The organism is Cellulomonas gilvus ATCC 13127 (assembly GCF_000218545.1).
Lineage (GTDB): Bacteria > Actinomycetota > Actinomycetes > Actinomycetales > Cellulomonadaceae > Cellulomonas > Cellulomonas gilvus.
In genome coordinates, this window is the sequence record NC_015671.1 from 2,742,718 (window position 1) to 2,858,060 (window position 115,343).

99 protein-coding genes and 1 tRNA gene are annotated in these 115,343 nt (G+C 73.7%); 38 read left to right on the forward strand and 62 right to left on the reverse strand.

Annotation, left to right across the window (positions count from 1 at the left end):
- Positions 1–23: 23 nt before the first annotated feature.
- The 7 genes from rho to CELGI_RS12530 all read right to left on the reverse strand — a co-directional run bounded on the left by rho (position 24) and on the right by CELGI_RS12530 (position 10,215).
- Entirely contained in the window at positions 24–2,063 is a 2,040-nt protein-coding gene (gene rho / locus CELGI_RS12500) for a transcription termination factor Rho (protein ID WP_013884494.1), read from the reverse strand.
- 317 nt (positions 2,064–2,380) lie between these two features.
- The gene (thrB, locus tag CELGI_RS12505; RefSeq protein WP_013884495.1) at positions 2,381–3,352 is read right to left on the reverse strand and encodes a homoserine kinase; all 972 of its coding nucleotides are present in this window, start codon (positions 3,350–3,352) and stop codon (positions 2,381–2,383) included.
- A gap of 7 nt (positions 3,353–3,359) precedes the next feature.
- A complete protein-coding gene (gene thrC, locus CELGI_RS12510; protein ID WP_013884496.1) occupies positions 3,360–4,451 on the reverse strand; it encodes a threonine synthase in 1,092 nt (363 codons plus the stop codon).
- Complete coding sequence (locus CELGI_RS12515) at positions 4,451–5,776, reverse strand: homoserine dehydrogenase (RefSeq protein ID WP_013884497.1); 1,326 nt, start codon at positions 5,774–5,776, stop codon at positions 4,451–4,453. The genes thrC and CELGI_RS12515 overlap by 1 nt, the downstream gene beginning before the upstream one ends.
- A gap of 118 nt (positions 5,777–5,894) precedes the next feature.
- Complete coding sequence (gene lysA / locus CELGI_RS12520) at positions 5,895–7,259, reverse strand: diaminopimelate decarboxylase (protein ID WP_013884498.1); 1,365 nt, start codon at positions 7,257–7,259, stop codon at positions 5,895–5,897.
- Positions 7,256–8,938 carry an arginine--tRNA ligase gene (argS, locus tag CELGI_RS12525; protein ID WP_013884499.1) on the reverse strand — a complete coding sequence of 561 codons (1,683 nt, stop codon included), beginning with the start codon at positions 8,936–8,938 and terminating at the stop codon, positions 7,256–7,258. Before argS ends, lysA begins: the two co-directional genes overlap by 4 nt.
- On the reverse strand, positions 8,935–10,215 hold the full coding sequence (locus CELGI_RS12530; RefSeq protein ID WP_013884500.1) for an MFS transporter: 1,281 nt from the start codon (positions 10,213–10,215) through the stop codon (positions 8,935–8,937). Before CELGI_RS12530 ends, argS begins: the two co-directional genes overlap by 4 nt.
- Positions 10,216–10,341: 126 nt before the next feature.
- Here CELGI_RS12530 and CELGI_RS12535 point away from each other — a divergent pair, with 126 nt between their 5' ends.
- Together CELGI_RS12535 and CELGI_RS12540 are read left to right on the forward strand one after the other, a co-directional pair.
- Positions 10,342–10,995, forward strand: a complete 654-nt coding sequence (locus CELGI_RS12535) for a FadR/GntR family transcriptional regulator (protein WP_013884501.1) — start codon at positions 10,342–10,344, stop codon at positions 10,993–10,995.
- 65 nt (positions 10,996–11,060) lie between these two features.
- A tRNA-Arg gene (locus CELGI_RS12540) sits at positions 11,061–11,133 on the forward strand.
- A 92-nt stretch (positions 11,134–11,225) separates the two neighbouring features.
- On the opposite strand, the gene CELGI_RS12545 is transcribed toward CELGI_RS12540, so the two are convergent.
- Entirely contained in the window at positions 11,226–11,627 is a 402-nt protein-coding gene (locus tag CELGI_RS12545) for a hypothetical protein (RefSeq protein ID WP_013884502.1), read from the reverse strand.
- A 227-nt stretch (positions 11,628–11,854) separates the two neighbouring features.
- Here CELGI_RS12545 and CELGI_RS12550 point away from each other — a divergent pair, with 227 nt between their 5' ends.
- The 5 genes from CELGI_RS12550 to CELGI_RS12570 all read left to right on the forward strand — a co-directional run bounded on the left by CELGI_RS12550 (position 11,855) and on the right by CELGI_RS12570 (position 18,653).
- Complete coding sequence (locus CELGI_RS12550; RefSeq protein WP_013884503.1) at positions 11,855–13,564, forward strand: cation:proton antiporter; 1,710 nt, start codon at positions 11,855–11,857, stop codon at positions 13,562–13,564.
- A gap of 192 nt (positions 13,565–13,756) precedes the next feature.
- Entirely contained in the window at positions 13,757–16,501 is a 2,745-nt protein-coding gene (gene adhE, locus CELGI_RS12555; protein WP_013884504.1) for a bifunctional acetaldehyde-CoA/alcohol dehydrogenase, read from the forward strand.
- A 153-nt stretch (positions 16,502–16,654) separates the two neighbouring features.
- A complete protein-coding gene (locus tag CELGI_RS12560; protein WP_041574730.1) occupies positions 16,655–17,170 on the forward strand; it encodes a hypothetical protein in 516 nt (171 codons plus the stop codon).
- A gap of 86 nt (positions 17,171–17,256) precedes the next feature.
- Positions 17,257–17,373, forward strand: coding sequence for a hypothetical protein (locus CELGI_RS12565; protein WP_041574731.1), 117 nt, complete (start codon positions 17,257–17,259; stop codon positions 17,371–17,373).
- Between the two features lie 50 nt (positions 17,374–17,423).
- Complete coding sequence (locus tag CELGI_RS12570; protein WP_013884507.1) at positions 17,424–18,653, forward strand: aminotransferase class I/II-fold pyridoxal phosphate-dependent enzyme; 1,230 nt, start codon at positions 17,424–17,426, stop codon at positions 18,651–18,653.
- Between the two features lie 6 nt (positions 18,654–18,659).
- On the opposite strand, the gene CELGI_RS12575 is transcribed toward CELGI_RS12570, so the two are convergent.
- Positions 18,660–20,048, reverse strand: a complete 1,389-nt coding sequence (locus CELGI_RS12575) for a multidrug effflux MFS transporter (RefSeq protein WP_013884508.1) — start codon at positions 20,046–20,048, stop codon at positions 18,660–18,662.
- A 239-nt stretch (positions 20,049–20,287) separates the two neighbouring features.
- On the opposite strand from CELGI_RS12575, the gene CELGI_RS12580 reads away from it, so the two are divergent.
- Positions 20,288–21,031, forward strand: coding sequence for an SOS response-associated peptidase (locus CELGI_RS12580; protein ID WP_013884509.1), 744 nt, complete (start codon positions 20,288–20,290; stop codon positions 21,029–21,031).
- 18 nt (positions 21,032–21,049) lie between these two features.
- Here CELGI_RS12580 and CELGI_RS12585 read toward each other — a convergent pair whose 3' ends face one another.
- Together CELGI_RS12585 and CELGI_RS12590 are read right to left on the reverse strand one after the other, a co-directional pair.
- On the reverse strand, positions 21,050–22,108 hold the full coding sequence (locus CELGI_RS12585; protein ID WP_245528100.1) for an adenylate/guanylate cyclase domain-containing protein: 1,059 nt from the start codon (positions 22,106–22,108) through the stop codon (positions 21,050–21,052).
- Positions 22,109–22,122: 14 nt separating this feature from the next.
- On the reverse strand, positions 22,123–22,986 hold the full coding sequence (locus CELGI_RS12590; protein WP_013884511.1) for a biotin--[acetyl-CoA-carboxylase] ligase: 864 nt from the start codon (positions 22,984–22,986) through the stop codon (positions 22,123–22,125).
- A 136-nt stretch (positions 22,987–23,122) separates the two neighbouring features.
- Here CELGI_RS12590 and CELGI_RS12595 point away from each other — a divergent pair, with 136 nt between their 5' ends.
- The 4 genes from CELGI_RS12595 to CELGI_RS12610 are packed head-to-tail and all read left to right on the forward strand — an operon-like array spanning position 23,123 to position 27,279.
- Complete coding sequence (locus CELGI_RS12595; RefSeq protein WP_013884512.1) at positions 23,123–24,748, forward strand: acyl-CoA carboxylase subunit beta; 1,626 nt, start codon at positions 23,123–23,125, stop codon at positions 24,746–24,748.
- A 12-nt stretch (positions 24,749–24,760) separates the two neighbouring features.
- Complete coding sequence (locus CELGI_RS12600) at positions 24,761–25,324, forward strand: hypothetical protein (RefSeq protein WP_013884513.1); 564 nt, start codon at positions 24,761–24,763, stop codon at positions 25,322–25,324.
- Positions 25,321–25,542, forward strand: a complete 222-nt coding sequence (locus tag CELGI_RS12605) for an acyl-CoA carboxylase subunit epsilon (protein ID WP_013884514.1) — start codon at positions 25,321–25,323, stop codon at positions 25,540–25,542. The genes CELGI_RS12600 and CELGI_RS12605 overlap by 4 nt, the downstream gene beginning before the upstream one ends.
- A gap of 60 nt (positions 25,543–25,602) precedes the next feature.
- A complete protein-coding gene (locus tag CELGI_RS12610) occupies positions 25,603–27,279 on the forward strand; it encodes a DUF885 domain-containing protein (RefSeq protein WP_013884515.1) in 1,677 nt (558 codons plus the stop codon).
- A 56-nt stretch (positions 27,280–27,335) separates the two neighbouring features.
- Here the strand turns inward: CELGI_RS12610 and CELGI_RS12615 are convergent, their stop codons facing one another.
- Entirely contained in the window at positions 27,336–28,013 is a 678-nt protein-coding gene (locus tag CELGI_RS12615) for a vitamin K epoxide reductase family protein (protein ID WP_013884516.1), read from the reverse strand.
- A gap of 142 nt (positions 28,014–28,155) precedes the next feature.
- On the opposite strand from CELGI_RS12615, the gene CELGI_RS12620 reads away from it, so the two are divergent.
- Both CELGI_RS12620 and CELGI_RS12625 read left to right on the forward strand, forming a co-directional pair.
- Positions 28,156–28,839 (forward strand): Maf family protein, encoded by a 684-nt coding sequence (locus CELGI_RS12620; RefSeq protein WP_013884517.1) that lies wholly within the window; start codon positions 28,156–28,158, stop codon positions 28,837–28,839.
- Positions 28,840–29,028: 189 nt separating this feature from the next.
- Positions 29,029–30,816, forward strand: a complete 1,788-nt coding sequence (locus CELGI_RS12625) for an acetyl/propionyl/methylcrotonyl-CoA carboxylase subunit alpha (protein ID WP_013884518.1) — start codon at positions 29,029–29,031, stop codon at positions 30,814–30,816.
- A 24-nt stretch (positions 30,817–30,840) separates the two neighbouring features.
- On the opposite strand, the gene CELGI_RS12630 is transcribed toward CELGI_RS12625, so the two are convergent.
- Positions 30,841–31,389 (reverse strand): NUDIX domain-containing protein, encoded by a 549-nt coding sequence (locus tag CELGI_RS12630; RefSeq protein WP_013884519.1) that lies wholly within the window; start codon positions 31,387–31,389, stop codon positions 30,841–30,843.
- A 237-nt stretch (positions 31,390–31,626) separates the two neighbouring features.
- Between CELGI_RS12630 and efeU the strand changes: the two genes are divergently transcribed.
- From efeU to efeB, 3 genes are read left to right on the forward strand one after another with little or no spacing between them, the layout of a single operon-like run.
- Positions 31,627–32,520 (forward strand): iron uptake transporter permease EfeU, encoded by an 894-nt coding sequence (gene efeU, locus CELGI_RS12635; protein ID WP_013884520.1) that lies wholly within the window; start codon positions 31,627–31,629, stop codon positions 32,518–32,520.
- A 33-nt stretch (positions 32,521–32,553) separates the two neighbouring features.
- On the forward strand, positions 32,554–33,744 hold the full coding sequence (efeO, locus tag CELGI_RS12640; RefSeq protein ID WP_013884521.1) for an iron uptake system protein EfeO: 1,191 nt from the start codon (positions 32,554–32,556) through the stop codon (positions 33,742–33,744).
- Position 33,745: 1 nt separating this feature from the next.
- Positions 33,746–35,104 (forward strand): iron uptake transporter deferrochelatase/peroxidase subunit, encoded by a 1,359-nt coding sequence (gene efeB, locus CELGI_RS12645; RefSeq protein ID WP_013884522.1) that lies wholly within the window; start codon positions 33,746–33,748, stop codon positions 35,102–35,104.
- Positions 35,105–35,128: 24 nt separating this feature from the next.
- On the opposite strand, the gene CELGI_RS12650 is transcribed toward efeB, so the two are convergent.
- Positions 35,129–35,923 carry a transglutaminase-like domain-containing protein gene (locus tag CELGI_RS12650; protein WP_013884523.1) on the reverse strand — a complete coding sequence of 265 codons (795 nt, stop codon included), beginning with the start codon at positions 35,921–35,923 and terminating at the stop codon, positions 35,129–35,131.
- A 61-nt stretch (positions 35,924–35,984) separates the two neighbouring features.
- Between CELGI_RS12650 and CELGI_RS12655 the strand changes: the two genes are divergently transcribed.
- Positions 35,985–38,057, forward strand: coding sequence for an endonuclease/exonuclease/phosphatase family protein (locus tag CELGI_RS12655; protein WP_013884524.1), 2,073 nt, complete (start codon positions 35,985–35,987; stop codon positions 38,055–38,057).
- Between the two features lie 3 nt (positions 38,058–38,060).
- On the opposite strand, the gene CELGI_RS12660 is transcribed toward CELGI_RS12655, so the two are convergent.
- The gene (locus tag CELGI_RS12660; RefSeq protein ID WP_013884525.1) at positions 38,061–39,485 is read right to left on the reverse strand and encodes an NAD(P)H-quinone dehydrogenase; all 1,425 of its coding nucleotides are present in this window, start codon (positions 39,483–39,485) and stop codon (positions 38,061–38,063) included.
- Between the two features lie 83 nt (positions 39,486–39,568).
- On the opposite strand from CELGI_RS12660, the gene CELGI_RS12665 reads away from it, so the two are divergent.
- Together CELGI_RS12665 and CELGI_RS12670 are read left to right on the forward strand one after the other, a co-directional pair.
- Positions 39,569–40,399: a purine-nucleoside phosphorylase gene (locus CELGI_RS12665; RefSeq protein ID WP_013884526.1), complete on the forward strand. Its 831-nt coding sequence runs from the start codon at positions 39,569–39,571 to the stop codon at positions 40,397–40,399.
- Positions 40,400–40,467: 68 nt separating this feature from the next.
- A complete protein-coding gene (locus tag CELGI_RS12670; RefSeq protein ID WP_013884527.1) occupies positions 40,468–42,309 on the forward strand; it encodes a phospho-sugar mutase in 1,842 nt (613 codons plus the stop codon).
- Positions 42,310–42,359: 50 nt separating this feature from the next.
- Here CELGI_RS12670 and deoC read toward each other — a convergent pair whose 3' ends face one another.
- The 11 genes from deoC to CELGI_RS12725 form a co-directional block, all read right to left on the reverse strand.
- A complete protein-coding gene (gene deoC, locus CELGI_RS12675; RefSeq protein WP_013884528.1) occupies positions 42,360–43,040 on the reverse strand; it encodes a deoxyribose-phosphate aldolase in 681 nt (226 codons plus the stop codon).
- Positions 43,037–44,161: an adenosine deaminase gene (locus CELGI_RS12680; RefSeq protein ID WP_013884529.1), complete on the reverse strand. Its 1,125-nt coding sequence runs from the start codon at positions 44,159–44,161 to the stop codon at positions 43,037–43,039. Before CELGI_RS12680 ends, deoC begins: the two co-directional genes overlap by 4 nt.
- Positions 44,158–44,376, reverse strand: coding sequence for a hypothetical protein (locus CELGI_RS17400; RefSeq protein WP_013884530.1), 219 nt, complete (start codon positions 44,374–44,376; stop codon positions 44,158–44,160). The genes CELGI_RS12680 and CELGI_RS17400 overlap by 4 nt, the downstream gene beginning before the upstream one ends.
- Positions 44,377–44,451: 75 nt before the next feature.
- Positions 44,452–45,744: a thymidine phosphorylase gene (locus CELGI_RS12690; RefSeq protein ID WP_013884531.1), complete on the reverse strand. Its 1,293-nt coding sequence runs from the start codon at positions 45,742–45,744 to the stop codon at positions 44,452–44,454.
- Complete coding sequence (locus CELGI_RS12695; protein WP_013884532.1) at positions 45,741–46,139, reverse strand: cytidine deaminase; 399 nt, start codon at positions 46,137–46,139, stop codon at positions 45,741–45,743. The genes CELGI_RS12690 and CELGI_RS12695 overlap by 4 nt, the downstream gene beginning before the upstream one ends.
- 4 nt (positions 46,140–46,143) lie before the next feature.
- On the reverse strand, positions 46,144–47,439 hold the full coding sequence (locus CELGI_RS12700) for an ABC transporter permease (RefSeq protein WP_013884533.1): 1,296 nt from the start codon (positions 47,437–47,439) through the stop codon (positions 46,144–46,146).
- On the reverse strand, positions 47,436–48,749 hold the full coding sequence (locus CELGI_RS12705; RefSeq protein ID WP_013884534.1) for an ABC transporter permease: 1,314 nt from the start codon (positions 48,747–48,749) through the stop codon (positions 47,436–47,438). Before CELGI_RS12705 ends, CELGI_RS12700 begins: the two co-directional genes overlap by 4 nt.
- Complete coding sequence (locus CELGI_RS12710; protein WP_013884535.1) at positions 48,746–50,266, reverse strand: ABC transporter ATP-binding protein; 1,521 nt, start codon at positions 50,264–50,266, stop codon at positions 48,746–48,748. Before CELGI_RS12710 ends, CELGI_RS12705 begins: the two co-directional genes overlap by 4 nt.
- A 93-nt stretch (positions 50,267–50,359) precedes the next feature.
- On the reverse strand, positions 50,360–51,478 hold the full coding sequence (locus CELGI_RS12715; RefSeq protein WP_013884536.1) for a BMP family lipoprotein: 1,119 nt from the start codon (positions 51,476–51,478) through the stop codon (positions 50,360–50,362).
- A 218-nt stretch (positions 51,479–51,696) separates the two neighbouring features.
- Entirely contained in the window at positions 51,697–52,950 is a 1,254-nt protein-coding gene (locus CELGI_RS12720) for an amidohydrolase (RefSeq protein ID WP_013884537.1), read from the reverse strand.
- A 23-nt stretch (positions 52,951–52,973) separates the two neighbouring features.
- A complete protein-coding gene (locus CELGI_RS12725; RefSeq protein ID WP_013884538.1) occupies positions 52,974–54,104 on the reverse strand; it encodes a mannose-1-phosphate guanylyltransferase in 1,131 nt (376 codons plus the stop codon).
- 192 nt (positions 54,105–54,296) lie between these two features.
- Here CELGI_RS12725 and sdhC point away from each other — a divergent pair, with 192 nt between their 5' ends.
- From sdhC to CELGI_RS12755, 5 genes are all read left to right on the forward strand, one after another.
- Positions 54,297–54,716 carry a succinate dehydrogenase, cytochrome b556 subunit gene (gene sdhC, locus CELGI_RS12730; protein WP_081465372.1) on the forward strand — a complete coding sequence of 140 codons (420 nt, stop codon included), beginning with the start codon at positions 54,297–54,299 and terminating at the stop codon, positions 54,714–54,716.
- Positions 54,716–55,174: a succinate dehydrogenase, hydrophobic membrane anchor protein gene (sdhD, locus tag CELGI_RS12735; protein ID WP_013884540.1), complete on the forward strand. Its 459-nt coding sequence runs from the start codon at positions 54,716–54,718 to the stop codon at positions 55,172–55,174. Before sdhC ends, sdhD begins: the two co-directional genes overlap by 1 nt.
- A gap of 19 nt (positions 55,175–55,193) precedes the next feature.
- On the forward strand, positions 55,194–57,020 hold the full coding sequence (sdhA, locus tag CELGI_RS12740; protein WP_013884541.1) for a succinate dehydrogenase flavoprotein subunit: 1,827 nt from the start codon (positions 55,194–55,196) through the stop codon (positions 57,018–57,020).
- Positions 57,020–57,778 carry a succinate dehydrogenase iron-sulfur subunit gene (locus tag CELGI_RS12745; protein ID WP_013884542.1) on the forward strand — a complete coding sequence of 253 codons (759 nt, stop codon included), beginning with the start codon at positions 57,020–57,022 and terminating at the stop codon, positions 57,776–57,778. The genes sdhA and CELGI_RS12745 overlap by 1 nt, the downstream gene beginning before the upstream one ends.
- Positions 57,779–58,221: 443 nt before the next feature.
- Positions 58,222–58,977: a phosphotransferase gene (locus CELGI_RS12755; protein WP_013884544.1), complete on the forward strand. Its 756-nt coding sequence runs from the start codon at positions 58,222–58,224 to the stop codon at positions 58,975–58,977.
- Positions 58,978–58,999: 22 nt separating this feature from the next.
- Here the strand turns inward: CELGI_RS12755 and CELGI_RS12760 are convergent, their stop codons facing one another.
- The 7 genes from CELGI_RS12760 to sigE all read right to left on the reverse strand — a co-directional run bounded on the left by CELGI_RS12760 (position 59,000) and on the right by sigE (position 65,126).
- On the reverse strand, positions 59,000–60,010 hold the full coding sequence (locus CELGI_RS12760) for a YihY/virulence factor BrkB family protein (RefSeq protein WP_013884545.1): 1,011 nt from the start codon (positions 60,008–60,010) through the stop codon (positions 59,000–59,002).
- 67 nt (positions 60,011–60,077) lie between these two features.
- Positions 60,078–60,623, reverse strand: coding sequence for a 2'-5' RNA ligase family protein (locus tag CELGI_RS12765; RefSeq protein WP_013884546.1), 546 nt, complete (start codon positions 60,621–60,623; stop codon positions 60,078–60,080).
- Positions 60,620–61,645, reverse strand: coding sequence for a tryptophan--tRNA ligase (trpS, locus tag CELGI_RS12770; protein ID WP_013884547.1), 1,026 nt, complete (start codon positions 61,643–61,645; stop codon positions 60,620–60,622). The genes CELGI_RS12765 and trpS overlap by 4 nt, the downstream gene beginning before the upstream one ends.
- 52 nt (positions 61,646–61,697) lie before the next feature.
- Positions 61,698–62,057, reverse strand: a complete 360-nt coding sequence (locus CELGI_RS12775; RefSeq protein WP_013884548.1) for a twin-arginine translocase TatA/TatE family subunit — start codon at positions 62,055–62,057, stop codon at positions 61,698–61,700.
- A gap of 44 nt (positions 62,058–62,101) precedes the next feature.
- Positions 62,102–63,592, reverse strand: coding sequence for a S1C family serine protease (locus CELGI_RS12780; protein ID WP_013884549.1), 1,491 nt, complete (start codon positions 63,590–63,592; stop codon positions 62,102–62,104).
- Positions 63,589–64,521: a hypothetical protein gene (locus CELGI_RS12785; RefSeq protein WP_013884550.1), complete on the reverse strand. Its 933-nt coding sequence runs from the start codon at positions 64,519–64,521 to the stop codon at positions 63,589–63,591. Before CELGI_RS12785 ends, CELGI_RS12780 begins: the two co-directional genes overlap by 4 nt.
- A complete protein-coding gene (sigE, locus tag CELGI_RS12790; RefSeq protein ID WP_013884551.1) occupies positions 64,518–65,126 on the reverse strand; it encodes an RNA polymerase sigma factor SigE in 609 nt (202 codons plus the stop codon). Before sigE ends, CELGI_RS12785 begins: the two co-directional genes overlap by 4 nt.
- Before the next feature lie 193 nt (positions 65,127–65,319).
- Between sigE and CELGI_RS12795 the strand changes: the two genes are divergently transcribed.
- Positions 65,320–65,967, forward strand: a complete 648-nt coding sequence (locus CELGI_RS12795; RefSeq protein ID WP_013884552.1) for an O-methyltransferase — start codon at positions 65,320–65,322, stop codon at positions 65,965–65,967.
- Between the two features lie 31 nt (positions 65,968–65,998).
- Here CELGI_RS12795 and CELGI_RS12800 read toward each other — a convergent pair whose 3' ends face one another.
- The 12 genes from CELGI_RS12800 to CELGI_RS12850 form a co-directional block, all read right to left on the reverse strand.
- Complete coding sequence (locus tag CELGI_RS12800) at positions 65,999–67,570, reverse strand: leucyl aminopeptidase family protein (protein ID WP_150104743.1); 1,572 nt, start codon at positions 67,568–67,570, stop codon at positions 65,999–66,001.
- Positions 67,571–67,608: 38 nt separating this feature from the next.
- Entirely contained in the window at positions 67,609–67,776 is a 168-nt protein-coding gene (locus CELGI_RS16790; protein ID WP_013884554.1) for a DUF3117 domain-containing protein, read from the reverse strand.
- Positions 67,777–67,911: 135 nt separating this feature from the next.
- Complete coding sequence (locus tag CELGI_RS12805) at positions 67,912–69,183, reverse strand: hypothetical protein (RefSeq protein ID WP_013884555.1); 1,272 nt, start codon at positions 69,181–69,183, stop codon at positions 67,912–67,914.
- The gene (gene folP, locus CELGI_RS12810) at positions 69,180–70,103 is read right to left on the reverse strand and encodes a dihydropteroate synthase (RefSeq protein WP_013884556.1); all 924 of its coding nucleotides are present in this window, start codon (positions 70,101–70,103) and stop codon (positions 69,180–69,182) included. Before folP ends, CELGI_RS12805 begins: the two co-directional genes overlap by 4 nt.
- Positions 70,100–70,933, reverse strand: coding sequence for an LOG family protein (locus CELGI_RS12815; RefSeq protein ID WP_013884557.1), 834 nt, complete (start codon positions 70,931–70,933; stop codon positions 70,100–70,102). The genes folP and CELGI_RS12815 overlap by 4 nt, the downstream gene beginning before the upstream one ends.
- 43 nt (positions 70,934–70,976) lie before the next feature.
- Positions 70,977–72,050 carry a succinyl-diaminopimelate desuccinylase gene (dapE, locus tag CELGI_RS12820; RefSeq protein ID WP_013884558.1) on the reverse strand — a complete coding sequence of 358 codons (1,074 nt, stop codon included), beginning with the start codon at positions 72,048–72,050 and terminating at the stop codon, positions 70,977–70,979.
- A 51-nt stretch (positions 72,051–72,101) separates the two neighbouring features.
- Entirely contained in the window at positions 72,102–73,151 is a 1,050-nt protein-coding gene (ccsB, locus tag CELGI_RS12825; protein WP_013884559.1) for a c-type cytochrome biogenesis protein CcsB, read from the reverse strand.
- Complete coding sequence (gene resB, locus CELGI_RS12830; RefSeq protein ID WP_013884560.1) at positions 73,148–74,833, reverse strand: cytochrome c biogenesis protein ResB; 1,686 nt, start codon at positions 74,831–74,833, stop codon at positions 73,148–73,150. Before resB ends, ccsB begins: the two co-directional genes overlap by 4 nt.
- On the reverse strand, positions 74,833–75,714 hold the full coding sequence (locus tag CELGI_RS12835) for a cytochrome c biogenesis CcdA family protein (protein ID WP_013884561.1): 882 nt from the start codon (positions 75,712–75,714) through the stop codon (positions 74,833–74,835). The genes resB and CELGI_RS12835 overlap by 1 nt, the downstream gene beginning before the upstream one ends.
- The gene (locus CELGI_RS12840; protein WP_013884562.1) at positions 75,711–76,307 is read right to left on the reverse strand and encodes a TlpA family protein disulfide reductase; all 597 of its coding nucleotides are present in this window, start codon (positions 76,305–76,307) and stop codon (positions 75,711–75,713) included. The genes CELGI_RS12835 and CELGI_RS12840 overlap by 4 nt, the downstream gene beginning before the upstream one ends.
- Positions 76,308–76,309: 2 nt before the next feature.
- Complete coding sequence (locus CELGI_RS12845) at positions 76,310–77,053, reverse strand: histidine phosphatase family protein (RefSeq protein ID WP_013884563.1); 744 nt, start codon at positions 77,051–77,053, stop codon at positions 76,310–76,312.
- A gap of 49 nt (positions 77,054–77,102) precedes the next feature.
- The gene (locus CELGI_RS12850) at positions 77,103–77,600 is read right to left on the reverse strand and encodes a MarR family winged helix-turn-helix transcriptional regulator (protein WP_013884564.1); all 498 of its coding nucleotides are present in this window, start codon (positions 77,598–77,600) and stop codon (positions 77,103–77,105) included.
- Between the two features lie 175 nt (positions 77,601–77,775).
- Here CELGI_RS12850 and CELGI_RS12855 point away from each other — a divergent pair, with 175 nt between their 5' ends.
- Entirely contained in the window at positions 77,776–78,318 is a 543-nt protein-coding gene (locus CELGI_RS12855; RefSeq protein WP_013884565.1) for a YceI family protein, read from the forward strand.
- 79 nt (positions 78,319–78,397) lie between these two features.
- Here the strand turns inward: CELGI_RS12855 and CELGI_RS12860 are convergent, their stop codons facing one another.
- Entirely contained in the window at positions 78,398–79,087 is a 690-nt protein-coding gene (locus CELGI_RS12860; protein ID WP_013884566.1) for a redox-sensing transcriptional repressor Rex, read from the reverse strand.
- A 10-nt stretch (positions 79,088–79,097) separates the two neighbouring features.
- Entirely contained in the window at positions 79,098–79,394 is a 297-nt protein-coding gene (locus CELGI_RS12865; protein WP_013884567.1) for a glutaredoxin family protein, read from the reverse strand.
- A 106-nt stretch (positions 79,395–79,500) separates the two neighbouring features.
- Between CELGI_RS12865 and CELGI_RS12870 the strand changes: the two genes are divergently transcribed.
- A complete protein-coding gene (locus CELGI_RS12870; RefSeq protein WP_013884568.1) occupies positions 79,501–80,073 on the forward strand; it encodes a GNAT family N-acetyltransferase in 573 nt (190 codons plus the stop codon).
- Between the two features lie 3 nt (positions 80,074–80,076).
- Here the strand turns inward: CELGI_RS12870 and CELGI_RS12875 are convergent, their stop codons facing one another.
- The 3 genes from CELGI_RS12875 to CELGI_RS12885 all read right to left on the reverse strand — a co-directional run bounded on the left by CELGI_RS12875 (position 80,077) and on the right by CELGI_RS12885 (position 84,154).
- Entirely contained in the window at positions 80,077–81,201 is a 1,125-nt protein-coding gene (locus tag CELGI_RS12875) for an arabinan endo-1,5-alpha-L-arabinosidase (protein WP_013884569.1), read from the reverse strand.
- Positions 81,198–82,712, reverse strand: a complete 1,515-nt coding sequence (gene arfA / locus CELGI_RS12880) for an arabinosylfuranosidase ArfA (protein WP_013884570.1) — start codon at positions 82,710–82,712, stop codon at positions 81,198–81,200. The genes CELGI_RS12875 and arfA overlap by 4 nt, the downstream gene beginning before the upstream one ends.
- Before the next feature lie 83 nt (positions 82,713–82,795).
- The gene (locus CELGI_RS12885) at positions 82,796–84,154 is read right to left on the reverse strand and encodes an alpha-galactosidase (RefSeq protein ID WP_013884571.1); all 1,359 of its coding nucleotides are present in this window, start codon (positions 84,152–84,154) and stop codon (positions 82,796–82,798) included.
- Positions 84,155–84,548: 394 nt separating this feature from the next.
- On the opposite strand from CELGI_RS12885, the gene CELGI_RS12890 reads away from it, so the two are divergent.
- The 5 genes from CELGI_RS12890 (at position 84,549) to CELGI_RS12910 (ending at position 89,873) form a co-directional block, all read left to right on the forward strand.
- On the forward strand, positions 84,549–85,904 hold the full coding sequence (locus CELGI_RS12890) for an ABC transporter substrate-binding protein (RefSeq protein ID WP_013884572.1): 1,356 nt from the start codon (positions 84,549–84,551) through the stop codon (positions 85,902–85,904).
- A gap of 77 nt (positions 85,905–85,981) precedes the next feature.
- Complete coding sequence (locus CELGI_RS12895; RefSeq protein ID WP_013884573.1) at positions 85,982–86,962, forward strand: carbohydrate ABC transporter permease; 981 nt, start codon at positions 85,982–85,984, stop codon at positions 86,960–86,962.
- Between the two features lie 10 nt (positions 86,963–86,972).
- Complete coding sequence (locus CELGI_RS12900) at positions 86,973–87,878, forward strand: carbohydrate ABC transporter permease (RefSeq protein ID WP_013884574.1); 906 nt, start codon at positions 86,973–86,975, stop codon at positions 87,876–87,878.
- Positions 87,879–87,882: 4 nt separating this feature from the next.
- Entirely contained in the window at positions 87,883–89,205 is a 1,323-nt protein-coding gene (locus CELGI_RS12905; RefSeq protein WP_013884575.1) for an arabinan endo-1,5-alpha-L-arabinosidase, read from the forward strand.
- Positions 89,202–89,873: a YesL family protein gene (locus tag CELGI_RS12910; protein WP_013884576.1), complete on the forward strand. Its 672-nt coding sequence runs from the start codon at positions 89,202–89,204 to the stop codon at positions 89,871–89,873. Before CELGI_RS12905 ends, CELGI_RS12910 begins: the two co-directional genes overlap by 4 nt.
- Before the next feature lie 16 nt (positions 89,874–89,889).
- Here CELGI_RS12910 and CELGI_RS12915 read toward each other — a convergent pair whose 3' ends face one another.
- From CELGI_RS12915 to CELGI_RS12930, 5 genes are all read right to left on the reverse strand, one after another.
- Positions 89,890–90,900, reverse strand: coding sequence for a LacI family DNA-binding transcriptional regulator (locus tag CELGI_RS12915; RefSeq protein WP_041574743.1), 1,011 nt, complete (start codon positions 90,898–90,900; stop codon positions 89,890–89,892).
- A gap of 107 nt (positions 90,901–91,007) precedes the next feature.
- Complete coding sequence (locus CELGI_RS12920; protein ID WP_013884578.1) at positions 91,008–92,954, reverse strand: glycoside hydrolase family 127 protein; 1,947 nt, start codon at positions 92,952–92,954, stop codon at positions 91,008–91,010.
- Positions 92,955–93,082: 128 nt separating this feature from the next.
- Positions 93,083–93,181 carry a 30S ribosomal protein bS22 gene (locus CELGI_RS16795; RefSeq protein WP_003792170.1) on the reverse strand — a complete coding sequence of 33 codons (99 nt, stop codon included), beginning with the start codon at positions 93,179–93,181 and terminating at the stop codon, positions 93,083–93,085.
- Between the two features lie 181 nt (positions 93,182–93,362).
- Entirely contained in the window at positions 93,363–93,605 is a 243-nt protein-coding gene (locus CELGI_RS12925) for a helix-turn-helix domain-containing protein (protein WP_013884579.1), read from the reverse strand.
- Positions 93,606–93,773: 168 nt separating this feature from the next.
- Complete coding sequence (locus CELGI_RS12930) at positions 93,774–94,949, reverse strand: acetoin utilization protein AcuC (protein WP_013884580.1); 1,176 nt, start codon at positions 94,947–94,949, stop codon at positions 93,774–93,776.
- 205 nt (positions 94,950–95,154) lie between these two features.
- On the opposite strand from CELGI_RS12930, the gene CELGI_RS12935 reads away from it, so the two are divergent.
- The 5 genes from CELGI_RS12935 (at position 95,155) to CELGI_RS12955 (ending at position 99,501) form a co-directional block, all read left to right on the forward strand.
- Entirely contained in the window at positions 95,155–96,528 is a 1,374-nt protein-coding gene (locus tag CELGI_RS12935; RefSeq protein WP_013884581.1) for a TrkH family potassium uptake protein, read from the forward strand.
- Positions 96,521–97,222, forward strand: coding sequence for a potassium channel family protein (locus CELGI_RS12940; protein ID WP_013884582.1), 702 nt, complete (start codon positions 96,521–96,523; stop codon positions 97,220–97,222). The genes CELGI_RS12935 and CELGI_RS12940 overlap by 8 nt, the downstream gene beginning before the upstream one ends.
- 67 nt (positions 97,223–97,289) lie before the next feature.
- Complete coding sequence (locus CELGI_RS12945; RefSeq protein ID WP_049785651.1) at positions 97,290–98,165, forward strand: PPK2 family polyphosphate kinase; 876 nt, start codon at positions 97,290–97,292, stop codon at positions 98,163–98,165.
- Between the two features lie 109 nt (positions 98,166–98,274).
- Positions 98,275–98,790 carry a MarR family winged helix-turn-helix transcriptional regulator gene (locus CELGI_RS12950; RefSeq protein ID WP_013884584.1) on the forward strand — a complete coding sequence of 172 codons (516 nt, stop codon included), beginning with the start codon at positions 98,275–98,277 and terminating at the stop codon, positions 98,788–98,790.
- Between the two features lie 75 nt (positions 98,791–98,865).
- Positions 98,866–99,501 carry an NAD(P)H-dependent oxidoreductase gene (locus CELGI_RS12955; RefSeq protein WP_013884585.1) on the forward strand — a complete coding sequence of 212 codons (636 nt, stop codon included), beginning with the start codon at positions 98,866–98,868 and terminating at the stop codon, positions 99,499–99,501.
- Positions 99,502–99,505: 4 nt separating this feature from the next.
- On the opposite strand, the gene CELGI_RS12960 is transcribed toward CELGI_RS12955, so the two are convergent.
- The 7 genes from CELGI_RS12960 to CELGI_RS12990 form a co-directional block, all read right to left on the reverse strand.
- A complete protein-coding gene (locus tag CELGI_RS12960; RefSeq protein WP_013884586.1) occupies positions 99,506–101,632 on the reverse strand; it encodes an alpha-galactosidase in 2,127 nt (708 codons plus the stop codon).
- Positions 101,633–101,790: 158 nt separating this feature from the next.
- A complete protein-coding gene (locus tag CELGI_RS12965) occupies positions 101,791–105,462 on the reverse strand; it encodes an immunoglobulin-like domain-containing protein (RefSeq protein ID WP_013884587.1) in 3,672 nt (1,223 codons plus the stop codon).
- A gap of 108 nt (positions 105,463–105,570) precedes the next feature.
- Positions 105,571–110,151: an alpha-L-arabinofuranosidase C-terminal domain-containing protein gene (locus CELGI_RS16800; RefSeq protein ID WP_169315156.1), complete on the reverse strand. Its 4,581-nt coding sequence runs from the start codon at positions 110,149–110,151 to the stop codon at positions 105,571–105,573.
- A gap of 288 nt (positions 110,152–110,439) precedes the next feature.
- Positions 110,440–111,489, reverse strand: a complete 1,050-nt coding sequence (locus CELGI_RS12975) for an ABC transporter permease subunit (RefSeq protein ID WP_013884589.1) — start codon at positions 111,487–111,489, stop codon at positions 110,440–110,442.
- Entirely contained in the window at positions 111,486–112,562 is a 1,077-nt protein-coding gene (locus tag CELGI_RS12980) for an ABC transporter permease (protein WP_013884590.1), read from the reverse strand. The genes CELGI_RS12975 and CELGI_RS12980 overlap by 4 nt, the downstream gene beginning before the upstream one ends.
- Positions 112,559–114,100 (reverse strand): sugar ABC transporter ATP-binding protein, encoded by a 1,542-nt coding sequence (locus tag CELGI_RS12985; RefSeq protein ID WP_013884591.1) that lies wholly within the window; start codon positions 114,098–114,100, stop codon positions 112,559–112,561. The genes CELGI_RS12980 and CELGI_RS12985 overlap by 4 nt, the downstream gene beginning before the upstream one ends.
- Positions 114,101–114,240: 140 nt before the next feature.
- A complete protein-coding gene (locus tag CELGI_RS12990) occupies positions 114,241–115,227 on the reverse strand; it encodes an ABC transporter substrate-binding protein (RefSeq protein WP_013884592.1) in 987 nt (328 codons plus the stop codon).
- Positions 115,228–115,343 lie beyond the last annotated feature (116 nt).

The window sequence follows — 115,343 nt, forward strand, 5'->3', positions numbered from 1 at the left end:
CGCGTCGGCACGCCGACCTCGGGTCAGATCGTCTTGCCGGCGTTCTCCACGCCCAGGACGTTGCCCGGGGTGGTCTTCTGGACCTGCAGGAGGAACTCGACGTTCGACTTCGTCTCGCGGAGCTTGCCGACGAGCAGCTCGATCGCCTGCTGCTGGTCGAGCGCGCCCATGACGCGGCGGAGCTTGTAGACGATCTTGAGCTCGTCGTTCGACATGAGGATCTCCTCGCGGCGCGTGCCGGAGGCGTTGACGTCGACCGCGGGGAAGATGCGCTTGTCCGCGAGCGAGCGGGACAGCCGGAGCTCCATGTTCCCGGTGCCCTTGAACTCCTCGAAGATGACCTCGTCCATCTTGGAGCCGGTCTCCACGAGCGCGGAGGCCAGGATCGTCAGCGAGCCGCCGTTCTCGATGTTGCGGGCCGCGCCGAAGAACCGCTTGGGCGGGTACAGCGCCGAGGCGTCGACACCGCCGGACAGGATGCGACCCGACGCGGGCGCCGCGAGGTTGTACGCGCGCGACAGGCGCGTGAGCGAGTCGAGCAGCACCACGACGTCCTGGCCCAGCTCCACCAGACGCTTGGCGCGCTCGATGGCGAGCTCGGCGACGATCGTGTGGTCCGACGCGGGGCGGTCGAACGTCGAGGCGATGACCTCGCCCTTGACCGTCCGTTCCATGTCCGTGACCTCCTCTGGGCGCTCGTCGACGAGCACGACCATGAGGTGGACCTCGGGGTTGTTCGCGGTGATCGCGTTCGCGATCTGCTGCATGATGATCGTCTTGCCCGCCTTGGGCGGCGCGACGATGAGGCCGCGCTGGCCCTTGCCGATGGGCGCGACGATGTCGATCACGCGGGGCGTGATGCGCGTCGGGTCCGCGATCTCCAGACGCAGCCGGTCCTGCGGGTACAGCGGCGTGAGCTTGGCGAACTCCGGGCGGTCACGCGCCTCCTCGGGCGACAGGCCGTTGACCGTGTCCAGGCGCACGAGCGCGTTGAACTTGTTCGGCCGGTTGCCCTGCTGGCTCGGCGGCTGCTCACCCTCGCGGGGCTGGCGGACCGCGCCCGTGATCGCGTCGCCGCGACGCAGGCCGCTCTTCTTGACCTGGCCGAGCGAGACGTAGACGTCGTTGACGCCGGGCAGGTAGCCCGTGGTGCGGACGAACGCGTAGCTGTCGAGCACGTCGAGGATGCCCGCGACCGGGAGCAGCACGTCGTCGTCCGCGACCTCGATCTCGTCGAGGCCCGCGAGCTCGGGCTGACCCGAGCGGCCGCGCCCGCGCTTGCGGTCACGGTCGCGGTCGCGGTACCGGTCGCGCGAGCGGCGCCGGCGTCCGCCGCGCTCCTCGTCGTCGCCGGCCTGCTCCTGCGTACGGGGCTCCTGGGTGCGCTCGGGGTCGCGCTGCTCGGGCTGACGCCGCACGTCGGGCGTGCGCTGACCGTCCTGCGCGCGCTCGTCGGCGGCCGTGCGCTGACCGTCCTGCGGGCGCTGGCGCTGCCCGCGGCCCGCCGCCTCGCGCGGCACGTCGCCGTCCTCGGGCGCGCCCGCGGCGCGGCCCGACCGCCGCGACCGGCGCTGGCCCACCTCGGCGACCGCGTCCGCGGCCCGTGCCGCCCGGTCCGACGACCGCTCAGCGGGCTTGTCCTCGGCCGGGCCCAGGCGCGCGTCGAGCGCGGCCTCGAGGCCGGCGAGCGCGTCACGCGTGGGTGCCTGCTCACGGCTCTCGTCGGCCTGCTCGCGGGGCTGGCGGCGCTCGCCGCGCGTGCGCGCGGGACGGCGCTCGTCAGCGGCCACGGGGGCGGCGTCGGGCTCGGCCGCACGGGCGGGCTCGACCGCGGGGGCGGGCTCGGTCACCGGGGCGACGGCCTGCTCACGGCGCGAGTCCAGCGCGCGCGAGCGCGAGGCACCGCGCGCGGACGTGATCGCCTCGACCAGGTCGCCCTTGCGCATCTTGGAGGTGCCCTTGACGCCGAGCTCCACGGCCATCGCCTGCAGCTCCGGGAGGCGCAGCGCAGCGATCGAACCGCCCGTGGACGTGCCCGCGGCGTTCTGGGTGGTGTCTGTCACGAAGGACCCTTCCCCCTCGATGGGGTCGGCGTACCGACCGGTGCTCCGCCGCGCGGGGGTCCGCGGGCGGGGCGGTGATGGAAGCCCCACGCGCGGCATACGACGACGTCGGCGACGCGATCGGGCTGGGGTGCGTCCCCGGGACGACCGACTCGCCTGGGGCACGGCCTCGGGGTTCCCACGACGAGCGGGCGGGATCACACGGCGGCACGGGCCCCGGATGCGGTCCGGGGAACGGGGCGATCCTACCACCGGCCCTCCCGTGCCCGGCCCGACCGGGCTCGGGAGGGCTCGGTGCGGCCGTGCCCGGCGAACGGTCACCCGATCGGGTCGTCGCCCGTCCGCACCTGCACGCCCGTGGCGTCGACGGGCAGCGGCCGGATGGTCCACCCGCCCAGCACACCGCCGAACGCGTCCGCGATCGCCTGGTCGGCGTCCGTGGTCACGGCCTGGCCCGGCGCCGAGGTGCGCCGAGCGAGCGCGAGGACCGTGGGCCCCGCGCCGGACACGACCGCGGCGACGCCGTTGCGGCGCAGCACGTCGACCAGCGCGAGCGAGTCCGGCATGACGCTGCGGCGGTAGTCCTGGTGCAGGCGGTCGACCGTCGCGTCGAGCAGCAGGTCCGGGCGGCGTCCGAGCGCCTCGACCAGCAGGGCCGCGCGGCCGGCCTGGGCCGCGGCGTCGGCGTGCGGCACGTGCTCGGGCAGCACGCCCCGCGCAGCCTTGGTGGACAGGTGGTGCGGCGGCACCATGACCACGGGCACGACGTCGTCGTGCACCGCGATCCGTGCGCAGCCGACCGCCCCCTCCCCGCCGGCCTCCGGGCGCGACCACGCGATCGTCGCGCCGCCCACGATCGCCGGCGCGGCGTTGTCCGGGTGGCCCTCGAGCTGCGTGGCGAGCGCGAGCAGCGTCGCGTCGTCGAGCGCCTCGGGCTCGGAGATCAGGCCACGCGCCGCGGCGAGCCCTGCGACCACCGCGGCGGCCGACGAGCCCAGGCCGCGCCCGTGCGGGATCGCGTTGCGGCACATCAGCTCGAGGCCCGCCTGGGGCGCGCCGACGTGGTCGAGCGCGATGCGGACCGCGCGCACCACCAGGTGGCGCTCGTCGTCGGGGACCTGGCCCGCACCCTCGCCCTCGACCTCGACGCGGACGCCCGGTGAGGCGACGGCGCGGATCAGCAGCTCGTCGTGCAGGCCGAGCGCGACGCCCATGGCGTCGAAGCCCGGACCGAGGTTGGCGGACGTCGCGGGGACGCGGACGCGCACGCTGTCCGCGCGCAGACGCACGGCGGCCTCAGCCCAGGCCGAGGGCGTCCGCGATGGACACCACGTCCGCGCTCACGCGCACCGGGGTGACGTCGCTGCCGTCGGGGCCGCGCAGCGCCCACTGCGGGTCCTTGAGGCCGTGCCCGGTGACGGTGATCGTGATGCGCGCGCCGGCGGGCACGCGGCCCTCGTCGGACAGGCGCAGCAGGCCCGCGACGCCCGCGGCGGACGCGGGCTCGACGAACACCCCGACCTCGGCGGACAGCACGCGGTGCGCGCGCAGGATCTCGTCGTCGGTGACCGACTCGATGATCCCGCCCGAGACGTCGCGCGCCTCGAGCGCCTGGTCCCACGACGCGGGGTTGCCGATGCGGATCGCGGTCGCGATCGTCTCCGGCTCGTCCACGGGGTGGCCCAGCACCAGCGGCGCGGCGCCCGCGGCCTGGAAGCCCCACATCACCGGCGTGCGGCTCGCGACCGTGCCGTGCGCCGCACCGTCGTCGAGGCCCGCGTACTCGCGGAACCCCTTCCAGTACGCCGTGATGTTGCCCGCGTTGCCGACGGGGAGCACGTGGATGTCCGGCGCGTCGCCGAGCGCGTCCACGATCTCGAACGCCGCGGTCTTCTGGCCCTGGATGCGATCGGGGTTGACCGAGTTCACCAGGTCCACCGGGTAGGCCTCGGCGAGCTTGCGCGCCGCCACCAGGCACGCGTCGAAGTTGCCGTCCACCTGCAGCAGGCGCGCGCCGTGCGCGATCGCCTGGCTGAGCTTGCCCATCGCGATCTTGCCGTCGGGCACCAGGACCGCGCAGACCATGCCCGCACGTGTCGCGTACGCGGCCGCGGACGCCGACGTGTTGCCCGTCGAGGCGCACACCACGGCCTTCGCGCCGCGCGCCGCCGCGGCCGAGATCGCGGTGGTCATGCCGCGGTCCTTGAACGAGCCCGTGGGGTTCATGCCCTCGAACTTCACGTGCACGTCCGCACCCGTGCGCTCGCTCAGGGCGGGCGCGGCGATCAGCGGCGTGCCCCCCTCGCCGAGCGTGACGGGGTGCGTCAGCAGGTGCGCGGGCAGGCGGTCGGCGTACTCGGCGATGACGCCGCGCCACTGGTGGGCCATCAGGCTCCTTCGACTCGCAGGACGGACACGACGTCACGGACGGCGTCGAGCTGGGTGAGCGCGGCCACGGTCGCCGTGAGGGCGCTCTCGGGGGCCGCGTGCGTGGTGATGAGCAGACGCGCCACGGCGACGTCCGCACCGTCGTCCTCGACGACGCGGGCGGCGGTCTGGCGCACCGCCTCGATCGAGACGTCCTGGTCCGCGAGACGCGCGGCCACCTGCGCGAGCACGCCGGGGCGGTCCGCGACGTCCAGCCGCACCTGGAACTTGGTCCGCGCGGCGTCCGCGGGCAGCACCGGAAGCGCCGCGTACGACGACTCGACGGGTCCGCGCCCGCCCAGCACGCGGTGCCGTGCGACCGAGACCAGGTCCCCCAGCACCGCGGAGGACGTCGGCGCGCCGCCCGCACCCCGGCCGTAGAACATCAGCTCGCCCGCGGCCTCGGCCTCGACGAACACCGCGTTGAACGCGCCGTGCACGCCCGCGAGCGGGTGGTCGGCGGGCACGAGCGCGGGGTGGACGCGCACCTGGATGCCCGTGACGCCGCCGGACGTGTTGCGCTCGGCGATCGCCAGGAGCTTGATGACGTGACCCGTGCGCTGCGCCCACGCGACGTCGTCGGCCGTGACCGCGCCGATGCCCTCACGCGAGACGTCGTCCAGCGAGACCCGCGTGTGGAACGCCAACGACGCGAGGATCGCGGCCTTCGCGGCCGCGTCGTAGCCGTCCACGTCCGCGCTCGGGTCCGCCTCCGCGTAGCCGAGCGACTGCGCCTCCTTGACCGCCTGGTCGAGCTCGAGGCCCTCGGTCGTCATGCGGTCCAGCACGTAGTTGGTGGTGCCGTTGACGATGCCGAGGACCCGCTGGACCTGGTCGCCCGCGAGCGACTCGCGCACCGGGCGCACGATCGGGATGGCGCCCGCGACCGCGGCCTCGAAGTACAGGTCGACGCCCGCGGCGTCCGCGGCCGCGTAGAGCGCCGGGCCGTCCTGCGCGAGCAGCGCCTTGTTGGCGGTGACGACGCTCGCGCCGCCCTGGATCGCCCGCAGGATGAGCGTGCGCGCGGGCTCGATGCCGCCCATGAGCTCGACGACGACGTCCGCACCGTCGACGAGCGCCTCGGCGTCCGCGGTCAGCAGGTCGGCCAACGGCGTGCCGGTGACGTCCTCGCGCGGGACGGCCACGTCCCGGACCGCGATCCCCACGAGGTCGACGCGCGTGCCGACGCGCGACGCGAGCTCGTCGGCGTGCTCGACCAGCCGACGGGCCACCTGGGTGCCGACGACACCGCATCCCAGCAGGGCAACCTTCAAGGGGGCGGGCACGCGACCTCCGGTGAACTCGTCGGGACTCGCGCCAGGATAGGGCGCCACGGGGGCCCGGCGGGGCGCCGTCCGGTCGGCAGGACGTGCGGGGCACGCCGCGGACGTCCTGCCCGCGCGGTCAGCCCTCGTCGAGCGCCAGCAGGTCCGCGACGGTCTCGCGCCGCAGCAGCGTCCGCACCTCACCGGCCCGGACCGCGACCACGGGTGGTCGCGTGAGCAGGTTGTAGTTCGACGCCATCGAGCGGCCGTACGCCCCCGTCGCCGCGACGGCCAGCAGGTCGCCCGCCCGGACGTCCCCGGGCAGCAGCACCTCGTGCACCACGATGTCACCCGACTCGCAGTGCTTGCCCACCACGCGCGCGAGCACCCCGGGCGCCGACGACAGCCGCCCGACGACCTCCGCGTGGTAGCGGGCGCCGTACAGCGCGGGACGGATGTTGTCGCTCATGCCGCCGTCGACCGAGACGTACAGCCGTTCGGTCACGTCGTCCACACGCACGGGCTTGACCGTGCCGACCGTGTAGAGCGTGAGCCCGGCCGGGCCGACCACCGCACGGCCCGGCTCGATCGAGAACCGCGGCAACGGCGTCCCCAGGTCCGCCGCAGCCCCCGCGACCGCGCCGGCGACGTCCTTGGCGATCCGGTCGGGGTCCAGCGCGACCTCGCCGGGCAGGTAGGCGATGCCGTACCCGCCGCCGAGGTCGACCTCGTCGACCAGCACTCCCGTGCGCGCCGCGAGCGCGGCCCGCAGCTCGAGCACCACGCGCGCCGCGACCTCGAAGCCCGAGGGGTCCAGGATCTGCGAGCCGATGTGCGAGTGGATGCCCAGCAGGTGCAGCTCCGGGCGGTCCAGCACCGCGAGCAGCGCGGTCATCGCGGGCGAGTCGGCGCCGTCCCGGGCCGCGACCGACAGGCCGAACTTCTGGTCCTCGTGCGCGGTGGAGATGTACTCGTGCCCGCCCGCGTGCACGCCTGTGGTCACGCGCACCATGACGGGTGCGGGCGCTCCCCCGCGGGCCCGGACGAGCGCCGCGAGCCGCTCGATCTCGACGAGCGAGTCGACGATGATCCGGCCCACGCCGTGCTCGAGCGCGAGCGCGAGCTCGTCGTCGGACTTGTTGTTGCCGTGCAGGCCCAGGTCGGCACCCGGGACGCCCGCGCGCAGCGCGACCGCGAGCTCGCCGCCGGACGCGGTGTCCACGCGCAGCCCCTCGTCGTGCACCCACCGCGCGACGGCCACCGACAGGAACGCCTTGCCCGCGTAGTACACGTCGACGCCCGCGCCGACCTCGGCGAACGCCGCGGTGAACGCACGCCGGTAGCCGGCCGCACGCGCCCGCAGGTCCGCCTCGTCCAGCACGTACGCGGGCGTGCCGACCTCGGCGGCCAGCCGCGCGACGGGCACGCCGCCGACGACGAGCGCACCCGCCGCGTCCCGCGCGGCACCCGTGGACCAGGGCTCGCCCGGGATGCTGGTGCTCACATGCGCTCCGGCGCGCTCACACCCAGCAGACCCAGGCCGTTGGCGAGCACCTGGCGCGTGGCCTCGGTGAGCCACAGGCGCGTGCGGTGCACGTCCGTGACCGCCTCGTCGCCCTGCGGGAGGACGTAGCGCTTCGCGTCGTACCACTTGTGGAACGCGCCCGCGAGCTGCTCGAGGTAGCGCGCGACGCGGTGCGGCTCGCGCAGCGTGGCCGCCTGCGCGACCACGCGCGGGAAGTCCGCGAGCTGTCCGAGCAGCACGGCCTCGGTCTCGTGGTCGAGCACGGACGCGTCGAACCCGTCCTGGCGGCGCACGCCGGCCTCGGCCGCGTTGCGCGCGATGTTCGACGTGCGCGCGTGCGCGTACTGCACGTAGAAGACCGGGTTCTCGTTGGTCGCCTTGGCCAGCAGGTCCAGGTCCAGGTCGATCGCGCTGTCCGCCGACGAGCGCGCGAGCGAGTACCGCGCGGCGTCCACGCCGACCGCGTCCACCAGGTCGTCGATCGTCACGACCGTGCCCGCGCGCTTGGACATGCGCACGGGCTGTCCCTCGCGCACCAGGTTGACCAGCTGGCCGATGAGGATCTCCAGGTGCACGTCCGGGTCGTCGCCGAACGCCGCCGCGACCGCGCGCATGCGGCCGACGTAGCCGTGGTGGTCCGCACCGAGCATCATCACGACGCGGTCGAACCCGCGCTCGCGCTTGTCCAGGTAGTACGCGATGTCGCCCGCGATGTAGGCGGCCTCGCCGTCCGACTTGAGGACCACGCGGTCCTTGTCGTCCCCGAAGTCGGTGGTGCGCAGCCACGTCGCGCCGTCCGCGTCGAACATGTGGCCCAGCTCGCGCAGGCGCGCGACCGCACGCTCGACCGCGCCGGACTCGTGCAGCGAGTCCTCGTGGAAGTACACGTCGAAGTCCACACCGAAGTCGTGCAGCGACTGCTTGATCTCGGTGAACATGAGCTCGACGCCGCGCGCGCGGAACGCCTCGGTCGCCTCGGCGTCGCCGAGCGTGCGCGGGTCGGGCTCGCCCGCCGCGGCCGCGTCCGCGATCACACGGTCGGCGATGTCGGTGATGTACTGCCCGCCGTAGCCGTCCTCGGGCGCGTCCAGGCCCCGGGCGCGCGCGACGAGCGAGCGCGCGAACCTGTCGATCTGCGCGCCGTGGTCGTTGAAGTAGTACTCGCGCGTGACGTCGGCACCCGACGCCTCGAGCACACGCGCCAGGCTGTCGCCCACCGCCGCCCAGCGCACGCCGCCGATGTGCAGCGGGCCGGTGGGGTTGGCCGAGACGAACTCGAGGTTGACGCGGTGCCCCGCCTCGGAGTCGTTGCGCCCGTACGCGGCGCCCTGCTCGACGACCGTCCGCGCGAGCTCACCCGCCGCGGCCGTGTCCAGGCGGATGTTGAGGAACCCGGGGCCGGCGATCTCGACCGCAGCGACGCCGGGCGTGCCGGCCAGCCGGCGCACCAGCTCCTCGGCCATCGCGCGCGGGTTGGTGCCGGCCTTCTTGGCCAGCTGCAGCGCCACGTTGGTGGCCCAGTCCCCGTGCTCACGCTGCCGGGGTCGCTCGAGGTGCACGTGCGCCGGGACGTCGGCGGGGTCGAGGGCGAACGTGCCGTCGGCGACGGCCGCCGCGAGGGCGTCCGCGAGAGCCTGGGAGAGCTGGTCGGGAGTCACCGGCCAAGCGTAGGGGAACCGGGGGCCCGCTCCCCCGGACCGCCCAGCACCTCGGGACGGCACGCGCGCCAGGCCGCGCCCACCAGGACACCCAGCAGCGTCAGGAGCACCAGGAGCGGCGCGGTCCAGTCCCCCGTCGCGTCGTACAGCAGCCCGATGCCGAGCGGGCCCAGGCCCGCGAGCGCGTACCCGACACCCTGCACCATGCCCGAGAGCACCACCGCGAGCGCCGGGGTCGCCGTGCGCAGCCCGATGAGCGCCAGCAGGATCGGGAATGCGCTGGGCCCGATGCCCAGCAGCACCATCCACACGGCCGTCCCGTGCGCGGGCGACGTCAGCAGGCCGACGTACCCCGCGGCCCAGCACACGACGAAGCCGACGACCAGCGGGAACGGCGAGCGCAGCCGCGCGGCCAGCACGGGTCCGACGAGCGAGGCGGGCAGCCCGAGGATCGCGAACAGCGCGAGCCAGCGACCGCCCACGTCCGACGGCAGACCCGCGTCCACGAGGATCTCGGGCAGCCACGCGAAGACGGTGTACGTGCCGAGCGAGTTCATCCCGAACGTCACCGCCATCGCCCACGCGAGCGGCGAGCGCCACACCACGCGCGCGTCGCCGCGCGCACCCGTGGTCACCGCGGACGCGGCGGGCCGCGGGGCGCGTCGGACCAGCTCCCGCAGGTGCGCGCGCGCCGCGACGGACCGCACGACGACCACGACCCACGGCAGCGCGGCGACCACGCCCACCGCGGCCCACAGCCCCACCGACCAGCGCCAGCCCGCCGCCTGGGCCACGGGCAGCGCCACCAGCGGCGGCACGGCCGTGCTCACCGACAGCGCGACCGAGTACGCGGCGGTCACCGGGCCGATCCGGTCGGGGAAGTACCGCTTGACCAGCGGCGGTAGGAGCACGTTGCCCATCCCCATGCCCGCGAGCGCCACGACCGACCAGGCCAGGAAGGCCGGCGCGGTGCCCGCACCCGCGCGCAGCACCTCGCCCACGGCCGAGAGCACGAGCGCCGCGACCATGGTCGGCTCGAGGCCCACGCGGCGGGCCACCGGGGTCGCGAGCGAGCCGAACACCGCGAACGAGAGCACCGGGACCGTGCCGAGCAGGCCCACCTGCGCAGACGTCAGTGCGACGTCGTCCCGCACCATGTCGAGGATCGGCGAGACCGCCGCGACCGCGATCCGCAGGTTGAGCCCCACCAGCACCACGCCCAGCAGCACGACGAGGCGACCGCGCCAGGGCGCGGGGGCGGCGGGGTGCGCGGTCACGGGGCTCCGGAGGGGACGGGTGGCGGCACGCGGGTGGTCCCGCGCCGCCGACGAGAGACGGGTCTGGCGGCACGACGGTCGCTCGTGTTGACTGCACCGCATGCCTGGACACGGAGCCCCGTCCCGATGACGCGACGGACCGGTCTGATCGATTCGACCGTACAGGAGCTCAGGTCCCGCATCACCAGCGGGGAGTGGTCGGTCGGGACGCGCATCCCGCCCGAGCCGCAGCTGGTCGCGCTCCTGGGCGTGGGCCGCAACACCGTGCGCGAGGCCGTGCAGTCCCTGGTGCACTCGGGCCTGCTCGAGCGGCGTCAGGGCTCGGGCACGTACGTGCTCTCGTCGTCGGAGATGGCCGCGACCATGGGGCGCCAGATCGCCGAGGCGCGCCAGCGCGACGTCGTCGAGGTGCGCCGCGCGCTCGAGGTCGAGGCCGCACGGCTCGCGTCCCGCCGCCGCACCGCGCTCGACGCGAGCGCACTGCTGGACCGGCGCGACGAGCGGTCCGCGGCCTACCACGCGGCCGACCTCGAGCGGATGGTCTCCACCGACCTTGCGCTGCACCGCACGATCGTGCGCGCCGCGGGCAACCCCGTGCTCGTCTCGCTGTACGAGAACCTCATCGACGCGATCGGCGAGAACATCCGCTTCAACTTCGTCACCGACTACCACGGCCAGTCCGCGCACGACGGGCTGATCGACGCGATCGTCGCCGGCGACGAGGACCGCGCGGTCGAGGAGACCCACCACTACCTGTCCGCGCTGCTCGGCGAGCCCTGACCGCGAGCGCGACCGACCCCTCCGTGGGGCTGGTAGGCTCGCTGGCCGGTGCTGCAGAGCACCCCGCGCCCGTAGCTCAGCGGATAGAGCGTCTGCCTCCGGAGCAGAAGGTCGAAGGTTCGAATCCTTTCGGGCGCACCCACCGGTGCCGCAGGGCATCGCCGAGGCCCGGACCCCCACAGGGGACCGGGCCTTCGTCGTGGGACCTGGTCCCCCGGGTTGCGAGCGGCTCAGGGGGCGACGGTCAGGGTGAGCTCGGCGGTCGTGCCGGCGCCGAGCGAGACCGAGACCGTGGCCTCGCCCGCGGCCGCGTCGTCGGGCACGGTCACCGTCGCGGTGAGCTCGCCGCGCGTGTCGATCGCCGCCTCGCCGAGCTGCGCACCCTCGCGCATCCCCTGGGACCACAGGACCGGCGCCGATGTCGCGTCCTGCTCGGGCGCGGCCTCGCCCGTGTCGTGGCACCCGGTGAGGAAGTACGCGCCCGTGAGCGCGAGCTCGTCGCCGGGGGCCACGGTGCTCTGGGATGCCGTGAGCTCGGCGCCCACGCAGTCCTCGCCGGACCCGGTGTCCGAGCAGCCCGACGCCAGCACCGCGAGCACGCACGCGCTCAGGACCATGACCGATCGACGCATCGCGCCACCCTCCCCCCTGCCGTGCGTCCCGTCGGCGGACGGGACGCTCGCGCAGCACCCTAGCGACGCACCTGTCCTGCCGTCCCGGAAACCAGCCGGCCGCGGGGTGCCGCCGAGGTCGCGTTGGTACGTTCACGGATGTCGCGGCACGCGCCACCGGTCAGGGGTCGGCATGGCCGCGGTGCGCTGACCGGGTCCGGACCGGCGGCATCCGGGAGGCACGCCGCATGCACCACGTCCACGTGTTCCTGCTCGTCGCGGGCGCGGTGCTGGTCGCGGCCGGATGCCGGCGCCGCGGGTGGTCGGCGCCGCTCGTCGTCGTCGCCACCGGGATCGTCGTGTCGCTGGTGCCGGGCGTGCCGCGGTTCGACGTCGACCCCGAGGTGCTGCTCGAGTTCGTCCTCCCGCCGCTGCTGTACTCCGCCGCGCTGTCCTCGTCCTACCGCGACTTCCGGTCCGCGCTGAACTCGATCACCCGGCTCGGCGTCGGCCTGGTGCTGGTCTCGGCGCTCGCGGTCGCGCTGGTCTTCTGGTGGTTGGAGGCCGTGCCGTTCGCGGTCGCGCTCGTCCTGGGCGCCGTGGTCGCGCCACCGGACGCGGTCGCGGCGGCCGCGGTCGGCCGGCGCCTCGGGCTGCCCCGGCGGGTCATGACGCTGCTCTCGGGCGAGAGCCTCATCAACGACGCGACGTCGCTCACGCTGTACAAGGTCGCGCTCACGGGCGCCGCCACGGGGGCGTGGGCGCTCGGGTCCGGGCTGGGCACGTTCGGGCTCGCGGTCGTGGTCGGCGTCGGCGGCGGGCTCGCGCTCGGCTGGGCGGTGCACGTCCTGCGGCTGCGCCTCGACGACCCGGTGGTCGCGTCCGCGGTCGGGTTCCTCACCCCGTTCGCGGCCTACTGGAGCGCCGAGGCGCTCGGCGGGTCGGGCGTGCTCGCGGTGGTCGCCGCGGGCCTGTACCTGGGTCACACGTCGCCGCGCGCGGGGTACGCCACGCGGCTGTACCAGGAGCCGCTGTGGTCCACGGCCGACCTGCTGCTCGAGGCGTTCACGTTCGCACTCATCGGCGTGCAGCTGCCCTGGGTGGTGCGCGACGTGGTCGAGTCCGACCAGGGGCTGGGGCACGGGGTCGTCGTCTCGCTCGTCGTCCTCGCGGTGGCCCTGCTGGTCCGGCCGATCTACGTGTTCGCGACCGTGTGGTTCGACGACCTGCGCCTGCCGGGCTCGCACCGGCCCGCGCGCGACTCGCTCTCGGTCCGCGAGTCGGCCGTCGTGTCCTGGGCGGGGATGCGCGGCGTGGTGACGCTCGCGGCGGCAGCGGCCATCCCGGCGACGCTCGACGGCGAGCCGTTCCCGGAGCGCGCCACCATCCAGCTCGCCGCGTACACCGTGGCGATCGGCACGCTGCTGCTGCAGGGCCTCACGCTGCCGGGCGTGATCACCCGCCTGCGCGTGGGCTCGGCGCAGGAGGCGGCCGACGACGCCGCGCAGGAGGCCGCGGTGCGCGTGGCCACCGCGGACGCCGTGCAGGCCTACTTCGAGAGCAGGCGCCCGCAGCTCGTGCAGGCGATGGGCGCGCAGCAGGCCGACGACGCGATCACGCGGCTCTCGGCGGGCTGGCGCGCCCGCGCCGCGGCGGCCGCGGTCATGCTCGACCCCGAGCACGCGGACGACCTGCTGCCCGACGGCGTCTCGCGGCAGGACGCGTCGCGTGCGCTGGGCCCGCTGGACGGCGCGTCGGCCGAGCGGCTCGCGCCCGGGGCGGCGGGCCGCAAGATCCACTCGGTGCGCGCGGGCGTGATCGCGGCGCAGCGCGAGGTGCTCATGGCGCACCGCGACGCGGGCGACCTGGACGAGGCCGTGATGCGGCGCATGATGCGCGAGCTCGACCTCGAGGAGGAGTCGATGGCGTCCTCCTGGATCGCGCGCCTGCGCGACTGAACGCGGCCGCAGGACCGGGACCCAGGTCCCGTCGGACCACCGCCCGCGCGGCACCGCCGGGACCCCTCGCAGGCCCAGGGGACTTTCATCCCACCACTGCGCGCGGGCCGGTCCCTAGCGTCGAGACATCGGCACGGACGGAACTCCAGCCCCGTCCACCGCAGCCGAGTCCATCTCGACCAGGGAGTCCCGGTGACCACCACCAGCACCACCCGTCCGTCCAAGGGTCGCAAGGCCGACGCCGAGGCAGTCGCGGCGCCCGCAGCGGCGCCCGCGCCCGCCCCCTCGCAGGACGAGGTCGCCGGCACGATCGACGCGCTCGTCGCCAACGCGGCCAAGGCCCTCGCGCAGTTCGAGTCCATGACCCAGGAGGACGTGGACCGCTTCGTCAAGAAGGGCGCGGTCGCCGCGCTCGACCAGCACGGTCAGCTCGCCAAGCTCGCGGTCGACGAGACCGGCCGCGGTGTCTTCGAGGACAAGGCCGTCAAGAACATCTTCGCGTGCGAGCACGTGACCAACTCGATGGCCAACCTCAAGACCGTCGGCGTCATCAACGTCGACGAGATCAACGGCATCACCGAGATCGCGGAGCCCGTCGGCGTCATCGCGGGCATCACGCCGGTCACCAACCCCACGTCGACCGCGATCTTCAAGTCGCTGATCTCGCTCAAGACGCGCAACCCGATCATCTTCGCGTTCCACCCGAACGCGCAGAAGTCCTCGATGGCCGCCGCGAAGATCGTGCGCGACGCCGCCGTGGCCGCGGGTGCGCCCGAGCACTGCATCCAGTGGGTCGAGGCCCCGTCGCTCGCCGCGACCGGTGCGCTCATGAACCACCCGGGTGTCGCGACGATCCTGGCGACCGGCGGCAACGCCATGGTCAAGGCCGCCTACTCGTGCGGCAAGCCGGCCCTGGGCGTCGGTGCGGGCAACGTGCCCGCCTACATCGAGAAGACGGCCAAGCTGGCCCGCGCGGTCAACGACGTCGTGCTCTCCAAGGCGTTCGACAACGGCGTGATCTGCGCCTCCGAGCAGGCCGTCATCATCGACGACGAGATCTACGACGCCGCGATGGTCGAGTTCACCAAGCTGCACGCGTACCGCACCAACGCGGCCGAGAAGGCCGCCCTCGAGCGCTTCATCTTCGGTGCCGAGGCCGGTGGCGAGAACTGCGCGGGCGCCAAGCTCAACCCGGCGGTCGTCGGCAAGTCGCCCGTGTGGATCGCCGAGCAGGCCGGCTTCACGGTCCCCGCGGACACGTCGATCATCCTCGCCGAGGTCTCCGGCGTCGGCCCGCACGAGCCGCTGACGCGCGAGAAGCTGTGCCCGGTCCTCGCGGTGCTGCGCTCGACCTCCACCGAGGAGGGCATGACGCTCGCCGAGAAGATGGTCGAGTTCGACGGCCTGGGCCACTCGGCCGCGATCCACACGCAGGACGAGGCGCTGACCATCGAGTTCGGCAAGCGCGTCAAGGCCATCCGCGTCATCTGCAACGCGCCGTCGTCGCTCGGTGGCATCGGTGACATCTACAACGCCTTCATCCCCTCGCTGACGCTCGGCTGCGGCTCCTACGGCCACAACTCGGTGTCCAACAACGTCTCGGCGGTGAACCTCATCAACGTCAAGCGCGTGGGTCGTCGGAACAACAACCTGCAGTGGTTCAAGGTGCCGGCGAAGACCTACTTCGAGCCGAACGCCATCCGCTACCTCGCCGACATGCCCGACGTCGAGCGCGTCACGATCGTCACCGACGCGACCATGACGACCCTCGGCTTCGTCGACAAGGTCCTCGACGTCCTGCACCGCCGCGGCAACAACGTCGCCGTGCAGATCATCGACGAGGTCGAGCCCGAGCCGTCCGTGCGCACCGTGCAGAAGGGCGCCGCGAGCATGCGGCACTTCAAGCCGGACACGATCATCGCGCTCGGCGGTGGCTCGCCCATGGACGCCGCCAAGGTCATGTGGCTGCTGTACGAGCACCCCGAGATCAACTTCTCGGACCTCAAGCAGAAGTTCTTCGACGTCCGCAAGCGCGCGTTCAAGTTCCCGACGCTCGGCGAGCTGGCCCACCTGGTCTGCATCCCGACGACGTCCGGCACGGGCGCCGAGGTCACGCCGTTCGCGGTCATCTCCGACCCCGACGCGGGCAAGAAGTACCCGCTGGCCGACTACGCGCTGACCCCGACGGTCGCGATCATCGACCCGATCCTCACGTCGAAGATGCCCCGTTCGCTGGCCGCCGACTCGGGCTTCGACGCCCTGACGCACGCCACCGAGGCGTTCGTCTCGGTCTACGCCAACGACTTCACCGACGGCATGGCGCTGCAGGCGATCCGCCTCATCTTCGACAACCTGGCGCAGTCGGTGAACGGCGACCCCGCGGAGCCCGCCACCAAGGACGCCCGCGAGAAGATGCACAACGCCGGCACGATCGCGGGCATGGCGTTCGGCAACGCGTTCCTCGGGATCGTGCACGCCATGGCGCACGTCGTCGGCTCGACGTTCCACCTGGTCCACGGCCGGACGAACGCCACGCTGCTCCCCCACGTGATCCGCTACAACGGCACGATCCCGACCAAGCTCACCAGCTGGCCGAAGTACGAGAGCTACGTCGCACCGGAGCGGTTCCAGCAGATCGCCCAGATGCTGGGTCTGCCGGCCGCCACGCCGGAGCAGGGTGTGGAGTCCTACGCCCAGGCCGTGGAGTCGCTGCGCGCCAAGGTCGGCATCCCGTCGTCCTTCCAGGCGCAGGGCGTCGACGAGCAGGACTTCATCGGTCGCCTCGACGAGGTCGCCATGGGCGCCTACGAGGACCAGTGCGCACCTGCCAACCCCCGCATGCCGATGATCGACGACATGAAGTCGATCCTGACGGCGGCCTACTACGGAACGTCGCTGGAGGACGTCCGGGGCCGCACGGGCGAGAAGAAGGGCTGACCACCTTCTGAGCTCCCGGGCCGGTGCCCCCGCACCCCCGGTCGAGCGATCTCGCCCCCGACGCCCCCCACCTGGCTCATCCCTCGCCAGGTGGGGGGCGTCGTCGTCGTGCGCGGGCTTGCGTCCGTCCGCGCCACCCGGCACGGTGTCCGCGTGACCCCGACACCGCTGCGCCGCCCCCGCCCCCACCACGTGCTCGCCGCCGGCGCCCTGGGGCTGGCGCTGCTGCTGGCCGGGTGCGACGCGGCCGACGACGCGCGCCAGGTCGTGGACGACGCCGCGCAGCAGGCCCAGGACGGCCTGGCCGAGGCGCGCGCCGCGCTCGACCAGCTGGGCACCACGGTCGACGACGCGCGCACCCGCGCCGAGGACCTGCGCGACCAGGTCGAGGAGCTCGCCCCCGCACGCCGCAAGGAGGCGCAGGCCGCGCTCGACGAGGCGACGGCGGCGCTCGCGGACGCGCGCGCCGCGGTCGAGAGCGCGGACGGTGACGCGTCCGCCGAGGCCGAGGCGGCGCTCGCCGCGGCCCGCACGCGCGTCGAGGACGCGCAGGCCGAGCTCGAGAAGGTCGCGGCCGATGCGGGCGGCACCGCGGCCGACGGCCTCAGCGGGCTCGCCGACCAGCTGCAGGACGTCGCCGACGAGCTGCGGACCGCGTCCGGCTCCTGACCCCGGCGGAGAACCGAACGGGTGATTTCCGCGCGGGTCCGACCGGATCGTTGTCCGTGGGCCCGCGTCTGCCGATCGTGAAGGACATGGCAGTCCGTCGAGCGATCCGTCGCCACCACGTGGAGTGGTGGGTGGTGTCCGCATGGGCGTCGCTCGCGCTCCTGGTGGTCGCGGGCCTCGCGGCCGCGGCCGGCGGCTTCTGAGACCGTCGCGGTCACCCCGGGCAGCACGCACCTGACCTAGGGTCGGCGCCATGACCACAGCCCGCTGGGAGTCCGTCGCGCACGCCGCGGGCCTGCTGGACGCGGACGGCACCGCGCGTCCGACGATCTTCGCCGAGATGTCCGCGCTCGCGGCCGCGACCGGTGCGATCAACCTGGGCCAGGGCTTCCCGGACGTGGACGGACCGGCCTCCGTGGCACGCGCCGCCGCCGACGCGGTCGCGGCGGGTGCCAACCAGTACCCGCCGGGTCCCGGCATCCCGGAGCTGCGCCGCGCGATCGGCGCGCACCAGGCGCGGCACTACGGCCTGCACCCGGACCCGGACACCGAGGTGCTGGTGACCGCAGGCGCCACCGAGGCCCTCGCGGCCACGGTCCTCGCGCTCGTCGGCCCCGGGGACGAGGTGCTCACGCTCGAGCCGTTCTACGACGCGTACGCCGCGGTGATCGCGCTGGCCGGCGCGACGCACACGACCGCGCCCCTGCGCGCGACGCCCGCCGGGTTCCGGCTCGACACCGAGGCGCTCGCTGCCGCGTTCACCGACCGGACGCGCCTGGTGCTGCTCAACACACCGCACAACCCCACGGGCGCGGTGCTCACCCTCGACGAGCTGGCGGTGGTCGCCCGGCTCGCCACGGCGCACGACGCGGTCGTCGTGACGGACGAGGTGTACGAGCACCTCACGCTCGCCGGGCCCGACGGCGTGCGGCCGCGGCACGTGCCGATCGCGACGCTGTCCGAGATGGCCGACCGGACGCTGACGATCTCGTCGGCGGGCAAGACGCTGTCCTTCACGGGCTGGAAGATCGGCTGGGTCACGGGACCCGCCGCTCTGGTGACGGCCGTGCGCACGGTCAAGCAGTTCCTCACGTACGTCAGCGGCGCGCCGTTCCAGCCCGCGGTCGCGTTCGCGCTGGGCGACGACGACGTGGCGGCGTGGGTCGAGGCGCTGGCCGACTCGCTCGCGGCCCGGCGCGACCTGCTGTGCGACGGGCTGCGCGCGGCCGGGTTCGCGGTGGTCCCGCCGCAGGGCACGTACTTCGTGCTCGCCGACGCGGCTCCGCTCGGCTACGACGACGGCGCGGCCCTGTGCCGCGACCTGCCGCGGCTGTGCGGCGTCGTCGGGGTGCCGGTCCGCGCGTTCACGCGACCGGGCTCGGCCACCGACGACGCGCTGCGCTCGTGGGTGCGGTTCACGTTCGTCAAGCGCGAGGACGTGCTGGCTGAGGCGGTCATGCGCCTGGCCGCGCTGGGGGGCTGACCCGCCTCAGCCGGACCAGGCGCCGCCGCGACGGTAGGCGGGCGTCGCGAGCGCGAGCACCAGGAGCGCGGCCGTCGCGGCCCCGACCATGACGCCGGCCATCGCGACCGAGTCGCCGCCCAGCAGGCTCGACAGCGGCGAGACGACGCCCGAGATGGTGGCCTGCGTCGCGCCGATCATCGCCGCGGCCGTCCCGGCGATCTCGCCGTGCCGGCTCAGCGCGAGCGCGGACGCATTGGGCGGTGCGAAGTTCACCATCGCGAGCACCAGCCACAGCATGACGAGCAGCACCGGGAGCCCGCCCACACCCGTGATCGCCACGCCGAGCAGCGCGAGGGTCAGGCCCAGCGACAGCGGCAGGACCACCCGGATGATGCGGATGGGCGCGACGCGCCGCACGAGCGCGGCGTTGACCTGCGCCCCCGCGACGAGCCCGACGCCGTTGAGCGCGAACAGCAGCGAGAACTCGTGCGAGCTGAGGCCGTAACCCTCCTGCAGCACGAACGGCGAGCCCACCACGTAGCTCATGAGGACCGCGTTGCCGAGGCCCGGCATGATCGCGAGCGCCACGAAGTGCCGGTCACGCAGCAGGCGCCGGTAGCCGCTGAGCGCCGTGCGCAGGCCGCCGTCGCGGCGTCGCGCCGCCGGCAGCGTCTCGGGCAGGCGCCGCAGCACCACCACCCACAGCGCCACGCCGAACAGCGCGAGCGCGACGAACACCGCACGCCACCCGAGCTCGCCCGCGATCAGCCCGCCGACCGACGGGGCGAACAGCGGCGCGATCCCGATCACGAGCATGAGACGCGAGATGAGCCGCGAGGCGTCCGCCCCCACGAACCGGTCCCGGATGACCGCCATGGCCACGACCGTCGCCGACGCGTTGAAGAAGCCCTGCGCCACGCGCAGCCCGATGAGCATCTCGACGTTGACCACGAACGCGCACAGCAGCGACGTGAGCACGTGCAGCGCGACGCCGACGAGCACGGGCGCGCGGCGGCCGAACCGGTCGGACAGCGGGCCGATCACCAGCTGGCCGACCGCACCGCCGAGCATCATCGCCGTCATGGTCAGCTGCGCCGCCGTGGCGGACGTGCCCAGGTCGCGCGCGACGTCGGGGAGCGACGGCAGGTAGATGTCGTTGGAGATGGCGGGCAGCGCGCACATCATCCCGAGCAGCAGGACGTAGCGGGCGTTGGGCCGGTACGTCGGTGCGGCCTCGGCGGACGACGACGCGCCCGGGTCGCGCTTCGCCGTGTCCACGGCCGGGGCGGGGGTCTGCGGACGAGGCGTCGTCGGCGCGGGGACGCGTGCCGAGGGCACGGCGCGGCCCCCGGCGGAGGGGCCGTCGGGGGCGGTGGTGGTGGGGGGCTGGCAGCGGGATGCGGTCTCGGTCACGTGTGCTCTGCGTCGCTCGTCGTCGTCTGGTTCCGGTGCTGGTACGGACCATGGTGACACCGCGACGCACCCCCGCGCGAATCGTTTCGATCCGGTGACCCCCGCTCGATCCCGCCTTTCCCGCCCCTTGACCCACCACCCCGCCGCCCCCCACCGACCTCCCCCACGACCGTCGCCCCCAACCCCGCCGAACTGGTACCCAGGTACCAGTTCGGCGGGGTTGTTGGGAGGGTGGGGGGATGTGCGGTCGATACGCCTCCTTCCGGGAGGACCAGGCTCTGGCCGACGAGTTCGCGATCGCGACCGTCGCCGACGACGTGCGCCTGCTGCCGCCGTCGTGGAACGTCGCGCCCACCGACGGCGTGCGCATGGTGGTCGAGCGCGCCGACCGCGAGACCGGCGAGATCACGCGGCAGCTGCGCGTCGCGCGCTGGGGGCTGGTCCCCTCGTGGGCCAAGGACCCCTCGATCGGCGCCCGGATGATCAACGCGCGCGTCGAGACGCTCACGGACAAGCCGGCGTTCGCGCGCCCGTTCGCCACGCGGCGCGCGCTGCTCCCGGCCGACGGCTACTACGAGTGGCGCAAGCCCGCGCCGGACGCCGCGCGCACGCGCAAGCAGCCGTACTTCCTGCACCCGGCGGACGGCTCGCTCGTCGCGCTCGCGGGGCTTTACGAGTTCTGGAAGGACCCGACCAAGGACGACGACGACCCGGCCCACTGGCTGGTGAGCGCGACCGTCATCACGCGGCCCGCCACCCCCGAGCTCGCGTTCGTGCACGACCGGCAGCCGCTCATGCTCCCGCGCGAGCGGTGGGACGCGTGGCTGGACCCGGCGGTCGACGCCGCGGGTGCGCGCGCGCTGCTGGACGTGGAGCCGCCGCGCCTCGAGCCCACGCCCGTACGTCCGCTCGTCAACGCGGTCGCCAACGACGGCCCGGAGCTGCTGGTGCCGGACCCCGACCCGATGCCGCTGCCCGACTGAGGCCCGGCCGCGGCGGGGTCAGGCGTCCGTCGCGGACAGCTCGACCGGGATCACCGTGCCCAGGCCCTGCAGCTCACGCGCGGGCAGCTCGGTGAGCGCGAACCGCGGGTCGGCCGCGAGCGCCGCCGCGGTCACCCGGTCGGTCAGGACGTGTGACGGCTCCGCGATGTCCGCGAGCCGCGCGGCCAGGTTCACCGAGGGCCCGAACACGTCGCCGAACCGGGACAGCACGCGGCCCCAGATGAAGCCCACGCGCACGGGCGTGACCCCGCGCGCACCCTCGGCGATACCGCCCGCCGCGGTCGCGGAGCCCACGTCCAGCTCGCGGCCCAGCGCGTCCGCGAGGCCCAGCGCGACACGCGCGCCGGACGCCGCGTCGTCGGCCACGAACAGCACCGCGTCACCGATCGTCTTGACCACGCGCCCCCCCGCCGCGGTCACCACGTCACGCGCCGCGGCCTCGAAACGCTGCACGAACGACGACAGGTCCGTGGACCCGAGGCCGGCCGTGCGGCGCGTGAAGGAGACCATGTCCGCGAACCCCACGGCGCGCGCGAGCGGCAGGGCCCCGGGTTCGCCGCCCGGGCGGCCGATCTCCCCGAACTCGGCGCCGTACCGGCCCGCGATGGCCGCGAGCTGCCGCCGGTAGGAGTGCACCAGCTGCGCCTCGAGCACGGGCGCCAGGTCCGCCAGCCGGTCCAGGACCAGCAGGCGTGCGCTCGCGTCGTCCAGCTCGTAGCGCGAGGCCATGTCCTCCACGAGCGCCTCGACCTGCCACAGGGCGAGCCGGTCGGACGTGTGCCCGAGCGCGCGCGTCACCGTGATCACGGTGCGCAGGTCCAGGCCGTGATCCCGCACCAGGGCGGCCGCGCGGTCCACCGCCTCGGCGTCGCGCTCGGTGTAGAACGGGTCGTCCGGGTCGCCGTGCGGCAGCCCGAGCGTGGACCAGAAGCCCTGCACCACGTCGAGGCCGATGCCCGCCCGGCGCGCCAGGTCGTGCGCGCTGTACGCGCGGTCGCCACCGAGCAGCGCGGCCTCGATCTCCTCGACGGTGGAGGCGGGATCGTCTGGCAGCACGCCCCGAGGGTAGTTCACCGCGCGGCCCGCAGGTGATGCACGTCACCCGCCAGCACCCGCCGCGTCGCACCGTCGGCCGTGCGCAGCACGAGCGCGCCGTCGTCGTCGAGCCGCTCGGCGACGCCCTCGACCCACGCGTCGCCCGGCAGCGAGACGCGCACGTGCGTGCCGAGGGTCGCGACGACGTCGGCGACCTCGGCCGCGAGCCCCGAGGTGACCGCCGAGCCGTCCGCGTCCCGGAACCGCCGCGCCAGGTCGTCGAGCGCGGCGACCAGCGCGACGAGCACGCCGAGCCGGTCCACGTGCCGCGCACCGGCCAGCGCGAGCGAGCCCGCGCTCGGCACGGGCAGCTCGTCGGCGCGCTGCAGCACGTTGAGCCCGATCCCGACCACCGCGGCGGTCGAGCCGTCCGCGAGCGGCACGAGCTCGCACAGGATGCCACCCACCTTGCGCGCGGCGCCCCAGCCCTCGAGCGGCTCGTCGGCGGGGACCAGCACGTCGTTGGGCCACTTGAGGTGCGCCGGGACGCCGGCCGTCGCCCGGACGGCCGTGACCGCGCCGCGGCCCGCGAGCAGCGGGAGCCAGCCGAGCGACTCGGCAGGCACGCGCGGCCGGACGACGAACGAGCAGGTCACCGCGGTCCCCGGCGGGGTGGACCACGTCCGGTCACGGCGCCCGCGACCGGCGTCCTGGTGGTCGGCGACCAGGACGCTGCGGTCGGGCCACGAGCCCGGATCGGCCCGCAGGTCCCGCACCACGTCCGCGTTCGTGGAACCGGTGCGCATCACGACCTCGACCCGGGTCAGCGGCCCGGCCGGTGCCTCGAGCAGCGCGCGCACGGCCGCGGGGTCGAGCGGCGGGCGGTCGTCGTCGGTCATGCGCCCATCCTGGCGCCGCCGACGCCCGTCGGCTCGGGTCCGCCGCGCGCGTTGTGGGCTTCCGACGACGACGGGCCCGCAAACCCGTCCGCGCCCTGCACCCACCTGGAGGCTTCCGACAACTAGCCTCGGTCGGGTGACGCAGACCGAGGCCACCCCTGACGAGGCCGCACCCGACGCCGTCCCCCCGGCCGCCCGCACCACCGCGGGCCGGCTCGCCGACCTCGCCGCGCGCACCGCCGCGGCGCAGGAGGCCGAGTCCGCCGCCGCGGACAAGCAGCACGCACGCGGCAAGAAGACCGCCCGCGAGCGCATCGACCAGCTCCTGGACCCGGGCTCGTTCACCGAGATCGACGCGCTCGTGCGGCACCGCTCGACCAACTTCGGCCTGGACCGCAAGCGCATCCCGGGCGACGGCGTGGTCGTCGGGCACGGCACCGTGGACGGGCGGCCGGTCGCGGTGTACGCGCAGGACTTCACGGTGTTCGGGGGCAGCCTGGGTGAGGTTCACGGGCAGAAGATCACCAAGGTCATGGACCTGGCGCTGCGTACGGGCGTGCCGCTGATCGGCATCTCGGACGGCGGTGGCGCACGCATCCAGGAGGGTGTCGCGGGACTGACGCAGTTCGCGGAGATCTTCCGGCGCAACGTCGCGGCCAGCGGCGTCATCCCCCAGATCAGCCTGATCCTGGGCCCGTCCGCGGGTGGCGCGGTGTACTCCCCCGCACTGACCGACTTCATCGTGATGGCGGACGGCACGTCGAACATGTTCATCACGGGGCCGGACGTGATCCGCGCGGTCACGGGCGAGGACGTCGGCTTCGAGGAGCTGGGCGGCGCGACCACGCACAACACCCGCTCGGGCGTCGCGCACTACCTGGCGCACGACGAGGACGACGCGCTCGACTACGTGCGCTCGCTGCTGGCGTACCTGCCGCAGAACAACCTGTCCGACCCGCCGGTGTTCGAGCACGAGGTCGACCTGGACGCCACACCGCAGGACCTGGCGCTCGACACCCTGGTCCCGGACTCGGACAACCAGCCGTACGACATGCGCACGGTCGTCGAGACGGTCCTCGACGACGGCGTGCTGCTCGAGGTCCAGCCGCTGTACGCGGGCAACGTCGTCGTCGGGTTCGGGTACGTCGAGGGGCACCCCGTCGGCGTCGTCGCGAACCAGCCGCAGCAGATGGCCGGCACGCTCGACATCAACGCCGCGGAGAAGGCCGCGCGGTTCGTGCGCACGTGCGACGCGTTCAACATCCCCGTGCTCACGTTCGTGGACGTGCCCGGCTTCCTGCCCGGCACGGACCAGGAGTGGAACGGCATCATCCGCCGCGGCGCCAAGCTGATCTACGCCTACGCCGAGGCGACCGTCCCGCTCGTCACGGTCATCACGCGCAAGGCCTACGGCGGCGCGTACATCGTCATGGGCTCCAAGCAGCTGGGTGCGGACGTCAACCTCGCGTGGCCCACCGCCCAGATCGCCGTCATGGGTGCGGGCGGTGCGGTCAACATCCTGCAGCGCGGCGCGCTCAAGCAGGTCGCCGAGGCCGGCGGCGACGTCGAGGCCGAGCGGCGCCGGCTGACCGCGGAGTACGAGGACGCGATCGTCAACCCGTGGGACGCCGCCGACCGGGGCTACGTGGACGCGGTCATCGAGCCCTCGGCCACGCGCGCGGAGATCACCAAGGCCCTGCGGCTGCTGCGCACCAAGCGCGCGTCGCTGCCCCCCAAGAAGCACGGCAACATCCCGCTGTAAGGAGCAGGTCGCATGACGCACGACGACGAGCACGCGCACGACGAGCACGACGAGAGCACGCACACCCCGCAGCCGCTGCCCGGGGTGGACCCCGCCGACCTGCACACGGCCGTCGACGCACTGGCCGGCGCGCTGCACGACTACGTCGCCACGGCGGTCGGCGTGCGCGCCGAGTTCGGGGCCGCGGAGGCCGACGAGGACCCGCGCATCCTGGCGCTCGAGTCCCGGATCGGCGGCCTGAACGCGGACCTGTACGACCTGCTGCACGCGCGCCTGGGGATGCACGCGGACCTCGTCGGGATGTCCTGGCAGGACGAGGACGAGACCGACGACGATGCCGCCCCGCTCGACGGCGAGGTCGACACGTTCCACGTGGGCCTGGTGGTCTCGCGCACGCCCGCGGCGGGCGACCGCACGCTCGACTCGGTGCTCGACCTGGTCGAGGAGGGCGCGTCCGCGATCACGCACACGCTGGTCGGAGCCGGGTTCGAGGTCGCGGAGTGGGGGGTGTCGCGCGGCGCGCACGTGGAGTTCGGCGACGAGCACGACGACGACGCCGACGAGGACGACGCGTGAACGCGGACTCCCCGTTCCAGGTGGTGCGCGGGGCGCCCGACGACGTGGAGCTCGCGGCGCTCATCGCGGGCATCATCGCGTCGGGTGCGGGCGCCGTCGCACCGGCCGACGACCCGCGGCGCGCGGGTTCGGCATGGGCGGACCGCCGGCGTCAGCTGCGGCCAGCGCCGGCCCCGTCCGCGGGGCCGGACACGTGGCGCTGGAGCCTGCGCGGGTGATCGGACGCGGCCGCGCGCACGCCGGGAATCCGGTGGCTACCGGCGAGTAGGGTCGAGCGCATGCGTGAGACCACGGCCGTCGACGCCGTCGCCGAGAAGTACGTCAGCACCTATGCCGCGCTCGACCCGCTGTCCGCGACAGCGATGGGTCTGGCCGGCCACGACCACGAGATGACCGACCTGTCCCCCGCGGGTCACGACGCGCGCGCGGACGCGGCCCGGGACACGCTGCGCGAGCTCGACGCGGCGGCACCGGCCGACGAGGTGGACCGCATCACGGTGGCCGCGATGCGCGAGCGCCTCGAGCTCGACCTCGAGATCCACGCCGCGGGCGAGCATCTGCGGGACCTCAACAACATCGCCTCGCCCGTGCAGGGCCTGCGCGACGTCTTCGACATCATGCCCACGGGCACGGTCGAGGACTGGGAGAACGTCGCCGCCCGCCTCGTGGCGCTGCCCGGCGCGGTCGACGGCTACATCGAGTCGCTGCGCGCGGGCGCCTCGCGCGGTCTGGTCGCGGCGGCGCGGCAGGTGGCCGAGGGTGCGCAGCAGGCCGCCGAGCTGGCCGCGGCGGACTCGTTCTTCACGTCGTTCGTCCAGGGCGAGGCGGTCGACGCGGTGCTCGACGGCTCGTCGTCGTGCGCGCTCGTCCGGGCCGAGCTCGAGCGGGGCGCCGCCGCCTCGCGTGAGGCGTACGGGCGCCTGGCCGAGTTCCTGCGCGACGAGCTCGCGGCGCAGGCGCCGACCGAGGACGCCGCGGGCCGCGAGCGCTACGGGCTGTACTCGCGCGCGTTCCTGGGCGCGACGATCGACCTGGACGAGACCTACCAGTGGGGCCTCGAGGAGCTCGCGCGGGTGGTCGCCGAGCAGGAGGCCGTGGCCGCCGAGATCGCCGGTCCGGGCGCGAGCGTCGAGCAGGCCGTCGCGGCGCTCGACGCCGACCCGCGCCGGACGCTGACCGGCAAGGACGAGCTGCGACGCTGGATGCAGGAGACGTCCGACGCCGCGATCGCCGCGCTCGACGGGACGCACTTCGACATCCCCGAGCCGCTGCACACGCTCGAGTGCCGGATCGCCCCCACGCAGAACGGCGGCATCTACTACACGGGTCCGTCGGACGACTTCACGCGTCCCGGACGCATGTGGTGGTCCGTGCCGCCGGACGTCACGACGTTCAACACGTGGCGTGAGAAGACGACCGTCTACCACGAGGGTGTCCCGGGTCACCACCTGCAGGTGGGCGCCGCGACGTACAACCGCGCGGACCTCAACACGTGGCGCCGCCTGGCGTGCTGGACCTCGGGCCACGGCGAGGGCTGGGCGCTGTACGCCGAGCGCCTCATGGCGGACCTGGGCTTCCTGGACGACCCGGGCGACCGGCTGGGCATGCTCGACGGTCAGCGCATGCGCGCGGCGCGCGTGGTGTTCGACATCGGCGTGCACCTGGGCCTGCCGGCGCCCGAGCAGTGGGGTGGCGGCCGGTGGGACGCGGACAAGGCGTTCGCGTTCCTGCTCGCCAACGTCAACATGCCCGAGTCGTTCGTGCGGTTCGAGTGGATGCGCTACCTGGGCTGGCCCGGGCAGGCGCCGTCGTACAAGGTGGGCCAGCGCCTGTGGGAGCAGACGCGTGACGCGGCCCGCGCCGCGGCCGGCGACGCGTTCGACCTGCGCGCGTTCCACGCCAAGGCGCTCAACCTCGGCTCGCTCCCGCTGGACGTGCTCAAGCTCGCGTTCTGACGAGACGACGAAGGCCCGGCCCCGCATCGCGGGCCGGGCCTTCGGTCCGTCAGCGGTCAGAGCAGCGTGTAGCCGTACTTGACCATGATCATCGCGGCCATCACGACGAGCAGTGCGATCGTGATGAACCAGTCGTTGCCGCCCGCGACGAACTGGCGCGCCCACGGCCCCGCGCGCCCCGGCAGCCCGATGTTCCCCTCGCGGACGTTGATGCGGGTCAGGCCGGCCCAGACCAGCGTGGTCGTGAGCGTGATGAGCAGGCACCAGGGGCACAGCGCGCCGATCACGAAGTAGGACATGTAGAACAGCCACCACGCGAAGACGAAGCCGACCGTGTAGATCACCTGGGCCGTGCGCATGAACCAGCGCGGGAAGATGACGCCGCCGACCAGCGCGACCGCGACGGTCAGCACCACGGCCTCGGCGGCGATGCCCACGAACGCGTTCGGGAAGCCCAGCAGGTCCGCCGCCCAGTGCTTCGCGACCGTCGCACAATTGATCTTGTCGTTGAAGTTGCAGCTCAGGTCGGCGTTCGCATCGCCCGCGAGCACCAGCGCCTCGATCGACAGCACGAACGACGCGTACAGCCCGATGACGCCCGAGACGACCATCTCGATCGCGGTGCGCCGGCGCCAGGCCGGGTCGGGCCGGGAGAGCAGCTCGGGGTCGTCGTCGACCAGGTCGTCGTCGAGCTCGAGGTCGTCGTCGTCGACGATGTCGTTTCGCTTGCTCACGTGCCCTCCCTGAGGCATCGCCCGGCGTCCCGGCCGGGACTGCGCCCACGCGCGACCACCATTGTGCCCGCAGAACCTGTGCCCGGCGGGCCGACGTTCGTCCCGAGAGCAGGCCCGCGCAGGCCGCGGCTAGGCTCCCCGCGTGACCCGCCTGCTGCTCGCCTCCGCGTCCCCCGCCCGCCGCGCCACGCTGCGCTCGGCGGGCATCGAGCCGCTCGTCGCGACGTCGTCGGTCGACGAGGACGCCGCGCTCGCCGACGCGCGCGAGCGGTTCGGCGCGCTCGAGCCCGCCGACGCGGTGCTCGTGCTCGCGCAGGCCAAGGCGCACGACGTGGCCGGCCACCTGCCCGACGAGCTCGCGGACGCCGTGGACCTGGTGGTGCTCGGCTGCGACTCCATGCTCGAGCTCGACGGCGACGTGCTGGGCAAGCCGCGCGACGCCGCCGACGCGGTGGCCCGCTGGCAGGCGATGCGCGGGCGCTCCGGCGTGCTGCACACGGGGCACTGGCTCGTGGACCTGCGCGAGGGCGGGCAGGAGACCGCCGCGCGCCCCGGTGCGCTGGGTGCCGGGCAGGGTGCGGTGCTGGGCGCCACGTCGTCGACCGTCGTGCACTTCGCGGACGTGACCGACGACGAGATCGCGGCGTACGTCGCCACGGGTGAGCCGCTCGCCGTGGCCGGCGCGTTCACGGTGGACGGCCGGGGCGGCGCGTTCGTCACGCGCATCGAGGGCGACCACCACGGCGTCGTCGGGCTGAGCCTGCCGCTGCTGCGCGAGCTGCTCGCGGAGATCGACGTCGCCCTGCCGACGCTCTGGACCCGCTGACCCGCTGGAGACGGGTTGTCGACTTCGTGCAGCCCGGGGGCCATGCCGGTCGCGGGTGGCCCCTGTCGTCGTCGGATTCCTCCAAAACCCGTCGCGCGGGCCTGGGCGGTTCGCCAATCTTGCCGACCGGGTGAGAAGCACGCTCCCCGGGTGAACCCCGGGGCGTTACGGTGAGCCGTGCCCTCCCCCATGCCGCTGCGCAAGGTCCTGATCGCCAACCGTGGCGAGATCGCCGTCCGCATCGCGCGCGCGTGCCGCGACGCCGGGATCGGCTCGGTCGCGGTGTACGCCGACCAGGACCGTGAGGCGCTGCACGTGACCGTCGCCGACGAGGCGTTCGCGCTCGACGGTGCGCGCGCCGCCGACACGTACCTGGACATCGCCAAGCTGCTCGACGTCGCGCGCCGCTCGGGTGCCGACTCCGTGCACCCGGGCTACGGGTTCCTGGCGGAGAACGCCGACTTCGCGCGTGCCGTGATCGATGCCGGGCTGACCTGGATCGGCCCGCCGCCCGGGGCCATCGAGTCGCTCGGCGACAAGGTCAGCGCGCGGCACATCGCGCAGCGCGCCGGAGCACCGCTCGTCGCGGGCACCGCCGACCCGGTGAGCGGCCCGGCGGAGATCCACGCGTTCGTCGCCGAGCACGGGCTGCCCATCGCCATCAAGGCCGCGTTCGGCGGCGGCGGGCGCGGGCTCAAGGTCGCGCGCACGTCCGACGAGATCGACGAGATGTACGAGTCCGCGGTCCGCGAGGCCGTCGCGGCGTTCGGCCGCGGCGAGTGCTTCGTCGAGCGGTACCTGGACCGTCCGCGGCACGTCGAGACGCAGTGCCTCGCGGACACCCACGGCACGGTCGTCGTGGTCAGCACGCGCGACTGCTCGCTGCAGCGCCGCCACCAGAAGCTGGTCGAGGAGGCGCCCGCGCCGTTCCTCACCGACGCGCAGAACGCGCAGCTCGTCGAGTCGAGCAAGGCGATCCTGCGCGAGGCCGGGTACGTGGGCGCCGGGACGTGCGAGTTCCTGGTGGGCGCGGACGGCACGGTCTCGTTCCTCGAGGTCAACACACGCCTGCAGGTCGAGCACCCGGTCACCGAGGAGATCAGCGGCATCGACCTGGTGCGCGAGCAGCTGCGCATCGCGGCGGGCGAGCCCCTGGGCTACGACGAGGTGACCTCCCGCGGGCACTCGCTCGAGTTCCGGATCAACGGCGAGGACCCGGCCGCGGGCTTCCTGCCGGCACCCGGCCGCATCTCCACGCTCCGCTTCCCGAGCGGGCCCGGCGTGCGCGTCGACTCGGGCGTGGTCGAGGGCGACACCGTCTCGGGCGCGTTCGACTCGATGATCGCCAAGCTGGTCGTCACGGGCGCCACGCGCCGCCAGGCGATCGAGCGGGCCCGCCGCGCGCTGGCCGAGCTCGAGGTCGTCGGCATCCCCACCGTCGTGCCGTTCCACCGCGCGGTGCTCGACGAGCCCGCGTTCGCGCCGGCCGACGACGCGACCCCGTTCAGCGTGCACACGCGCTGGATCGAGACCGAGTTCGCCGACCGCCTGTCCTCGCTGACCGCGAGCAGCACCGCACCCGCGGCTCCCGAGGCGCAGGACGCGCCCGCGCTCGAGCGCGTCGTCGTCGAGGTGGGCGGCAAGCGGCTCGAGGTCGTGCTGCCCGCCGCCCTGGCGCTGGGCCGTGCCGCGGGTCCGCGCGCGGGCGCCGGGCCGCGCCGGCCCGCTCGTCGTGCCGCGGGCCCCAAGGCGGCCGCCAACGGCACGACGCTCGCCTCCCCCATGCAGGGCACGATCGTCAAGGTCGCGGTCGCCGACGGCGCGAGCGTCGCCGAGGGTGACCTCGTCGTGGTGCTCGAGGCCATGAAGATGGAGCAGCCCCTGGTGGCGCACCGGTCCGGCACCGTCGCGGGCCTGGCGGCCGCGGTGGGCGCGAGCGTCAGCGCCGGCACCCCCATCTGCGAGATCGTCGACTGACCCTCTCCCCCGCCGACCTGGTACCTATCCGCCAGGTCGACGCCGGGAAGACCGCCGAGCTGGTACCTGTCCGCCAGGTCGGGGGCCGGGGGTGGAGGGGTCGAGGTCGGGCCACGCGGTGGCGAACGCGGGCAGGAGCGGCAGCGCCGCGACGTCGGCGACGGGCACCCACGCGATCGCGAGCGACTCGTCGTCGGTGGGCCGGGCGTCGAACGGCACGACGAGCTCGGCGAGCACCGTGGTGTAGGTCCAGTCCGGGTGCGTCAGGACGTGCTCGTGCACGGTCTCGACCGCCCCGGCGGGCACACCCGCCTCCTCGGCCGCCTCGCGCAGCGCCGCGTGGGTCGCGGGCTCGCCGGGACGGCGGGCCCCGCCCGGGATGCCCCAGGTCCCGCCGTGGTGGCTCCACGGCGCACGGTGCTGCAGCAGCACGTGCGTGGCGCGGCCCTCGTCGTCACGCCGCGTGACCAGCAGGCCGGCGGCGCCGAACAACCCCCAGTGCCGCTCGCCGCACCCGCACTGCACCCAGCCGTCACCCGGGGACGGGACGTGGCCGGGCGGGGCGGGAGTCACGCGGTCAGTCTCGCACCGCCCTCACCGCCCCGCCGCCGACGCCGACGGTCACCCGCGCGACAGACGCCCATCGTCCGGCGCTCGACCTGGCGGATAAGTACCAGGTCGGCGGGAGGGGTGGGTGGGTGGGTGGAGGCGTGTGGGGTGGGCCACAGGGGGTGCCGGGCGCGGTGGGGGTGGAGTAGTGTCCCGCGCGGTGAGGTTAGGCTCCCCTCAGACGACGCGACGAAGGTGACCATGCTTGCGAACTTCCTGATCGGCCTGCGCGAGGGCCTCGAGGCCGCGCTCGTCGTCAGCATCCTGGTCGCGTACCTCGTCAGGACCGACCGGCGCGCTCTGCTGCCCGCGCTGTGGGCGGGTGTCGGCGTCGCGGTCGGGGTCTCGCTGGGCTTCGGCGCGCTGCTGACGTTCGGGCCCAAGGGGCTCTCGTTCGAGGCGCAGGAGGCGATCGGGGGGTCGCTGTCGATCGTCGCGGTCGGCCTGATCACGTGGATGATCTTCTGGATGGCCAAGACCGCCCGGCACCTCAAGGCGGACCTGCAGCACAAGCTGGACGACGCGATCGCGGCGGGCAAGGGCGCGGTCCTCGTGATGGCGCTGCTGGCCGTCGGGCGCGAGGGGCTCGAGACCGCGCTGTTCCTGTGGGCGGGTGCGAAGGCCACGTCGACGGGTGTGGCCGCCCCGCTGGTCGGGGCCGCGCTCGGAATCTCGGCGGCCGTGGTGGTCGCGTGGCTCATGTACCGCGGCGCGGTGCGCCTGGACCTGCGGCGGTTCTTCGCGTGGACGGGCGTGTTCCTGATCCTGGTCGCGGCCGGCGTGCTGGCCTACGGCATCCACGACCTGCAGGAGGCCGAGATCCTCCCGGGCCTGCACCACCTGGCGTTCGACGTCTCGGCGACGATCCCGCCGTCGTCCTGGTACGCCACGCTCCTCAAGGGCGTCTTCAACTTCACGCCCGCGACGACGTGGCTGCAGCTGATCGGCTGGGTCGCGTACGTCGCGGTGGTCCTCACGCTGTTCGTCCGCACCACCTGGGGCCGTCGCCCCGCCGCGCCGACCCCGGCCGCGGCCGCACCGTCCGGTCAGACGTCCGCACCCGCGGCAGCCCACGTGGCGCCCGCGGCCTCCTGACGCCCGACCCCGCACCCGCACCCGAGGAGACCCATGTCCCGCTCTGCCGTCGGCGCGCTCGCGCTCGCCGCCCTGGTCCTGCCGCTCGCGGCGTGCGTCGACAACGAGCCCGCGCCCGGCGCGAGCGAGGCCGGCGCGCTCACGGTGAGCAGCACCGCCGATGCGTGCACGGTCTCGTCGGCGACCGCGCAGTCCGGCACCCTGACGTTCGCCGTGACCAACGACGGCACCGACGTGACCGAGTTCTACCTGCTGGGCGAGGACGGGCTGCGCGTGGTCTCCGAGGTGGAGAACATCGGCCCGGGCATCACGCGCGACCTGGTGGTGCAGGTCCGGCCGGGCACGTACTACACCGCGTGCAAGCCGGGGATGGTGGGCGACGGCATCCGCTCGGAGTTCACGGTCACCGACTCGGGCGAGACCGTGGGCCCCACGGGCGACGTCGCCGAGCAGCTCGCCACCGCCGAGGCGCAGTACGTGTCCTACGTCAAGGACCAGGTGGGTGCGCTCATCGCGGGGACGCAGGAGTTCGCCGACGCGTACGCGTCCGGGGACGACGAGACCGCGCGCGAGCTGTACGCGGCCACACGCGTGCACTGGGAGCGGGTCGAGCCCGTCGCCGAGTCGTTCGGCGACCTGGACCCGCTGACCGACGCGCGCGAGGCCGACCTCGAGGACGGCCAGACGTGGAGCGGCTGGCACTACATCGAGAAGGACCTGTGGCAGCCCGAGCCCGCGGACAACGGCGGCGAGGAGTACGTGCCGCTCACGTCCGCCGAGCGGACCAAGGCCGCCGACGACCTGGTGGGCTGGACGCAGCAGCTCGTCGACCAGGTCAACGACCCGGCGTTCACGTTCGAGGCGTTCCAGATCTCCAACGGGGCCAAGGAGCTGCTCGACGAGGTGGCCACGGGCAAGGTCACGGGCGAGGAGGAGATCTGGTCGCACACCGACCTGTGGGACTTCCAGGCCAACGTGGACGGTGCGCGCGTCGCGTACGAGGTGCTCGCGGACGTGGTCGAGGAGGCCGACCCGGACCTGTCGGCGACGCTGCTCGAGCGCTTCACCGCCCTCGAGGCGCTGCTCGCGGCGCAGGGCTCGGTCGAGACGGGCTTCACGCCGTACGACGAGCTGACCGAGCAGGAGGTCAAGGAGCTCTCGACCGCGGTGGACGCGCTGTCCGAGCCGCTCTCGCAGCTGACCGCCGTCGTGACGGGCGCCTGACGTGACGGCCGCCGAGCAGGGACCGACCGCCGGCCGCACGGGCCTGTCGCGCCGCGCGCTGCTCGGCGGCGGCCTGCTCGGCGCCGCGGCCGTGGGCGCCGCGGTGGGCGCGGGCGTGACCCGCGCGACCGCCGACGAGCCCGCGGCACCGCCCGCGCCCGGGACGTACCCGTTCACGGGTGAGCACCAGGCGGGCATCGTCACACCCGCGCAGGACCGCCTGTACCTGGCGGCGTTCGACGTCACGACGAAGGACCGCGAGGACCTGGTCGCGCTGCTGCAGCGGTGGACGACCATCGCGGCCCGCCTCACGCAGGGGCAGGGGGCGGGTCCGTTCGGGCCGGCGTCGGGGCCGTACGACGCCCCGCCGGACGACACGGGCGAGGCGCTCGACCTGCCGCCGGCCGGTCTGACGATCACGTTCGGGTTCGGCCGCTCGCTGTTCGTGACCGCGGACGGCACGGACCGGTTCGGGCTCGCCGACCGGCTGCCGGACGCGCTCGTCGAGCTGCCGCACTTCCCGGCCGACAACCTGGACCCCGCGCGTTCGGACGGCGACCTGGTGGTGCAGGCGTGCGCCGACGACCCGCAGGTCGCGGTGCACGCGATCCGCAACCTGTCCCGCGCGGCGTTCGGAGCCGCGACGATCCGCTGGACGCAGCTCGGCTACGGCCGCACGTCCTCGACGTCCACCGCGCAGCGCACGCCGCGCAACCTGTTCGGCTTCAAGGACGGCACCGCCAACCTCAAGGTCGAGGAGCGCTCCGCGGTCGACGAGCACGTGTGGGTGCCCGCCGCGGCCGCACAGGCCGACTCGCACGACTCGGCGTGGCTCACGGGCGGGACGTACCTGGTGGCCCGGCGGATCCGCATGACGATCGAGACGTGGGACCGCACGTCGCTGCGCGAGCAGGAGGCGCTGGTCGGGCGGACCAAGGGTGAGGGTGCCCCGCTGTCCGGCGGGACCGAGTTCACCGAGCCCGACTTCGCGGTCACGGGCCGCGACGACCAGCCGCTGGTCGCGCTCAACAGCCACGTGCGCCTCGCGCACCCCACGCAGAACGACGGCGTGCGCATGCTGCGCCGCGGCTACAACTTCACCGACGGCAACGACGCGCTGGGCCGGCTCGACGCGGGGCTGTTCTTCCTGGCGTTCGTGACCGACCCGCGCACGCACTACATCCCCATGCAGAACCGGCTGTCGCGTGACGACGGGCTCATGGAGTACCTGCAGCACACGGGCTCGGGGCTGTTCGCGGTGCCGCCCGGTGTGCCCGACGGCTCGCTGGTGCTGGGCTCGGACGGCACGCCGATCACCACGGCGCACAGCCCGTTCGTCGGCGAGGCGCTTCTCGCCTGACGCGGACGCGGGACGCGGGACCCGTCAGGCGATCGAGACGAGCGTGCGCACGTCGTCGGCGGGCAGCTCGTCGACGACCGCGCTCACCGTCATCTCCCGCAGCGTGGCCGCGCCGTGGTGCACCGAGAGGAACGCGGTGTCGGACGCGTCGCGGCCGGTCGCGATGCGCAGCAGGCTCGAGCGCGGCGCGAGCGTGGTCGCGTCCACGACGCGCCACGCACCCCCGACCCACGCCTCGGCGACCGCGTGGAAGTCCATCGGGTCCAGCCCGGGCGCGTACACCGCGGCCAGACGCGCGGGCACGTCGAGCGCGCGCAGCAGCGCGACCACGAGGTGCGCGTAGTCGCGGCACACGCCCCGGCGGGCGAGCAGCGTCCGGACGGCACCGTCGGTCGGCAGGCTCGAGCCCGGCACGTACGCCAGGTGCGTGCCGACCCACGACGAGACCGCGGCGAGCAGGTCCGCGTCGGCGAGCCCGGCGAACTCGGCGCGTGCGGTGGGGCCGAGCGTGTCGGACTCGCAGTAGCGGCTCGGTCGCAGGTGCCGCAGCAGCTCCGCCTCGGTCGGCGGCACGGGTTCGGCCGCGCTCCCGGCCACCCGCGCGACGTAGTCCACGACGAGCGCACCGGGGCCGGCGTCGAGCACGTGCAGGCGCGTCCCGTGCTCGTCAGCCAGCTCCCGCACGGGCACTGGACGGCCGTCGAGCGTGACGGTGAGCCGCTCGTCGGCGTCATGGCCCGCGGCGACGGCCACCGCGAGCGCGAGCGTCGCGGGCGTCGTGACATCGAGCGTGAGGTGGGCCGAGACGTCGCGCTGCATGGTGCCGAGTGTGCGGTCCACGGGCGGCGGCCGCACCCGCGACGCGCGTAGCCTTCGGCGCGTGAGCACCGGGACGACGAGCAGCGGCACGCCGGGCACCGGGACGGGCTCGCCCGCGCCGACGACGCGACCGCCCGACGACGGCACCCCGACCCGCGTCTGGCTGGTGGCCGCGCTCACGGTTGCGACGCTCGCGCTGGTGCGCGCGAGCGGACCGCTGCTCGACCACGCGTTCGACGCGGGTGTGGTGACCGCGAGCGTCACGGCCGTGGTCACCTATGCCGGCGCGGGCGTGGTCGCGGCCCTGCTGCTGGTCGCCACACGGGTCCGCGACGGCGTGCCCTCGGGCCGGACGGTGGTGCTGGGCGCGGCCGTCCTGGGCGCGCTGCGGCTGGTCCTGCAGGGCACGGACGGTGCCGTCCGCTACGGGCTCGGCCTCGCGTCGGTGGCCTGGGCGTGCGGTGTCCTGATGCTCGCGGTCGCGTTCGTCGCGGGGCGGCCGTCCGGTCCGCGCCAGGCGGCGCTGGGGCTGCTGCTGGGCAGCGCGCTGTCCGTCGGGCTGCAGGTGATGCTGGGGACCTGGGACGCGCTGTGGCGGTCGTCGCCGCTGGGCTGGCTGGTGGCGGGCGTGGTCGCGGTCGCGCCGCTCGCGGCGTTCCGCGTGGCGCAGGACCGCGGGGACGACGCCGCGGGCACGGGCGGCGCCCGTGAGCCCGCGACGGTGCGGCCGCGCCGCCTGTGGGCCGTGGGTCCGTTCCTCGCGATCGCCGCCATGATCACCGCCAACCCGGCGTTCGTGGCGTCGCAGACCTCGGTCGCGCTGGGGTGGGCAGGTCTCGTGCTCGTGGGCGCGCACGTCGTCGGCGGGTGGCTGCTGCTGCGGCCCGACCGGTGGCCGAGCGCGGTGCGCGTGGGTGGGGCCGGGCTCGTCGTGGTCGCCGTGGCGCTCGTGCTGCTGCTCCCCGCGCGTGCCGTGCGCATCCCCGCATGGTCCTCGGCCGCGGTGCTGGTCGCGGTCGTCGGGCTGGTGCTCGGGCTCGCCGTGGTGCTCGTCGGGACGCTGAGCGTGCGCAGGCCCGCGCCGCCGGGCACGTGGCGCACCGCGGGTGCGGCCGCCCTGGCCGGGCTGGGTGCGATCGGCCCGCTGCTGCTGTACATGGTCGACTACGACGTGCCGCTGCCTGTCGACAACGCCGCCGTCCCGGTCCTGGCGGCCGCGGTCCTCGCGCTCACCGGCCTGCACCACCGACTCCCCGCGGGCGTCGCCGACGTCGACGCGGACCGGGCCGACGACGCACCGGGCGGCGACGGCCGCCAGCCCGCGCGCGTGCGGGCCATCCGGCTGCTGCTGGTCCCCGCGGCGGCGCTCGCGCTGCTGGGGCTCACCCCCTCGACCACGTGGACCCACGGCGCGGACGTCCCGCCGCGTGCGGCCGGCGACCAGCTCACGGTGCTGTCCTGGAACCTGCACCACGGCGTCGCCCCCGCGGTCGGCGTGGACCTCGAGGAGATCGCGACGACGATCGTGGCGGCGGATCCGGACGTGGTCCTGCTGCAGGAGGTCCAACGGGGCTGGGTGCTGGGCGGCGGCACGGACATGGCGACGTGGCTCGCACGCCGGCTCGGCATGACGGTCGAGGTCGCGCCCGCAGCCGACCGGCAGCTGGGCAACGCGATCCTGTCCCGGTCGGCGCTCACCGGCGTCGTCGCGCACGCGCTGCCGTACGGCGCGGGTCCGCAGGAGCGTTCGGCGCTGTCCGCCACGGTGCGCACGTCCGACGGCACCGCGCTGCGGGTCACGTCCGTGCACCTGCAGCACCGCGCGGAGAACACCCCCACCCGGCTGGACCAGCTCGCGGCGCTGCTCACGGCCGAGCCCGTCACGGGGCCGTCCCTGCTGGGCGGCGACCTCAACGCCGCGCCCGGGCAGCCGGAGCCCTCGCTGCTGACGGACGCGGGCTGGACCGACGCGCTCGCGGGCGATCCCGGCGCGCTCACGTCACCGGCTGCCGACCCGCGCACCCGGATCGACTGGGTGCTCGGCCGGCAGGTGACGTTCGCGCACGCGGACGTGCTCACATCGTCGCAGGCGTCCGACCACCTGCCCGTGCTGGTGCGGCTGACCGTGCCCTGAGCCTCAGTCCGAGCGGTGGTGCAGCATGCGCGCGACCTCAGCGATCGTGCCGGACATCGACGGGTAGACGGTGATGACCTCGGCCACCTGGTCCGCGGACAGGCGGTGCGTGATCGCCAGCGCGACCGGGAACACCGACTCGCTCGCGCGCGGACCCACCAGCACGGCACCCAGCACGGTCCCCGAGCCGGGGCTCGCGAAGATCTTGACGAACCCCTCGCGCACGCCGAGCATCTTCGCGCGCGGGTTGCGCGTGATCGGCAGCATCGAGACCTCGTACGGCGTGCCCTCGTCGGCCAGCCGCTGCTCGGAGTAGCCCACGGTGGCGATCTCCGGAGCGGTGAAGATGTTCGCGGCCACGGCGCGCAGCGACAGCGGCGTGACGCTGTCGCCGAGCGCGTGCGACATCGCGATGCGTCCCTGCGTCGCCGCGACGGACGCGAGCGGCAGCACACCCGTGACGTCGCCGGCCGCGTACACGCCGCGCACGCTCGTGCGGGACACCTTGTCCACCTCGATGTGCCCCGAGGCGGTCAGGCGCACGCCCGCCTCCTCGAGCCCGAGCCCGTCGGTGGTCGGGATCGAGCCGACCGCGAACAGCACGTGGCTGCCCTCGATCTCGCGTCCGTCGGCGAGCGTCACGACGACGCCGTCGGCCGTCCGGCGCGCACCCGCGGCCCGCGATCGGGACAGCACGGTCATCCCGCGCCGCTTGAACACGTCCTCGATGAGCTCGGCGGCGTCGGTGTCCTCCCCCGGCAGCACGCGCTCGCGCGAGGACACGAGCGTGACCTGCGAGCCGAGCGACGTGTACGCACCCGCGAACTCCGCACCCGTGACCCCCGAGCCGACCACCACGAGCCGCTCGGGCAGCGCGGGCAGGTCGTACAGCTGCGTCCACGTCAGGATGCGCTCGCCGTCGGGCCGCGCCTCGGGCAGCTCACGCGGGCGCGCACCCGTCGCGACGAGCACCACGTCGGCGTCCAGCGTCTCGTCGGCCACACCGTCACGTGTGCGCACCACGACGCGCTGCGGCCCGTCGAGCCGGCCGTGGCCCAGCAGCACCCGCACGCCCTCGCGCTCGAGGCGCGCCCGGATGTCCGCCGACTGCGCGGACGCGAGCGCGCGCACGCGCGTGTTCACCGCCGCGAGGTCGATGTGGTGCCGGTGGTCCGCGCCGACCGCGGAGCGGATCCCCAGCTCGGGTGCGCGGTCCGCGATCGTCATCCACTCGGCTGTCGCGATGAGCGTCTTCGAGGGCACCACGTCCGTCAGCACGGCCGAGCCGCCGAGCCCCGCCGCCTCGACGACCGTCACGTCGGCGCCCAGCCGCCGGGCCACGAGCGCGGCCTCGTAGCCGCCGGGTCCCCCGCCGACGACGACGACGCGGGTGTCGGGCAGGGCGGGCGTCCCGGGAGGTGTGCTCACGGGTGCATTGTGCCGTGACCGAGGCGTGCGCTCTCGTCGCGCGGGCCCGGCCGCCGGGGCCGCGCGAGGACTAGCCTGCGGGCATGACCGACGTGATCGACATCGACGACCCGACGACCGACCCCTTCGACGTGGCGCGCGCGGCCGCGCACGCGCTCGCGGAGGCCACCGGCGTGGCCCGCCACGACGTGGCGCTCGTGCTCGGCTCCGGCTGGGGCGGCGCCGCGGACCTGCTGGGCGAGACCGTCGCCGAGGTGCCCAGCACCGAGCTGCCCGGGTTCTCGGCCGCGGCAGTGCACGGGCACGTCGGCACCATCCGCTCGGTGCGCATCGGCGACGGCGACCGGCACGCGCTGGTCCTGGGCTCGCGCACGCACCTGTACGAGGGCAAGGGCGTGCGGCGCGTGGTGCACGGCATGCGCACCGCGGCGGCCGCGGGCGCCTCGACCGTGGTGCTCACCAACGGGTGCGGCGGCCTGAACCCCGCGTGGGCGCCCGGCACGCCCGTGCTCATCAGCGACCACATCAACCTGACCGCGACGTCCCCGGTCGAGGGCGCGACGTTCGTCGACCTCACCGACCTGTACTCGGCCCGCCTGCGCGCCGTCGCGCGCGAGGTGGACGCGACGCTCGACGAGGGCGTGTACGTCCAGTTCCGTGGCCCGCACTACGAGACCCCGGCCGAGGTGCGCATGGCCGGTCGCCTCGGCGGCGACCTCGTCGGGATGTCCACGACGCTCGAGGCGATCGCCGCGCGCCAGGCGGGCATGGAGGTCCTCGGCATCTCGCTGGTCACCAACCTGGCCGCGGGCATCAGCGAGCAGCCGCTGTCCCACGGCGAGGTCCTCGAGGCCGGCCAGGCCGCAGGCCCGCGCATCAGCGCGCTCCTCGCCGAGGTGATCCGCCGCCTGTGACGTACGTCCGACCCGCGCGTGCGCGCGCTGCGTTCGTCCAGACCCCTACCGGTCAGTACGTTGGGGGGATGAGCCGCGACGAGGCGTGGGACCACCTGCGCGCGCAGGTCGAGACCTGGATCGACGACGACCCCGATCCCCAGACGGCCGACGAGCTGCGCGACCTGCTGCGCACCGCCGACAGCCTGCCGGAGCACGAGGGCACCACACCCGCCGAGCAGTACACGTGGCGCACCGCCGCGGCCGCGCGGGCCGAGCTGGCGGACCGGTTCACCGGTCTGCTCCAGTTCGGCACCGCGGGCCTGCGCGGCGCGATCGCGGGCGGGCCGCACCGGATGAACCGCGCGGTGGTGATCCGCGCGGCCTCGGGTCTCGCGGAGCACCTCCTGGGCGAGCTCGACGGCCTGGCACCCCCGCGCGTGGTCGTGGGCTACGACGCGCGGCACAAGTCGCACGACTTCGCGACCGACACCGCCGCGGTGCTCACCGCGGTCGGCATCGAGGTCCTGCTCCTGCCCGGGCCGCTGCCCACACCCGTGCTGGCGTTCGCCGTGCGCCGGCTCGAGGCCGACGCGGGCGTCATGGTCACGGCGTCGCACAACCCGCCGCAGGACAACGGCTACAAGGTCTACCTCGGTGGCCGCGTCGTGACGGACGCGGGTCAGGGCGCGCAGATCGTCCCGCCCGCGGATGCGGCGATCGCCGCCGAGATCGCGCGCGTGCCCTCGGTCGCGTCCGTGCCGCGGGCCGCGTCGGGGTGGACCGTGCTGGGGCCCGAGATCGTCGACGAGTACGTGGCCGCCACGCTCGCCCTCGCGGGGCCCGAGCAGCGCGCGCTCGCCGCCGACCTGCGCATCGTCCTGACGCCGCTGCACGGCGTGGGTGGCGCGGTCGCGCAGCGCGTCCTGCGCGAGGCCGGCTACACCGACGTGCTGGTGGTGCCCGAGCAGGAGCACCCCGACCCGGACTTCCCGACCGTCGCGTTCCCCAACCCCGAGGAGCCGGGGGCGATCGACCTCGCGCTCGGCCTCGCGTCCGACGAGGGTGCCGACCTGGTCATCGCGCTCGACCCGGATGCGGACCGGTGCGCGGTCGCCGTGCGCGACCCCCGGTCCCGCGCGTACCGGGGACCCGACACCGCCGCGGCCGAGGGCTGGCGCATGCTGCACGGCGACGAGACCGGCGGGCTGCTGGGCCAGGTCATGGCCGAGCGCCTCGCCGCGGACGCCGAGCCGCTCGACCCCGACGCCGCGTTCGCGAGCTCGATCGTGTCCTCGCGGCTGCTCGCGCGCATCGCCGCGACGGCGGGCGTGCGACACGTGCAGACGCTCACCGGGTTCAAGTGGCTCTCGCGCGTCGACGGGCTCGCGTTCGGGTACGAGGAGGCGCTCGGCTACTGCGTCGCGCCGCTCAACGTGCGGGACAAGGACGGCATCTCCGCCGCGCTGCTCATGGCGGGCCTCGCCGCACGGCTCAAGGCGTCCGGGCGCACGCTCGTGGACGCGCTCGACGACCTCGCGCGGGCGCACGGCCTCCACCTGACCGGTCAGGTCTCGGCCCGGTACGACGACCTCGCACAGATCCCGGCCACGGTGCAGCGGCTTCGGGAGAACCCGCCGGCCACCGTCGGCGGCTCCCACGTGGAGCGCATCGTCGACCTCGCGCGCGGCACCGAGGAGGAGCGCGGCGGCCTGCCGCCCACCGAGGGGCTGCGGCTCGACGTCGCGGACGGCACGCGCGTCGTCGTGCGGCCGTCGGGCACCGAGCCCAAGGTCAAGTGCTACCTCGAGGTCATCGAGCCCGTCGCGGCGGACGCGGACGCCGACGCGGTGGGTGCGGCGCGTGCGCGCGCCAAGGAGCGCCTCGACGCCGTCGCCGCCGACATGCGGCGCGCGCTCGGCATCGCCTGACACGGGTCCGGGCCCGACCACCGCACGCGGTCGGGCCCGGGCCGGCAGGGTCAGTAGCCGGCGTCCGCCTCGAGACCCGCGAGCACCGCAGCCGTCCCGGACAGGCCCAGGCGCGTCGCGCCCGCCGCGATCATCGCGAGCGCGTCCGCCGACGTGCGGATGCCGCCCGACGCCTTGACGCCGAGCCGGCCCCCGACCGTGTCGGCCATGATCCGCACGGCGTGCACCGTCGCGCCGCCCGCCGGGTGGAAGCCCGTGGACGTCTTGACGAAGTCCGCCCCGGCCGCGGCCGCCGCCCGGCACACCTCGACGATCTCGTGGTCGCTGAGCGCCGCGGACTCGATGATGACCTTGAGGACGGTCGGCGCGGGCACGGCCGCGCGCACCGCGGCGATGTCCGCCTGCACGTCGGCGAACCGGCCCTCCTTGGCGGCGCCCACGTCGATCACCATGTCGACCTCGGTCGCGCCGTCGGCCACGGAGCGCGCGGCCTCGGCGGCCTTGACGTCGCTGTGGTGCTTGCCCGACGGGAACCCGCACACGGTCGCCACCTCGAGGCCCGCGGGGACCTCGACGGGCAGGAACGACGGCGAGATGCAGATCGAGTACGTGCCCAGCTCGGCCGCCTCCGCGACCAGCGCCTCGACGTCGGCCCGCGTCGCCTCGGGCTTGAGCAGGGTGTGGTCGACGAACTTGGCGAGCGCTGCGGCGTCCAGCGGGTCGTGGGTCATGCGCGGTGCCTTCCTCCCCGGGCCGCGGCGTACGCCGGCCGGATCACGGTGTCGATCAGTGCGGCGCGCTCGTCCTGGTGGACGAACGCGTGGGCGGCCGCGGTCGCGGCCACGTGCTCGAGGTCGGCGAGCGTCCAGCCCGCCTCGTCGACCAGCAGGGTCAGCTCACGGCCCAGCGACGTGCCGGACTGCAGGCGGTTGTCGGTGTTGACCGTGACCGCGAACCCCAGGCGCAGCAGCCGCGTCACGGGGTGCTCGGCGATCGACGCGGCACCGCCGGTCTGCACGTTCGAGGACGGACAGACCTCGAGCGCCAGGCGGCGGTCCCGCACCCAGTGCGCGAGCAGGCCCAAGCGGTCACCCAGGTCGTCGGCGCCCACGTCGTCCGCGAGCCGCACGCCGTGCCCCAGCCGCAGCGCACCCTCGGCCACCGCGTCGGCGATCGAGTCGAGGCCTGCGGCCTCACCCGCGTGCAGCGTGCACGGGAAGTGGGCGCGACGCAGCGTGCCGAACACCTCGGACAGGCGCGACGGCGGGAACCCGTCCTCGGGGCCGGCCAGGTCGAACGCGACGACGCCGGCGTCACGGTTGGCGATCGCGAGCTCGGCGACCTCCTGCCAGCGGTCCAGGTGGCGCATCGCGCACAGGATCGCGAGCACCCGGATCGGCCGGCCGTCGGCCCGCGCCTGCGCCATGCCCTCGTCGAACCCCGTGCGGACGGCGTCCACCACGTCCTGCAGGCTCAGGCCCTGCTCGACGTGCTGCTCGGGCGCGAACCGCACCTCGGCGTAGACCACGCCGTCGGCGGCCAGGTCCAGCGCGCACTCGCGCGCCACGCGACGCAGCGCGTCGGCGGTCTGGAGCACCGCGACGGTGTGCGCGAACGTCTCGAGGTACAGCTCGAGCGAACCCGCCGACGCCGACTCGACGAACCAGCGCCCCAGCTCGTCGGGATCGGTCGTCGGCAGCTCGTGGCCCACCTGCTCGGCGAGCTCGACGATCGTCGCGGGCCGCAGGCCGCCGTCGAGGTGGTCGTGCAGCAGCACCTTGGGCAGGCTCGCGACGAGCGCAGCGGTGCCGTCCGACGCGACGTCGTCGGACGGGGTCAGGGTCACGCTCACGTGAGGTCGTCCTCCTGCGCGGGGATCTCGGTGTCCTGCTCCACGACGTCGGCCTCGTCGGCCTGACCCTCGAGGTCGGCGCGCGCGAAGTCGGGGACGTACTCCTCGGGGTCCGCGACTGGCGCGTCGCCGTCGGCGAGCCGTGCGGGGACGTCGGGTTCGGCGGGGACCAGGCCGGCGTCGCGCCAGCTGTCGTCACCGGGGACGGTGCTCATGGCTCCTCCAGGAGGTCGGGGGGACGTCCCCATCCTGGTCCGCCCCGCGCGACGGCGCAGGGCGGACCCGGGTGGTCAGGACGCCGTGATGCGGTCCAGCAGCAGCGGACCGGCGCCGGGCGCGGCCGTCGGGTCCACCACGATCGCACCGGCGAGCGCCTCCTTGGCGCGCGCGAACCGCTCCGGGGTGTCGGTGTGCAGCGTGAGCACGGGCTGACCGGCGCGGACGGGCTCACCCGGGCGCACGTGGATCTCCACGCCCGCACCGGCCTGCACCGGGTCCTCCTTGCGCGCACGGCCCGCACCGAGCCGCCACGCCGCCACGCCGACGCCGAACGCGTCGAGCGTCGTCAGCACGCCGTCGGACTCCGCGAGCACCTGCTCGGTCTCGCGCGCCACCGGCAGCTCCGCGTCGGGGTCGCCGTCCTGCGCCGCGATCATGCGCCGCCACACGTCCATCGCCCGGCCGTCGGCCAGCGCGGCGGCGGGGTCCGCGTCGGGCTGCCCCGCGGCCGCGAGCATCTCGCGCGCGAGCGCGACCGTGAGCTCCACGACGTCCGCGGGCCCACCGCCGGCGAGCACCTCGACCGACTCCCGGACCTCGAGCGCGTTGCCCGCGGTCAGGCCCAGCGGCGTGGACATGTCGGTCAGCAGCGCGACCGTCGTGACGCCCGCGTCGGTGCCGAGCTCGACCATGGTGCGGGCGAGCTCACGCGCGCGCTCCAGGTCCTTCATGAACGCACCCGAACCGACCTTGACGTCGAGCACGAGCGAGCCGGTGCCCTCCGCGATCTTCTTGCTCATGATCGAGCTCGCGATCAGCGGGATGGCCTCGACGGTCCCGGTCACGTCCCGCAGCGCGTAGAGCTTGCGGTCCGCGGGCGCGAGCCCCGACCCGGCCTGGCAGATCACCGCACCGACGTCCGCGAGCTGACGCATCATCTCGTCGTTGGTCAGCGCCGCGCGCCACCCGGGGATCGACTCGAGCTTGTCGAGCGTGCCGCCCGTGTGGCCCAGGCCGCGCCCGGACAGCTGCGGCACCGCGACGCCGAACACCGCGACGAGCGGCGCGAGCGGGAGCGTGATCTTGTCCCCCACGCCGCCCGTCGAGTGCTTGTCGGACGTCGGCCGGCCCAGGTCCGCGAAGGACATGCGCTCACCCGACGCGATCATCGCCGCGGTCCACCGCGCGATCTCCGCGCGGTCCATGCCGTTGAGCAGGATCGCCATGTTGAGCGCGGACATCTGCTCGTCGGCGACCACGCCGCGCGTGTACGCGTCGATCACCCAGTCGATCTGCGCGTCGGTCAGGCGCTTGCCGTCCCGCTTGGCGACGATGACGTCGACCGCGTCGAACGTCTCGCTCATGCTCGTTCCTCCAGGTCGTCCGGCCCGAACGCATCGGGCAGGACCTCGGTCATCGGCTTGACGCCGCTCACGGTCTCGACGATCAGCCGCGCACCGCCGTGCTCCCACAGCAGCTGGCGGCAGCGCCCGCAGGGCATGAGCACGTTGCCGTGCCCGTCCACGCACGTAAATGCCACGAGCCGCCCGCCGCCCGACATCGTCAGCGCGGACACGAGCGAGCACTCGGCGCACAGCGTCACGCCGTAGCTCGCGTTCTCGACGTTGCACCCGGACACCACGCGACCGTCGTCGACGATCGCGGCCGCGCCCACCGGGAACTTCGAGTACGGCACGTACGCCTTGCGCATCGCCTCGGTGGCGACCGTCCGCAGCGCGTCCCAGTCCACCTCGGTCATGCGCTCACTCCTTCACGTAGGGCTCACCGGCGGCGGCGGGGCCGCGCGAGCGCCCGACCAGACCGGCGACGGCGAGGATGGTCACCACGTACGGCAGCATCAGCATGAACTGGCTGGGCACGGGCGCCCCGACGAGCGACAGCGCGTTCTGGAGGTTCGACGCGAAGCCGAACAGCAACGCGGCGAGCGCGGCCCGCACGGGGTCCCACTTGCCGAAGATCACCGCGGCGAGCGCGATGAAGCCCGCACCCGCGGTCATCTCCTTGCCGAAGCTCGAGACCGAGACCACGGTGTAGAACGCGCCACCCACGCCCGCGATCGCACCGGCGATCATGATCGCGCGGTAGCGCGTGCGCTCGACCTTGATGCCCACGGTGTCTGCGGCGGTCGGGTGCTCGCCCACGGCACGCACGCGCAGGCCCCAGCGCGTGCGCATGAGCGCGAACCAGACCGCGGGCACGGTCACGTACATGAGGTAGACGACGAACGTCTGGTTGAACAGCGCCGGGCCGATCACCGGGATCTTGGACAGCACGGGGATCGCGATGGGGTCGAAGCGCTCGGTGTCGTTGAGCGTCGCACCGTCCGGCACCAGCACCTTGGAGTACAGGAAGCTCGTGACGCCGATGACGAGCACGTTGAGCACCACGCCGACGATCACCTGGTTGACGCGGTACGTGATCGTGAACAGGCCGAGCACGAGCGCGACGAGCACGCCCGCGACGACCGCCGCCAGCAGACCGGCCCACGGGCTGTCCGTGACCGAGCCGACGAACGCCGCGGTGAAGGCGCCCGCGAGCAGCTGACCCTCGATCGCGATGTTGACCACGCCCGCGCGCTCGCCGATCACGCCGCCGAGCGAGCCGAAGACGATCGGCACCGCGAGCAGCACCGAGCCGCCCACGAGCCGGAACACGGGCAGGTCGGCCGAGCTGCCCGCAGCCGCCCACGCGAGGAAGCCGACCAGGAACACGAACGCGAACAGGAACGACAGCCACACGGGGACCCGCCGCCGTGCAGCGACCAGCGCGACGGCCGCGAGCGTGAGCAGCGTCATGACGCCGACGCAGACCCAGGCGAACGTCGTGCCCGGGACCACCAGGTCGGGGATCGCGAAGAAGTCGGTCTGCGTGGCGAACCGGAAGCTCGCATCGCCCTCACGCGAACCGAGCGCCAGGACCAGGGCGAACAGCGCGGTCACGATCGCGAGCGCGATCGGGGCCTTCCTGCCCACCACCTCGACGCGGCGGTGCTCTCCCGCGGCCGGGACCACGGCCGGGGTCGGTGCCAGGGCGGTCATCGTGCAGCTCCGTCGGCCGTCGGGGCGGCGGGCGTCGCCGCCGGGGGTGTGGCGCGGCGGGCGGAGACCCGCCGCTTCGGCTGCGGCAGCCGGAAGATCGCGCGCACCAGCGGGGGTGCGGCGATGAACAGGACGATCAGCGACTGGACGACGAGGACGATCTCGATCGGGATGCCCTCGGACGCCTGCATCGTGGTGCCGCCGGCCTTGAACGCACCGAACAGCAGGCTCGCGAACAGCACGCCGACCGGCTGCGAGCTGCCGAGCAGCGCGACCGTGATCGCGTCGAAGCCGACGCCCGCGTCGATGCTCGAGCCGAAGCCGGTCGTCGACAGGCCGAGCACCTGCGTGGCTCCTGCCACGCCGATCAGCGCACCGCCGACCAGCATCGAGACGACGATCGTGCGGGGCACGTTGACCCCCGCGACGCGCCCGGCGTACGGGTTCTCGCCGATGATCCGGAACCGGAAGCCGACGCTGGACCGGTTCAGCAGCCACCAGACGACCCCGACCGCGACGAGCGCCAGGACGAAGCCCAGGTGCACCGGGAACTGCTTGCCGAACAGGCGCGGCAGGATCGCGGTGGCCTCCATGGGCGGCGTCTTGGGGTTCGCGGAGCCGGGGGCCTGCAGCAGGCCGGGCGTCGCGAGCATGTAGGAGATCAGGTAGAACGCGATGTAGTTGAGCATGATCGTGACGATCACCTCGTGCGCGCCCGTGGTCGCCTTGAGCAGACCCGCGATCCCCGCCCACAGCGCGCCGGCGACGACACCAGCGATGAGCGCGACCAGCAGGTGCAGCCCCGCGGGCAGGTCGAGCCCGAAGCCCACCCAGCCCGCGGCGGCGGCCGAGACCAGCATCTGCCCCTGGCCACCGATGTTGAACATGCCCGACCGGAAGCCGATCGCGACGCCGAGACCCGCCAGGATCAGCGGCGTCGAGTACGTGAGCGACTGCGTCAACGGCCGGATGGCCTGCTCGAACGTGTCGGCGTTGTAGTTGTAGATCGCGCCGCGGAACAGCGCCGTGTACGCACCACCGACCGCGCTGCCGATCGCCTGCAGCATGTCGCCCGGACGCGAGAAGAAGTACTTCGACGTGTCCTGCACGTCGGGGTCCGTCGCGGCGATCATCACCGATCCCGCGAGCACGGCCAGGACGACGGCACCCAGGGCCACCGTCCAGCCGCCGGACGTCACGCGGGCGATCGCGTCGCGCCAGCGGCGGTCGTCGCCGTCGTCGGTCCGGGGCGCGGTCGCGGGTGCGGCCTTGGCCACCGGCGTGGTCGCTGCGCTGTCTGGCGCGCTCATGCGGCCTCTCCTGCGTCATCGGGCGCGATGCCGGCCATCATCAGGCCGATCACGTCGCGCGGAGTCGTCGCGGGCACGATGCCGACCACGCGACCGCGGTACATCACCAGGATCCGGTCCCCGAGCGCGACAGCCTCGTCGAGCTCGGTCGCCAGCACGATCACGGGGATGCCCGCGTCGCGCGTCTCGACGATGCGCTTGTGGATGAACTCGATCGAACCGACGTCGACGCCGCGCGTGGGCTGAGCGGCGATGAACACCTTCAGCTCACGCGACAGCTCACGCGCCAGCACGACCTTCTGCTGGTTCCCGCCGGACAGGCGGCCCGCGGGCACGTCGATGCCCTGCGTCCGGATGTCGAACTCGTCGACCTTGTCCACCGCGAACTTGTCGCGCGCCTTGAGCTGGAGCATCCCGTGGCGCGCGAACGGCAGCTCGTCGGCCCGGTTGAGCATGAGGTTCTCGGCGACCGTGAACGTGCCGACGAGCCCGTCGACCCCGCGGTCCTCGGGCACGAACCCGACACCCGCGTCGATCAGCTGGCGCACGGACTTGCCCACGAGCTCCTGGCCGTCGAGCCGGATGCTGCCCGTGACGTGCGGCTGCAGGCCGGCGAGCGCCTCGGCGAGCTCGGTCTGGCCGTTGCCCTGGACACCGGCCACGACCAGCACCTCGCCGCCGCGCACCGTGAACGTGACGTCGTCGACCAGCACGGTGCCGCGCGGGTCGATCACGTCGAGCTGCTCGACCTCGAGCACGGACCCGCCGTACTGCGGGGCGTCCTTGTGCACGGTGAGCTCGACGGCGCGCCCGACCATGAGCGCGGCCAGCTCCGCGTCGGTCGCGCCGGGGGCGGCCTCACCCACGATCGCGCCGCGTCGCACGACCGTGATGCGGTCCGCCACCGCGCGGACCTCGCGCAGCTTGTGGGTGATGAACACGATCGCGACGCCCTCGGACTTGAGCTGGCGCATGATCGCCATCAGCTCGTCGGTCTCCTGCGGCGTCAGGACGGCGGTCGGCTCGTCGAACACGAGGACCTTGGCGTCCCGGGACAGCGCCTTGATGATCTCGACGCGCTGCTGCACGCCGACGGGCAGCTCCTCGACGAGCGCGTCCGGGTCGACGTGGAAGCCGAACCGGTCGGCGATCTCCTTGACCTTGGCGCGGCCGGCCTCGAGGTCGAGGCGGCCACCGCCGCGCGTCTGCTCGTTGCCGAGCAGCACGTTCTCGGCGACCGTGAAGACGGGGATGAGCATGAAGTGCTGGTGCACCATGCCGATGCCGGCCGCCATCGCGTCACCCGGGCCGGAGAAGTGCTGGACGACGTCGTCCAGGACGATCTCGCCCTCGTCCGCGGTGTACAGGCCGTACAGGACGTTCATCAGCGTCGACTTGCCGGCGCCGTTCTCGCCGAGCAGGCAGTGGATCTCGCCTGGTTCGACGACGAGGTCGATGTGGTCGTTGGCGACCAGCGACCCGAACCGCTTGGTGATGCCTCGAAGCTCCAGCCTCATGGGGGTGATCCTCGTTCCGGGCGGCGACGGCCGCACGACGACACGCGGCGGGGAGGCCGGAGCCCCCCCGCCGCGTGATGGTTCAGCGGGTCGTCACTCGGCGAGGTACGAGGTGACCTCGACCTTGCCCGAGACGATGTCGAGCTGGAGCTGCTCCACCTCGGCCCACAGCGCCGGGTCGACCTTGCTCTCGAAGTTGTGCAGCGGGGCCAGGCCCACGCCGCCGTTCTCGAGCGTGCCGACGTACGCCTCGGGGTCCCACGCGCCGCTGCCGGCAGCGGTGACCGCGTCGAACGTCGAGACGTCCATCTTCTTGAGGATCGAGGTCAGGATCATGTCCTGCGTGCTCGGGTCCGTGTTGAAGACGTCGGCGTCCACGCCGATCAGCGCGACGTCGTTGCCGGAGTCCGCGATCGCGTCCATGGCCGACTGGTAGATGGGGCCACCGACGGGCAGGATCACGTCGACGCCCTGGTCGATGATGCCGGCCGCGATCTCCTTGGCCTTGTCGTTGGCGGCGAAGCCACCCGTGAACGAGCCCTGGTCGCCACCCTCGTAGCCGACGACCTTGACGTCCTTCTTCTTGACCTCGTTGTAGTGCTCGACGCCCTGCTTGAAGCCGTCCATGAAGATCGTCACGGTCGGGTAGGGCTGGCCGCCGAACGTGCCGACCTTGCCCGTCTTGGAGTAGCCGGCCGACAGGTAGCCCGCGAGGAACGCGGCCTGCGACGTGTCGTAGAGCAGCGGCTTGATGTTCTCGGCGTCCTTCGTGCCGTCGAAGTCGTTGTCCGCCGCGTCGTCCACCAGGATGTAGTGGACGTCGGGGTTCTCGGTCGCCGACGTGACGGTGTCGGCCGAGAGCGCGAAGCCGACCGAGACGATCGCGTCGCAGCCCTCCGAGACCAGGCTCTGCAGGTTGCCCGCGAACTCCGTCGCCGCGTCCGACTGCACCTCGGCGAACTCCGCGCCCAGGTCGTCCGCAGCCTTCTTGGCGCCTTCGTAGCTGAGCTGGTTGAAGCTCTTGTCGTCGAAGCCGCCCTCGTCGGAGACGATGCAGGCCTTGAAGTCCGACGTCGGGGTGGTCGGCTCGGACGACTCGTTCGTCGCCGCCGCGCCCGGCGTCGTCGGGGTCTCGTCGGGGGCGTCGCCACACGCCGCGAGCGCGAGGGCGACCGCCCCGCTGAGGGCGGCCACACGGATGAGCTTCTTCACGCGTCTCTCCTGGATCTCGTCAGTACGCCGCCGCTGCGCGCACGCGGTGGACGCGGCGCGCGGTCCCGTCCGTGGGTCGAACGGGGCGGCATCGATGGTGGGACTGTAGTGAGCCCGCGATGACCAGCACGTTACCGGCCGGTATCTGCGCAGGTTCCGTTACTGAGTTGGAACATCCGCCCAGGTGACGGACGCCTTGACCGCGATGCGAGACGTCTTCACCCGCGTGCGCCGGCGACGAGCGCGGCGCGCGCGAGCAGCAGCGCACCCGCCTCGACCGCGCGCTCGTCGACCACCAGGTCGCCCTGGTGGATGTCGTACGTGCGCCCGCCCGGCGTCCGGGTGCCCAGGCGCGCCATCGCGCCCGGGACGCGCGTCAGGTACCACGCGAAGTCCTCCCCGCCGAGCGACTGCTCGGTGAGCGTGACGGCGTGCTCGCCCAGCACGTCACGTGCCGCGGCCTCGAGCACGCCCGTCGCACGCTCGTCGTTCTCGACGGGCGGGACGCCGCGCTGGTGCCGGATCTCGACCTCGACGCCGAACGGCGCCACCACCTGCTCGACCGCGTCGTGGAACACCTGCGACGCCTTCTCCCACGCGCGCACGTCCAGGCAGCGCAGCGTCCCCCGCACGTGACCTGTGCCCGGGATGACGTTGTGCGCCGTGCCCGCCTGGATCGCGCCCCACGTGAGGTTGACGCCCGAGCGCGGGTCCAGCCGCCGGCCCAGGATGGCCGGCACCTGCGTCACCACCTGCGCCATCGCGAACACCAGGTCGCCCGTGAGGTGCGGGCGCGACGTGTGCCCGCCCGGGCCTGTGAACGTGACCGTGACCTCGTCGCTGGCCGACGTGATGGGGCCGATGCGTGTGCCCACCTGGCCCACGTCGAGCTTGGGGTCGCAGTGCACCGCGAAGATGGTCGCGACGCCGTCGATGCCGCCCGCGCGGATCACGTCGAGCGAGCCTCCGGGCTGCACCTCCTCGGCCGGCTGGAACACCAGCCGGACCCCCGTGGTCAGCTCACCCGCCGCCGCGAGCTCCGCGAGCGCGAGGCCCGCGCCCAGCACCGCGGTGGTGTGCACGTCGTGCCCGCACGCGTGCGCGACGCCGCGGTGCCCGGACGTCCACGGCAGCCCGCACTCGTCGAGGACCGGCAGCGCGTCGAGGTCGGCGCGCAGGCCCACACGGCCGCGCCCCGACACGGCGTGCGACGGGCCGATGTCGCACACCAGTCCGCTGCCCGGCAGCAGCTCGGGCGCCAGGCCCGCCGCGCGCAGGCGCTCGGCGACCACGCGCGTCGTGCGCTCCTCGGTGCGCGCCAGCTCGGGGTGGGCGTGCAGGTCGCGCCGGATCGCGACGAGCTCGTCCCGCAGGTCCGCGACCAGCTCGGCGAGGCGCCGCACCGCGGGCGCAGCGGGCGCGGGCCGCAGCGAGTCGAGCGGCAGGACGTCGGCGGAGGGCTGCACAGGCACGACGCGAGGTTATCCCCGGGCGCTCACAGCAGGTCCTCGCGTCCCACCGTGCGCCAGCCGTCCACCGCCGCCTTGACGTCCTGCGCGCGCGCCCGCGTCGTCACCAGGAGCGCATCCGGCGTGTCGACGACGACCGCGTCGGGCACGCCCACGACGGCCACCGTGCGTCCGGCGGCGGGCACGACGAACGCGCCGTCGGCCGCGACGCGCAGCACCGCGGCGGGCTCGCCCAGCGTGTCGCTGCCGAGCAGGCCCGCGAGCGACGCGAAGTCGCCCACGTCGTCCCAGCCGAACGCGCCGGGCACCACCGCGACGCCACCCGCCGCGGCGACGGGCTCGGCGATCGCGTGGTCGATCGCGATCTTGGTCAGGCCCGGCCAGACGCGCGCCAGCACCTCGTCGCGCGCGGGCGAGTCCCACGCGGCCGCGATCTCGCGCAGCCCCGCCGCGAGCGCGGGCAGCTCACGTGCCAGGTGGTCGAGCAGCACGGCGGCGCGCACCACGAACATGCCCGCGTTCCACCGGTACTCACCCGTGGCGAGGTACTCCGCGGCGGTCTGTGCGTCCGGCTTCTCGGTGAAGCCCGCGACGTGCCGCGCGCTCGGCGCCGCCGGCACGCCGAGCGGCCCCGCCTGACGGACGTACCCGAACGCGGTCGACGGACCCGTCGCGGCGATCCCGATGGTCACGACGAAGCCCTCACGCGCGGCGGCCACGGCCTCCCGCACCGCGGCGTGGAACTCGTGCGTCCGGTCGATCACGTGGTCGGCCGCGAACGAGCCGAGCACCACGTCCGGTCCGTGGCGCTCGAGCAGCACGGCCGCGGCGAGGCCGATCGCCGCCATCGAGTCGCGCGGCGAGGGCTCGACCAGGAGGCGCGCGTGGTCCTCCCCCACCCCGAGCGACGGGACCTGCTCGGCCACCGCGGCCGCGTGGCGCACGCCCGTGACCACCACGACGCCCGCGGGCCCGGTGAGCGGCTCGAGCCGGTCGACCGTCGCCTGCAGCAGCGTCCGGCCCGTGCCCGTCAGGTCCAGCAGGAACTTGGGGTGGCCCGCCCGGGACAGCGGCCACAGCCGCGTGCCCGCACCGCCGGCGGGCACCACCGCGTGGAACCCGGGGATGGGCGCGGACGTCACGGGCTCGTCTGACATGCGGGTCAGGCTAGCCGTCGGGGGTGCGCGCGGACCGGGTCCGCACCCGCCCGAGCCGCCCGCGCTGTGGACTTGCTCACACGCAGGGACCTTGGACCTAGGTCCGTGCAGCGGGGCCCGCGGGGGTCTATACAGTGAGCAAGCCCACGGGACGACGTCGTCCCACCCCTGACTCGCCAGGAGGCACCCCCCGTGTCCGCAGCGCCAACCGCGCCCTCCTCGCCACCCGCGAGGAAGAAGGCGCCCGTCGGCACGCTCTACCGAGGGCGTGAAGGCATGTGGTCCTGGGTCGCGCACCGCGTGACCGGCGTCGCGATCTTCTTCTTCCTGCTGGTGCACGTGCTCGACACGTCGCTGGTGCGCGTCTCCCCCGAGGCCTACAACGACGTGATCGGGACGTACAAGAACCCGATCATGGGCCTGGGCGAGGCGGGCCTCGTCGCCGCGATCGTCTTCCACGCGTTCAACGGGATCCGGATCATCCTGGTCGACTTCTGGGCCAAGGGCCCGAAGTACCAGCGCGTGATGCTGTGGATCGTCCTGGGCCTGTTCGTCGTGACCATGGCGGGCTTCCTGCCGCGGCACCTGATGCACGTGTTCGGGGGCGAGTGATGACCACGATCGCGGATCCCAAGGCGCCGCGTCCCCCGCGCGCCCGTCCGGCACGGCTGACCACGCGCGGCAACACCGAGCTCTACGGCTGGATCTTCATGCGCGCGTCGGGCGCGCTGCTGCTCGTCCTGATCTTCGGCCACCTGTTCGTCAACCTCGTCGCCGGTGACGGCGTCAAGGCCATCGACTTCGGGTTCGTCGCCGGCAAGTGGGCCTCGCCGCTGTGGCAGGTCTGGGACCTGCTGATGCTGTGGCTCGCGATGATCCACGGCACCAACGGCATGCGCACGATCGTCAACGACTACGCCGAGAAGGACAGCACGCGCCTGGTGCTCAAGGGCCTGCTGTACCTCGCGTTCGTCGTGACCGTGGTCCTGGGGACGCTCGTGATCTTCACGTTCGACCCGTGCCCCACCGACGCGCCGCTGGACCTGCTGCCGTCGTTCTGCACCGCCTGACGCCCGAAGGAACCGAGACATGCAGACCCATCAGTACGACGTCGTCATCGTCGGCGCGGGTGGTGCGGGCATGCGCGCGGCCCTCGAGGCCTCCACGCGCGTGCGCACCGCCGTCATCACCAAGCTCTACCCCACGCGTTCGCACACCGGCGCGGCGCAGGGCGGCATGTGCGCCGCGCTCGCCAACGTCGAGGAGGACAACTGGGAGTGGCACACGTTCGACACCGTCAAGGGCGGCGACTACCTGGTGGACCAGGACGCCGCCGAGGTCATGGCCAAGGAGGCCATCGACGCGGTGCTCGACCTGGAGAAGATGGGCCTGCCGTTCAACCGCACGCCCGAGGGGCGCATCGACCAGCGCCGGTTCGGCGGGCACACGCGCAACCACGGCGAGGCCGCCGTCCGCCGGTCCTGCTACGCCGCGGACCGCACCGGCCACATGATCCTGCAGACGCTGTACCAGCAGTGCGTCAAGAACGACGTCGAGTTCTTCAACGAGTTCTACGTGCTCGACCTGCTCGTCGACCACGACCTCGCGGCTGGTGACGTCGCCGACGGCGAGGAGGTCAACGTCTCGGGCGTCGTCGCGTACGAGCTCGCGACCGGCCAGATCCACGTGTTCCAGGCCAAGGCGGTCGTGTTCGCCACCGGCGGCGCGGGCAAGATCTACAAGACGACGTCCAACGCGCACACGCTCACCGGTGACGGCATGGCCCTGGCGTACCGCCGCGGCATCCCGCTCGAGGACATGGAGTTCTTCCAGTTCCACCCGACGGGCCTCGCGGGCCTGGGCATCCTGCTCTCGGAGGCCGCGCGCGGCGAGGGCGGCATCCTGCGGAACGCCGACGGCGAGCGGTTCATGGAGCGCTACGCGCCGACGATCAAGGACCTGGCCCCGCGTGACATCGTCGCCCGGTCCATGGCCAACGAGGTGCGGGAGGGCCGCGGCGCGGGCCCGAACAAGGACTACGTGCTGCTGGACCTGACTCACCTCGAGCCCGCGCACATCGACGCCAAGCTCCCGGACATCACCGAGTTCGCGCGCACGTACCTGGGCATCGAGCCCTACACCGAGCCCGTGCCGGTGTACCCGACCGCGCACTACGCCATGGGCGGCATCCCCACGAACATCGAGGGTGAGGTCCTGCGCAACGAGACCGACGTGATCCGTGGCCTGTACGCCGCGGGCGAGGTCGCGTGCGTCTCCGTGCACGGCTCCAACCGGCTGGGCACCAACTCGCTGCTGGACATCAACGTGTTCGGCAAGCGCGCGGGCCGGTCCGCGGCGGCGTACGCCGCGACCGCACCGTTCGTCGAGCTGCCGGACGCGCCCGCCACGACCGTGGAGGCCGAGCTCGAGACCATCCGCACGCGTGGCGACGGGGAGCGCGTGGCGGACATCCGCCGTGCGCTGCAGGAGACCATGGACGCCAACGCCCAGGTGTTCCGCACGCAGGAGTCGCTCACGCAGGCGCTCGCGGACCTGAAGTCGCTGCGCAAGCGCTACCAGGCGGTCTCCGTGCAGGACAAGTCCCGCACGTTCAACACCGACCTGCTCGAGGCCGTCGAGCTCGGCTTCCTGCTCGACATCGCCGAGACCGTCGTCGTCGGGGCCCTCAACCGTGCCGAGTCGCGCGGTGGGCACTTCCGCGAGGACTACCCGAACCGCGACGACGAGCGGTTCATGCGCCACACCATGGCCTACCGTCGCCCGCTCGCGTCCGCCGACAAGCCGGCCGGCGACGGCGCGTTCGACCACACCGAGGTGTTCGACGACTACCAGCTGGTGCTCGGCTCCAAGTCCGTCACCGTGACCCGCTACCAGCCGATGGAGCGCAAGTACTGATGACTGCCACGATCGAGGCGCCCGCGCAGGCCGGTGCCGTGCCGTCGTTCACCGTCACGCTGCGGGTCCTGCGCCACCTGCCCGCCGACGACGGCACCGCCACCACGCGCTGGGACGAGTTCCAGGTCCAGGTGCACGGCACCGACCGCGTGCTCGACGCGCTGCACAAGGTCAAGTGGGAGGAGGACGGCTCGCTGACGTTCCGCCGCTCGTGCGCGCACGGCATCTGCGGCTCGGACGCGATGCGCATCAACGGCCGCAACCGCCTGGCGTGCAAGACGCTGCTCAAGGACCTCGACCCGAGCAAGCCGATCACGGTCGAGCCCATCAAGGGCCTGCCCGTGGTCAAGGACCTCGTGGTCGACATGGAGCCGTTCTTCGCGTCCTACCGCGAGATCATGCCGTTCCTCATCACGTCCGGGAACGAGCCCACCAAGGAGCGTCTGCAGTCCGCCGCGCAGCGCGAGCGGTTCGACGACACGACCAAGTGCATCCTGTGCGCGGCCTGCACGTCGTCGTGCCCGGTGTTCTGGACCGACGGGCAGTACTTCGGCCCGGCCGCGATCGTCAACGCGCACCGGTTCATCTTCGACAGCCGCGACGAGGGTGGCGCGCAGCGCCTCGAGATCCTCAACGACAAGGAGGGCGTGTGGCGCTGCCGCACGACCTTCAACTGCACCGAGGCGTGCCCGCGCGGCATCGAGGTCACCAAGGCGATCCAGGAGGTCAAGCGCGCGATGATCACGCGCGCCTTCTGACCGTCGCCGCCGCACATCAGGACGTCGGGCCCGCGCGGCCGGCGCCGCACAGTGATGCGGTGGGGGCGATGAACCGTGAGTGGCACGCCGAGCACGCGCTCGGCAGCAAGGCACCCCTGGACGCACGCGTGGCGTGGCACCGGGAGCACGCGCAGGTCTGCGCGTGCCGCCCGGTCCCCGCCTCCCTGCGCCCCCTCCTGTCCACCCCCACCCCCACCCCCACTCCCGTCGCCCCACCCACCCCGGCCTGACCTCCCACCACCCCCCCGAACTGGTACCTATCCGCCAGGTCGCGCACCGGGAAGCCCGCCGAACTGGTACCTATCCGCCAGGTCGCGTGCGGGAAGGCCGCCGAACTGGTACCTATCCGCCAGGTCGCGCGCCCGGACCCGCCGAGCCGGCGGTTGAGTACCAGGTCGGGGGTGGCGTGGTTGGGTGGGGGGATGCAGGACGAGGTGGCGCTGCCGGGTGGGAACGTGGGCGGGGCCGTGCGGGTCGGGGACACCGTCCGGCGGCCGACGGGGCCCTGGACGCCCGCCGTGCACGAGCTGCTGGGGTTCCTGGCCGACGAAGGGCTGCCGTGCGTCCCGCGCGTGCACGGCGTCGACGAGCGGGGCCGCGAGATCCTCGACTACCTGCCGGGGCACGTGGTGCCCGTGGGCGAGGAGGAGCTGACCGACGCGCAGCTCACGTCGGCCGCGCAGTGGTTGCGCGAGTACCACCGCGTGGTCGCGGGGTTCCCGCGCACGGCGCGCCGGTGGCGGTTCGTCGAGCGGGCCCTGGCGCCCGGGGAGATCGTGTGCCACCACGACACCGCGATGTACAACATGGCGTTCGACGGCGACGACCTGGTGGGCGTGTTCGACTGGGACGTCGCCGGACCGGGTGTCCCGCTGGACGATCTCGCGATGCTCGCGTGGGTCTCCCCGCTGCTGTTCCCGGACGACGACGCGGCGCGCATGGCGCACGGCCTGCACGTGATCGCGCGCGCCTACGGCGGGACGGACCCCGCGGTGCTGCTGCGCCACGTCGAGCGGCGCATGACCGACGCGTCGGACCGCATCGAGGCGGGTCAGCGCGCGGGCGACCCGGGCATGCTGCGGCTCGGTGAGGTGGGCGAGCCCGCATCGACCCGCGCGCGGCTCGCGGCGCTCGTCGCGCGCACGGCCGAGCTCGAGGCCGCGCTCGGCACCCGCTGATCAGGCGCCCGCACGGGGCGCGTCAGTCGCAGGGATCGGGGGCCGGCCGCGGGTCCGCGGTCCACGCGGCCGAGAGCAGCACGATCCGGGCCATCAGGTTGACCCAGACCAGCAACGTCACGATCACCGCGAACGACGCGAGCACCGGGTTCTTGGTGGCGCTGCCCGCGACCACCGACGTGCCCAGGAACCGCACGACGCCCACGCCGAGCGCGCAGATCGCGGCGCCCCGGAGCAGGTCCCGCCGCGGCGGGTGCTGGTTGGCCAGGACCCGGACGACGAGCACGAACACCGCCGCATCGAGCACGAACGTCACGAGCAGGCCGCAGACGCGCAGCACGACCGTGGTGGCGCCGGCCCAGCCCAGCTCGCCGAGCAGCCACTGCGCGCCCGCCGTGACGGCGGTGGTCAGGACCGCGGACAGCAGCACCGCGAACGCGAGGCCCGCGAGCCCGCCGAGCTCGCGGAGCTTGCCCAGCACGACGTTCTCGCCGCCGGTGCCGCTCGCGCCGTCGGCCGCGAACATCGCGCGCACACCCGTGCGCAGCGCCGCGGCGGCCGACAGCGCCGACATGAGCAGCACGACGAGCGCCACGGCCCCGGCCACGGTCAGGCCCGCGGACATGCGCAGGGTGTCCGGGTCGATCAGGCCCGAGCCCGCGTCGTCGGTCTGCACGAGTCCCGGCAGCGCCTCGTCGATCGCCGTCAGGACGCGCCCCCGCAGGTCCGCGTCGCCGCCGAGCAGCGCCATGAAGACGGTCCAGCCCAGCGTGAGGGCCGCGAAGACCGAGAACAGCGCCGCGTACGCGATCCCGCCCGTGAGCACGCCACCGCCGCGCGCACCGAACCGTGCGTTGGCGCGCGCGGGGCGGGTCGCCTGCCACCACGCGAGGGCGGCCTTCGCGCGCGCGACGAGCCGGGCCGGCAGCCCGGTGCGGGGGGCGGCGACCGGCTCGCCCACGGCCGCCGCGGCGTGCACGTGCGCCGCGCCGGACCCCGCGGCCGGCTCGATCACCTCATGCTTCGTGCTCACGCGTCGAGGCTAGGTGCGCTCGCGCGCGACGGCACGCGCAGCGGGCCGGGCCGGTGCCTGGCGGGGCTCAGCCCGTGGCGGTCAGGGGGTACTCGGCGCGGGGGCGCCACACCTCGTCGTCGCCGCGCACGTAGCAGTGGAAGCCCGTCACGACGAAGCCCGCGTCGTAGTCCGCGAGCTCGTCCATGGCCGCGTCGAGCTGCTCGTCGGACAGCTCGTGCGCCACGGTCACGTGCGGGTGGTAGTGGAAGCGCAGGTCCTGCGCGAGCGGGCCCTGCCGCACCGCGGACTCGAGCTGCTCGCATCCCGCGATCCCGTCGGCGACCTGCACGAACGCGACCGGCGAGACGGGCCGGAACGTGCCGGTCCCGCGCAGCCGCACCGTGAACGGCGCATGCCGACGTGCGACGTCCTCGAGGTGCGCGTGCACCTCGGACGCGCCGGCGCCGTCGACCGCGGTCGGGCCCAGGAGCGTGATGTGCGGCGGGATGAAGCGGGCCCACGGGTCGCCCAGGCGGGCGCGCGCCGCATGCAGCTGCGCGGCGAACGGCTCGGGCACCGTGATCGCGACGCCGACCATGGTCTGGTCGCCCGCGAGCTCCGGGAGCCTCACGCCCGGACCCGTGACCGCCGTGCGAGCAACCCGGTGCGCTCGTACACGCGCTCGAGCGTGACGGCGGCGATCTCGCGCGCCTTGCCCGCGCCCACCTCGAGCACGTCGTCGAGCTGCGCGGGGTCGTCGAGGTACTCGTGCACGCGCGCCTGGAACGGCGTCACCCAGTCGACGACGACACCGGCCAGGTCCACCTTGAGGTGCCCGTACCCCTTGCCCTCGTAGTCGGCCTCGAGCTCGGGGATCGAGCGCCCGGTGAGCGCCGCGAAGATCGTCAGGAGGTTGGAGATCCCGGGCTTGCCCTCGGGGTCGAACCGGATCTCGTGGCCTGTGTCCGTCACGGCCGAGCGGATGCGCTTGGCGATGCGCCTGGGGTCGTCCAGCAGCTCGATCAGGCCGTTGGGGGATGCGGCGGACTTGCTCATCTTCGCCGTGGGGTCCTGCAGGTCGTAGATCTTGGCCGTCGACTTCACGATGTGCGGCTCGGGCACCACCACCGTGTCCGCGCCGAACCGCGCGTTGAGGCGCTGCGCCAGGTCACGCGTGAGCTCGAGGTGCTGACGCTGGTCCTCGCCGACCGGCACGCGGTTCGTGTCGTACAGCAGGATGTCGGCAGCCATGAGCACGGGGTACGTGAACAGCCCGACCGTGGTGCCCTCGGTCCCCTGCTTGGCGGACTTGTCCTTGAACTGCGTCATGCGCGCGGCCTCGCCGTACCCCGTCAGGCAGGACAACGTCCAGGCGAGCTCGGCGTGCTCGGCCACGTGCGACTGCACGAACAGCGTCGACCGCTCGGGGTCGACGCCCGCGGCCAGGTACTGCGCGGCCGTGCGACGCGTGCGCTCGCGCAGCACCGACGGGTCCGGCGCGACCGTGAGCGCGTGCAGGTCGACCACGCAGTAGATCGCCTCGTTGCCGTCCTGCAGCGCGACCCACTGCGTCAGCGCACCCAGGTAGTTGCCGAGCTGGAGCGAGTCCGACGTGGGCTGCATCCCGGAGAAGATGCGCAGCGGCTGGGGCACGAAGACGACCAATCTGTGCGAGGGGTGGTGTGCTGGCGGCGAGCGTAGCGACTCAGGTCGCCTCGTCGTCGAACGGGGCAGGTCCGGACAGCGCCACGGCACCCGCGCGCGCCGCGACGGGAACCACGGCGGCGCCCGCGGGCCGGGGTGCGGACGGCGCGGTCTCGGGCTCGAGCAGCGCATCGCGCACGATCCGGCGCGGGTCGTACCGGCGCGGGTCGAGGGCCTCCCAGTCCACGCCGAGGTCGCCGGTCTCGTCGTCGATCCGGGTGCGCGCCTGAGCGATCCAGGCGCGGCCGCGCTTGACCAACGAGCCGAGCTGCTCGGCGTACTCGGGCAAGCGCTGAGGCCCGATCACCAGGGCGGCGATCACCAGGATCACCAGGAACTCACCGCCGTTGATGTCGAACACCGGCCCAGGCTACCCCGCAGGCGGGGGCCACCCGGACGCCCGGTTCAGGACGACTCGTCGAGCTCCACGCGGACCTTCCGGGACGAGTCGCCGTCCTGCACGGCGAGCACGACGACGTCGCCGGGCTCGTGCGCGCGGATCGCCACGATGAGCTCGTCGGGCATCGTCACGGGCCGGTCGTCGATGGACAGGATCACGTCGCCCGGGCGGATGCCGGCGCGGTCGGCGGGGCCGTCGGGCGAGACGGGCGGCTGCCCGTCGACGTCCTCGGTGGAGACCTTGACGCCCTCGCCGGTGTACCTCGAGTCGAGCAGCACCCCGATGATCGGGTACGTCGCGCTGCCCGTCTCGATGAGCTGCGTCGCGGTGCGGCGGGCCTGCTCGGACGGGATCGCGAAGCCCAGGCCGATGCTGCCGCCCGCCGCGCCGTCCTGGCTCGGCGGCTGCGCGATCGCGGAGTTGATGCCGATGACCTGGCCCGATGCGTCCACCAGCGGACCACCCGAGTTGCCGGGGTTGATCGCCGCATCGGTCTGGATCGCGTTGATGAACGCGGTGTCGGTCTCGTCACCCGCCGCGACGGGTCGGTTCAGCGCGGACACGATCCCGGTGGTCACGGTGCCCGCGAGCCCGAGAGGAGCCCCGATCGCGACGACCGGGTCACCCACGCGCACCGCGTCCGAGTCGCCCAGCGCGAGCGGGACCAGGCCGGTGGCCTTGACCTTGATGACCGCGAGGTCGTACTCGGCGGTCCGTCCGACGATCGTCGCGGGCAGCTCGCGCCCGTCGGAGAACGTCACGACGAGCGAGCCCCCCGGGGCGTCGGCGGACGCGACCACGTGCGAGTTGGTGAGCAGGTAGCCGTCCTGCCGGAGCACGAAGCCGCTGCCGGTCGCGACGCCCGCCGCGTCGGTGGCCTCGATCGAGACCACGCTCGGCAGCACGTCAGCCGCGATCGCGGTCACGCCCGTCGCGGCCGGGGCGGTGCCGCCGCCGGCCGGTGCCGCGGGGAGACCTGCGTCCGCCAGGCGGTCGTCCTGGCCGAGGCGGGCGCCGATCACGCCACCGGCTCCGCCCGCCACGAGCGCGAGCAGGAGCAGCGGCACCACCCAGACCGCGGACAGCGCGCGCCGGCGCCGGCCCGAACCCGCGGACGTCCCGTCCGGGAGCCCGGGGGCGTGCGGCGTGCCGGGCTGGACACCCTCGTGAGGCGGCCGCGCGTGCTGCACCGGTGGCGCGAACGGCGCGGTGGCCGGGTGCGCCGCCGCGACACCCGGGTGCGTCGCGTACGGGGACGCGGGTGCGCCGTACGGCGCGTAGGGCGAGGCGGGTGCGGCGTACGAGGGCGGTGGGGCGTACGGGGGCGCGGGTGCGGTGTACGGCGACGCGGGTGCCGCGTCCGGCGACGCGGGCCCGGCAGACGAGGGGGCGGCGAACGGCGACGAGGGCTCAGGAGCAGCGGGCACCGACCTGCGGGGGTCGGCACCCGGCGGCGCGAACAGCGGGACGTCGGGACCCTGCTCGGGCGTCGTCATGGGGCTGCGAAGGCTCCTGTCACGGTGGACCAGCCGCGCGAGATGCGCGCCGGCACGCCGTCGTCGTACGCGCCGCCAGGGAATGCTGCCACGAGTGACGACGCGTCGTCGCCCGCCACCACCTGCACGACCGTGTCGTCGCACTGCCACACGGCGTGCCACGGCGCGTAGGACAGCACGTAGGCCTCGCGTCCCGCGATCTCGACCCGGTCGGCCCCGGCCAGCGCGTTCGTGTCGAGGCGCCCCGCCTGCTCGGTCACGACGAGCACGCCGTCCGGGCCGACGAGGTCGACCTCGACCGTGGAGTCGTCGGTCCACCGCACGTCGGCCACGGACCAGCCCGCCGGCAGCTCGGCGGGGAACGTCCAGCCGTCGTCACGGAGCGCGGCGGCCACGGTGGTCGCGTCGGCCGCGGACGTCACCTGGCCGACCCGCGCGGGTGTGGCCGCGCTGCCGAGCAGGCCCAGGTCGGTCCCGGGGTGGCCGACGGGTGTCACGGTCGGCTGCTCCCCCATCACGAACAGCATCGCGGCGAGCGCCCCGACGCCGGCCAGCGACCCGGCCGCGAGGCGCGTGCCGGACCGGCGCTGCTCGACCTCGCCGCGCAGCGCACGCGCCCGCCTGCCGTGCACGGCGGGCACCGTGAGCCCGGGCGGGGCGAACGGGTCGCGCCGCACCGGGGGCACCGGGCACGCCGCACCCTGCGGCTCGCCCAACGTGGCGCCGAGCGAGAGCAGGCGCGCGGTGAAGTCGGGTGCGGGCGGCACGTCGTCGACCGCGCACGCCAGGGCCTGCCGCGCGGCGCGCGCCGCGGCCAGCGCCTCCGCGCACAGCGCGCACGCCGCGACGTGCGCGAGCGCACGTTCGGTCGCGGCCACCGAGAGCTGGCCGTCGACGAGGGCGCTGATCCGCGAGCCGAGGTGCGTCATGCGTCGTGCGCACCTGCGGTCGTGAGCAGGACGTCGTCCGGGTCGAGCGGTCCGGAGCCCCGCAGCGCCTCGGGTGCGCGGTGCTCGAGCGACTCGCGCAGGCGGGCGCGCGCCCGGTGGATGCGCGAGCGCACCGTCCCGAGCTTGACGCCCAGCGTCACCGCGATCTCCTCGTAGGACAGCCCTTCGATGTCGCACAGCACGACGGCCGCGCGGTACTCGGGCCGCAGCTCGTCGAGCGCGCGCTGCACGTCGTGGTCCAGGTTGCCGTGCTCGAACGCACGCTCGGGCGCCGCGAGCTGGTCCCCGCTGACGTAGCGGTCGGAGTCCTCACCCATCGCGTCCATGCGGATGCGCTGCTTGCGCCGCGCCTGGTCCAGGAACAGGTTCGTCGTGATGCGGTGCAGCCAGCCCTCGAACGTCCCGGGCGCGTACGTGTGCAGCGAGCGGAACACGCGCACGAACGTCTCCTGCGTCAGGTCCTCCGCGTCGTGCCGGTTCCCCGTCAGGCGGTAGGCCAGGCGGTAGACGCGCGCGGAGTGGTCGCGCACGATCTCCTCCCACGTCGGGGGCTGCCACCCGGCGGGCACCTCGGTGCTGGGCACTGCTCTCCATTCGTCTGCGGTCGGCGTTCGCCGTCGACCATCGTCCCAGCATCTGCAACGCACCGCCGCCCCGGAACGTTCCACGCCCGGTGGCGGGCGGGTGCGGGACTAGGCTGTGCCGAGCCCGCGACCGCGGCCGTTCGCACCGATCCGACGCATCGCCTGACGCCGTCGCAGCACCTGGGAGGCCATCGTGTCCGCCGACAAGGCCACCAGCTGGGTGTTCGCCGAGGAGCTCGTGGGCGAGGACGACGTGCTGCTCGCGGCACGTGAGCGCGCCGCTCAGCTGGGCGCTGGGGCCGTCCTGCCCGGCACGGGCCGCGCGCTGAGCGTGCTGGCCGCGGCCGCGGGGGCGCGCACCGTCGTCGAGATCGGCACCGGCACCGGCGTCGCGTCGCTCTACCTGCTGCGCGGCATGCCCGAGGACGGCGTGCTCACCACGATCGACCCGGAGGTCGAGCACCACCGCGCGGCCAAGGAGGCGTTCGCGGAGGCGGGCCTGCGCTCGACGCGCACGCGCACCATCTCCGGCCGCGCGCTGGACGTGCTCCCGCGCCTGACCGACGGCGCGTACGACCTGGTCCTGCTCACGCTCACCACCGCGGGCGGCATGCTCGAGCAGGCGCCCGAGTACCTGGCGCAGGCGGTCCGGCTGCTGCGCGCGGGCGGGGTGCTCGCCGTCGACCACGCGCTCTGGTACGACCGCGTCGCGGACCCTGCACGGCGCGACGAGGCGACGACCGCGGTGCGTGAGCTCGTCCGCTCGGTGCGCTCGGACGAGCGGCTGCTGCCCGCGCTGCTGCCTGTGGGCAACGGGCTTCTGGTCGCCGTCCGCCGCTGACCGCCCCGGCGCCCCGCAGGGGCGGCGACTGTCAGTCGACGTCGACCAGGTACCGCAGCAGCAGACGCACGCCCCAGCCCGTGGCGCCCTCGGTGATCTCGTGCCTGTCCGCGGCGGCCCGGGCCGGACCCGCGATGTCCAGGTGCGCCCACGCGCGCTCGCCCACGAACCGCCGCAGGAACAGCGCCGCGGTCACGGAGCCCGCGCCGATGTGCCTGTCCGACGGCACGTGCCGCAGGTCGGCGACCTGGCTGTGCACCGCCTCGTCGTACTCCTCGACCAGGGGCATGGGCCACGCGAGCTCACCCGACTCGTCGCCCGCGCGCCGCAGCGCGGCCACGAGCGCGGGGTCCGTGCCGTACAGCGCGGCGTGCTGCTTGCCGAGCCCGAGGGTCGCGGCACCCGTCAGGGTCGCGACGTCGACGAGCACGTCGGGTGCGAGCGTCGCATCGGCCCATGCGAGCGCGTCCGCGAGCACCAGACGCCCCTCGGCGTCCGTGTTCGCGATCTCCACGGTGGTGCCGCCGAACATCTGCAGCACGTCGCCCGGCCGGTAGGACGCGGCCCCGACGTGGTTCTCCGCGAGCGGGAGGACCGCGGTGATCTTGTCGAGCGCACCCGACTGCGCCGCGCCCACGACCGCCGCGAGCACCACGGCGGCGCCGGTCATGTCCGTCTTCATCGGCACCATGGACTCACGCGGCTTGATGGACAGGCCGCCCGTGTCGTACGTGATGCCCTTGCCGACGAGCACGACGTGCCGGGCGCTGCCCGGCCGGTACGTCGGGGGCGTGTACGTCACCGTGACCAGGCGCGGCGGCGAGGCGGAGCCCGCCCCCACGGCCAGGATGCCGCCGAACCCCTGCGCCGCGAGCTCGGCCGGGCCGAGCACGGTGACCTCGAGGCCGTGCGCGCCAGCGACCTCACGCGCGCGCTCCGCGAGCCACTGCGGGTTCTTGGTGCTCGCGGGCGTGGCCGCGAGCTCGCGCGCGAGCCACGTGCCCGCGGCGGCGATGCGGGCGGCGTCCACCGCGGCCGCCACGCGCGTGCCGTCGCGGCCGAGCAGCACCAGGTCGGCGGCCGGCTTCACGGTGGGCCGCGCGGCGGCGGTCGGCGTCGTGTACGCCGCGAGCAGGAACCCCTCGGTGAGGGCCCGTGCGGTCCGGGCCGCCTGCGACGGCGACTGACCGGCGTCGTCGCCGATGGTCGTCACCACGCGCCGCAGGCCGCGCGTCGCGCGCGCGAGCGCGGCACCGGCACGGCGCAGGTCGGTGTCGGAGCTCTGCCCGACGCCCACCAGCACGATGCGGGGCGGCAGGCCCGCCCAGGGCAGCACGATGCCCGAGCCCGCGGGCCGGGGCAGGTGCGCGACGTGCGCCTCGCCCGCCGCGCCGGTCAGGCCGGCCCGTTCCGCGAGCTCGGCCAGGTCGATCCCGTAGCGTGCCGCGGTCGAGGCCGCACCACGCCGTGGCTGCGGACCCTCGTCGCCGTCGCCCGCGGGAGCGAGCGGGACGGCGACCGCGTCGACGTCCGGCTCGAGCAGGAGGTCGCTGTCCGCGACGACCCCGCCGGTGAGCGTGACGAGCGGCAGGGCCCGGGTCACCCCGCTGGGGCGGCCGGCGGCAGGAGCACCGGCCACCGTCAGCCTGCGACGGAGGTGAGCGCCTCGCCGAGCTCGGCGGCCTCGGTCGCGTTGAGCTCGACCACCAGACGACCGCCTCCCTCGAGGGGCACGCGCATGACGATGCCGCGACCTTCCTTGGTGACCTCGAGCGGTCCGTCTCCGGTCCTCGGCTTCATCGCGGCCATGCGGGCCTCTCCTTCGCCTCGTATCGTCCGGCAGCGAGATGCCCGTGACCTGCGCACGGGCCGGGGCCCCTGAGCGTCACCGGGCGGTCGAGCCTGCCGGTTGTCCGCCGACCATCCTAGTTCACCCGCCGGACGTCACGGCGGCCAGCCGCTCGTCAGACGCCAGAACCGCCACACCCAGACGGCCTGCAGCACCAGCATGAGCACCACCACACCCGTGAACCACGCGCGCCGCGCGCCTGCCGGGCGGGTCACGACGCCCGCGGTCACGGCACCCAGCGGGTACGCGAGCACCAGGAACCGCGCCAGGCTGCTGCCCGGCTCGATCGCCGCGGCGAGGTAGAGCAGGTAGGCGGCGGGCCACGCGTGCAGCTCGGGTCGCAGCCGCCACGCGGCGGGCACGACGAGCACGGCGACGACGAGCGCGACCGCAGCACCCAGCACGAGCCAGCCGTGGTCGCCGAACCAGAAGTCGAGCACGTAGTCCCATCCGCCGAACGGCGTGACCTCACGCCGCCCGCGCCATGCCTCCTGCGTGCGCAGGTACGCCTCGGGGACGCCCGTGACCCACTGGCAGATCCCGGGCCACAGGAAGCCCGACGCGACCGCGACGCCACCGAGCCCGCCCAGCCGCGCCCAGTCGAGCGGCGTCAGCCGGTCCTCGCCGCGGCGCGCGGCGCGCCACCGGGCCAGGACGTGCACCGCCACGACGACCGCCATGGGCAGCGCGACCGCGCGCGTGAGCCCCAGCAGCAGCAGCACCCCGGCGGTGGCCAGGTACTGCCGCCGCACCAGGAGCAGGAGCGTCGCGGCGACCAGCAGGAGCGCGAGCGCCTCGGTGTACGCGACCTGGAGCACCACGGCGGTCGGGAACACGCTGACGAGCGTCACCGTGGCGAGCGGGAGACCGGGCCGGGCCGCCACCGCCCGCGGAGCGCCGTCGACCACCGAGCGGTGCACCAGCAGCATCGCGGCCGCACCCAGCAGCAGCGACGTCGTCGGGGCGACGACCTCCCACGGCAGCGTGGTCGCCACCATGAGGCCGCGCACGAGCATCGGGTACAGCGGGAAGAACGCCCACGCGTTCTGCTGGACCAGCCCGTCCGCACCGCGCGGCAGCTCGGACGGGTAGCCCTCGTCGGCGATCCGGTGGTACCACCCCGCATCCCAGAACAGGCCCGTGGTCTGCGCGTACGACGGATGTGCGGGCGCCCAGGGCGTCACGCCCTGCGCGGCCGCGGCGACCAGCAGCAGCACCGCGCTCACGGCGCGGGCACCCGCGTAGACGGCCAGCACCTGGACCCACCACGGCCACGTGCGCGCGTCCCACCGGCTGCGCCGCCGAGGGGCGTCCGCGGCGAGGCCCGACTCGGTGCCGGGCGCCGTCACGGTGCCGTCGGACGTCACGCCAGCCCCCGCACGGCCGCCGCGGGCGGCCGGTCCGCGCGGATGGTCGCGACCATGTCGAGCGTGCGACGCGTCGCCCGCACGTCGTGCGTACGGAACACGCGCGCACCGAGCCACGCGGCCACCGCGGTCGCGGCCAGCGTGCCCTCGAGGCGCTCCTCGGGTGGCAGGTCCAGGCTCTCGCCCACGAAGTCCTTGCGGGACAGCGCCATGAGCACCGGGTGGCCGAGCGCGACGAGCGCCTGCGTCCGGCGCACCAGGTGGAGCGAGTGCCACGTCGTCTTGCCGAAGTCGTGCGTCGGGTCCACGAGCACGCTCGCGGGGTCGATCCCCAGGTCCACGGCCCGGCGTGCCGCGGCCGCGAGCGTCACGACGACGTCGTCGACCACGCCGTCGAGCGGGTCCGCCACGCGCTGCGGGTCCGCCGGGTACGTCACGCGGAACGGGTCCGTGCGGGGCCGGGCGCCGCCCGTGTGCGAGCAGACCACGCCGAGGCCGTGCTCGGCCGCGACCGCGACCAGCTCGGGGTCGTGCCCCGCCCACGTGTCGTTGACCAGGTCCGCACCCGCCTGCGCGGCGGCGCGCGCCACCGACGAGCGCCACGTGTCCACGCTGACCAGCAGCTCGGGGTGCCGCGCCCGCACGCGCTCGACCAGCGGGACCACGCGCGCGATCTCCTCCTGCGCCGCCACCCGGGGCCCGCGCCCCGCGCGCACGCCGCCGAGGTCCACCAGGTCCGCACCCTCCTCGGCGGCACGCGCGACCGCGGCGTCCGCGCCCGCCTCGTCGTACCGCGCGGCCGCGTAGAACGAGTCCGTGGTGCGGTTGACGACCGCCATGACCACCGGACGGTCGGGGCCCAGCTCTCGACCGCGCAGCCGGAGCACCGCACCGGCCGCGGGCACCCCCGCGACGGTCACGGCGCGACGTCGGCCGTGGACCCGTCCGCGGCGGCCTGGTCACGCGCGGCGGCGGCGGTCGCGGCGCGCTCCTGCTCGCGCAGCTGGACACCCCGTTCGACGACGGCCGCGACGGCCTCCTCCGCGGTGTCCACCACGCGCAGCAGCTCCAGGTCCGCACGGCCGATCAGCCCGCGCTCGAGCACCGAGCCGCCGATCCAGTCCAGCAGGCCCTGCCAGTACGCGCGGCCCACGAGCACGATCGGGAACTGGATGACCTTGTGCGTCTGGACGAGCGTGAGCGCCTCGAACAGCTCGTCGAGCGTGCCGAACCCGCCCGGCAGCACCACGAAGCCCTCGGAGTACTTGACGAACATCGTCTTGCGCGCGAAGAAGTACCGGAAGTTCACGCCCAGGTCGACGAAGTCGTTCATGCCCTGCTCGAACGGCAGCTCGATGCCCAGCCCCACCGAGACGCCGCCGGCCTGCTTGGCGCCCTTGTTCGCGGCTTCCATGATCCCGGGGCCGCCTCCCGTGATCACCGCGTAGCCGGCCTCGACCAGCCGGGCCGCGACGTCCACGGCGAGCGCGAACTCGGGCTCCGTGGCGGGCGTCCGCGCCGAGCCGAACACGCTCACCGCGGGCCCCACCTCGGCCAGCGCCCCGAAGCCCTCGACGAACTCGCTCTGGATGCGCATGACACGCCAGGGGTCGCCGTGCAGCCAGTCGGCGCCCTCGTTGCTGCTCAGCAGCCGCTGGTCGGACGTGGTCGCGGGGATCTGACCGCCGCGCAGCAGGACGGGGCCCTTGCGGTACCCCCGCCCCGGCGCGGAGACGCCGTCGTCGCTCATGCCCGCACTCTAGGCGGGCGTGCGCCCGATCCCCACCTCCGGGTCAGGACGTGAGCCACGTCCGCAGCGCCGCGTAGGAGGACGTGATCTGGTCCACCGGGCAGCGCTCGTCGTCCTTGTGCGCCAGCAGCGGGTCGCCCGGGCCGAAGTTGACCGCGGGGATGCCCAGCGCGGAGAACCGCGCGACGTCCGTCCACCCGTACTTGGGTGCGGGCGCACCGCCCGTGACCGCGAGCACCGCCCGGGCGAACTCCGCGGCCGCGGGGTGGTCCAGCCCGGGCCGGGCGCCGGGTGCCGCGTCGGTCACGACGAGCTCGAACCCGTCGAACAGCTCACGCAGGTGCTGCTCGGCGCCGGCGACGTCGGTCGAGGGCGCGAACCGGTAGTTGACCGTGACCACGCACCGGTCCGGGATCACGTTCGTCGCGGTGCCGCCGCTCACGAGCACCGCGTTGAGGCTCTCGCGGTACACCAGCCCGTCGACCTCGACGGATCGCGGCTCGTACGCCTCGAGCCGTCGCAGCACCTCGCCCGCGGCGTGGATCGCGTTGACCCCCACCCACGCGCGCGCCGAGTGCGCCGCGACGCCGTGCAGCCGGACCTCGGCGCGCATCGTGCCGTTGCAGCCGCCCTCGATCCCCCCGTTGGACGGCTCGCCCAGCACGGCGAAGTCGCAGGCGAGCCAGTCGGGGTGCGTGCGCACCAGGCGACCCAGGCCGTTCAGCTCGGCCTCGACCTCCTCGTGGTCGTAGAAGACCCACGTCACGTCGCGCGTGGGGTTCTCGAGCTGCACGGCGAGCGCGAGCGCGACCGCGACACCCCCGAGCATGTCCACGGTCCCGCGGCCCCACAGCCACCCGTCCTCGAGCCGCGTGGGCAGGTTGTCCGCGACGGGCACCGTGTCGAGGTGCCCCGCGACGACGACCCGGCTCGGCCGGCCCAGCTGCGTGCGGGCGACCACGGCGTCGCCGTCGCGCAGCACCTCGAGGTGATCGGCGGTGCGCAGCGCCGCCTCGACCAGGTCAGCGAGCGCGGTCTCGTCGCCGCTCACCGAGGGAATGTCGCACACGGCGCGCGTGAGCGCCACCAGGTCACCGCGGGGGTCGAGCGTCGTCATGCGCGCGAGCCTAGGCCGTCCCACCCGTCGCGTGCCGCGGGAGGCCGCGCGTCAGAACGCGTACGAGTGCAGGCCGTCCACCACGAGGTTGACCACGGTGAAGTTCGCGATGACCGCGGCGTACCCGACGAACACGAGGTACGCGGCACGCCGGCCGGTCCACCCGCGCGTGGTGCGCGCGTGCAGGTAGGCGGCGTACAGCACCCACGCGATGAACGTGCCCACCTCCTTGGGGTCCCAGTTCCAGTACCGGCCCCACGCGTCCTCGGCCCAGATCGCGCCGCCGATGAGCGTGAGCGTCCACAGCACGAACGCGACCGCGTTCAGACGGAAGGACAACGCCTCGAGCCGTCGCGAGCCGGGGACCTGCTCGAGCCAGCGGAAGCGCGGGCCGGTCACCGCGAGCCCCGCGAAGGCCTGCCGGACGCCGTCGGCGCGCGCCCACGGGCGGGCCAGGCGCGAGCGGCCCGTCTCCCGGCTCTCGCGCAGCACCTGCAGCGCCGCGGCCGCGAACGCGACCGTGAAGACACCCGTCGCGGTGATCGCGACGCCCACGTGCAGCACCAGCCAGTAGTTCTGCAGCGCGGGCCGCACCGCGTCGGCCTTGACGAAGAAGCTCTCGAGCGCGAGCACGAGCGCGCTCACGCCGATGCCCATGACGACCACGCCCAGGAACGCGATCACCCGGCGGCGCTGCACGACGGCCAGCACCGTGGTGGCGACGAGCACGCCGACGAGGGTGAACTCGTACATGTTGGCGGTGGGCCAGCGACCGGCGGCCACACCGCGCAGCACGATCGCCGCGGCGAGCAGCACGATGCCCAGGTAGGTGGTCGACCGCGCGATGCCCTCCGCGCGCGGCGAGCGCCCGGGCGCGACCTCGTCGGACGAGCCCGCGACGGCCGAGTCCGCGGCGCGCGGTCCGGACGCCTGCGCCACGGACGCCCCGACGGCCACGGGCTCACGCTCGGGAACCGCCTGCGGCAGCCGCTGCGCGTTGTCCGCCAGCCGTGCGAGGTCGACCGCGTACGCCACGAGCGCGAGGGTGAAGGCCGTCGCCGCGGCCCACACCAGCAGCGTGCTCAGGTCACCGGTGTTCATGGGGTCCTGCTCCCTCTCGTGGGCGTCAGCGTCTCCGCGAGCACGCGATCGAGCTCGGGCTGCAGGCCGACGTCGTCGCCGCGCGCGAGTCCCGCGGCGCTGACCACTGTAGAGCCTGTCCCGGGACCATGGTCCTGGGCGTCGTCGGCGGCGGGAGCCGCGCGCACCCACAGGCGCCGCCGCGGCGCGAACAGGGACGTGGCGAGCCCCGCGAACGCGAGCAGCGAGAACACGAGCACGGCCGTGAGCGCCGGGTCGTGCCGCAGGTCCAGCGCGACGTACCGGTCGAGCCGGTCGAACGTCACCGAGCCGAGCCCGTCGGGCAGGTCGACCGTCTCACCGGGCCGCAGGTACAGCGTGAGCGCGGTGCCGTCCTCCTCGAGCGCCTGCGTCATGCGTTCCTCGTCGAGCTCGTACACGTTCTGCGGCACGCCGGTGTCGAGGCCGAGGTTGCCGGACCACACCGACAGCACCAGGAGCGGGTCGGTGGGCTGCGGGTCCGCCGAGCGCCAGAGCCCGGGGGCCATCTCCTGCGCTGTCGGGAGCAGGTAGCCCACGAGGCCGATCTGGTCCTGCCCCGCGGCGACGTCCGGCACCTTGACCACACCGCGGGACGTGTAGACCTCGTCCTGCGGCAGGAACGGCACCGCACCCGCGAACGCGACGTCGCCCGTCCCGTCCCGCACGGTGACCGACGGCGCGTAGCCGTTGCCCTGCAGGTAGATCTTGGCGCCGTTGCGCTCGAGCGGGTGGTTGACCTTGAGCGTGTCCGCGACGCGCGTGCCGTCCGGATCGGTCACGGTCACGCCGGCGGTGAAGTCGCGCGGCTCGAGCGAGTCGGGGTCGAACACCGCGTCGAACGAGTCCAGCGTGAGCGTGAACGGCTCGAGCGACTCGGGGCGGAACGCGCTGCCCTTCTCGAACGTGTCGTACGCCTGCACCGAGTTCGCCATGCCACGGCCCTGCACGACGATCGCCTGGCCGCGGTAGTGCAGCATCTGGCCGGCCGCCACGGAGACCAGCAGCCCGACGAGCGCGAGGTGGAAGACGAGGTTGCCGGTCTCGCGCAGGTAGCCGCGCTCGCCCGCGGCCGACCACGTGCCGCCGCCCTCGTCGTGCACGTCCACGCGGTAGGCGCGGACGAACGGCAGCCCGTACCGACCGCGGCGCATCGCGGCCGCCGCCGCGCGCGCGACCTGCTCGGGCGTGTCGCTGGACGAACCCGCCGCCTGCGCCGGGAAGCGCGTGAGCCGGCGCGGCGTGCGCGGCGGCCGACCCCGCACGGCGGCCAGGTGCACGCGCGTGCGCGGCAGGATGCAGCCGACCAGCGAGACGAACAGCATCAGGTAGATCGCCGAGAACCAGACCGAGGAGTACACGTCGAAGAACCCGAGACGGTCCAGCCACGGACCGCTCGTCGGGTGGTCGGCGATGTACGTCGCGACCTCGGCGACGTCCTGCGCACGCTGCGGGTAGATGGTGCCGGGCACGGCCGCGACCGCCAGCAGCATGAGCAGCAGGAGCGCGACGCGCATGCTCGTGAGCTGGCGCCACGCCCAGCGCAGCCAGCCCACCGGGCCGAGCGACGGCAGCTGCGGCGGCGCGGCGGAGCCGGGCGCCTGCTCGTCGGCGGACGGTGCGGCGAACGAGTCCTCGAGGCCCGCGGGGCGGTAGCCGCTCATCAGATCACCGGCACGAAGTCGTCGGTCAGGGCGCCCTGCAACCACTGCGCCCACTGCCCCCACACGCCCGTGACCAGCGCGAGCCCCAGCACGACGAGCAGAGCGCCGCCCAGGCGCATGACCGCGACGCGGTGCCGGCGCAGGAATGCGAGCGCGCGCGTGGACCGCTCGACGCCGAGCGCCACCAGCACGAACGGCAGCCCGAGGCCGAGGCAGAACGCGACCGCGAGGAGCGCGCCGCGCCACGCGGAGGCCTGGTCGAGCGACAGCGCGTAGATCGCCGCGAGCGTCGGGCCCATGCACGGGGTCCAGCCGAGCCCGAACGTCATGCCGAGCAGCGGTGCGCCCCACAGCCCCGCGCGCGGCGCGAGGTGCAGCCGGCGTTCGACCTGCAGGAACGGGACAAGCCCCGTGAACGCGAGCCCCATCAGCACGACGACGACGCCGAGGACGCGCGTGAGCGTGTCCGACCACGGGAGCAGCGCGGCGCCCACGGTGCCCGCCAGGACCCCGAGCACGACGAACACGAGCGTGAAGCCCGCCACGAACAGCCCGACGCCCGCCAGCAGCCGGCGGCGGTCCGCCCGGTCGAGCGCGGGGCCGTCGGCCGCGGGGGCGACCGGCGCCGGCACGGGACCCGCGGGCAGCACTCCCGGTGCGGTGGGCACGGCCAGCACGCGCGGGGCACCCGACGCGCCGCCGGTCATGCCGCCCAGGAACCCGACGTAGCCGGGCACGAGCGGCAGCACGCACGGGGACGCGAACGACACGAGTCCCGCGAGCACCGCGACCGGGACCGCGAGCAGCAGCGAGCCGCTGAACGCGGTGGTCGCGAACGCGTCCCCCGCATCGGCCAGCACGGGCGCGAACGTGGCGCTCACGACGCGGCCGCGACCTGCTCGTCGAGCAGGTCGTCCACCACGGTGCGCAGCGTCGAGGCGTCGAGCAGCCCGAGCACGCGTGCGGCGACCTTGCCCTGACGGTCGAGCACGACCGTCGTCGGGACCGCGCTCACCGCGACGATGCCCTGCAACGACGCGACCGCGGCCCCGGACGTGTCCTCGAGGCTCGGGTACGGCACCGAGAACGTCTTCTGGAACGGCTGCGCGGCGCCCGCCGCGTCGACCGAGTTGATGCCCAGCACGTGCACGCCCCGGTCGGCGTAGTCCTGCGCGAACGCGACCAGGTCGGGCGCCTCGGCGCGGCACGGCGGGCACGCCGCGTACCAGGTGTTGAGCACGACGACGTCGCCACGCCAGTCCGCGACGTCACGCGCCTGGCCCTCGAAGTCCGTGCCCGCGAGCTCGACGGGACCCTGCCTGCTGCCCGCGGGCCACGTCGTGGTCGAGCCGTCACCCGACTGGTAGCCCTGGTCGACGCTCTGCTCGGTGGGGGGCGCCTGCCCACCCGCGCAGCCCGCGAGCGCGAGCGCACCCGCGAGCAGGAGCGCCGTGCCGGTGGTGCGTCGCCGCATGCTCACGCCCCCGCCACCGTGGCCGCACCCGGCAGGAGCGCCGCGGCCGGCTCGGCGTAGCCCACCGACACGAGGCGGTCGTCCTCGTAGCGCAGGCTGGTGAGCGACGCGAGCGCGCACTGCCGGCGCCGGGGGTCGTGCCACAGCCGGCGGTTCTCGAGCGCGAGCCGCGTGACCCAGACGGGCAGCTGGTGCGAGACCAGCACGACCTCGTGGCCCCGGGCCAGGTCCCGCGCGTCCGCGACGGCGGCCAGCATGCGGTCCACCTGACCGCGGTACGGCTCACCCCACGAGGGCCGGAACGGGTTGCGCAGGTGCGGCCAGTGCTCGGGGTGGCGCAGCGAGCCGTCGCCCACGCCGAACGTCTTGCCCTGGAAGTGGTTCTCGGCCTCGATCAGCCGGGGGTCCGTGCGGATCTCCAGCCCGAACGCGGCCGCGATCGGCGCGGCGGTCTCCTGCGCGCGCTCGAGCGGCGAGGCGATCACGGCCACGACGTCCCGGCGCGCCCCGGTCGGCATCGCCGCGGCGACCGCGGGCGTGACGACGTCATCGGCCTCGGCGTCCACGACACCCTGCGCGTCGAGCCACGCACCGTCGTAGGTGCGGCCCGCCAGGTGGGTGGCGACCAAGCGCGCCATCGCGCGCCCCCGCGCGGACAGGCGGTAGCCGGGCAGGCGTCCGTAGAGCACGCCGTCGGGGTTGTGCACCTCACCGTGGCGCATGAGGTGGACGGTGGTGGCGACCATGGGGCCCAGTGTCCCTCACCGGCCTGGGTGGTCGGGGCGGGTCAGCAGGTCACTCGGAGTGACACGCCCCACCCGTCAGGTGGGTGCGCACGGCCTCGAACGCCTCGCCGAGCGCGCGGAACTGCTCGGGCGTCAGGACGTCGACGAGGTGGTCGCGCACCGACTGCACGTGCCCGGGTGCTGCGGCCACGAGCCGCTGCCACCCCGCATCGGTCATGACGCACTCCACGCCCCGCGCGTCCGACGCGCACTGCCGCCGCTCCACGAGCCCCTGCTCCTGCATGCGGCGGATCGTGTGCGTCAGGCGGCTGCGCGAGTGCGCGATGCCCGTCGCGAGCCCGGACATGCGCAGCGTGCGGTCGGGCGCCTCGGACAGCCGCACGAGCACCTCGTACTCGTGGATGGACAGGCCCGACTGCGCCTCGAGCTCGTGCGCGAGCACGTCGTTGAGCATCGCGCTGCCCACGCGCAGCGAGCGCCAGGACTGCTGCTCGTCGTCGGTCAACCAGCGCACCTGCGTCACGGGCGCGTCCGGGGTCGTGGTCACGCCGCACCACCCTTCGTCCGGGGACGGCCGCACGGTCGGGCGGCCGTGACGCGAGGAGTCCTCCGCGGGCACGGTCCGGGTGAGGTGCACCACGCTGGGGTTGCGCGTCGGGTCCCACTGTAGTACAACTTTGAACTATCAAGTTGTTGACCGTTCAACCGAACCGGGAGTCACCATGACCGCGCTGCCCACCGAGCTCACCGCCGGCACCTGGACCATCGACCCGTCGCACTCCGAGGCCGCCTTCACGGTGCGCCACGCCGGCATCTCCAAGGTCCGCGGCACCATCGGGATCACGGGTGGCGAGATCACGGTCGCCGAGGACGGCGCCTCGGTCACCGCGACGCTCGACCCCTCGACCGTCTCCACGGGTGACGCCAACCGCGACGGCCACCTCAAGTCGGGCGACTTCTTCGACGTCGAGGCGTTCGGCGAGTGGTCCTTCACGTCGACCGACGTGCGCCAGGACGGCGGCGACTACGTGATCGTCGGCGACCTGACGATCCACGGCGTGACGCAGTCGGTCGAGCTGGCCACCGAGTTCAACGGCGTGGCCGTCGACCCGTTCGGCAACACGCGTGCGGGCTTCGAGGCGAGCACCACGATCTCGCGCAAGGACTTCGGCCTGACCTGGAACGCCGCGCTCGAGGCCGGCGGCGTGCTCGTCTCCGACAAGGTCACGATCACGCTCGACGCGTCGGCCATCAAGGCGGCCTGACCTCGTCAGCCCCCGGCAGCCCCCGGGTGCACCCGGTCCGAGGACGTCGACCCCGCGCGGGTCGGCGTCCTCGGTCGTGTCACGCGTGGCGCGAGGCGTGGAACGCGAGGATCTGCAGCTCGCTCGCGACGTCGACGGCGCGCACCTCGACGTTCGGCGGGACGCGCAGCGCGCGCGGCGCGAACGTGAGGATGCCCGTGACCCCCGACGCGACGAGCGCGTCGGCCGCGTCCTGGGCCGCGTGCGCGGGTGTCGCGACGACGCCGATGGTCGCGCCCGTGCGCATCACGAGCGCCATGAGCGCGGCGGGCGGCTCGACGACGAGCCCTCCCACGCGCGTGCCGATCACCGCGGGGTCGGCGTCGACGAGGCCCGCGAGCGTGAAGCCACGTTCGGCGAACCCGCCGTACGTCGCGAGCGCATGGCCCAGGTGCCCCACGCCGACGACGACGACGGCGCGCGTCGTCGCGACGCCCAGCACCGCGGCGATCCGACCCGCCAGGTGGTCCACGTCGTACCCCACGCCCCGCCGGCCGTACGACCCCAGGAACGACAGGTCCTTGCGCAGCTGCGCGGGCGTGACGCCCGCCGCCTGCGCGAGGCGCTCCGAGGTGACCAGCGCCGCACCGGCGCCCCGCACCGCGTCGAGCGCGTGCAGGTAGCCGGGCAGCCGCGCGACCGTCGCGGCGGGCAGCGGCTGCCCGGGCGTGGTGCCCGGCGCCCGGTCGTCCGCGCCGACCGGACCCGGCGGGACCTGCCGACCCGTCATCCGGACCCGCTCAGCGCGCCAGCGCGCGCCGCACGCGCGTCGCGTCGATCTGCCAGTAGCCCTGCCGGATGCCGTCGACCTCGACCACCGGCACCAGCTCGCCGTACTCGGCCAGGTCGCGGCCCGGCACGACGTCCCGGTCCACGTCCACCTCTCGCCACGCGACCCCGGCCCGCGCGGCCTCGTGCACCACGACCTCACGTGCCGCGACGCACAGGTGGCAGCCGAGCCGCGAGTACAGGACCACACGGGGCTCGGGTGCGGCGGGTTCGGGTGCGGCGGGTTCGGGGAGCGCGGCGTCGGGCACAGGGCGACCCTAGACCGCGCGGGGCCCACCGCGGCGGGCTTCGGCACGCCCCGGTCGCACGGCCGCGGCCCTGTCCCCCGTGGCACCGGGCCTAGGCTGGCCGACCGTGAGCCACGACGCGTCGCCCCGCAGCCCGCAGCCCGTGCCGCTCGTGCGCCGCGCCACGCCGCAGGACGTGCCCGACCTCGCCGCGCTCGCGGCGCTGACGTTCCCGCTCGCGTGCCCGCCCGGCTCGACCCCCGCGGACCAGCAGGAGTTCGTCACGCGCGTGCTGTCCCCCGCCGCGTTCGAGACGTACCTGGCCGACCCCGCGCGCACGGTGCTGGTGGCGCAGGGCCCGGCGGACGGGCCGGCGCTCGTGGGCTACACGATGCTCGTCGGCGGCGAACCTGCCGACCCGGACGTGCGCGCCGCTCTCACGGTCACGCCCACGGTCGAGCTGTCCAAGTGCTACGTGGATCCGGCGGCGCACGGCTCGGGTGTCGCGGACGCGCTCATGGCCGCGTCGCTCGCCGACGGCCGCGCACGTGGCGCGGCCGCGATGTGGCTCGGCGTCAACCAGCTCAACGAGCGCGCGCAGCGCTTCTACGGCCGGCACGGGTTCGTCCGGGTCGGCACCAAGCGGTTCCGCGTGGGTGCGCGGCTCGAGCACGACTTCGTGCTCGAGCGCGCGCTGTGAGGCTCACCCAGCGGCGTCCTGCTCCTCGCCCGTGGTGGCCACGGGCCATCCGTCGTCGTCCCACGCGAGCTCGCGGATCGCGAGCTGGAAGTCCCCGCCGAGCGCGGCGCTGTAGTAGTGGAAGGCCAGGTGGTCGCCGGACACGGACTGGCCCCCCGGGCCGATCATGTCCCCGTGGCTCGACAGGAGCTCGCGCCCGCCGTCGGCGGTCAGCTCGCGGCCCTCGTCGTCCACGTACGGTCCCGTCACCTCACGCGCGCGCCCCACGGCGATGTTGTACGTCGAGTCCGTGCCCTGGCAGCACGAGTCGCGCGAGAAGAACAGGTAGTACCAGCCGCCGCGCCGCACCAGGTAGGGCGCCTCGATCGCGTTGGGCGCGCCGATGCGGCTCGCGATGGTGACGGGCGTGGCGTCCGGGTCCGCGAGCTTGCCGTCGGGCCACGCGAGCTCGACGAGCTGCAGCCCGCCCCAGAACGACCCGAACGACATCCACGGCGTACCGGCCTCGTCGACCACCACGCCCGCGTCGATCGCGTTGTAGTCCTGCTCGCCCGCGGTGGACCGCATGACCTCGCCCTGGTCGACCCACGCGTAGTCCGGGTCGTCGGGGTCGAGCGTCGTGTTCGTCATCAGGCCGATGAGCGAGGTGTTCGAGCCGAACGTGGACGCGGCGTAGTACAGGTACCAGGTCCCGTCGTGCTCGACGACCTCGGGTGCCCAGAAGTTCTGGACCCCCGGGACCGCGTCGTACACCCACTGCGGGCGCGAGCCCGCGTCCCACACCGTGCCGATCTCGGTCCACGTGCGGCCGTCGTCCGTGGACCGGCGGATCTGCGGGGCGCCCAGGCCCACGCGCACGTCACCCGTGGAGAACACGTACCAGGGTTCGCCCGGGGCGCCCGCGACGAGCGCGGGGTCGTGCGTCCGCAGGTCGCCGGCGAGCTCGAGCGCGGTCGCCGCGGGCGCGTCGTCGCGCGTGAGCCACGTGATCGCTCCCGCGATCCCGAGCAGCACGACGAGCGCGCCCGCGACCAGTGCCGCACGCCGCCCCCGGGGCCGGGGAGAGGAGTCCCCGGCACCGGCCCCCGCAGCGGAGGAGGGCCCGTCGGGGGCGGCGTGCCCGCTCACGCCCGGGTGCCCAGGCGCACGACGTTCCAGGAGACCGGCGGCACCTCGACGCGCAGCCGTCCGTCGACGAGCTCGGCGCTCACGTTCGCACGGGGCGCCACGCTCGTGTCGTCGTCGGCCGTCGCGGACCACGTGTGGTCCGGGTTGGCGAGCGTGCTCGCCTCGAGGAGCTGCAGGCCGGGGATCGAGCGCACGTCGACCTCGAGCAGTGCGGGCTGCGTCGTGGACCGGTTGACGGCGAACAGCGCGACCGCGCCGGTCTCGGCGTCGTACGTCGCGACCGCGTCCGCGAGCGCGGCGTCGCCGAACTTCGCGGTCTCGTACGTCTCGACGTCGATCGCGACCCGGAGCACCTCGCCGACCGCGTACCGCGACGCCTGCGCGAACGGGTGGAAGATCGTCTGCTTCCAGACCCGGCCGCCGGGCTCGGTCATGATCGGCGCGATCACGTTGACGAGCTGTGCGAGCGACGCCGCGTGCACTCGGTCGGTGTGCCGCAGCAGGCTGATCAGCAGGTTGCCGACCACGACCGCGTCGGCCACGTTGTACCTGTCCTCGAGCAGCACGGGTGCCACGGGCCAGTCGTCGCCCGTGGGGGGCTTGGACTCGGCGCGGTGCTGGTACCAGACGTTCCACTCGTCGAACGAGATGTGGATCCGCTTGGCGAGCTTCTTGTGCGCGCGCACCGCGTCGGCGGTCGCGGCCACGGACTCGATGAAGTGGTCCATGTCGGTGGCCGACGCGAGGAACGAGCCCAGGTCGCCGTCCTCCTCCCAGTAGTACGCGTGCGCCGAGATCATGTCGACGTACTCGTAGGACTCGCCGAGCACGATGCGCTCCCACTCGCCGAACGTGGGGATCGGGACGCCCGACGAGCCGCATGCGACGAGCTCGAGGTCGGGCTGGACCATGCGCATGGCGCGGGCGGTCTCCGCCGCGAGCCGGCCGTACTCGTAGGCCGTCTTGTGGCCGATCTGCCACGGGCCGTCCATCTCGTTGCCCAGGCACCACATGCGGATGTCGTGCGGCTCGGGCGAGCCGTTCGCGACGCGCAGGTCCGACAGGCGCGTGCCCGAGCGGACGTTGCAGTACTCGAGCAGGTCGAGCGCCTCCTGCACGCCGCGCGTGCCCAGGTTCACGGCCATCATCGGCTCGACCTGCGCCGCCTTGGTCCAGCGCATGAACTCGTCGACGCCGACCGTGTTCGGGTCGGTCGAGTGCCACGCGAGGTCGAGCCGGCGGGGGCGCTCGGCGAGCGGACCGACCCCGTCCTCCCAGCGGTAGCCCGAGACGAAGTTGCCGCCCGGGTAGCGCACGGTGCTCACGCCCAGCTCGCGCGTCAGCTCGACGACGTCCTGGCGGAAGCCGTCGGCGTCGGCGCTCGGGTGGGCCGGGTCGTGGATGCCGGTGTAGACGCACCGGCCGAGGTGCTCGACGAACGAGCCGAACGTGCGACGGCGCACGGGGCCCACGCGGAACGCGGGGTCGAGGGTGATGCGGACGGGGATCATGCGGAACAGCTCCTGTCGGTGGTGCGGGCTCGAGCGTGGTCGGGCGACGGTGCGGGACCGGGCGTCCGGGGACGTCCGGTGGGTCAGGTCGGCGCGGGGCGGCCCTCCTGTCCGGTGCGGGGCCGGGGGTCCAGCGCCACCCAGCGCACGCCGTGCGCCGGGACGAGGAGGTCGAGCGCGCCGGTCGGCGCGGACGGGTCGGACCGCGGAGCGACCGGCAGCGCGGCGTCCCACAGGTCGCGCACCGCCCAGTCGTGCCGCGCCGCGAGCTCGTGGCCGACGAGCGCTCCCACCGCGACGGTGCACGTGCGGGGCGCCGGGCCGGTCCAGAACACGGCTGCGTACCGCGTCGCCGACGGTTCGTCGCCACCCGCGCGGGCCGTCCAGACGACGACCTCGCCGTCGCCGTCCGGCTCGCGCAGGACCTCACGCCCGTCGACCGACGTGCGCAGCACGTGTCCGACCGCGGGGTTGGCGAGCAGCGCGATGGTCGCGGCGTCGCTCGTGGGCAGGTCGCCGCCCATCATGAGCGGCGAGCGCGCCATGACCCAGAGCGTGAGGAGCGTGCGCTGCTCGTCGGGCGTCAGGCGGCTGTGCCGGTCCTCGCCCCGTTCGGCGCGGATGCCGATCCGCCCGAGCGGCAGCATGTCGGCGTCGGCCCATGCGCCCGGGGCCTGCAGCGGCGCCCAGCGGGCGAGCCGCGCGAACGACGCGTGGACGTCCTCCCACCGGTCCCACAGGTCGTCGCACACGCGCCAGAGGTTGCCGTGCTCGGCCAGCAGTGCGTGGTCGTGCGTCGAGACCCCGGTGCCCGGGGACAGCGACAGGACCATCGGCCGGCCCGCCCGCTCGATCGCCAGGGACCACGCGCGGACGGCGTCCACGTGCAGCGGCGCGAGCATGTCGTCGACCTTGACGTAGTCCACGCCCCATCGCGCGAGCTGGGCGACCTGGCCGTCGAGCCACGCCTGCGCGGCGGGGTGGGTGTGGTCGAGACCGTAGTTGTGGGGGTTCCACGCGCACGTCGAGGTCGTGTCGGCCGCGTCGCGCGCGGTCCACGCGGTGCCCTCGACGGGCAGGTCCAGCTCGACCGCGCGGCGGGGGATGCCGCGCAGCACGTGCACGCCGAACCGCAGGCCCAGCGCGTGCACCTGGGCCGCGAGCGCGGTGAAGCCGCTGCCGTCCGCGGACGAGGCGAAGCGCCCCGGCGCAGGCACGGGCCGCCCGCCGGCGTCGAGGCACAGCGGCGCGGCGTCGTTGTAGCCGTGCGCTCGAGCGGTCGGGTCGGACCAGTCGATGTCGACCACCACGGTGTCCCAGCCGAGCGGCAGCAGGTGCTCGGCGAGGAAGCGCGCGTTCGCCAGGACCTCGTGCTCGGTCACCGTGGTGCCGTAGCAGTCCCAGCTGTTCCACCCCATGGGTGGCGTGTGCGCCACGCCCATCGACTCGCTCCCTCGCGATCGTCGTCGTTCTACATCGTTGTAGAGGAACCATGCCCGATGCGGTGCCCTCCCGTCAACGCCCACCCGCTTCACACATCCAGCCTGCGTCTGCGCAGGTCAGGCGACACGTGGGACCGCAGGTCCCCGGACGGGGGGCCACGAGGCCCTTGGCCGTGACCGGATCGTTGCTTGACCGATCATGCCGAACCGTGCCATCTTGTGCAACGTTGTAGATCAACGTTGTAGATTTCGGCGTTGGCACACTGGAGAGGTCAAAGGAGACCAGCAGGGACGTACGGGCGGTGCACGGAGGCACCCGCCCGGGCCGGACGGTTCGTCCGGTTCGCCCCGACGGACGACCTGACCCCACCCTCGACTTGGGAGGCAGGCAGAGATGAACAGCAGGACCAGGCTGCTCGCGGGCGCTGTGGCGACCGCACTCATGGGTGCGCTCGCGCTCACGGCGTGCAGCGGCGGTGGCGGCGGCGGCGAGGACGGCGACAAGACGATCACGTTCATGTTCCGCGGCGGCACCGACGAGAAGGCCGCCTACCAGGCGGCGATCAACCGGTACACCGAGGACACGGGCGTCAAGGTCAACGTCATCGTCACGGACGCGGACCAGTACGCGACCAAGCTGCAGGCCGCGGTGGCCGGCAACAACGTGCCCGACGTGTTCTACATCGAGCAGGCGAGCCTGCAGTCGTACGTCGCCTCGGGCGTCTTGATGGACATCACCGACCAGGTCGCCGAGTCCGGCGTGGACCTCGACAACATCTGGGCCTACGGCGTGGACTCCTACCGCTTCGACGGCACCACGCAGGGCACGCCCGACGGGCGCCTGTACGGCCTGCCCAAGGACGTCGGCCCGTTCTCCTTCGGCTACAACAAGACGATGCTCGAGGAGGCCGGCATCCCGCTGCCGGACAAGGACACCCCGCTCACGTGGGAGGAGTTCGTCGAGATCTGCAAGAAGCTCACCACCGACACCGACGGTGACGGCGCCGTGGACCAGTGGGGCACCGGCCTCAACGTCCAGTGGAACCTGCAGTCGATGGTGTGGAGCAACGGCGGCGACTGGACCAACGCCGACCACACCCAGGTCACGGTGGACACCCCCGAGTTCGCCGACGCGCTGCAGAAGTTCGCGGACCTGACCAACGTCGACAAGGTCACGCCCTCGGCGTCCGACGCCGCGACGCTCGACACGTACCAGCGCTGGATGGCCGGCGAGATCGGCTTCTTCCCGGTCGGCCCGTGGGACGTCAGCGTCTACAACGACCTCGACTTCGACTACGACCTGATCCCCTGGCCCAGCGTCGGCGGCACCGAGTCGGCCACGTGGATCGGGTCGCTCGGCATCGGCGTCTCGGCCACGAGCGACCACCCGCAGGACGCGGTGAACCTGGTGACCTACCTGTCCGCGGACACCGAGGCCCAGCAGACCCTCGTCGACGCGAACATCCAGATCCCGAACCTCATCGACGTCGCGCAGACGTGGGCGACGGCGGCCGACGCCGAGCCCGCGAACCGCCAGGAGTTCCTCGACGTGGTGCAGGACTACGGCCGCGCGATGCCCGCCGCGTTCACGTACGGCGCGGAGTGGTACGACGAGCTCTGGACCAACATCCAGCCCGTGCTCGACGGCAAGCAGACGGCCGCCGACTACCTCGCCGAGACGCAGCCCAAGATGCAGAAGCTCCTCGACGAGTCGATCGCCAACGCCGAGCAGGCCGGCGCAGGCGCCTGAGGACCCGGGGCCCGGCCGGCCACCCCGGCCGGGCCCCACCCCTCACGCCGCTCGAGCATCCGAGAGGACGATCCGCGATGACGCGAAGCCCGGCCCCCGAGGCCCCCGTCGACGGCCCCACGACCGTCGACACCGCCGGCGCCCCCGCCCGGCCCCCCATGCGCGACGCCCGCGCGCGCCGGCGCCTGCACCGCGTCGAGCACCGCTGGGCGCTGGCGTTCGTCGGCCTGCCCGTGATCGGGTTCCTCCTGTTCACGCTGTACCCGATCGGGTTCGCGATCTACGCGTCGCTGACCAGCTGGAACGGCCTCGGGCCCATGCGGTTCGTCGGCCTCGACAACTACACGCAGCTGCTGTCCGACGAGTACTTCCACAAGAGCCTGTTCAACACGTTCTTCTACATGATCGGCATCCCGATCGGTCTCGCGCTGTCGCTGCTGCTCGCGCTCGCGCTCAACCGCCGGATCCCGGGGCGCACGGCGTTCCGGACCATCTACTACGTGCCGGTCATCTCCTCGCTCGCGGCGATCGCGATCGTGTGGCAGTTCGCGTACAACGGCGACTTCGGCCTCATCAACCAGGCGCTCGGCTGGTTCGGCATCGACGGCCCCGACTGGTTGCAGAACACCGCGACGGTCAAGCCCGCGATCATCCTCATGGCCATCTGGAAGGGCCTGGGGTACTCGATGCTCCTGTACCTGGCCGCGATCCAGTCCGTGCCCGCCTCGCTCTACGAGGCGGCGGCGCTCGACGGCGCGAACGCGTTCCAGAAGTTCCGCTCGATCACGATGCCCATGGTGCGGCCCGTGACCTTCTTCCTGGTGGTCACGAACATCATCGCCGGCGCGCAGATCTTCACCGAGGTCAACATCATGACGCCGACCGGCGGCCCCGAGTTCAGCTCGGCGTCCGTCGTCTGGTACATCGTGCGCAAGGCCTTCCGGTACCAGCAGATGGGGTACGCCACGGCGATGGCGATCGTCCTCGGCATCCTCGTCCTCGTCATCACCCTCATCCAGTTCCGCCTCAACCGGCGCAACAGCTTCAGCATCGAGTGAGGCCGCGACCATGACCACGATCCCCCAGCTCCGTCGCGGCAAGGCCGTCCCCGCACCCGCGGGCACGCCGGCCCGTGGCGTGCGGTCCGAGAACCGCGTCACCAACGTCGTCCTGTTCGTCGTCCTCGCGCTGTTCGCGGTCGTCATGATCGCGCCGCTCGCGTGGATGTTCACCACCGCCGTCAAGACCAAGGGCGAGGTCTTCGCCCTGCCCCCCGTGCTGTGGCCCGAGGCGCCGCAGTGGGACACGTTCACGCGGATGTGGTCCGAGGCGCCGATCCTGTCGGGCTTCAAGAACAGCTTCATCGTCGCGACCACCGTCACGGTGATCGGCTCGCTGACGTCCGCGCTCGCGGCGTTCGCGCTCGCGAAGATGCGGCTGCCGGGCAAGAACGCGATCTTCCTGGCCCTGCTCTCGGGCCTGATGATCCCCTACCCGACGATCATGATCCCGCAGTTCGTGATGTTCTCCCGGCTGCACTGGGTGGACACCCTGCTGCCGCTGATCGTGCCGCTGCTGTTCGGCAACATCATCATGATCTTCTTCATCCGGCAGTACCTGGAGACCGTCCCGGACTCGCTGGTGGAGGCCGCCAAGATCGACGGCGCGTCCTACCTGACCATCTTCTTCCGGATGATCATGCCGATGATCCGGCCCGCGATCGCCGCGCAGTTCATCCTCTGGTTCATGACGCTGTGGAACGACTACCTGGCGCCGATCCTGTACCTGAACTCGCCCGAGAAGCAGACGCTGCAGGTGGTCATCGCCAACCTCAACGTCGAGTTCGCGACGCAGCGCGACTACCCGCTGATCATGGCCGCGTCGTTCGTGGCGCTGCTGCCGATCCTCGTGGTGTTCCTCATCTTCCAGCGGCAGATCATCGAGTCCGTCGCCCTCACGGGGACCAAGGGCTAGCGCCGTGGCAGTCACCGACCCGGCCCTCCTCGACCTCGAGACCGCGGGCTGGGGGGCCGACCACGCCCACGACCCGACCGCGGTGCGCGACGACGACGGCACGTACTGGCTGTTCTCGACGGACGCGTACGCCGACGGACCCGTGCGCGGCGGCGTGCAGGTCCGCCGCTCGACCGACCTGGTCACCTGGACGTTCCACGGCTGGGCGCTGCCCGACGTGCCGACCGCCGCGGCCTCCTGGGCCGGTGCGGTGGGCCTGTGGGCGCCCGAGGTGGCGCGCGTGGGCGACGAGTGGCGCATGTACTGGTCCGCGTCGTCGTTCGGCTCGCGCACGTCGGCCATCGGGCTCGCGGTCGCACCGCACCCCGCCGGTCCCTGGACCGACCGCGGGCTCGTGGTCACCAGCACGCACGACGGCATCCGCGAGGGCGTGAGCCCGCACGGCGACGGCCCCCCGAACGCCATCGACGCGAACCTGGTGGTCGACGGCGAGCGGCACTGGCTGGTGTACGGCTCGTTCTTCGGCGGCCTGCACGCGCTCGAGCTCGACCCCGCGACGGGCCTCGCGCTCGCGCAGGGCCCGGGCGTGCTGCTCGCCCGCCGTCCCGCGGCCGTCGAGGGCGCGATCGAGGGCCCGTACGTGCTGCCGCGGCCGGGTGGCGGCTGGGCCATGCTCGCGTCCTGGGACTCGCTGTTCGACACCTACCACGTGCGCGCGGGCGTGGCGGACTCCCCCACCGGCCCGTACGTCGACCGGCTCGGCCGCGACCTGCGGGACGACGCGGGCACCGACGCGGGGACCCCCGTGCTGACCGGCCACCGCCTGCCCGGCGGACCCGGGCTGCGCGGACCCGGTCACGCCGCGGTGCTCACCGAGGCCGACCGTCAGTACCTGGTGCACCACGTGCGCGACGCGGACCGCCCGACGCACCACCGCGTCCAGGTGCGCCTGCTCGCGTGGACGCACGACGCGTGGCCCGTGGTCAGCCTGCTGCCGTGGGCGGGCACGGACCACGAGCGCACGCCCGCGACCGCGTGGCCCGACGACCCGGCCGTCCTGCGCGGCGCCTGGGACGTGCTGGACCTGTCGGCCGACCCGCGTGCCGTCCAGCCGACCACCAGCAGCACGCTCGAGGTCACGGACGTCGTCGCGCACGGCTCGGGCCGTTTCGCGTGGCGCTGGGGCGACGGCGCACGCGCCGAGGCCGTCGTCATGCCCGGGCTCGACCCGGTGCGCGCGCACCCCACGTGGACGTTCGGCGCCGTCGACGACCGCGGGCGCGTCGTCGCGGGCGTCCGGCACGCCGCGGCCGGTCCCACGCCATGACCGCGCCGACCGCGTCGGGCCGCGCATCGGCGAGGATCGTGCCCGTGGGCGACGAGGGGACGGGCTGGGCCGGGCGCGTCATGACCGGGCTGCGGTGGGTCGAGCACCTGGTGCTGGCCCAGCTCCTGCTGGTGCTCGGCACGCTCGCGGGCGGCGTGCTGCTCGGGCTGTTCCCGGCGCTCGACGCCGCGGGCCGGCTGCTCGCGCGGCTCACGACGGGTGACGCCTCGACCTCGGTGTGGCGCGACTTCTGGACCGCGTGGCGCGCGCAGTGGCGGCGCGCCAACACGCTCGGGGCCCCCGCGTGGGCGCTCGGTGCGCTCCTGCTGCTGGACGCCGGCGTGGCCGCCGCGGTGACCGGTCCCGCGGGCGCGGTGCTGCTCGCCGGGCTGACCGTGGTGGGTGCGTGGACCGCCCTCGTCGTCGCGTTCCTGGTGCCCGTCCTGCGTCGCTACGACGACGGTCTCGTGCCCACGTGGCGCTTCCTGCTGCTGGCCCCGGCCCTCAGCCCCGGCACGTCCCTCGCGGTGCTGGTCACGTTCGCCGCGGTCGTGCTCACGGCGTGGTTCGTGCCGCCCGTGGGCGTGCTGGTCGGCGCGAGCGCCGCGCTGCTCGCGTCGGGCTGGCTCGTCGACGCACGGCTCGACCGGATCGACGCACGCGCCTGATGCGCCGAGCGCGACGTCAGGCCTGGACCACCGCGGTCGAGTCGCGCGCCACGATCGAGTAGTCCGCGATCACCTGCTGGAACGGCCGCTCGTCGTCGGGGTCGTCGATGCGCGCGAGCAGCAGGTCCACGGCCGTGCGGGCGATCTCCTCGCGGCCCGGGTGCACGGTGGACAGCGTGGGGGCCGAGTACGCGGTCTCGTCGATGTCGTCGAAGCCCATGACCGCGACCTGACCGGGCACGTCGATGCGGCGTCGGTGCAGCTCGTGCAGCGCACCGAGCGCGAGCGCGTCGTTGAGCCCGAACACGGCGTCCAGCTCGACGCCCGCGTCGAGCAGGTGCGCCATGGCCTCGGCGCCGGTCGCGCGGTGCCACAGCCCCGCCTCGGCCACCAGCGCCGGGTCGAACGGGATGCCCGCGTCCTCGAGCGCGCGGCGGTAGCCCTGCACGCGCAGCGCCGCGGAGCCGACGCCCTCGCCGGGGTGCGCACCCACGACCGCGATCCGCCGCCGGCCCCGCTCGATCAGGTGCCGCGTCGCGGCTCGCGCCGCCTCGACGTTGCTCATGGTCACGTGGTCGGCCGGACCGCCGAAGATGCGCTCACCCAGCAGCACCAGCGGGTAGGCCACCACCGCGAGCTCGCCCACGTCGTCGGGACCCAGCGCGAGGGGCGAGTAGATGAGGCCGTCCGTGAACTGCCGCCGCTGCCCGGAGATGACCTCGAGCTCACGCTCGCGGACCGCGCCGGTCTGCTCGATGAGCACCGTCACCCCGCGCTCCTCGGCCGCACGGATCACCGAGTCCGCGAGCTCGGCGAAGTACGGCAGGGAGAGCTCGGGCACCGCGAGGCCGATCAGCCCGGTGCGACCGCGCCGCAGGTTCCGCGCGCTCACGTTGACCTGGTAGCCCAGCTCGAGGATCGCCTCCTCGACCTTCTGGCGCGTGGACTCCCGGATGTACGGGTAGCCGTTGATGACGTTCGAGACGGTCTTGACCGAGACCGACGCGCGCGCCGCGACCTCGTGCATCGTGACCGCACCGCCGCGTCGACCGCTCACCTTGCGCACCTTCCTGACCGGGGCCGCGTCACGCGTCGTCACGGGCGGCTGTGCCGAGCCTGGCAGAGCGTCGGTGGTCATCGCGTCACCGACGCGACGGGAACCCACACGCGCATCGCGCCGGGCGTGCGCTCACCCCACGCGTGGTACGGCACGAACGTCAGGTCGACCGGCGCTCCGCCCTCCCCCGGCGTCGGGCCGTCGGGCGTCCAGGGTGCCGCGGCCAGGGCCGGCGCGTCGGCGGCGGGCACGTGCACGCCGTGCGCCCGGACGGCGACAGGCACCTGCTGGGCCTGGCCCGGACCGGCCACCAGCGGGCTGCCCGCGACCAGGCGGACGTCCTCGACGAGCACGCCGTCCGGCAGGTCCGCCTGCTCGAGGCACAGCACCACGGGGCCACGGCGCAGCGCCACGCAGCCGCGCACCGCGTCGACCCGGGGGTGCGCCGCGAGCGGCACCACGGGCATCGGGAGGTCGAGCCGGACGTGGTGCACGGTCGCGCCGGGGTGCGCGTCGACCCGCACGTAGCCGTCACGCACGTCCACGGGGGCGGGCGTCCCGTCCACGACCAGCGTCACGGCCCCGGCGTCCGCCCAGCCGGGCACGCGCAGCGCGAGCGGCTCGACCAGCCCGTGCGGCGCCTCGACGTCCACGCGGCCGTCCCACGGGTAGTCGGTGCGCACCACGAGCCGCACGGCGGGCCGGTCGGCCGTGGCGGGCACGGCCACCTCACCCGCGCCGTACAGGTGCAGCGCCAGGCCGTGGTCGGACCGCGTCGCCACGTAGGCGTGCAGGCTCGAGGCGAGGCGGGCCAGGTTGGGCGGGCAGCACGCGCACGCGAACCACGGCAGGCGCCGGCCCGGCGCGTACTCGCTGGACCCGTCGTGGTCCGTGCGCAGCTGCAGCGGGTTGGAGTAGAAGAACGAGCGCCCGTCCCGGCCCAGACCGGCGGGCACCGCGTTGTAGAGCGCGCGCTCCATCGCGTCGGCGAACCGTCCCTCGCCCGTGAGCAGCAGCATCCGCCACGCCCAGTGCACCACGCCGATCGCGGCGCACGTCTCGGCGTACGCGCGCTCGGGCGACAGCTCGTAGGGGTCGCCGAACGCCTCGTCCTTGTGCCGGGACCCGATCCCGCCCGTCACGTAGGTGCGCGTCGCCTCGGCGTCGTCCCACAGGCGCAGCAGCGCGGCCCGCAGGTCGGCGTCGCCCGTCTCGGCGACCACGTCCGCGACGCCCGCCGCGAGGTACACCTGCCGCACCGCGTGACCCGCGACCTGCTGCGCGTCGGCCACCGGCACGTGGTCCTGGTGGTACGCGGCGGGGAACGGGCCCTCGCCGAGCGTGCCGTGCCCGCGCGCGGCCACCTGCCGCCGAGCCAGGTCGAGCCACCGCGCCTCGCCGGTCAGGCGCGCGAGCTCCACCAGCGCGGTCTCGACCTCGGGGTGCCCGCAGCAGCCGGGGTGGTCCTCGTCGAACCGCTCGTCGACCAGCTCGGCGAAGCGCCTCGCGACCGCCAGCAGGTCCGTGCCCCCGCCCGTGCGCACGCGCGCGACCGCGGCCTGGAGCAGGTGCCCCAGCACGTAGAGCTCGTGCCCCCACCGCAGGTCGGCGAACGCGTCGTCGGGGCGTTCGACCTGGACGTGCGAGTCCAGGTAGCCGTCCTCGCGCTGCGCGGCCGCCAGGAGGGCGACGGCGGCCCGCACGTCGGCCTCCCACGGCTGGTCGTGCGGGACGCGTCCCGCCTCCCACGCGACGGCCTCGAGCGTCTTGTGCAGGTCGGAGTCGGCGAAGTTGAAGCCGCGGTACGGCCCGTCGGCCTGCCCCGCCGCGATGCGCAGGTTCGTCAGGACGCCCGACGACTCGAGGTTCTCCCACAGGTGCGGGATCACCGCGGTGCGGTTGAGCTCCTGCCAGCGCCCGAAGAAGCCCTCGGGGGCGAAGCGCACGGCGTCGAACGGCAGGGGGCGCAGGCGTACGCCGCCGTCCCGCGGGACGCACGGGCCTGGCGACAGGGTCTCGACCACGGCCCGATCCTACATCGTTGTAGAACGGCGCGGGGCGGCGCGCCCGCCCGCGCGTCGCCGCCAACGACGGGAGGGCCCGGCCATCGCGGCCGAGCCCTCCCGTGCTGCGCTGCCGAGGCAGCGCGAGATCACTTCTTGTTGCGACGCTGGTGACGCGTCTTGCGCAGCAGCTTGCGGTGCTTCTTCTTGGCCATCCGCTTGCGGCGCTTCTTGATGACGGAGCCCATGGTCCACTCTCGCTTCCGGGTGTGGCCCGCGGTGAGCGGACCGGTGCTGGTCGATCGACGCGTGGTCCGGCGTCTCGTACGAGGCGCCCGGACTGGCGAGCCGTCGTTCGTCGAGTCGCCCACGCAGGAAAGTCCGGGGGCCCACCCTACGCGATCGAGGGGTCCCGCGGCGAACCGGGGCTCAGGACGTGCGGCGTGTGCCGTCCGCCGCGTCGGCGGCGGGCTGCGCACCGAGCCCGCCGGACATCGACGAGCGCAGGTAGTGGTCGAGCGCGTCCTGCGGGACGCGGAACGAGCGGCCCACGCGCACGCCGGGCAGCTCGCCCGCGTGCAGCAGCCGGTAGACCGTCATCTTCGAGACCCGCATGATCTCGGCGACCTCCACCACCGTCAGGTAGCGCACGCGGCCGGCCTGGTCGCTCATCGTCTCCCGCTCACCATCACTCGTCGTGCCCCGTCACCTCGTCGACGACGGGGCTGGGGCACACCCTAGTGGCGCGTGGTGACGGAGTGAAAGGGGTGACCAGAGTGAAACCGCAGGCCGCGCGCGCGACGTCACCCGGACGCCGCCGGCCCGCCCCGGCGGGCGGGCTCAGTCATGGTCCACGTCGAGGCCGAGCGTGGGGAACACCGCGGTGCGCGTCGCTCGGATGGCGCGGTCCACCTCGTCGGACGGGTCGTACCCCGAGTGCCACGTCCGGAACGCCGCGAGCGCACCGTCGGACATGCTCGCGGGGCCCTGCCGGCCGTACCTCTCGCGCGCATGCTCCTGCCACGCGGCCGGCACGGCCGTCGCGGGGTCGACGGGGCGGTGCGCGGCGATCGCGAGCAGGTGCGTCCACGCGCGCGGCACCACGTCGACGATCGCGTACCCGCCGCCCCCGAGCGCCACCCACCGACCGTCCGTGACCTCGTGCGCGAGCCCGTGCAGGCGTTCGGCCACCACGCGCTGCGCATCCACGCTCACCCGCAGGTGCGTCAGCGGGTCCATCACGTGCGAGTCGCACCCGTGCTGCGTGACCAGCACCTGCGGGGCGAACTCCCGCAGCACCGCGGGCACCACCGCGTCGAACGCGCGCAGCCAGCCCGCGTCGGACGTGCCGGCCGGCAACGGGACGTTCACCGCCGAGCCCGGTGCGTGGACGCCGCCCGTCTCGTGCGCGTGGCCCGTCCCCGGGAACAGCCGCCGGCCGGACTCGTGCACCGAGACCGTGAGCACGCGAGGGTCGTCCCAGAACACCGCCTGGACGCCGTCGCCGTGGTGCGCGTCGACGTCCACGTACGCGACGCGCTCGACCCCGCGGGCCAGCAGCGCCCGGATCGCCACGGCGGCGTCGTTGTAGATGCAGAAGCCCGAGGCGGCGCCGGGCATCGCGTGGTGCATGCCCCCACCCACGTTGACCGCGTGCAGGACCGCGCCGTCCAGCACCGCGAGCGCGGCGTCGGTGGTGCCCTGCACCACGCGTGCCGACGCCTCGTGCATCCCCGGGAACACGGGGTCGTCCTCGGTGCCCAGGCCGCGTGCGGCATCGGGTGTGCCGTCGACGTCCGCACGCCGGACCGCGGCGACGTACTCCGCCTCGTGCACGGTCTGCAGGAGCTCGTCGGACGCGGGCTGCGCCCCGACCAGCTGGGCGTCCTCGAGCACGCCCAGCTCGCGCGCCAGGCGCATGGTGAGCTCGAGCCGCTGGGGCGACATGGGGTGCCCGCGCCCGAAGTCGTACCGCAGCATCTCAGGGGTCCACACCACCCGGAGCAGCTGCGTCATGCGCCCACCCAAACACCGCGGCCGCGTGCTGTCGAACGGCGGCGCGCGCCCGAGCGGGCCGTCCGACGCACGTCCGAGCGGCGCGACGTGCCAGAGTGGCGCCAGCAGAGCGGTGCCGCGACGGGTGCGACGCGGACCGCCGGAGCCACGACGAGCGGGACGAGGGCGCGTGCGACGGACACGCACGCGCACGGCAGGAGGCCAGATGGCAGCGGGAGCGGGCGTGCTGTGGCGTGCGCGCGAGCTCGTCGACCGGTCCGCGCGGCAGTCGCCGGCACGGCTCGCGCTCGGCGTGTTCGCCGCGGTGATCGCGCTCATCACGGTGCTGCTCGAGGCGCCCTGGGCGACCGCGCACGGCGAGAGCGCTCCGTTCATCGACGCGCTGTTCACGGCCACGTCCGCGACCACGGTCACCGGCCTCGTCGTGGTGCCCACGGGCGAGTACTGGTCCACGTGGGGACTGGTCGTGATCCTGGTCGCGATCAAGATCGGCGGGCTCGGCGTCATGACGCTCGCGTCGCTGCTCGGCATGGCCGTCTCGCGCCGGATCGGCCTCACGCAGCGCCTTCTGGTCTCGTCCGAGACCAAGGTGACGCGGCTGGGCGAGGTCGGCTCGCTGGTCCGCACGGTCATCGTGACCTCGACCATCCTCGAGGTCGCGATCGCGATCGTGCTGCTCCCCCGGTTCCACATGTACGACGAGGACTGGGGCACGGCCGCGTGGCACGCGATCTTCTACGGCGTCTCGTCGTTCAACAACGCGGGGTTCGTGCCCACGCCCGAGGGGCTGTCCCCGTTCGTCTCGGACTGGTGGGTGCTGCTGCCGATCATCGTGGGCGTCTTCATCGGCTCGCTCGGCTTCCCGGTGATCCTCAACGTGGCCCGGAGCCTGCGCGAGCCCCGGCGGTGGAGCCTGCACGCCAAGCTGACGATCACCACGAGCCTCGGGCTGGTCGTCGCCGGCTCGGTGCTGGTCGCGGCGTTCGAGTGGACCAACGGCGGGACGTTCAAGGACCTGGACCCGTCCGGCACCGCGCTCGCGTCGCTGTTCGCGGGCGTCATGCCGCGCTCGGGCGGGTTCTCCACGGTCGACGTCGGGCAGATGCACGAGTCGACGTGGCTGCTGATGGACGCGCTCATGTTCGTCGGCGGCGGTTCCGCGTCCACCGCGGGCGGCATCAAGGTGACGACGCTCGCGGTCATGCTGCTCGCGATCGTGGCCGAGGCGCGCGGGGACCGCGACGTCGAGGCGTACGGCCGCCGCATCCCGCGCGACGCGCTCCAGGTGGCCATCGCGGTCTCGCTCATCTCCGCGACGTTCGTGCTCGTCTCGTCGTTGCTGCTGCTCGCCATGACGGGTGAACGCCTGGACACCATCCTGTTCGAGGTGATCTCGGCGTTCGCCACGTGCGGGCTGAGCACGGGGATCACGCCCGAGCTGCCCGACGGCGCCAAGTACGTGCTCACCATCCTGATGTTCATCGGCCGGACCGGCACGATGACGCTTGCGGCCGCGCTCGCGCTGCGCAACCGTCGTCGGGTCATCCGGCTCCCGGAAGAGAGGCCGATCATTGGCTGACACACGAGGTGCCGCCGCCACGCAGGGCGCGCCGCGCAACCCCAAGAAGGGCGCGGGCGTCCTGGTGGTCGGCCTGGGCCGGTTCGGCTCGGCGATCGCGGCGACGCTGGACCGGCTGGGGCAGGACGTGCTGGCGGTCGAGCGCTCCCCCGAGCTCGTCGCGCAGTGGGCCGGGCGCATCGCGCTGGTCGAGGCGGACGCGACCAACCCCGAGGCGCTCGAGCAGCTGGGCGCGCGCGACTTCCCCGTGGCCGTGGTGGGCGTGGGCTCCTACCTCGAGGCGTCGGTGCTCATCACCGGCAACCTCGTGGACATCGGCGTGCCGCAGATCTGGGCGAAGGCGATCAGCGCCGAGCACGCCCGCATCCTGCAGCGCATCGGCGCGCACCACGTGGTGCTGCCCGAGGCCGACGCGGGCTCGCGCGTGGCCCACCTGGTCTCCGGCAAGCTGCTCGACTACATCGAGGTCGAGGACGGCTTCACCGTGGTCAAGATGCGACCGCCCAAGGAGACGCAGGGCTTCACGCTCGCGCAGTCCAAGATCCGCGAGCGCTACGGCGTGACCGTGGTCGGCGTGAAGTCCCCCGGGCTGGACTTCCAGTACGCGACCCCCGAGACGCGCATCTCGCAGAACGACATCATCATCGTCTCGGGCCACGCGGACCTGCTGGAGCGCTTCGCGGCCCGCCCCTGAGGAGCCCGGGCGGCCGCCGGGCGCTAGCATCCGCGGGAGCACTCAGCGACGAGAGGCGGTGCAGGTCATGGCGGCTCGGAGGTCCGACGACGTGCTGGACGACGTGGTGCACGCGGTCCGCGTCCGGTCCGGGGTGCGCGTGGCCGAGCTCGACGCGTCCGCGACGCCCGGGTTCTCCGGCGACCGCGACGCCGGCGAGGAGCTGCTCGCCTCGATCGGCGAGCGCATGTCCGACGTGCAGGAGCGCCTGTTCGCGCACGGGCGCACGGGCGGTACGCGCTCCGTGCTGCTGGTGCTGCAGGGCCTGGACACCGCGGGCAAGGGCGGCATCGTGCGGCACGTGCTCGGGCTCGTGGACCCGCAGGGCGTGGCGCTGCGCTCGTTCGGACGGCCGACCCCCGAGGAGCTCGAGCACGACTTCCTCTGGCGCATCCGCAAGGCCCTGCCGCCGGCGGGCCGGATCGGCGTGTTCGACCGCTCGCACTACGAGGACATCCTGGTGCCGTCGGTCAACGGCACGGCCGACGCGGTCACGCTCACCGAGCGGTTCGCCGCCATCGAGGCGTTCGAGCGCGAGCTCGTCGCGGGTGGCACCAGCATCGTCAAGGTCGCGCTGTGGGTCTCGCGCGACGAGCAGTACGCGCGCCTGCGCGAGCGTCTCGAGCGACCGGACAAGCACTGGAAGTACTCGCCCGGCGACGTCGACGTGCGCGCCGCGCGTCCCGCGTACGAGGCGGCGTACGACGACGTGCTCGCGCGCTCGTCGTACGACGACGGCGTCTTCCAGGCGCCGTGGCACCTGGTCCCGGCCGACCGCAAGTGGTACGCGCGCCTCGCGGTGAGCGCCCTGCTCCTGCGCGCGCTCGACGACCTCGACCTCGACTGGCCACCCGCGACGTTCGACGTCGCCACCGAGCTCGCGCGTCTGGACGCCACCCGCTGACGCGCGCCCGATGTCAGCTGGTGGGCACAACGGCGTGCCGACCAGCTGACTGCATCCGGCGTGTGGTCAACCGGTTGACATCCGTGATGTCAACCGGTTGACTCAGGGCATGGACGGACACCACGCGAACCAGCAGGACGCGGCGGTGACCCGTGCGCCCGACCATCCCCTGGGCGACCGCGTCACGGTCACGCTGCACCACCTGGTGGACGTGCTGGACGAGTACGCCGACGCCGTCCTGGTGCGCGACCACGGCGTGAGCCTCAACCAGTACCTGTTCCTCGCGGTCCTGTCCGACCTCGACCGGCCCGACATCACGACGCTCGCGCGCTGCCTGCGCGTCACCAAGGCGGCGGTCAGCAAGCGCGTCGGCTCGTTCGTCGACGCCGGGTGGGTGACCACGTCCGCCGACCCCGCGCACGCCCGCCGGGTGGTGCTCGCCCTCACCCCCGCCGGGGCGGACCTGGTCGCGGTCGCGGGCGCACGGCTCGAGGACGAGTTCACGAACGCGTTCGCGCAGGTCACCGACGTCGACCTGACCGCGTTGCACACCGACCTCAAGACGGTGCTGGCCGTCATGCAGACCGCGCTGGCCCAGCGCGACCCGGGCTCGCCGCTCACCTGACCCCTGCCCCCCACCGGCCGACGACCTCGTCGAGCCGGCGACCCGTCCTGCCCACCCCCACCCGAAAGGCCCGCCATGCGCATCCTCGTCGTCGTCGGACACCCGTTGACCGGCTCGCTCACGCACGCCCTCGCCGCCGCCTACGCGCAGGGCGCCCGGAGCGCGGGCGCCGAGGTGCGGGTGCACGACCTGGCCGTCACGCCGTTCCCGCACGACCCGGCCTCACGCGCCGACCTGCGCGCGCCCGACGGCGACACCACGCACCTGGACCCCGCGGTGGCCGCACTGGTCGACGACGTGCGCTGGGCCGAGCACCTGGTGGTGCTGCACCCGCAGTGGTGGGGCACGTACCCGGCCGTCCTCAAGGCGTACCTGGACCGCGTCATGCTCTCGGGGGTCACGTTCCGGTACCGGAGCGGGAGCCTGCCCACGCGCCTCATGCAGGGGCGCACCGCGCGCACGGTGATGACCATGGACTCACCGGGGTTCTGGAACCGGTTCGCCTACCGCGACGCCGCGGGCGCGTCGCTGGGCCGGGCGACGCTCGCGTACTGCGGCTACCGGCTGACGGGGCGCACCACGTTCGCCAAGGTGCGGTTCTCGTCACCCGAGCAGCGCACGCGCTGGCTCGCCACGACGGCCCGGCTCGGCACGCGCGACGCGGCCCGACGGGGCGCCGCGCGGCCGAGCGCGGCACCGGTCCCCGCCTGACGCGTCACACCCGCGTCGCGGTGAGCAGCGCCGCGTGGTCCACCTCGAGCGCGGGCGACTGCACGCCGACGAGCGCGAGCGCGCGGCCCGTCAGGCGGACCGGCGCGCCCCACCACCGCGGGCGGTCCCACGCGTTGTGGGGCGCGTACGGACCGAACGGCGCCACCACGTAGGTCGCGTCCGGGTCGAGGCCCGGGAGCCGCACGCGACCCGGAGGCCACGTGGCGGGGCGCTCACGCTGCACCAGCGCGTAGATCGCGCGTGACGCGTCGGGCGCGACCACGCCGTGCAGCCACAGCCCGGCGTCCGGCACGTCGTCACGCACCGTGGTCCCGCCGTGCAGGAGCGCGCGCTCCTGCTGGTAGAGCGTGATCCACGCCGCGAGCTCGGCGCGCTCCTCCGGCGAGGCCTGCGTGAGGTCCCACTCGATGCCGAACGACCCGAGCAGCGCGGTCGCGGCCCGGAAGGACAGGTCGAGCACGCGCCCCGTGGTGTGCGCCGTGCGCGAGCCCACGTGCGATCCGACGAGCTCGGGCGGCAGCAGCTGCGCGGTCCAGCGCTGGATCTCCTGCCGCTCGTGGGCGTCGATGCAGTCGGACGCCCACACGCGGTCGGTGCGCTCGAGGATGCCGAGGTCCACGCGCGCCCCGCCCGACGAGCACGACTCGATCTCGAGCCCCGGGCAGTCCGCGCGGATCGCGTCCAGCAGCGCGTACACCGCGAGCGTGTGCGCGTGCACGCGCGGCGCACCCGCGGGACCCGCACCGGCCTCGACCAGGTCGCGGTTGTGGTCCCACTTCACGTAGTCCACGCCGTACTCACGCACCACGGCGACCACGCGCTCGCGCAGGTAGGCGAACACCTCGGGCCGGGACACGTCGAGCACCTGCTGGTGCCGCGCCTCGGGCGGCAGCCGGCCCGGCACCTGCAGGATCCAGTCCGGGTGCGCGCGCGCCAGGTCGGAGTCCGGGTTGACCATCTCGGGCTCGAACCACAGACCCAGCTGCATGCCCAGCGCGTGCACGCGTTCCGCGAGCGGCGTGAGGCCGTCGGGCCACACGTCCTCGTCGACGAACCAGTCGCCGAGCCCCGCGGTGTCGTCGCGGCGCCCGCGGAACCACCCGTCGTCGAGCACGTACCGCTCGACGCCCACGGCCGCCGCGAGCTCCGCGAGCTCGAGCAGCCGCGGGAGCGCGTGGTCGAAGTACACGGCCTCCCACACGTTGAGCGTGACCGGGCGCGGTGTCGTCGGGTGCTGCGGGCGCGCGCGCAGGAGCGCGTGGAACCGCCCCGCGAGCTCGTCCAGGCCGTCGCCGTACGTGCCGTACAGCCACGGCGAGGCGTACTGCTCGCCCGCGGCCAGCCGGACCTCACCGGGCAGCAGCAGCTCGCCGCCCGCCAGCAGGCGCGTCCCGTCGGGCATGCGCTCGGCCTGCGTGCGGTGGTTGCCGGACCACGCGACGTGCACGCCCCAGCACTCGCCGCGCCGGAACCCGGCGCCGGGCTCACCGGCGACCAGCACGAGCGTCGCGTCCGCGCCGGTGCGGCCGCGCCGACCCTCGCGCACGTGCGTGCCCACCGTGAACGCGTGCCGCTGCGGCGCGCGCTCCTTGGCCCACCGGCCCGCGAGGTCGAGGATCTCCCCCGCGTGCGCGGGCACCGGGAGCGCCGGCAGCAGCGCGTCGACCACGTAGCCGTCGGGACCGGAGTTGGTCAGCGTCGCGCGCGTGCGGACCACGCCCTGCGCGGTGAGCTCGAGCTCGAGCGTGAGGCGCAGCCCCGCGTGCTCGTCCTCGGCCGCGGCCAGCACGCGGCCGCCGTGCCCGCCCGCGTCCTCGACCTGCGTGTCCGTGACGACGAACGCGGGCGACCACGCGCCCCCGTCCCGGTGGCCCGCCACTCCCGGCGTGCCGAGCCAGCCGTCGGACTGCCCGGGCAGCACGCCGACCGGGCGCGGCGCGTCCACCTGTGCGCCCGCCAGCGGCACCTCGCTCGCGCGGACCAGGTCGGCGAGCAGCTCGGGCGGCAGCTCGCCCAGGTCGCGGCCCCAGTGCACGACGGTGGGCAGGCGGTCGTCGTCGGACGTCAGCAGCAGGCTCACGCCCGCGGCGCGCAGGTGGATCAGGCTCATGCCCCCATCCAACCGTGTGCACGCGTGCCCGGGGCGCAGGCGGGCCCGGTGCCCAGGGGGTCCCTCGACCCCTGGGCACCGGGCCCGCTTGCTGAGCGGTGGGCGCCCTCACCGGCGACCCACCGCCGTCCTCGTCCCGCCGCGGTGCGGCGGGAGGATCAGTACATCGCGGCGGCGCTCGCGGCCCGGACCACGAGCGTCGTCCCGACGCTCGACGGCTGGACCGTCGTCGACCCGAGGTACCGCACCTTGAGCGTGTACGTGCCCGCAGCGAGACGCGGCAGCGTCACGACGACCTTGCCGCCGCTGGTGAGGGTCGCTGAGCGCGACGTGAGGGCCTTGCCCCCGCGCATCACGGTCACCGCGACCTTCCCCGTGAGCTGGCTCGCCGGCACCGCGTTCGCGGTCACGGCCACGGACACCCGCGCGCCCTGGCGGGCCGTGACGGCCGGTGCCGAGGCGCTGGTCCGCGACGCGGCCCGCACCACCTTGAGCGTCACCGCACCCTGCGAGGTCAGGAACCGGCTGGTCCCGTCGTAGACCACCGTCAGGCGGTGCGTGCCCACGGGCAGGCGGGTGAGCGTGACCGTCGCGCGACCGCCCGAGAGCGTCCCGCTGCCGACCTTGGTGCTGCCCTCCAGGACGCGCACGGTGCCGGTGGGCGTGCCCGCGGTCGCCGTGACGGTCACCGCGACACGCGCGGTGGCGCCGTACGCGACGGGCGAGCTCACGACGCCGACCGTGCGGGTCGCGACGGGGAGCGTCCCGTCCACGGGGACCACCGCGGTGTTCGTGACCTCGGTGTTGCCCGCGACGTCCACCGCGCGGTAGGAGACCGTCGTGGCGGCGGAGCCGACCGTGACGGGGCCCGTGTAGGCCTGCCACGCGCCCGAGCCGATGCGGTACTCCGTGCGGGCCACGCCCGACGTGGAGTCCGCGGCGCGCACCGTGACGGTCCGTGCCGCGGCGTCGACGGTCGCCCGCGAGACCGGCGCGGTCGCGTCGATCGGCACGTCGAGCGTCACCGGCGTGGCCGACGTGCGGCCGGAGCCGTCGGTCGCGCGAGCCGCGACCACGTGCCGCCCGTCGCCCGTGACCGTCGCGGTCGCGGTCGCACCGTCGGTGGTGACCTCGGCGCCGTCGTCGACCGCGAGGCCCACGGACGCGATGCCCGCGGCGTCCTCGGCGTGCGCCGTGACGGCGACCGTCCCGGTCCGCCACCACCCTGCGAGCCCGTCGGCCGCGGGTGCGGGTGTCAGCGTGACCGTGGGGTCGGACGCGTCGGTCACGACGACCGTGACCGAGGCCCGCACACGCGAGCCCGCCGCGACGTCGCCCTCGACCACGAACTCGCCCGACGACGCGTAGTCGGCCGGGTCGACCGCGTCCCACGTGACGGCGACGTCGTCGGACGAGCCGTCGGCGTAGTGCACCGTCGCGGTCGACGGGAGCTGCGGGGCCACGCCCGGCTCCGTGGCGACCGTCTGCGGGTCGACCGACTGCACCAGCAGGTCGGGCTGGTAGGCCGCGAGCACGGCCTCGTACTCGTCCTGCGTGACCGGCAGCACCGTGCCGTGCCGCGGGCTGGAGGGCAGCACCGCGTTCGTCACGGCCGTCCACGTCCCCGACGCGATGTCGGTCGACTTGAACGCCATGTAGCCGCGACCGCCGTGATAGCTCGGCTGGTCGACGAACAGGTACCAGGCGTCCTCGTCGTTCGCCTTGAAGATCGTCGGACCCTCACCCGCGGAGAACGTGCCGCCCCACGGGTTGGGCTGGCCCTGCCCGACCTTCTCCTTGACGAGCTGCCAGCCGGGCGAGGTCGTCGTGGTCGGCAGCGTGCCGCTCACCGTGGCGAGCAGGTCCGACGAGCGCTCCTGCCGGACGAGCATGTACGCCTCGTCCTTGGTGAACCGGTAGTAGGTGCCGTCCTCCTCGATGACCGTGGAGTCGATCATGCCGAGGCCCGTGCCGCGCTTGACGTCGATCCAGGGCCGGGGCTCGCTGAACGTCACGAAGTCGCGCGTCGTGGCGTACATCATCCGGTTGTACGTCGTGGTGTAGGACCGGCCCGCCGTCTCGGTGGTCGGGTAGATGTTCGACGCCCAGAACACCACGTACGCCCCGAGGTCCGCGTCGTAGTACGCCTCGGGCGCCCACGTGTTGCCCGCGAAGTCGGACGAGACCTTGACGTGCCGCTGCTCCGACCAGCTCACGAGGTCCGTGGACTCCCACACCTCGATGTAGGTCGAGCCGTTCTGCTGCGCCTGCCCGAACGTGCGGCCGCCGTAGATCTTGAGGTCGGTGGCCAGCATGTAGAACTTGTCGCCCTCGGGCGAGCGGATGATGAACGGGTCACGCAGACCCCGCTCGCCGTACTCGGACGTGAGCACCGGCTCCGCGTCGTTGAGGTCCACCCACCTGGTCGGGTCGTCGCCCTGGCTCGCGCCGAGGTAGATCGACTCGCCGTCCGCCGTGCTCTCGCCCTCGAAGTACGCGAACAGGTACGCGTCGGGGTCGACGGTCTCCGGCAGGGCCGGGACGGTCGCGGTGAACGTCCGCGTCGCGGTCGCGGCGTCGAGCGTGCCCGTCGCCGTGAGCGTGACCGTGGCCGCGGGCTGGCCGTGCGCGGGGCGCTGCACCAGACCGGTCGCACCGATCACGGCCGGTGCGGACGACGTCCAGGCGAACGTCGAGCCGTTGTCGCCGGACGTCGGGAGCGTGAGGTTGCCGCGCACGTCGTCGAGGTTGACCACCTCGAGCGCCGCGAGGTCCTCGGCCAGCAGACCGGGCGCGTCCGGACGCTCCAGCACGACGACCGTGAACTGCTTGGTGCGCTGCTCCGCACCCCGCTTGACGGTCGCCGTCAGCGTCACGGTCGCATCACCCGATCCGGGCGCCGGCCGGCTGACGGCTCCCGCCGACGAGACGACCGTGGGGTCCGAGGACGCCCACGTGATGGTCGAGCCCGCGCTGCCCGTCGTGGGCAGCGACAGCGCGCTCGTGACCGCGGAGGTGTCGCCGAGCGTCAGCGCGGCCGTGTCGGCCGTCACGGCCGGGACCGTCACGTCGGACGCGAGCTCGGTGAGCTCGGCCCCGGTCAGCTCGCGGTCGTAGATGCGGAAGTCACGCATCTTGCCCTGGAACGACTTGTCGCCCGCCCACGCGGAGCGCCCCAGGAAGTTGTAGGTGCCGCCGTTGGCCACCTCGCTGGGCTTGACCGTGATCGCGGAGTTGCGCGCGACCTCCACACCGTCGTCGTACAGCACCGCGTAGCCGGGCGACGCCGGCGTGCCGCCGACGATCGTGTACGTGAGGTGCTTCCAGGTGTTGGTGGGCACGGCACCGGGCCGCGTCGTGTTCTGCTCGCCGGTGTAGGTCCCGGTCGTGATGGCACCACGCAGGCGCGCGCTCGAGTCGCTGCCCGTCACGAAGACGTAGCCGGTGCCCGCGCCGGCGGTCGCCGTGTTGCCCAGGTTGAACATGAAGTAGTTGGCGGTCAGACCCGTCGCGATGTTGACGTCGAAGTCGACCGTCACCGAGTCGAGCCCGGTCAGGAGTCCGTTCGGCAGCGCGACCGCGTTGCCGGCGCTCGAGGCGCCGCCCGAGAACGTGAACCCGTCACCGGCGTTCCACGTCGCGGCCCCGGTCACCGTGCCGTCGCGGCCGTGGCCCGAGGAGTCGGCGGCGACCGTGCCGCTCGTCTCGTCGAGCTTCCACCAGCCGACCAGGCCGTCACCCGTCGCGGCGCCGGCGGGCGTCGTGACCAGCGCCGTCGTGAGGGTCACGGCGGCCGCGGCCACCGCCCCCCAGAGGCGTCGTGCTCTCATCATGTGCTCCTTGGTGTGTTCCGGATGAGTCATGGCCGGGCGCAGCCGCCCGGGGGGTGGCGCGGGCCGCGACGTCGCCCGGGGGTGGACGTCACGGCCCGCGCGGGGTCAGCGCCGGACGACGAGCGACGTGGACGCCGACGACGCGGCGACCAGGGACGAGCCCGCGTAGGTCGCCTTCACGGCGTACGTGCCCGCGGCCAGCCTCGGCAGCGAGACCTTGGCCGTGCCCGTCGTCCCGAGCGTCGCCGTGCGGGTCGCGACGACCTTGCCGGCGCGCGTGACGACGAACGTCACCTTGCCGGTGAGCGTGACGCCCGCGGCGCTCGCGACCTTGGCGGTCGCGGTGCCGGCGGTGGTCGCGCGCACGGACGGCGCCGTGACCTTCGTCGTGGACGCGGCCTTCGTGACCGTGACCCGGACGGTGGTCGAGGACGCCGCGAACCGTGCGTCACCGCTGTACCGGACGGTCAGCGTGTGCACGCCCGGTGCCAGGTCCGGCCGGACCGCGATCGTCACGCCGCCGGACGCGAGCGTCCCGCTGCCCACCAGACGCGACCCGTCGAGCACGCGGACCGTGCCCGTGGGCGTGGCCGTGGACCCGGGCGCGCCGGCGACCGCGACCACGAGCGACCGCTTGGCCCCGTACGCGACCGTGGCGGGCTGCGCGAGCGCCGTCGTCGACGTCGCGGTCAGCGTGGCGCCGACCTTCGGCACCACCACCGACCCGGCCACCTCCGTGTTGCCCAGCGCGTCCACCGCGCGGAACCACACCGTGGTGGCGGCCGACCCGACCGTGACGGGCGACGCGTACGTGGACCAGGGCGCGGTGGCCGTGGTCCGGTACTCGATGCGCGCCACGCCCGCACCGTCGTCGGCCGCACGCAGCGCGACCGTGCGGGCGGTGGTGTCGACCGTCGCGTTGGAGACCGGCGCGGTCGCGTCGATCTTCAGCGTGAGCGTCTCGACCCCGGACACGTTGCCGGACGCGTCGGTGACGCGGGCCTGCACGGTGTGCGGGCCGTCGCCGCTGACCCGCACGGTCGCGGTGCCACCCGGCTGCGCGACCCACGCGCCGCCGTCCACCGCGAGCTCCACGGTCGCGACCTCGCGGTCGTCGGTGCCCTTCGCGGTGACCGTCGTCGGCTGCGCGTGGTAGCCGCGGACGGGTGTGCCGGACGCGGTGAGCGAGGCGACCTCGGGCGCCTGCTCGTCGGGCGTGTGCAGCCGCAGGAACGTGATCGAGTACGCCGGGAAGTCGTACGTGAAGTCCTGCGAGACGCCCGTGATCGTCCGCTCGACCGGGACCAGCCGGTCCGGGTCGGCCTTCGTGTTCATGTCGCCCGGACGGCCCACGATCTCGATCGCCTGCGCCTCGTCCGCGACCTCGACGTCCGACGTCGTGATGCGCGTGCGCTGCGCGGTGTCGGACGTGTTGACGACCTTCACGACGACGTCGCCCGTGCTGATGTCGCGCGTGACCACCTGGTACACGTCGGCCGGGACCTCGTCGTCGTACTGCATCTGCAGCTCGCCGTCGAGGTACAGCTCGATGTGCCGGCCCTGGACCACGACCTTGAGGTCGTACTCCTGGCCCGTGACGATCGTGCTGTTCTCGACCGCGGCGACCTCGTTGGCCGAGCCGCCCGCCGCCTTCTGCAGCGCCTGGCGGGTGTTGTTCCAGCCGCCCAGGTTCCACCAGTAGTAGCTGTTGGAGCCCGTCGCGGCGAAGCCGACCAGGAAGCCCTCCGAGCCGGAGACCTTGGTGCCCGTGAGCTCGAGCGTGTAGTTGTCCCAGTCCTTGCTGTACGCACCCGTGACGATCGAGCGCGCGTCCGTGACCGAGGTCGAGGACTGCCGGTACTTGCCGTCCGTGACGGCCCACGTGCCGGTCTGCGGGCTCCACTGCGACGCGTCGGTGAAGTCGTCGGAGAACAGCACCTCGTCGGTGTCGTTGTCCGTGACCACCACGTCGTCGTAGTCCGCAGCCGTCGACCAGGTCGACAGGAACACCCCGCCCGTCAGGTCGGGCACCGCGTCCGCCGAGACCTCGTACGTGCTGGGCACCACCTGGTCACCCTTGTTGGTGCCGAACAGCTGCTGCACCCAGTAGTTGACCGAGCCCCAGGACTCGTCGTTGTCGTACCAGATCGCGTCCGGCGACCACTGCACGTAGCTCTCGTTGGCGAGCAGCGGTGCGTAGGACGCGAGGCGCACGACGTCGGAGTTGCGCTCGATGGCCGTCATGTAGGACGCCTCGGCGAGCGCGTTCCACAGGGTGTTGCCCTTCGACGCGTACTCCCCGAGGAACACCGCCGGGCCCTCGCGGTCGTAGGAGTCGTACCGGTCGTTGTTGGTCAGGAACCAGTCCGGGTCGTTGTAGTAGTGCTCGTCGACCAGGTCCACCTTCTGCGCGCGGTTGAACGCCCACAGGGTGTCGAACCGGGAGCCGGTGTCGTCGGGGCCCGAGTTCGAGATGATCTCGATGTCCGGGTAGCGCGCCACGATCGCGTCACGGAACTTGGGGAAGTTCGCCTCGAACGTGGTCGTGTTCTCCTCGTTGCCGAGGCCGATGTACCGCATGCCGAACGGCTCGGGGTGACCCAGCTCGGCGCGCACGGCGCCCCACTGCGTGTCGACGTCGCCGTTGGCGAACTCGATCAGGTCGAGCGTGTCCTGGACCCAGCGCTGGATCGACGCGTCGTCCTTCATCTCCGGGATGGTGCTGCCGCAGCCGTTGGCGCCCACGGACAGGACGGGCAGCGGCGTGGCGCCCAGGTCCTCGGCGAGCTCGAAGTACTCGAGGTAGCCGATGCCGTAGGACTGGTTGTAGCCCCAGAAGTTCCAGTTGGTCGCGCGCTCCTCGACCGGACCGATGGTCTCCTTCCACTGGTACGTCCGGCGGCGGTCGACGTAGCCCGACTCGACGTAGGACTTGAACGTCCCGACGTTGGTCACGCAGCCGCCCGGGAACCGGACGAACGAGGGGTTGAGCGCCTCGATCTTCTCCGCGAGGTCCTTGCGCAGCACCGACCTGCCGTTGACCGGGCCCACCCACGTGTCCTGCGGGAACAGCGACACCATGTCGAGCCGCAGCGTGCCCGCGGCGCCCGCGAGCACCGCGAGGCGGCCCGCGTCGGTGGTCTGCTGCGCGGTGAGCATGACCGTGTACTGCTTCCACGTGTCGGAGCCGTCCACTGCCACGGTGCCGCTCGCGAGCACGCCGGTGCCCGCGACGTCCTCGACCCGGACCGTGAGGTCCTGCGCGGCGGTCGTGCGCGCCCACACCGAGAAGTCGTACTTCTTGCCCGCCTCGACCGCGACACCCGAGTTGTAGCTCGCGTTCCGGATGCCGCCGCCCGCACCCGTCGCCGCGAGGCGCAGGTAGTAGCGGTTCGTGTCGTTGAGCCGGTTCGCGTCGGTGACGACCGTCGCGAGCGTGCCCGCACCCGCGCCGCGCGCGACCGTCTCCCAGCCGGTCATGCCGGTGAAGGAGGAGTTGTCCGAGGAGTTGAACTCGAACGACCGGTTGCGCACCAGCTCGGCGTACAGGCCGCCGTCTGCCGCGTAGTTGATGTCCTCGTAGAAGATCCCGTAGAGGTCCTCGGAGATGTCGATCGTGGTCGCGTCGCCGTCGATCGCCAGGAGGCCCTCGCCGTCCGCCTGGTACTCGAGCGTGAGCAGCACGGCGTCGGCCTCGTCGCCGAGCGTGAGCACGCCGCCCGCACCCAGCCCCACGTACGCGCTGTCGTCCGCGAGGCGCAGCACCAGCCCGCCGCCGCCCGCGTCGGTCAGCCGCAGCTCGGCCGGCGCCGCGCCCGTCGCGCCCACCGCCAGGTGGTCGCCCTCGACCACCACGGGCAGGTCGCCGTCCCGCGTGCGCAGCGTGATCACACCGTCCTGCGCGCCCGCGGTCGGCACCAGGCCGAGCACGTTCGTCGGACGCGCGTCCGTCAGCGCGAGCGCCCCGTCGTCGGCGACGAGGTAACGCGGTCCGCCGTCCGCGTGCAGCGTGAACGGCCCGCTGGGCGTCACGTCGGCACCGTCGGAGGCCGTGACGCCGAAGCTGTCGAAGACGGCCGTGTGCGCCGTGCCGTCCTGCGCGGCGAGCGCGTACAGGCCCACCGCTGTGATGTCGAACGCGATGGTCTGGGAGGCCGCGACCACCCAGTCGGTCCCGTCCCAGTAGCTCGTCGTGAGCGTGTCGCCCGTGCGCTGCAGGCGCAGCGTCTCGGACGTCGACCCCGGTCGGTCCTCGAAGTCCACCGCGGAGAACGAGCCCGCGGTCTCGGTGTCGGTCTCGATCGCACGGGCCGACGGCGAGAGCGTCCCGACGTACGTGAGGCCCGCGCGGACGTAGTTGTCCATGTCCGACCACGCGATCAGCCCGGCGCCCTGGTACACCTTCGAGACCGGAGCGGTCACGCGCGTGACCGCCGTGAAGTCCCCGTCCGGGATCGGCACCATGAACACGTTCTTGGCCGTGTTGGTGGTCTGCCACGTGTCACCGGACTGCGACGTCAGCGTCAGCGCACCCGGGTTGCTGCTGAGCGACCAGGCCGAGGCCACCTCGGCGGTGATCTGCCAGCGCGGGTCGAGCGTCGTGGAGGAGAACGAGTCCGTCCACTCCTGGTCCGGCGGGTCCGCGGCCGCCGCAGGTGCCGCGAGCGCTGCTCCGGACGCGACCACCGCGAACCCGGCAAGCCCGGCGACCCACCGCGCGGCCGGTCCTCGGGAGCGTCTTCCCCCAGGTCCCTGGTCCCGTCGGCGCACAGGGGCGTGTGGAATCATCATCGGTGCTCCTACCTCTCCAAGGTGTGGTGAGCAGGACCGCCCGGTCGCCACGTTGCGCCGGGTGGTCCGCCCTCCCGGCCGTCCGGGACTCCCCGGTGGCAGCCGGGCCCGGACGGACGGGAGGGTTCTTTCGTCTTCAGTTGTGCCTGCGGCGTCGGTGCCGCGGGTGGGGTGGTCGGCCGGCTACCTCCGCCGGGCGACGAGCACGCGCTGCAGCAGCACGAAGCCGAGCAGGATCGCGCCGATGAGGATCCGGTTCCACCAGATCTCCAGGCCCTCGCGGTTGCAGATGACCAGGATCAGGCCGTACACCGTGACGCCCGCGAACGAGCCGAGCACGAACCCGGACCCTCCGCTGAGGAGCGCGCCACCGATCACGACCGACGCGATCGCGTCGAGCTCCATGCCGACGCCCGACAGGTTGTAGCCGGACTTGGTGTAGAGCGCGAACAGGATGCCGCCGATCCCGGCGCACGTGCCCGAGATGACGTAGACCCACATCTTGGCTCGGCCCGGCTGCAGACCCATGAGGCCCGCCGCCTGCCCGCCGTCGCCCGAGCCCAGGCCGTACACCGTGCGACCGAACCGCGTGTAGTGCAGCAGGTACACCGCGAGCAGGAGCACCACGAGCGCGATGACCATGCTGAGGTTGATGTACCAGGTGTCGCGGCCCTCGCCGAACTTGATCTTCCAGGACGCGAGCGAGGCGAACCCGTCGTCCTTGATGCCGATCGACGTGGTCCCGATCATGTTCGCCAGGCCGCGGGCCAGGAACAGGCCGGCGAGCGAGGCGATGAACGGTTGGATCCGGAAGTACTGGACCATCACCCCGATCAGCGAGCCGATCGCGGTCCCGACCAGGATGCCGAGGATGAGGACCAGCGGCAGCGGCGCACCGCCCTCGAGCAGCTTGGCCACCACGAGGCCCGTGAGGGCCACGACACCACCGACCGACAGGTCGATGCCGCCGGAGATGATCACGAACGTCATGCCGATCGCGAGCACCAGCAGGTAGGAGTTGTCGATGAACAGGTTGGAGAACAGGCGCGGGGAGATGAAGTCCCGGCTGTCGGTGCTGTAGCGCATCTGCCCGATCACGAGCAGGAGCACCAGCGTGGCGAGCGTGCCGGCGATCGGCAGGAAGCGCCGGTCGGCGAGGCGGTGCCACCACGCGGCGGTCGCGCGCGGGGTCGTCCCCGTGGGGGCGGGCTGGGTCACGGTCGGGGCGCTCACGCCGCCACCTCCACAGGCTTCTTGGGCGTCGGCTGCTGCGGCAGGCGCGGGATGCGGCGCAGGCCGAGCCCCTCGCGCAGCCGCTCCGACCCGGCGATGCAGATCGCGATGACGACGATCGCCTTGAACAGGTCCTTGGACTCGGACGGCAGGTGGAAGATGATCACCGCGCGGTCCAGCGTGGTCAGGATCAGCGCACCGACGATCGTGCCCGCGAGGCTGAACTTGCCGCCGTCGAGCTTGGTGCCGCCGATGACGACCGCCATGATCGCGTTGAGCTCCATGAGCTGACCGATGTTGTTCGCGTCGGCGGCCATGGTCGGCGCGCCGTACACCAGGCCCGCCAGGCCCGCGAGTACGCCGCAGATCACGTACACGAGCCACGTGATGTTGCGTGAACGCACACCCGCCATGTGGCTCGCGGTGCGGTTGATGCCGATCGACTCGAGCAGCATGCCGAGCGCGGTCCGCCGCACCAGGAGCGCGACGAGCGTGAAGACGACCGCGCCGATGATCACCGGCGTCGGGATCCCCAGGACGAACCCGGACCCGATCGACTTGAACGGTGCCGAGTGCGTGGTCGTGATCTGGCCGCCCGTGAACGCGAGCGCGATGCCGCGCCCCGCGACCAGCAGGATCATCGTCGCGATGAACGGCTGGATGCCGAGCCCGGCGACCAGGAAGCCGTTGAACGCGCCGACCACCGCCGCCACGGCGAGCGCGATGCCCACCGCCGTCAGGGCGGTCACGGCGCTCTCGCCGTTGCCCGAGTTGTCGATGAACGTCAGGGCCACGGACAGCGAGATCGCCATCACGGCGCCGACCGACAGGTCGATGCCGCCCGTCGCGATCACCAGGGCCATGCCGAGCGCGAGCAGCAGGAACGGGACGCTGTTGCGCGTCACGTCGACGAGCTGGCCGAACAGGTGGCCGTCGACGATGCGGACCTCGAGGAAGCCGGGGCTCGCGATGCCGCACGCGATCCACAGCGCGACGAGCGCCAGCGCGGGCCAGAACAGGTGGTGCCGCGTGACCTGGCGCAACCAGGTCTGCGGGGTCAGGGTGCCGGTCATGCTGCGTCGCTCCCGCTCGCTGCGATGGTCTCGAGGACGGTCGAGGATGTGACGTCAGGACCGTTGGTGAGCTCGCCGACCTTCTCGCGGTCCCGCAGGACGACGAGGCGGTGCGACAGGCGCAGGACCTCCTCCAGCTCGGAGGAGATGAACACCACGCCCATGCCCTGGGACGCGAGCTCGACGACGAGGCGCTGGATCTCGGCCTTGGCGCCGATGTCGATGCCGCGCGTGGGCTCGTCGAGGATGATCAGCTTGGGCGAGGTCGCGAGCCAGCGCGCGAGCAGCGCCTTCTGCTGGTTGCCGCCCGACAGGTTGCGGATCAGCATGTTCGGGTTCGGCGGCTGGATGTTCAGCGCCTGGATGTAGTGGTCGACGACCTCGTCGAGCTCCTTGGCCGGGATGCGGCGCCAGATGCCGCGGTTGGCCTGGATCGCGAGAGCGATGTTCTCGCGGACCGTGAGGTCCCCGATGATCCCTTCCTTCTTGCGGTCCTCGGTGGAGTACGCGAGGCCCGTCTTGAGCGAGGACAGCGGGGAGGCGCCGCGCACCTCGTCGCCGAACAGCGTCAGCGTGCCGGAGTCGGCCTTGTCCGCGCCGTACAGCAGGCGCGCGAGCTCGGTGCGGCCCGAGCCCAGGAGGCCCGCGAAGCCGACGATCTCGCCCTCGTGGACCGAGACGTCCACGGGCTGGATCGAGCCGCCGCGGCCGATGCCGATCGCGGTCAGGAGCGCCGGCCGCTCGCCCTCGTCCTGCGCGACGCGCTGCGCGCCCGCCTCGATGGCCGCGAGCTCGTCGCCCGCGCGACCCAGCATCTTGGAGATGAGGTCGATGCGCGGCAGCTCGGCGGTCAGGTACTCACCGACGAACTTGCCGTTGCGCAGGATCGTCATGCGGTCGCTGATCTCGTAGATCTGCTCGAGGAAGTGCGAGACGAACAGGATCGCGACGCCCTGGTCACGCAGCGAGCGGACCACGGTGAACAGCTCGGCGACCTCGGCCTTGTCGAGCGAGGACGTCGGCTCGTCGAGGATCAGGACCTTGGCCTCGACCACCATCGCGCGCGCGATCGAGCACAGCTGCTGCACCGCGATGGAGTGCGAGCCGAGCTGCGAGGCGGGGTCGATGTCGAGGTTGAGCCGGGCGAGGTACTCCTTGGCCCGGCGGCGCGTGGCCGGCCAGTTGATGAAGGGGCCGACCCGCTCCTCGTGACCGAGCATGACGTTCTCGGCCACGGAGAGGTTCGCGCAGAGGTTGACCTCCTGGTACACCGTGCTGATGCCGGCGGCCTGGGCCTGCGCTGTGGAGTGGAAGCGGTGGGACTCACCGCCGACGCGGATCTCGCCCGCGTCGATCTGGTAGACGCCCGTGAGCGCCTTGATCATGGTGGACTTGCCGGCGCCGTTCTCGCCCATCAGGGCGTGCACCTCTCCGGGGCGGAGCGTCAGGTCGACACCGTCGAGGGCGCGGACGCCGGGGAACTCGATGGTGATACCGCGCATCTGCACGACGGGGGCGGAGTCGGACGTGAGGGACATCGTGGGTCATCCGTCCTGCGAGTGAACTGCTTCGTTGCAGCGACGAGCCGTGCGGCGGGGCGGGTCAGCACCCCGCCGCACGGCTGTCAGGGAGTCACTGGCGTGCGACCAGTGTCAGTGGGTTGCCCTGAGGCGGCCTGTCAGTACAGGCGGGCGTCGATCTCCTCCTGGGTGATCGTCTGGTCGAAGGCCTTGTCGACGACGATGGTCTCCTTGGGGACGTCCTCGCCGTTGTGGACCTTCTTGATGGCGTCGACGATCTGGTCGCCGAACACCGGGTTGCACTCGACGACGTAGTTGAACTTGCCGTCCTTGAGCGCCTGCAGGCCGTCGCGGACGCCGTCGATCGTGACGATCTTGATGTCCTTGCCGGGCACCTTGCCGGCGTCGGTGATCGCCTCGATGGCGCCCAGGCCCATGTCGTCGTTGTGCGCGAAGACCAGGTTCATGTCGGGGTACGCCTGCAGCGCGGCCTCCATGGCGGCCTTGCCCTCGGCGCGCGTGAAGTTGCCCGACGCCTTGCCGACGATGTTCTCGGCGCCGACGACCGCGTCGAAGCCCTCCTCGCGGTCCACCTGCGCGCCCGAACCGAGCGTGCCCTGGAGCTCGAAGATCTTGGCGTCGGGGACGTTGGCCTTGACCCACTCGCCGGCGGTGGTGCCCTCCTGCTTGAAGTCGGCACCGATCCACGTGACGTACGGGTCCTCGACCGTGGTGTCGACCGTGCGGTCGACCAGCACGACGGGGATGTCCGCGTCCTTGATCTCCTGGAGGACCTCGTCCCAGCCGGTCTCGACGACCGGGGAGAACGCGATGACGTCGACGCCCTGGTCGATGAAGTCGCGCAGGGCCTTGATCTGGTTCTCCTGCTTCTGCTGCGCGTCGACGAAGTTCAGCTCGATGCCGTTCTCCTCCGTCAGGCTCGCCTTGACGGACTCGGTGTTCGCCGTGCGCCAGCCGGACTCCGCACCCAGCTGCGAGAAGCCGACGCTGATGAGGTCGTCGCCACCCTTGTTGTCGTCGGCCGGCTTCTCGTCGCCGCCGCCGCTGCTGCACGCAGCCAGGCCGAGCGCGAGCACCGCCATCGTGGCGGTGAGACCACGCGTACGCATCTTGTTGCTGACCATGCCTTCTCCTCCTCGAGAAACCAGTCCGTGCGGGGGGCACGTCTGTGTGCGTCAGTCCCCGATCACCAGCGCCCGCACCTCCGCGTGCGGAACGCGATGTGAGCGTTCACTTAGCG

Excerpts from the sequence above, each read along its gene's own strand:
- thrC (WP_013884496.1), bottom strand. The coding sequence starts at position 4,451 with ATGGCCCACCAGTGGCGCGGCGTCATCGCCGAGTACGCCGACCGCCTG.
- CELGI_RS12535 (WP_013884501.1), top strand. The coding sequence starts at position 10,342 with ATGACGCGACGGACCGGTCTGATCGATTCGACCGTACAGGAGCTCAGG.
- CELGI_RS12545 (WP_013884502.1), bottom strand. The coding sequence starts at position 11,627 with ATGCGTCGATCGGTCATGGTCCTGAGCGCGTGCGTGCTCGCGGTGCTG.
- CELGI_RS12550 (WP_013884503.1), top strand. The coding sequence starts at position 11,855 with ATGCACCACGTCCACGTGTTCCTGCTCGTCGCGGGCGCGGTGCTGGTC.
- CELGI_RS12565 (WP_041574731.1), top strand. The coding sequence starts at position 17,257 with ATGGCAGTCCGTCGAGCGATCCGTCGCCACCACGTGGAGTGGTGGGTG.
- CELGI_RS12570 (WP_013884507.1), top strand. The coding sequence starts at position 17,424 with ATGACCACAGCCCGCTGGGAGTCCGTCGCGCACGCCGCGGGCCTGCTG.
- CELGI_RS12580 (WP_013884509.1), top strand. The coding sequence starts at position 20,288 with ATGTGCGGTCGATACGCCTCCTTCCGGGAGGACCAGGCTCTGGCCGAC.
- CELGI_RS12590 (WP_013884511.1), bottom strand. The coding sequence starts at position 22,986 with ATGACCGACGACGACCGCCCGCCGCTCGACCCCGCGGCCGTGCGCGCG.
- CELGI_RS12600 (WP_013884513.1), top strand. The coding sequence starts at position 24,761 with ATGACGCACGACGACGAGCACGCGCACGACGAGCACGACGAGAGCACG.
- CELGI_RS12610 (WP_013884515.1), top strand. The coding sequence starts at position 25,603 with ATGCGTGAGACCACGGCCGTCGACGCCGTCGCCGAGAAGTACGTCAGC.
- CELGI_RS12625 (WP_013884518.1), top strand. The coding sequence starts at position 29,029 with ATGCCGCTGCGCAAGGTCCTGATCGCCAACCGTGGCGAGATCGCCGTC.
- efeU (WP_013884520.1), top strand. The coding sequence starts at position 31,627 with ATGCTTGCGAACTTCCTGATCGGCCTGCGCGAGGGCCTCGAGGCCGCG.
- efeO (WP_013884521.1), top strand. The coding sequence starts at position 32,554 with ATGTCCCGCTCTGCCGTCGGCGCGCTCGCGCTCGCCGCCCTGGTCCTG.
- CELGI_RS12650 (WP_013884523.1), bottom strand. The coding sequence starts at position 35,923 with ATGCAGCGCGACGTCTCGGCCCACCTCACGCTCGATGTCACGACGCCC.
- CELGI_RS12665 (WP_013884526.1), top strand. The coding sequence starts at position 39,569 with ATGACCGACGTGATCGACATCGACGACCCGACGACCGACCCCTTCGAC.
- CELGI_RS12670 (WP_013884527.1), top strand. The coding sequence starts at position 40,468 with ATGAGCCGCGACGAGGCGTGGGACCACCTGCGCGCGCAGGTCGAGACC.
- deoC (WP_013884528.1), bottom strand. The coding sequence starts at position 43,040 with ATGACCCACGACCCGCTGGACGCCGCAGCGCTCGCCAAGTTCGTCGAC.
- CELGI_RS17400 (WP_013884530.1), bottom strand. The coding sequence starts at position 44,376 with ATGAGCACCGTCCCCGGTGACGACAGCTGGCGCGACGCCGGCCTGGTC.
- CELGI_RS12690 (WP_013884531.1), bottom strand. The coding sequence starts at position 45,744 with ATGAGCGAGACGTTCGACGCGGTCGACGTCATCGTCGCCAAGCGGGAC.
- CELGI_RS12695 (WP_013884532.1), bottom strand. The coding sequence starts at position 46,139 with ATGACCGAGGTGGACTGGGACGCGCTGCGGACGGTCGCCACCGAGGCG.
- CELGI_RS12700 (WP_013884533.1), bottom strand. The coding sequence starts at position 47,439 with ATGACCGCCCTGGCACCGACCCCGGCCGTGGTCCCGGCCGCGGGAGAG.
- CELGI_RS12705 (WP_013884534.1), bottom strand. The coding sequence starts at position 48,749 with ATGAGCGCGCCAGACAGCGCAGCGACCACGCCGGTGGCCAAGGCCGCA.
- CELGI_RS12710 (WP_013884535.1), bottom strand. The coding sequence starts at position 50,266 with ATGAGGCTGGAGCTTCGAGGCATCACCAAGCGGTTCGGGTCGCTGGTC.
- CELGI_RS12725 (WP_013884538.1), bottom strand. The coding sequence starts at position 54,104 with ATGTCAGACGAGCCCGTGACGTCCGCGCCCATCCCCGGGTTCCACGCG.
- sdhD (WP_013884540.1), top strand. The coding sequence starts at position 54,716 with ATGACCACGATCGCGGATCCCAAGGCGCCGCGTCCCCCGCGCGCCCGT.
- sdhA (WP_013884541.1), top strand. The coding sequence starts at position 55,194 with ATGCAGACCCATCAGTACGACGTCGTCATCGTCGGCGCGGGTGGTGCG.
- CELGI_RS12745 (WP_013884542.1), top strand. The coding sequence starts at position 57,020 with ATGACTGCCACGATCGAGGCGCCCGCGCAGGCCGGTGCCGTGCCGTCG.
- CELGI_RS12755 (WP_013884544.1), top strand. The coding sequence starts at position 58,222 with ATGCAGGACGAGGTGGCGCTGCCGGGTGGGAACGTGGGCGGGGCCGTG.
- CELGI_RS12780 (WP_013884549.1), bottom strand. The coding sequence starts at position 63,592 with ATGACGACGCCCGAGCAGGGTCCCGACGTCCCGCTGTTCGCGCCGCCG.
- CELGI_RS12785 (WP_013884550.1), bottom strand. The coding sequence starts at position 64,521 with ATGACGCACCTCGGCTCGCGGATCAGCGCCCTCGTCGACGGCCAGCTC.
- CELGI_RS16790 (WP_013884554.1), bottom strand. The coding sequence starts at position 67,776 with ATGGCCGCGATGAAGCCGAGGACCGGAGACGGACCGCTCGAGGTCACC.
- CELGI_RS12815 (WP_013884557.1), bottom strand. The coding sequence starts at position 70,933 with ATGAGCGACGACGGCGTCTCCGCGCCGGGGCGGGGGTACCGCAAGGGC.
- dapE (WP_013884558.1), bottom strand. The coding sequence starts at position 72,050 with ATGACGACGCTCGACCCCCGCGGTGACCTGGTGGCGCTCACGCGCGCC.
- ccsB (WP_013884559.1), bottom strand. The coding sequence starts at position 73,151 with ATGAACACCGGTGACCTGAGCACGCTGCTGGTGTGGGCCGCGGCGACG.
- resB (WP_013884560.1), bottom strand. The coding sequence starts at position 74,833 with ATGAGCGGCTACCGCCCCGCGGGCCTCGAGGACTCGTTCGCCGCACCG.
- CELGI_RS12840 (WP_013884562.1), bottom strand. The coding sequence starts at position 76,307 with ATGCGGCGACGCACCACCGGCACGGCGCTCCTGCTCGCGGGTGCGCTC.
- CELGI_RS12845 (WP_013884563.1), bottom strand. The coding sequence starts at position 77,053 with ATGGTCGCCACCACCGTCCACCTCATGCGCCACGGTGAGGTGCACAAC.
- CELGI_RS12855 (WP_013884565.1), top strand. The coding sequence starts at position 77,776 with ATGACCGCGCTGCCCACCGAGCTCACCGCCGGCACCTGGACCATCGAC.
- CELGI_RS12860 (WP_013884566.1), bottom strand. The coding sequence starts at position 79,087 with ATGACGGGTCGGCAGGTCCCGCCGGGTCCGGTCGGCGCGGACGACCGG.
- arfA (WP_013884570.1), bottom strand. The coding sequence starts at position 82,712 with ATGATCCCCGTCCGCATCACCCTCGACCCCGCGTTCCGCGTGGGCCCC.
- CELGI_RS12885 (WP_013884571.1), bottom strand. The coding sequence starts at position 84,154 with ATGGGCGTGGCGCACACGCCACCCATGGGGTGGAACAGCTGGGACTGC.
- CELGI_RS12890 (WP_013884572.1), top strand. The coding sequence starts at position 84,549 with ATGAACAGCAGGACCAGGCTGCTCGCGGGCGCTGTGGCGACCGCACTC.
- CELGI_RS12895 (WP_013884573.1), top strand. The coding sequence starts at position 85,982 with ATGACGCGAAGCCCGGCCCCCGAGGCCCCCGTCGACGGCCCCACGACC.
- CELGI_RS12900 (WP_013884574.1), top strand. The coding sequence starts at position 86,973 with ATGACCACGATCCCCCAGCTCCGTCGCGGCAAGGCCGTCCCCGCACCC.
- CELGI_RS12910 (WP_013884576.1), top strand. The coding sequence starts at position 89,202 with ATGACCGCGCCGACCGCGTCGGGCCGCGCATCGGCGAGGATCGTGCCC.
- CELGI_RS12915 (WP_041574743.1), bottom strand. The coding sequence starts at position 90,900 with ATGCACGAGGTCGCGGCGCGCGCGTCGGTCTCGGTCAAGACCGTCTCG.
- CELGI_RS16795 (WP_003792170.1), bottom strand. The coding sequence starts at position 93,181 with ATGGGCTCCGTCATCAAGAAGCGCCGCAAGCGGATGGCCAAGAAGAAG.
- CELGI_RS12925 (WP_013884579.1), bottom strand. The coding sequence starts at position 93,605 with ATGAGCGACCAGGCCGGCCGCGTGCGCTACCTGACGGTGGTGGAGGTC.
- CELGI_RS12930 (WP_013884580.1), bottom strand. The coding sequence starts at position 94,949 with ATGACGCAGCTGCTCCGGGTGGTGTGGACCCCTGAGATGCTGCGGTAC.
- CELGI_RS12935 (WP_013884581.1), top strand. The coding sequence starts at position 95,155 with ATGGCAGCGGGAGCGGGCGTGCTGTGGCGTGCGCGCGAGCTCGTCGAC.
- CELGI_RS12945 (WP_049785651.1), top strand. The coding sequence starts at position 97,290 with ATGGCGGCTCGGAGGTCCGACGACGTGCTGGACGACGTGGTGCACGCG.
- CELGI_RS12950 (WP_013884584.1), top strand. The coding sequence starts at position 98,275 with ATGGACGGACACCACGCGAACCAGCAGGACGCGGCGGTGACCCGTGCG.
- CELGI_RS12955 (WP_013884585.1), top strand. The coding sequence starts at position 98,866 with ATGCGCATCCTCGTCGTCGTCGGACACCCGTTGACCGGCTCGCTCACG.
- CELGI_RS12960 (WP_013884586.1), bottom strand. The coding sequence starts at position 101,632 with ATGAGCCTGATCCACCTGCGCGCCGCGGGCGTGAGCCTGCTGCTGACG.
- CELGI_RS12965 (WP_013884587.1), bottom strand. The coding sequence starts at position 105,462 with ATGAGAGCACGACGCCTCTGGGGGGCGGTGGCCGCGGCCGCCGTGACC.
- CELGI_RS12980 (WP_013884590.1), bottom strand. The coding sequence starts at position 112,562 with ATGACCGGCACCCTGACCCCGCAGACCTGGTTGCGCCAGGTCACGCGG.
- CELGI_RS12985 (WP_013884591.1), bottom strand. The coding sequence starts at position 114,100 with ATGTCCCTCACGTCCGACTCCGCCCCCGTCGTGCAGATGCGCGGTATC.
- CELGI_RS12990 (WP_013884592.1), bottom strand. The coding sequence starts at position 115,227 with ATGGTCAGCAACAAGATGCGTACGCGTGGTCTCACCGCCACGATGGCG.